At 58.5% G+C, this 115,343-nt stretch carries 88 protein-coding genes, 3 tRNA genes, 1 other RNA gene and 2 pseudogenes; 33 read left to right on the top strand and 61 right to left on the bottom strand.

Annotation, left to right across the window (positions count from 1 at the left end; all coding sequences use genetic code 11):
- Positions 1 to 391: 391 nt before the first annotated feature.
- The 3 genes from ampE to GVL50_RS10935 all read right to left on the bottom strand — a co-directional run bounded on the left by ampE (position 392) and on the right by GVL50_RS10935 (position 4,024).
- Positions 392 to 1,231 (bottom strand): regulatory signaling modulator protein AmpE, encoded by an 840-nt coding sequence (gene ampE, locus GVL50_RS10945; RefSeq protein ID WP_159812900.1) that lies wholly within the window; start codon positions 1,229 to 1,231, stop codon positions 392 to 394.
- On the bottom strand, positions 1,228 to 1,788 hold the full coding sequence (gene ampD / locus GVL50_RS10940; RefSeq protein ID WP_053117041.1) for a 1,6-anhydro-N-acetylmuramyl-L-alanine amidase AmpD: 561 nt from the start codon (positions 1,786 to 1,788) through the stop codon (positions 1,228 to 1,230). Before ampD ends, ampE begins: the two co-directional genes overlap by 4 nt.
- Before the next feature lie 64 nt (positions 1,789 to 1,852).
- Positions 1,853 to 4,024, bottom strand: coding sequence for a DUF1631 domain-containing protein (locus GVL50_RS10935; protein ID WP_159812899.1), 2,172 nt, complete (start codon positions 4,022 to 4,024; stop codon positions 1,853 to 1,855).
- 386 nt (positions 4,025 to 4,410) lie between these two features.
- On the opposite strand from GVL50_RS10935, the gene nadC reads away from it, so the two are divergent.
- Positions 4,411 to 5,259 (top strand): carboxylating nicotinate-nucleotide diphosphorylase, encoded by an 849-nt coding sequence (nadC, locus tag GVL50_RS10930; protein ID WP_159812898.1) that lies wholly within the window; start codon positions 4,411 to 4,413, stop codon positions 5,257 to 5,259.
- 88 nt (positions 5,260 to 5,347) lie between these two features.
- Here the strand turns inward: nadC and GVL50_RS10925 are convergent, their stop codons facing one another.
- From GVL50_RS10925 to rlmE, 17 genes are all read right to left on the bottom strand, one after another.
- Positions 5,348 to 5,647 carry a DUF6388 family protein gene (locus GVL50_RS10925; protein WP_159812909.1) on the bottom strand — a complete coding sequence of 100 codons (300 nt, stop codon included), beginning with the start codon at positions 5,645 to 5,647 and terminating at the stop codon, positions 5,348 to 5,350.
- A 229-nt stretch (positions 5,648 to 5,876) separates the two neighbouring features.
- Positions 5,877 to 5,952, bottom strand: a tRNA-Thr gene (locus GVL50_RS10920).
- Between the two features lie 290 nt (positions 5,953 to 6,242).
- Positions 6,243 to 8,348 (bottom strand): polyribonucleotide nucleotidyltransferase, encoded by a 2,106-nt coding sequence (gene pnp, locus GVL50_RS10915; RefSeq protein WP_053117036.1) that lies wholly within the window; start codon positions 8,346 to 8,348, stop codon positions 6,243 to 6,245.
- Positions 8,349 to 8,541: 193 nt separating this feature from the next.
- Entirely contained in the window at positions 8,542 to 8,811 is a 270-nt protein-coding gene (rpsO, locus tag GVL50_RS10910) for a 30S ribosomal protein S15 (RefSeq protein ID WP_003177875.1), read from the bottom strand.
- Between the two features lie 142 nt (positions 8,812 to 8,953).
- A complete protein-coding gene (gene truB / locus GVL50_RS10905) occupies positions 8,954 to 9,871 on the bottom strand; it encodes a tRNA pseudouridine(55) synthase TruB (protein ID WP_053117035.1) in 918 nt (305 codons plus the stop codon).
- 4 nt (positions 9,872 to 9,875) lie between these two features.
- Positions 9,876 to 10,277: a 30S ribosome-binding factor RbfA gene (gene rbfA / locus GVL50_RS10900; protein ID WP_007915259.1), complete on the bottom strand. Its 402-nt coding sequence runs from the start codon at positions 10,275 to 10,277 to the stop codon at positions 9,876 to 9,878.
- 160 nt (positions 10,278 to 10,437) lie between these two features.
- Positions 10,438 to 12,969 (bottom strand): translation initiation factor IF-2, encoded by a 2,532-nt coding sequence (infB, locus tag GVL50_RS10895; RefSeq protein WP_159812897.1) that lies wholly within the window; start codon positions 12,967 to 12,969, stop codon positions 10,438 to 10,440.
- A 27-nt stretch (positions 12,970 to 12,996) separates the two neighbouring features.
- Positions 12,997 to 14,478, bottom strand: a complete 1,482-nt coding sequence (gene nusA, locus GVL50_RS10890; protein ID WP_053117033.1) for a transcription termination factor NusA — start codon at positions 14,476 to 14,478, stop codon at positions 12,997 to 12,999.
- Between the two features lie 47 nt (positions 14,479 to 14,525).
- Entirely contained in the window at positions 14,526 to 14,984 is a 459-nt protein-coding gene (gene rimP, locus GVL50_RS10885; RefSeq protein ID WP_008088338.1) for a ribosome maturation factor RimP, read from the bottom strand.
- Positions 14,985 to 15,123: 139 nt separating this feature from the next.
- Positions 15,124 to 15,200, bottom strand: a tRNA-Met gene (locus tag GVL50_RS10880).
- A gap of 97 nt (positions 15,201 to 15,297) precedes the next feature.
- A tRNA-Leu gene (locus tag GVL50_RS10875) sits at positions 15,298 to 15,383 on the bottom strand.
- A 22-nt stretch (positions 15,384 to 15,405) separates the two neighbouring features.
- Entirely contained in the window at positions 15,406 to 15,792 is a 387-nt protein-coding gene (gene secG / locus GVL50_RS10870; RefSeq protein WP_016986497.1) for a preprotein translocase subunit SecG, read from the bottom strand.
- A gap of 4 nt (positions 15,793 to 15,796) precedes the next feature.
- Positions 15,797 to 16,552 carry a triose-phosphate isomerase gene (tpiA, locus tag GVL50_RS10865; protein ID WP_053117032.1) on the bottom strand — a complete coding sequence of 252 codons (756 nt, stop codon included), beginning with the start codon at positions 16,550 to 16,552 and terminating at the stop codon, positions 15,797 to 15,799.
- A 65-nt stretch (positions 16,553 to 16,617) separates the two neighbouring features.
- Positions 16,618 to 17,955, bottom strand: coding sequence for a phosphoglucosamine mutase (gene glmM / locus GVL50_RS10860; RefSeq protein WP_159812896.1), 1,338 nt, complete (start codon positions 17,953 to 17,955; stop codon positions 16,618 to 16,620).
- Positions 17,956 to 17,965: 10 nt separating this feature from the next.
- Entirely contained in the window at positions 17,966 to 18,823 is an 858-nt protein-coding gene (gene folP, locus GVL50_RS10855; RefSeq protein ID WP_159812895.1) for a dihydropteroate synthase, read from the bottom strand.
- 8 nt (positions 18,824 to 18,831) lie between these two features.
- Positions 18,832 to 20,739, bottom strand: coding sequence for an ATP-dependent zinc metalloprotease FtsH (gene ftsH / locus GVL50_RS10850; protein ID WP_127925787.1), 1,908 nt, complete (start codon positions 20,737 to 20,739; stop codon positions 18,832 to 18,834).
- A gap of 203 nt (positions 20,740 to 20,942) precedes the next feature.
- The gene (rlmE, locus tag GVL50_RS10845; protein WP_053117028.1) at positions 20,943 to 21,572 is read right to left on the bottom strand and encodes a 23S rRNA (uridine(2552)-2'-O)-methyltransferase RlmE; all 630 of its coding nucleotides are present in this window, start codon (positions 21,570 to 21,572) and stop codon (positions 20,943 to 20,945) included.
- A 101-nt stretch (positions 21,573 to 21,673) separates the two neighbouring features.
- Between rlmE and GVL50_RS10840 the strand changes: the two genes are divergently transcribed.
- The gene (locus tag GVL50_RS10840; RefSeq protein ID WP_053117027.1) at positions 21,674 to 21,982 is read left to right on the top strand and encodes a YhbY family RNA-binding protein; all 309 of its coding nucleotides are present in this window, start codon (positions 21,674 to 21,676) and stop codon (positions 21,980 to 21,982) included.
- A gap of 9 nt (positions 21,983 to 21,991) precedes the next feature.
- Here the strand turns inward: GVL50_RS10840 and GVL50_RS10835 are convergent, their stop codons facing one another.
- The 4 genes from GVL50_RS10835 to carA all read right to left on the bottom strand — a co-directional run bounded on the left by GVL50_RS10835 (position 21,992) and on the right by carA (position 27,388).
- On the bottom strand, positions 21,992 to 22,396 hold the full coding sequence (locus GVL50_RS10835) for a hypothetical protein (protein WP_053117026.1): 405 nt from the start codon (positions 22,394 to 22,396) through the stop codon (positions 21,992 to 21,994).
- A 28-nt stretch (positions 22,397 to 22,424) separates the two neighbouring features.
- A complete protein-coding gene (greA, locus tag GVL50_RS10830) occupies positions 22,425 to 22,901 on the bottom strand; it encodes a transcription elongation factor GreA (protein WP_159812908.1) in 477 nt (158 codons plus the stop codon).
- A 2-nt stretch (positions 22,902 to 22,903) separates the two neighbouring features.
- On the bottom strand, positions 22,904 to 26,125 hold the full coding sequence (gene carB / locus GVL50_RS10825; protein ID WP_053117025.1) for a carbamoyl-phosphate synthase large subunit: 3,222 nt from the start codon (positions 26,123 to 26,125) through the stop codon (positions 22,904 to 22,906).
- Between the two features lie 126 nt (positions 26,126 to 26,251).
- Positions 26,252 to 27,388: a glutamine-hydrolyzing carbamoyl-phosphate synthase small subunit gene (gene carA / locus GVL50_RS10820; RefSeq protein WP_053117024.1), complete on the bottom strand. Its 1,137-nt coding sequence runs from the start codon at positions 27,386 to 27,388 to the stop codon at positions 26,252 to 26,254.
- A gap of 288 nt (positions 27,389 to 27,676) precedes the next feature.
- Here carA and GVL50_RS10815 point away from each other — a divergent pair, with 288 nt between their 5' ends.
- Positions 27,677 to 29,092, top strand: a complete 1,416-nt coding sequence (locus tag GVL50_RS10815) for a DNA cytosine methyltransferase (RefSeq protein ID WP_053117023.1) — start codon at positions 27,677 to 27,679, stop codon at positions 29,090 to 29,092.
- A 41-nt stretch (positions 29,093 to 29,133) separates the two neighbouring features.
- Here the strand turns inward: GVL50_RS10815 and GVL50_RS10810 are convergent, their stop codons facing one another.
- The 5 genes from GVL50_RS10810 to grpE all read right to left on the bottom strand — a co-directional run bounded on the left by GVL50_RS10810 (position 29,134) and on the right by grpE (position 34,772).
- Positions 29,134 to 29,871: a PmeII family type II restriction endonuclease gene (locus GVL50_RS10810; protein WP_159812894.1), complete on the bottom strand. Its 738-nt coding sequence runs from the start codon at positions 29,869 to 29,871 to the stop codon at positions 29,134 to 29,136.
- 78 nt (positions 29,872 to 29,949) lie between these two features.
- Entirely contained in the window at positions 29,950 to 30,756 is an 807-nt protein-coding gene (gene dapB, locus GVL50_RS10805) for a 4-hydroxy-tetrahydrodipicolinate reductase (RefSeq protein ID WP_053117021.1), read from the bottom strand.
- A 9-nt stretch (positions 30,757 to 30,765) separates the two neighbouring features.
- A complete protein-coding gene (dnaJ, locus tag GVL50_RS10800; RefSeq protein WP_053117020.1) occupies positions 30,766 to 31,890 on the bottom strand; it encodes a molecular chaperone DnaJ in 1,125 nt (374 codons plus the stop codon).
- Between the two features lie 296 nt (positions 31,891 to 32,186).
- Positions 32,187 to 34,103: a molecular chaperone DnaK gene (gene dnaK / locus GVL50_RS10795; RefSeq protein WP_158830202.1), complete on the bottom strand. Its 1,917-nt coding sequence runs from the start codon at positions 34,101 to 34,103 to the stop codon at positions 32,187 to 32,189.
- A gap of 102 nt (positions 34,104 to 34,205) precedes the next feature.
- On the bottom strand, positions 34,206 to 34,772 hold the full coding sequence (gene grpE, locus GVL50_RS10790) for a nucleotide exchange factor GrpE (protein ID WP_159812893.1): 567 nt from the start codon (positions 34,770 to 34,772) through the stop codon (positions 34,206 to 34,208).
- Positions 34,773 to 35,012: 240 nt separating this feature from the next.
- Between grpE and recN the strand changes: the two genes are divergently transcribed.
- Entirely contained in the window at positions 35,013 to 36,686 is a 1,674-nt protein-coding gene (gene recN, locus GVL50_RS10785; RefSeq protein ID WP_159812892.1) for a DNA repair protein RecN, read from the top strand.
- Positions 36,687 to 36,767: 81 nt separating this feature from the next.
- Here recN and fur read toward each other — a convergent pair whose 3' ends face one another.
- Positions 36,768 to 37,172: a ferric iron uptake transcriptional regulator gene (gene fur, locus GVL50_RS10780; RefSeq protein ID WP_008088309.1), complete on the bottom strand. Its 405-nt coding sequence runs from the start codon at positions 37,170 to 37,172 to the stop codon at positions 36,768 to 36,770.
- A 97-nt stretch (positions 37,173 to 37,269) separates the two neighbouring features.
- Between fur and GVL50_RS10775 the strand changes: the two genes are divergently transcribed.
- Positions 37,270 to 37,797, top strand: coding sequence for an outer membrane protein assembly factor BamE (locus GVL50_RS10775; protein WP_053117016.1), 528 nt, complete (start codon positions 37,270 to 37,272; stop codon positions 37,795 to 37,797).
- Positions 37,798 to 37,857: 60 nt separating this feature from the next.
- Here GVL50_RS10775 and GVL50_RS10770 read toward each other — a convergent pair whose 3' ends face one another.
- The 3 genes from GVL50_RS10770 to GVL50_RS10760 are packed head-to-tail and all read right to left on the bottom strand — an operon-like array spanning position 37,858 to position 40,010.
- The gene (locus GVL50_RS10770) at positions 37,858 to 38,202 is read right to left on the bottom strand and encodes an RnfH family protein (protein ID WP_159812891.1); all 345 of its coding nucleotides are present in this window, start codon (positions 38,200 to 38,202) and stop codon (positions 37,858 to 37,860) included.
- The gene (locus GVL50_RS10765) at positions 38,165 to 38,599 is read right to left on the bottom strand and encodes a type II toxin-antitoxin system RatA family toxin (protein WP_159812890.1); all 435 of its coding nucleotides are present in this window, start codon (positions 38,597 to 38,599) and stop codon (positions 38,165 to 38,167) included. Before GVL50_RS10765 ends, GVL50_RS10770 begins: the two co-directional genes overlap by 38 nt.
- A 7-nt stretch (positions 38,600 to 38,606) precedes the next feature.
- Entirely contained in the window at positions 38,607 to 40,010 is a 1,404-nt protein-coding gene (locus GVL50_RS10760; protein ID WP_053117013.1) for a sodium-dependent transporter, read from the bottom strand.
- Between the two features lie 119 nt (positions 40,011 to 40,129).
- On the opposite strand from GVL50_RS10760, the gene smpB reads away from it, so the two are divergent.
- Positions 40,130 to 40,612 (top strand): SsrA-binding protein SmpB, encoded by a 483-nt coding sequence (smpB, locus tag GVL50_RS10755; protein ID WP_008088297.1) that lies wholly within the window; start codon positions 40,130 to 40,132, stop codon positions 40,610 to 40,612.
- A gap of 120 nt (positions 40,613 to 40,732) precedes the next feature.
- Here smpB and GVL50_RS10750 read toward each other — a convergent pair whose 3' ends face one another.
- Positions 40,733 to 41,500, bottom strand: coding sequence for an FCD domain-containing protein (locus tag GVL50_RS10750; protein ID WP_159812889.1), 768 nt, complete (start codon positions 41,498 to 41,500; stop codon positions 40,733 to 40,735).
- 262 nt (positions 41,501 to 41,762) lie between these two features.
- Between GVL50_RS10750 and GVL50_RS10745 the strand changes: the two genes are divergently transcribed.
- The 8 genes from GVL50_RS10745 to ssrA all read left to right on the top strand — a co-directional run bounded on the left by GVL50_RS10745 (position 41,763) and on the right by ssrA (position 50,699).
- Positions 41,763 to 43,457, top strand: coding sequence for a lactate permease LctP family transporter (locus GVL50_RS10745; RefSeq protein WP_159812888.1), 1,695 nt, complete (start codon positions 41,763 to 41,765; stop codon positions 43,455 to 43,457).
- Between the two features lie 150 nt (positions 43,458 to 43,607).
- Positions 43,608 to 44,432, top strand: coding sequence for a (Fe-S)-binding protein (locus GVL50_RS10740; RefSeq protein ID WP_159812887.1), 825 nt, complete (start codon positions 43,608 to 43,610; stop codon positions 44,430 to 44,432).
- Positions 44,429 to 45,883: a LutB/LldF family L-lactate oxidation iron-sulfur protein gene (locus GVL50_RS10735; RefSeq protein ID WP_053117010.1), complete on the top strand. Its 1,455-nt coding sequence runs from the start codon at positions 44,429 to 44,431 to the stop codon at positions 45,881 to 45,883. Before GVL50_RS10740 ends, GVL50_RS10735 begins: the two co-directional genes overlap by 4 nt.
- Entirely contained in the window at positions 45,883 to 46,554 is a 672-nt protein-coding gene (locus tag GVL50_RS10730; protein WP_159812886.1) for a lactate utilization protein, read from the top strand. Before GVL50_RS10735 ends, GVL50_RS10730 begins: the two co-directional genes overlap by 1 nt.
- Positions 46,551 to 49,361 carry an FAD-binding and (Fe-S)-binding domain-containing protein gene (locus tag GVL50_RS10725; protein WP_159812885.1) on the top strand — a complete coding sequence of 937 codons (2,811 nt, stop codon included), beginning with the start codon at positions 46,551 to 46,553 and terminating at the stop codon, positions 49,359 to 49,361. Before GVL50_RS10730 ends, GVL50_RS10725 begins: the two co-directional genes overlap by 4 nt.
- 130 nt (positions 49,362 to 49,491) lie before the next feature.
- Positions 49,492 to 49,770, top strand: coding sequence for a hypothetical protein (locus tag GVL50_RS10720; RefSeq protein WP_159812884.1), 279 nt, complete (start codon positions 49,492 to 49,494; stop codon positions 49,768 to 49,770).
- 160 nt (positions 49,771 to 49,930) lie between these two features.
- Positions 49,931 to 50,206 carry a hypothetical protein gene (locus GVL50_RS10715; protein ID WP_159812883.1) on the top strand — a complete coding sequence of 92 codons (276 nt, stop codon included), beginning with the start codon at positions 49,931 to 49,933 and terminating at the stop codon, positions 50,204 to 50,206.
- 96 nt (positions 50,207 to 50,302) lie between these two features.
- Positions 50,303 to 50,699: a transfer-messenger RNA gene (gene ssrA, locus GVL50_RS10710) on the top strand.
- Between the two features lie 201 nt (positions 50,700 to 50,900).
- Here the strand turns inward: ssrA and GVL50_RS10705 are convergent.
- Positions 50,901 to 51,437 (bottom strand): C40 family peptidase, encoded by a 537-nt coding sequence (locus tag GVL50_RS10705; protein WP_159812882.1) that lies wholly within the window; start codon positions 51,435 to 51,437, stop codon positions 50,901 to 50,903.
- Positions 51,438 to 51,681: 244 nt separating this feature from the next.
- On the opposite strand from GVL50_RS10705, the gene aqpZ reads away from it, so the two are divergent.
- The 3 genes from aqpZ to GVL50_RS10690 all read left to right on the top strand — a co-directional run bounded on the left by aqpZ (position 51,682) and on the right by GVL50_RS10690 (position 53,629).
- A complete protein-coding gene (gene aqpZ, locus GVL50_RS10700) occupies positions 51,682 to 52,380 on the top strand; it encodes an aquaporin Z (RefSeq protein WP_159812881.1) in 699 nt (232 codons plus the stop codon).
- A 140-nt stretch (positions 52,381 to 52,520) separates the two neighbouring features.
- On the top strand, positions 52,521 to 53,156 hold the full coding sequence (locus tag GVL50_RS10695; protein ID WP_159812880.1) for a response regulator transcription factor: 636 nt from the start codon (positions 52,521 to 52,523) through the stop codon (positions 53,154 to 53,156).
- 86 nt (positions 53,157 to 53,242) lie between these two features.
- Positions 53,243 to 53,629, top strand: coding sequence for a cell wall hydrolase (locus GVL50_RS10690; RefSeq protein ID WP_159812879.1), 387 nt, complete (start codon positions 53,243 to 53,245; stop codon positions 53,627 to 53,629).
- Between the two features lie 7 nt (positions 53,630 to 53,636).
- On the opposite strand, the gene GVL50_RS10685 is transcribed toward GVL50_RS10690, so the two are convergent.
- Positions 53,637 to 54,332: a response regulator transcription factor gene (locus GVL50_RS10685; protein WP_159812878.1), complete on the bottom strand. Its 696-nt coding sequence runs from the start codon at positions 54,330 to 54,332 to the stop codon at positions 53,637 to 53,639.
- Between the two features lie 539 nt (positions 54,333 to 54,871).
- Here GVL50_RS10685 and GVL50_RS10680 point away from each other — a divergent pair.
- From GVL50_RS10680 to GVL50_RS10665, 4 genes and pseudogenes are all read left to right on the top strand, one after another.
- Positions 54,872 to 55,090 (top strand): annotated as a pseudogene (locus GVL50_RS10680) (hypothetical protein); the annotation flags it as partial.
- A gap of 31 nt (positions 55,091 to 55,121) precedes the next feature.
- Complete coding sequence (locus GVL50_RS10675) at positions 55,122 to 55,958, top strand: mechanosensitive ion channel family protein (RefSeq protein ID WP_159812876.1); 837 nt, start codon at positions 55,122 to 55,124, stop codon at positions 55,956 to 55,958.
- A gap of 331 nt (positions 55,959 to 56,289) precedes the next feature.
- Complete coding sequence (gene rimJ / locus GVL50_RS10670; RefSeq protein ID WP_159812875.1) at positions 56,290 to 56,877, top strand: ribosomal protein S5-alanine N-acetyltransferase; 588 nt, start codon at positions 56,290 to 56,292, stop codon at positions 56,875 to 56,877.
- Between the two features lie 69 nt (positions 56,878 to 56,946).
- On the top strand, positions 56,947 to 58,386 hold the full coding sequence (locus GVL50_RS10665) for a glycosyltransferase family 39 protein (RefSeq protein WP_159812874.1): 1,440 nt from the start codon (positions 56,947 to 56,949) through the stop codon (positions 58,384 to 58,386).
- A 123-nt stretch (positions 58,387 to 58,509) separates the two neighbouring features.
- On the opposite strand, the gene GVL50_RS10660 is transcribed toward GVL50_RS10665, so the two are convergent.
- Both GVL50_RS10660 and GVL50_RS10655 read right to left on the bottom strand, forming a co-directional pair.
- Positions 58,510 to 59,328 carry a phosphatase PAP2 family protein gene (locus GVL50_RS10660; RefSeq protein ID WP_159812873.1) on the bottom strand — a complete coding sequence of 273 codons (819 nt, stop codon included), beginning with the start codon at positions 59,326 to 59,328 and terminating at the stop codon, positions 58,510 to 58,512.
- Complete coding sequence (locus GVL50_RS10655) at positions 59,325 to 59,996, bottom strand: histidine phosphatase family protein (RefSeq protein WP_159812872.1); 672 nt, start codon at positions 59,994 to 59,996, stop codon at positions 59,325 to 59,327. The genes GVL50_RS10660 and GVL50_RS10655 overlap by 4 nt, the downstream gene beginning before the upstream one ends.
- Positions 59,997 to 60,250: 254 nt before the next feature.
- On the opposite strand from GVL50_RS10655, the pseudogene GVL50_RS29435 reads away from it, so the two are divergent.
- From GVL50_RS29435 to GVL50_RS10630, 7 genes and pseudogenes are all read left to right on the top strand, one after another.
- A pseudogene (locus GVL50_RS29435) lies at positions 60,251 to 61,312 on the top strand (methyl-accepting chemotaxis protein); the annotation flags it as partial.
- On the top strand, positions 61,307 to 62,170 hold the full coding sequence (locus tag GVL50_RS29430; RefSeq protein ID WP_371262359.1) for a methyl-accepting chemotaxis protein: 864 nt from the start codon (positions 61,307 to 61,309) through the stop codon (positions 62,168 to 62,170). The pseudogene GVL50_RS29435 and the gene GVL50_RS29430, both read left to right, overlap by 6 nt.
- Positions 62,171 to 62,396: 226 nt before the next feature.
- Positions 62,397 to 65,726, top strand: coding sequence for a Tc toxin subunit A (locus tag GVL50_RS10645; RefSeq protein ID WP_159812870.1), 3,330 nt, complete (start codon positions 62,397 to 62,399; stop codon positions 65,724 to 65,726).
- Between the two features lie 26 nt (positions 65,727 to 65,752).
- On the top strand, positions 65,753 to 68,983 hold the full coding sequence (locus GVL50_RS10640; RefSeq protein WP_256671850.1) for a neuraminidase-like domain-containing protein: 3,231 nt from the start codon (positions 65,753 to 65,755) through the stop codon (positions 68,981 to 68,983).
- Positions 68,984 to 69,598: a hypothetical protein gene (locus GVL50_RS29010; protein WP_256671849.1), complete on the top strand. Its 615-nt coding sequence runs from the start codon at positions 68,984 to 68,986 to the stop codon at positions 69,596 to 69,598. It begins immediately after the preceding gene.
- A complete protein-coding gene (locus tag GVL50_RS10635; RefSeq protein ID WP_159812868.1) occupies positions 69,595 to 74,037 on the top strand; it encodes a SpvB/TcaC N-terminal domain-containing protein in 4,443 nt (1,480 codons plus the stop codon). Before GVL50_RS29010 ends, GVL50_RS10635 begins: the two co-directional genes overlap by 4 nt.
- Positions 74,034 to 76,862, top strand: coding sequence for an RHS repeat-associated core domain-containing protein (locus tag GVL50_RS10630; protein ID WP_159812866.1), 2,829 nt, complete (start codon positions 74,034 to 74,036; stop codon positions 76,860 to 76,862). The genes GVL50_RS10635 and GVL50_RS10630 overlap by 4 nt, the downstream gene beginning before the upstream one ends.
- Positions 76,863 to 76,935: 73 nt before the next feature.
- Here GVL50_RS10630 and GVL50_RS10625 read toward each other — a convergent pair whose 3' ends face one another.
- The 6 genes from GVL50_RS10625 to GVL50_RS10600 all read right to left on the bottom strand — a co-directional run bounded on the left by GVL50_RS10625 (position 76,936) and on the right by GVL50_RS10600 (position 86,759).
- Positions 76,936 to 78,264 (bottom strand): DUF1329 domain-containing protein, encoded by a 1,329-nt coding sequence (locus GVL50_RS10625; RefSeq protein ID WP_371925967.1) that lies wholly within the window; start codon positions 78,262 to 78,264, stop codon positions 76,936 to 76,938.
- 184 nt (positions 78,265 to 78,448) lie between these two features.
- On the bottom strand, positions 78,449 to 80,407 hold the full coding sequence (locus GVL50_RS10620; RefSeq protein ID WP_159812863.1) for a DUF1302 domain-containing protein: 1,959 nt from the start codon (positions 80,405 to 80,407) through the stop codon (positions 78,449 to 78,451).
- 48 nt (positions 80,408 to 80,455) lie between these two features.
- A complete protein-coding gene (locus tag GVL50_RS10615) occupies positions 80,456 to 81,745 on the bottom strand; it encodes a phospholipase (RefSeq protein WP_159812861.1) in 1,290 nt (429 codons plus the stop codon).
- A gap of 228 nt (positions 81,746 to 81,973) precedes the next feature.
- Positions 81,974 to 83,542 carry an FGGY-family carbohydrate kinase gene (locus GVL50_RS10610; protein ID WP_159812859.1) on the bottom strand — a complete coding sequence of 523 codons (1,569 nt, stop codon included), beginning with the start codon at positions 83,540 to 83,542 and terminating at the stop codon, positions 81,974 to 81,976.
- A gap of 20 nt (positions 83,543 to 83,562) precedes the next feature.
- A complete protein-coding gene (locus GVL50_RS10605; RefSeq protein ID WP_159812857.1) occupies positions 83,563 to 85,158 on the bottom strand; it encodes a glycerol-3-phosphate dehydrogenase/oxidase in 1,596 nt (531 codons plus the stop codon).
- Between the two features lie 5 nt (positions 85,159 to 85,163).
- Complete coding sequence (locus GVL50_RS10600; protein ID WP_159812855.1) at positions 85,164 to 86,759, bottom strand: FAD-binding oxidoreductase; 1,596 nt, start codon at positions 86,757 to 86,759, stop codon at positions 85,164 to 85,166.
- Positions 86,760 to 86,968: 209 nt separating this feature from the next.
- Between GVL50_RS10600 and GVL50_RS10595 the strand changes: the two genes are divergently transcribed.
- Positions 86,969 to 87,985 (top strand): AraC family transcriptional regulator, encoded by a 1,017-nt coding sequence (locus GVL50_RS10595; protein WP_159812853.1) that lies wholly within the window; start codon positions 86,969 to 86,971, stop codon positions 87,983 to 87,985.
- 475 nt (positions 87,986 to 88,460) lie between these two features.
- Here GVL50_RS10595 and GVL50_RS10590 read toward each other — a convergent pair whose 3' ends face one another.
- The 8 genes from GVL50_RS10590 to GVL50_RS10555 all read right to left on the bottom strand — a co-directional run bounded on the left by GVL50_RS10590 (position 88,461) and on the right by GVL50_RS10555 (position 96,704).
- Positions 88,461 to 88,829 (bottom strand): glyoxalase superfamily protein, encoded by a 369-nt coding sequence (locus tag GVL50_RS10590; protein WP_126359889.1) that lies wholly within the window; start codon positions 88,827 to 88,829, stop codon positions 88,461 to 88,463.
- Positions 88,830 to 88,963: 134 nt separating this feature from the next.
- The gene (locus tag GVL50_RS10585) at positions 88,964 to 90,439 is read right to left on the bottom strand and encodes an amidohydrolase family protein (RefSeq protein ID WP_159812851.1); all 1,476 of its coding nucleotides are present in this window, start codon (positions 90,437 to 90,439) and stop codon (positions 88,964 to 88,966) included.
- 1 nt (position 90,440) lies between these two features.
- Entirely contained in the window at positions 90,441 to 91,301 is an 861-nt protein-coding gene (locus GVL50_RS10580; RefSeq protein WP_159812849.1) for a MurR/RpiR family transcriptional regulator, read from the bottom strand.
- A gap of 15 nt (positions 91,302 to 91,316) precedes the next feature.
- Positions 91,317 to 92,666 (bottom strand): GntP family permease, encoded by a 1,350-nt coding sequence (locus GVL50_RS10575; protein WP_159812847.1) that lies wholly within the window; start codon positions 92,664 to 92,666, stop codon positions 91,317 to 91,319.
- A gap of 661 nt (positions 92,667 to 93,327) precedes the next feature.
- Entirely contained in the window at positions 93,328 to 94,077 is a 750-nt protein-coding gene (locus GVL50_RS10570; RefSeq protein ID WP_256671848.1) for a Fic family protein, read from the bottom strand.
- Positions 94,078 to 94,084: 7 nt separating this feature from the next.
- Positions 94,085 to 94,978, bottom strand: a complete 894-nt coding sequence (locus tag GVL50_RS10565) for an NAD-dependent epimerase/dehydratase family protein (protein WP_159812845.1) — start codon at positions 94,976 to 94,978, stop codon at positions 94,085 to 94,087.
- A gap of 103 nt (positions 94,979 to 95,081) precedes the next feature.
- Positions 95,082 to 95,993, bottom strand: a complete 912-nt coding sequence (locus GVL50_RS10560; RefSeq protein WP_053116979.1) for a LysR family transcriptional regulator — start codon at positions 95,991 to 95,993, stop codon at positions 95,082 to 95,084.
- A 120-nt stretch (positions 95,994 to 96,113) separates the two neighbouring features.
- Positions 96,114 to 96,704: an NAD(P)H-dependent oxidoreductase gene (locus GVL50_RS10555; protein WP_159812843.1), complete on the bottom strand. Its 591-nt coding sequence runs from the start codon at positions 96,702 to 96,704 to the stop codon at positions 96,114 to 96,116.
- Between the two features lie 185 nt (positions 96,705 to 96,889).
- Between GVL50_RS10555 and GVL50_RS10550 the strand changes: the two genes are divergently transcribed.
- Positions 96,890 to 97,204 (top strand): putative quinol monooxygenase, encoded by a 315-nt coding sequence (locus tag GVL50_RS10550; RefSeq protein WP_159812841.1) that lies wholly within the window; start codon positions 96,890 to 96,892, stop codon positions 97,202 to 97,204.
- On the opposite strand, the gene GVL50_RS10545 is transcribed toward GVL50_RS10550, so the two are convergent.
- The gene (locus GVL50_RS10545; protein WP_159812839.1) at positions 97,194 to 97,958 is read right to left on the bottom strand and encodes a sulfite exporter TauE/SafE family protein; all 765 of its coding nucleotides are present in this window, start codon (positions 97,956 to 97,958) and stop codon (positions 97,194 to 97,196) included. The two genes, GVL50_RS10550 and GVL50_RS10545, sit on opposite strands and share 11 nt — an antisense overlap.
- Positions 97,959 to 98,173: 215 nt before the next feature.
- On the opposite strand from GVL50_RS10545, the gene GVL50_RS10540 reads away from it, so the two are divergent.
- The gene (locus tag GVL50_RS10540) at positions 98,174 to 99,055 is read left to right on the top strand and encodes a LysR substrate-binding domain-containing protein (protein WP_159812837.1); all 882 of its coding nucleotides are present in this window, start codon (positions 98,174 to 98,176) and stop codon (positions 99,053 to 99,055) included.
- A 146-nt stretch (positions 99,056 to 99,201) separates the two neighbouring features.
- Positions 99,202 to 99,552: a cupin domain-containing protein gene (locus tag GVL50_RS10535; protein ID WP_103303269.1), complete on the top strand. Its 351-nt coding sequence runs from the start codon at positions 99,202 to 99,204 to the stop codon at positions 99,550 to 99,552.
- Between the two features lie 335 nt (positions 99,553 to 99,887).
- Here the strand turns inward: GVL50_RS10535 and mmsB are convergent, their stop codons facing one another.
- Both mmsB and GVL50_RS10525 read right to left on the bottom strand, forming a co-directional pair.
- Positions 99,888 to 100,775 carry a 3-hydroxyisobutyrate dehydrogenase gene (gene mmsB / locus GVL50_RS10530; protein ID WP_053116974.1) on the bottom strand — a complete coding sequence of 296 codons (888 nt, stop codon included), beginning with the start codon at positions 100,773 to 100,775 and terminating at the stop codon, positions 99,888 to 99,890.
- A 9-nt stretch (positions 100,776 to 100,784) separates the two neighbouring features.
- The gene (locus GVL50_RS10525; protein ID WP_159812835.1) at positions 100,785 to 102,311 is read right to left on the bottom strand and encodes a CoA-acylating methylmalonate-semialdehyde dehydrogenase; all 1,527 of its coding nucleotides are present in this window, start codon (positions 102,309 to 102,311) and stop codon (positions 100,785 to 100,787) included.
- Between the two features lie 149 nt (positions 102,312 to 102,460).
- Here GVL50_RS10525 and GVL50_RS10520 point away from each other — a divergent pair, with 149 nt between their 5' ends.
- A complete protein-coding gene (locus GVL50_RS10520; RefSeq protein ID WP_053116972.1) occupies positions 102,461 to 103,408 on the top strand; it encodes a LysR family transcriptional regulator in 948 nt (315 codons plus the stop codon).
- On the opposite strand, the gene GVL50_RS10515 is transcribed toward GVL50_RS10520, so the two are convergent.
- The 6 genes from GVL50_RS10515 to recC all read right to left on the bottom strand — a co-directional run bounded on the left by GVL50_RS10515 (position 103,405) and on the right by recC (position 115,108).
- Positions 103,405 to 103,899: an OmpA family protein gene (locus tag GVL50_RS10515; protein WP_159812833.1), complete on the bottom strand. Its 495-nt coding sequence runs from the start codon at positions 103,897 to 103,899 to the stop codon at positions 103,405 to 103,407. The two genes, GVL50_RS10520 and GVL50_RS10515, sit on opposite strands and share 4 nt — an antisense overlap.
- Before the next feature lie 5 nt (positions 103,900 to 103,904).
- Positions 103,905 to 105,173: a diguanylate cyclase domain-containing protein gene (locus tag GVL50_RS10510; protein ID WP_159812831.1), complete on the bottom strand. Its 1,269-nt coding sequence runs from the start codon at positions 105,171 to 105,173 to the stop codon at positions 103,905 to 103,907.
- Complete coding sequence (locus GVL50_RS10505) at positions 105,170 to 105,745, bottom strand: YfiR family protein (RefSeq protein ID WP_159812829.1); 576 nt, start codon at positions 105,743 to 105,745, stop codon at positions 105,170 to 105,172. The genes GVL50_RS10510 and GVL50_RS10505 overlap by 4 nt, the downstream gene beginning before the upstream one ends.
- Positions 105,746 to 105,864: 119 nt before the next feature.
- Positions 105,865 to 107,973 (bottom strand): exodeoxyribonuclease V subunit alpha, encoded by a 2,109-nt coding sequence (recD, locus tag GVL50_RS10500; RefSeq protein ID WP_159812827.1) that lies wholly within the window; start codon positions 107,971 to 107,973, stop codon positions 105,865 to 105,867.
- A complete protein-coding gene (gene recB, locus GVL50_RS10495; RefSeq protein ID WP_159812825.1) occupies positions 107,970 to 111,659 on the bottom strand; it encodes an exodeoxyribonuclease V subunit beta in 3,690 nt (1,229 codons plus the stop codon). Before recB ends, recD begins: the two co-directional genes overlap by 4 nt.
- Entirely contained in the window at positions 111,656 to 115,108 is a 3,453-nt protein-coding gene (gene recC / locus GVL50_RS10490) for an exodeoxyribonuclease V subunit gamma (RefSeq protein ID WP_159812823.1), read from the bottom strand. The genes recB and recC overlap by 4 nt, the downstream gene beginning before the upstream one ends.
- Positions 115,109 to 115,343 lie beyond the last annotated feature (235 nt).

Genomic DNA, 115,343 nt, shown 5'->3' with positions numbered 1-115,343 from the left:
CAGATCGAGGCTTTGCAGCTCGACGCGGGTGCCCTGGAATTCGCGATAGGAATCGCGCACCAGATAGAAATTGGTCACCAGCATCGGCACCAGGAACAGCACGCTGATCAAGCTGAACTTCATGCCGAAGCTCAGACGGTTCATCAGCGAGACGGCGGGATAGAGCAAGCTCTTCACTGGAAGTCTCCCTTGGTTTTTCTTGTTTTTATTGGCAGGCGCGGGACGACAGCAGATAGCCACTATCGGGCGCCATCACTGTATAGCTCAAATCGGCGGGAGGTTTTGTAACTTAAGGTTAACGAAAAAAAAGATCGCAGCCTGCGGCAGCTCCTACAAAAACCAATCTCTGTAGGAGCTGCCGCAGGCTGCGATCTTTTGATCTTTGTTTAAATCAGTGGATCAAGACTGTCCACAGCGCAAACCCGGCATACCACAACACCGCCGCGCGCAGCAGCAGTTCCCACAGGCTGTCGAGGGTAGTAATGCCATCCGGCCCGACCGCAGGCGGCGGGATCTCCCCCGCTGCCAAGCCAACCTTGTTGATCAGTTGCGCAGCGCTGATGTTCCAGTTCAGCAACTCATGCAACATCACCCGGCCGACCGCAACGAAATTGCCGACCAAGGCAAAACTCGCCGCCAGCAGACGCACCGGTACCCAATCAAAGGCATGGCGCAATTGCGCGGCGCGTTCGACCAGCGCCGGGTTCGTGCCGTGTTCTTCAGCCAGCGCCAACAAGCGATACGCCAACGCCGCCACCGGGCCGAGCACGAAGTACCAGAAGATCACCGCGAAGAAGCTCTGATAGGCCTCCCACAGCAAGTGCCCCTGCACCCGATCGAGCAGCTCTTCGCCACTGTCGGCGCAGATATTCAGATCGCGTTTGGCGACATGCGCCGCCGCTTGCAGATCTTCACGGCGCCAGGCATCGCGGAACGGCCCGAGCCCGCCGAGCAAATCGCCGCGCCCCAGACTGTAAATCACCACCAGCAAATGCACCGGCAACGCCAGCAGACCGTAAGCCACCGGTTCCAGCACCACCAGCAACAGCGCCAGCAGCGCGACCGGAAACAGCACCAGAATAGTCAGCACCAGCCACGGTTTACCCGCCAGTCGCTCGCTGCTTTCGAGTTTGTTCAGTTCGCGGATCCATCCGCCATCGCGTTGAACCCGATGGCGCAGGGCCGAAAACTTCTCGATCCAGACGGCCAGCAGTAACACCAGAAAACTCATTGTCCTTCCTCTTGTGCCAGGGCTGCGCGGTAACGCGCCCAGTCGAATGCCGGGCCAGGATCGGTCTTACGCCCGGGTGCGATGTCGCTGTGCCCGCAAATACGGGCGCCGGTGATGGCCGGAAATGCTCTTTGCAACTGACGGGTGAGCACGGTCAGCGCTTGATACTGCGCATCGGTGAAGGGCAGATCATCGGTGCCTTCGAGCTCGATGCCCACGGAAAAATCGTTACAGGTTTCGCGACCGTCAAAAATCGACACGCCCGCATGCCACGCCCGTTCCAGACAGGAGACAAACTGAGTGACCTTGCCGTCACGTTCAATCAGAAAATGCGCCGAGACGCGTAGGTCGGCGATCCCTGCAAAGTAGGGATGTTCGGTGACATCCAGACGGTTCTGGAAAAATTCCTGCACCTTGCCGGTGGCGAATTGCGCCGGTGGCAAGCTGATGTTGTGGATGACCAACAGGGAAACTTCGCCCGCCGGGCGTTCATTGAAATTGGGCGATGGGCACACCTGCACCCCGTGACACCACCCGCTAGCGGGATCCAGCTGCATAACGATTCCTTCAGCGCCGACTGTGTTGGCGTCCAGTATGCCGTGATCGGCACCCGGCGCGCGATCACTTGGAACGATTGAGTCGCCGCAGGTTGCCCAGCACCGACTCCAGTGCCCGGTCGAACAGCAAGGTGTCGTCGAGTGTTCGCGCGGCGCCACGCTGGAATTCCACCGCCAGTGCTGCGCGACTGCGCTCGAGGACTTTCATGCCAGTGCGGTCGACAAAGACGTATTTGTCAGTGGCGTCGATGATCGCCGCGAGTTTGCAGCGCAAGCTGTGTTCTTCGTCTTCCTGAAACGCCACCCAACTGCCCAGACGCAATTGATCGACCTGACGCAGACCGGCGGCATCGTCCGGCAGATACGTAGAGTTTTTCGCCATTGCGCCCTCATCGGCGGAAGGCAAAACAATCTGCTGCGAAACTTCGATCATCGGATCGGCCTCGCTGGCGGGCTCCAGCACCCTCACGTGCAGGGTTTCGAGCTCGCTAAAAAATTCGCTGGTGGCAAATGGATCGAATGCCGCACGAGTCAGGCCATCTCGCAGCGATTTGAGCAGGCCGGGCACCAAAGCCAACAGACGCAGACCGGATTCCGCATCGTTGTGACGCTGCACGCTCCAGACCAGTTGTTCCATGGTCTGCACGTCGTCACGCCACTGGGCGGAAGCCTCGCCATGCTTGAGACAGGTCAGCAGCAGCACTTTGCTCCAGGCATCCTCAACAAACGTCACCACTGCCGGCGGCAACACTTTGCCCAACAGCGCCTGATTCAACGCCCGTTCGACCCGGCGCCTAGCCAGCTCGGTTTTCGCCCGGCCCTCTTCGGCATCGCGCAAACGCTGTTCAAGCAGTTCGCTGCGGCGGCGTTCGTCGCTGGTGAACGCGAGGAAGTCCGCCAGCAGCTCGGAAAAAATTGCCGGATCATCGACAAAATCCGTGAGCAGGCGCTGCACCACTTGTTCGATACGCACATAAAGGTTGTCGCGGGTTTCGCTGTCGCTATCGCCCCAGCCCATTGCGGCAGCGGCGATTTCATTGAGCAGGCGCCGTGCCGGGTGGCTGCTGCGGCTGAAGAAACTCTTGTCGAGCACCGCCACTTTGAGCATCGGAATCTGCAATCGCGCGATCAGCGCTTTGAGCGAATCCGGCACATTACGGTCATCCAGAATGCACTCGAAGACCATGGCGATCAGGTTGATCACGTCTTCGTCCGCGCCCTCGACAATTCGCGATTTGCCACTTCTGAGGCTGACCCGCGTCAACAACTGTTCAAGCTGATTGCGCAGATCGAAATCGTCCTGCGCCGCGAGTGCCGGCACGTATTGTTGCAAGTGCGAGAGCAGACGCAGCAGGTCGCGGGTGCTGATCGGCTGCGTAGCAGCGCTGGGCTCTAGTGTTGGCGCGACGCTGCCGCGCACTTGCAGTAACAGTTCCTGCAACGCGGCGAAGACTTCTTGCACACCCTCGTCGGCCGGCAGCGGTTCGTCGCTGTCTTCGCTGTGCACGTTGGCCATCGCGCGATCAAGCGCCCGTCGCGCTGGTGCCGGTTTTAGCTCGGGCAGTACGCCGGTGACGCTGAGCAGTTGGTTGGCTTCGGCATACAACTGCTCGGTGTCGGCGAGGACATAGCGCTCGAACAGTTTGAGCAGGATCAGCTTGACCTTGATCTCCACGCCGAGGTTGCGCCCGGCCTGCAAGAAGTACTCACAGAGCATCGCCGGGGCGAGCGGGTTGTGCTGCGCGTCGAGAGGTTTGCCGAGCAATACGCTGAGCCGTGCACTCAGTTGATCCAGCGCAAAGCCATCGCGCTTGAGCACCCGGCCAACCATGGTCTCAATCGCCACGCTGCGCTCCATGTCGTCGGTGCGTGGCGCCGACTCGTCGAACATCAGTGCGGGTGGCAAGGCATTGGGTGAGGCGTCGTATTGAGTGAGGCCGACGAAAGCCTCGAAAAACAGTTCGAGGAAACCACGCTCGATGTTTTTGCGCTTCAGGCGCAGGTCGCGCATGGCTTCGAAAAAGATGTTCTGTTCGACGTCATTGCGTGCGCGATCCGCCATTTCGAAGAGAGTGTCGTCGGCGTTATCGAACAACTCCTGCAAGCCGTGGCGCAGTTGCTGCGCAGCCTTGTCGCGAACCTGAAGCAGAATCACAGGCAGGCGGGCGAGCGGCGAATGGTTCGCCTGATCCGTAGCGGCCTTGTGCAAAGGCACTACTTTCCCGTCGTTGTGCATCCAAGCCTCCTGAAACGGTGATTCGTCGGTCACTTTCTGCGCAAGCCCTTTGTGGGAGCGAGCCTGCTCGCGAAAGCGGTGGGTCAGAAAAAGAAATGTCGCTGACACGCCCTCTTCGCGAGCAAGCCCGCTCCCACAGTTTTGATGCGGCGCGCTCAAAATCGTCAAAGCCATGACGTCAAATGCAAGGCGGATTATCTTGCAAAAGGTGTCACCGCCGCTATAGCCGTCAGGGTTTCCCCTATACCTCGCCCCTTGCATTGACCACGTCGGCCGGCCTTTGCTCAAAGAAATTCGACCGGATGCAGTCAACCACGCACGTTCACGCCTTGGGTTGGCTCGCGCCATGCCCCTATAATCGAATCACTTTGTTTGTGGAGCCCGTTATGCCGAATCTACGTCTCGCCGATTTGACCGCCGAAATCGAAGCCAACGTGCGCCGTGCGTTGCTCGAAGACGTCGGCAGCGGCGACATCACCGCGCAACTGATCCCGGCCGAACGTCTGGCCAAAGCCACCATCATTACCCGTGACGAAGCGGTCATCTGCGGCACAGCGTGGGTTGATACCGTGTTTCGTCAGCTCGATCCACGCGTCGCGGTGCATTGGCAAGTGGTCGATGGCCAGCGGGTAAAACCCAATCAGCCCCTGTTTCACCTGGAAGGCCCGGCCCGTTCGCTGCTGACCGGCGAACGCAGTGCGCTGAACTTCCTGCAACTGCTGTCCGGCGTGGCGACGCGGGCGCAGTATTTGGCGGATTTTGTCGGCGAGACTCAGGTCAAGCTGCTCGACACCCGCAAGACCCTGCCGGGCCTGCGTCTGGCGCAGAAATACGCAGTGACCTGCGGCGGCTGCCACAACCATCGCATCGGCCTCTACGACGCGTTCCTGATCAAGGAAAACCACATCGCTGCCAGCGGCGGCATTGCGCAGGCCATCGCGGCCGCGCACAAGATCGCGCCGGGCAAACCGGTGGAAATCGAAGTGGAGAGTCTGGAGGAGTTGAAAGAAGCGCTGGAAGCCGGCGCCGACATCATCATGCTCGATGAGCTGAGCCTGGACGACATGCGCGAAGCCGTGCGCCTGAACGGCGGCAAGGCGAAACTGGAAGCCAGCGGTGGCATCAACGAAAGCACGCTGCTGCCAATCGCCGAAACCGGGGTGGATTACATCTCGATCGGCGCGATGACCAAGGATGTCAAAGCGGTCGACCTGTCGATGCGCTTGAGTCTTTAACAGCAGCGGCAAGCTACAAGCTACAAGCTACAAGCCAAAGCGCTTTTGCTCTGACTTGTAGCTTGCCGCTTGAGACTCGCTGCTGCTCTTATACGACGAGATTATTCATCTCGCAGTACTCTTCCCAATCGACACCCAGCACTTCAGCCGCCTCTTTGTGCAGCACGAGGCGCTGCGCCTCGAACTCCTCCGGCGTGCTCGTGTACTTGAGCGTCAGCTCCCACGGCTGCAGGCCCTGGGCCTCGGCTTCGTCTTCGAATGCCCACTGAATCTGGTCTTTCTGATCGTCAGGACTCAAGTCCTTGATCTCTTCCAACAGCTGGGGCGCGTCGAGTTTGTATTTCTCCAGCGCTTGTTCGTGACGTTGCTCTTGAGTTAATTCGGTCATGGCGTTCTCGCTGATCGTAAGAATGGAGGATGGATCTGGATCATCAAGGATCTCTCTGACGCGGTTTTTTCCGGCCTTCGGAACCATTCGGGATCATCTGAAAACTGCTAAGCGATGCTCATGCAGGCACCGAATATAGGACGTTTGCATGACGAATTACACGGGTCTTTACATCTCTCTCACAAAAACTTTGACCTGAGGGACATAAATCGAGGGGGCATGAGGAAAATGGTGCCCGAGACAGGAATCGAACCTGCGACCTTCGCGTTACGAGTGCGCTGCTCTACCGGCTGAGCTACACGGGCGGTGGGCTAAACCTAGCACCGGTCGTGTGCTGCGGCAAATTTGTGGGTCGCCTGATGGTTATCTCTTGAAACTCCCATTTGTGGCGAGGGGATTTATCCCCGTTCGGCAGCGCAGCGGCCGTGAATCCAGCACCTCGGTGTTTCAGGCAGTCCGCAGTGTCTGGTTTTACGACTGCTGCGCAGCCGAACGGGGATAAATCCCCTCGCCACAATTGCTTTATTCCAGACAAAAAAAATGCCCCACCGTTTTCACGGCGGGGCATTTTTATTGCGCTAAGGCCTGGGGGTGATTAAACGCCCGAAGCCTTGGCTGCTGCCACGTCTTTGATGGACAGCTTGATACGGCCGCGGTTGTCCACGTCCAGTACCAGCACTTCCACTTCCTGGCCTTCTTTCAGGATGTCGGTCACTTTCTCTACGCGAGCGTCGCTCAGCATCGAGATGTGCACCAGACCGTCCTTGCCCGGCAGGATGTTGACGAATGCGCCGAAATCGACGATGCGCTCAACTTTACCCACGTAGATCTTGCCGATCTCGGCTTCAGCGGTGATGCCCAGAACGCGCTGACGTGCAGCTTCAGCCGCTTCCTTGGTTTCGCCGAAGATCTTGATCGAACCGTCGTCTTCGATGTCGATCGAAGCCTTGGTTTCTTCGCAGATCGCACGGATGGTCGCGCCACCTTTACCGATAACGTCACGGATTTTGTCGGTGTCGATTTTCATCGCGATCATGGTCGGAGCGTTGGCCGACAGTTCGGTACGCGACTGGCCAATGATCTGGTTCATCTGACCGAGGATATTCAGGCGCGCTTCCAGGGCTTGGCCCAGAGCGATTTCCATGATTTCTTCGGTGATGCCTTTGATCTTGATGTCCATCTGCAGCGCGGTAACACCTTTGGCGGTACCCGCTACTTTGAAGTCCATGTCGCCCAGGTGGTCTTCGTCACCGAGGATGTCGGTCAGAACGGCGAATTTCTCGCCTTCTTTAACCAGACCCATGGCGATACCGGCAACCGGCGCCTTCATCGGCACACCAGCGTCCATCAGAGCCAGGGAAGCACCGCAAACGGAAGCCATCGAGCTCGAACCGTTGGATTCGGTGATTTCCGAAACCACGCGGATGGTGTACGGGAACACGTCAGCGGCTGGCAGCATGGCCGAAACCGAACGACGGGCCAGACGGCCGTGACCGATTTCACGACGACCAGCACCACCCATGCGACCACACTCACCTACCGAGAACGGAGGGAAGTTGTAGTGCAGCATGAACGGGTCTTTTTTCTCGCCTTCCAGGGTGTCCAGCAGCTGTGCGTCACGGGCAGTACCCAGAGTCGCGACTACCAGAGCCTGGGTTTCACCACGGGTGAACAGCGCCGAACCGTGAGTCTTCGGCAGAACGCCGACTTCGATGTTCAGCGGACGTACGGTTTTGGTGTCGCGACCGTCGATACGTGGCTTGCCGTTTACGATGTTTTCGCGAACGGTGCGGTATTCGATTTCGCCGAAAGCAGCTTTGACTTCGCTGGACGAAGGCTGGCCTTCTTCACCGGACAGCTTGGCAACCACCTGATCCTTCAGCTCACCCAGGCGAGCGTAACGGTCGGCCTTGATGGTGATGGTGTAAGCCTGGGAGATCGCTTCGCCGAACTCGGCACGGATAGCGCCCAGCAGTTCGGTGGCTTCTGGAGCCGGAGCCCAGTTCCAGGTTGGCTTGGCAGCTTCAGCGGCCAGTTCTTTAACCGCGTTGATCACCACCTGGAATTCGTCGTGAGCAAACAGTACGGCGCCCAGCATCTGGTCTTCGGTCAGCTCTTTGGCTTCCGATTCAACCATCAGCACGGCGTCCGAAGTACCGGCAACGACCATGTCCAGGCTCGAAGCAGCTTGCTGCTCGTAAGTCGGGTTCAGCAGGTAGCCGGTGCTTTCGTGGAAAGCAACGCGAGCGGCGCCGATCGGGCCGTCGAACGGAATACCCGAGATGGCCAGGGCAGCCGAGGTACCGATCATCGCAGCGATGTCCGGATCGGTCTTCTTGCTGGTGGAAACGACGGTGCAGACAACCTGCACTTCGTTCATGAAGCCTTCTGGGAACAGCGGACGGATCGGACGGTCGATCAGTCGGGAAGTCAGGGTTTCTTTCTCGGAAGGACGGCCTTCACGCTTGAAGAAACCGCCAGGGATCTTACCGGCAGCGTAAGTCTTTTCCTGGTAGTGAACCGACAGAGGGAAGAAGCCCTTGCCTGGATCGGCTTGTTTTGCACCGACTACAGTCACCAATACGCTGACGTCGTCGTCAACGGTGACCAATACTGCGCCGGAGGCCTGACGGGCGATACGGCCAGTCTCGAGGGTAACGGTCGATTGACCGAACTGGAATTTTTTGATTACCGGGTTCACGGTGTCCTACCTTCTTTGTGGCTCTTGGGGGAACTGGTTTCTTGCGAATTCTTGGGCAATGTCGGGAATCGGCCCAACGCCTGTCCAGGGTAAAACGTGTATCCAGATAAAACTTGAGGCTGGGAGCCTGCAAGCCGCCGGCGGTAAACCGCAGACGTCCGACAGACAACCAACCTCATAGCGCAATCGCTGATTAGCGACGCAGACCCAGGCGACCGATCAGAGTCTGATAACGACCCAGATCCTTGCCTTTCAGGTAGTCCAGCAGCTTGCGACGCTGGTTTACCATGCGGATCAGACCACGACGGGAGTGGTGATCTTTACCGTTGGCCTTGAAGTGACCTTGCAGCTTGTTGATGTTGTGGGTCAGCAGTGCAACTTGCACTTCTGGCGAACCAGTGTCACCAACAGCTTGCTGATAGTCAGCAACGATTTGAGCTTTTTCTTGAACGTCGAGAGCCATGAGGCCATCCTTTTATCAGGAAACTGTTTCAAAGAAACAGCTTCAACAGGCCAGGGACAAATCCCTGTATCTATAAATGAGTAGTGACCGTGCCTGTTAACAGCCACCCTCGCCAGCCTGCTTTGACACAGACCGGTTTCGGTCATTCCGACCGAATCAGTCGACGTGGCGCAATGCGCCCGTCTTCGCTCACTTCACCGATACCGATGAAGCGACCATTGTGATCCTGTACCCGCACCATACCGAATTTCGGAGCATCCGGGGCACGTACCGGCTGGCCGTTGAGCCAGTAGAACGCGCTCGCTTCCGAGAAGTGCAGCAGCGGCCAATCCTGCAAGCCGCTGTCCGATGGCATCAGGAAGCGATCAACCGCTTCGTTGCCGCCTTCGGCATGTACCGCTTCCAGCTCTTCGAGAGTCACGGTCTGCGCCAGGGTGAAAGGCCCGGCCTGGGTACGGCGCAATTCAGCGACGTACGCACCACAACCGAGTTGCTCACCGATATCCTCCACCAGGGTGCGGATATAGGTGCCCTTGCTGCAATCCACCGCAAGACGCGCAGTATCGCCTTCGAAGGCCAGTAATTCCAAGCGCGCAATAGTAACAGAACGCGGTTCACGCTCCACTACTTCGCCTGCACGCGCCAGCTTGTACAGCGGCTGGCCATCACGCTTGAGCGCCGAGTACATCGGCGGTATCTGACTGATTTGCCCACGAAATTTCGGCAATGCCGCTTCGACATCGGTGCGACCAACGGTCACCGGACGCTCCTGCAAAACCTCACCCTCGGCATCGGCCGTGGTGGTGGTCTTGCCCAGCTGCGCCAGGGTTTCATAGGCCTTGTCGGAATCGAGCAGGTATTGCGAGAACTTGGTCGCCTCGCCAAAGCACAACGGCAAGACGCCGGTGGCCAGCGGGTCGAGGCTGCCGGTGTGACCGGCCTTCTCGGCGTTGAGCAACCAGCGAACCTTCTGCAACGCGGCGTTGGAGGTGAACCCCAACGGCTTGTCGAGCAGGATAATGCCGCTGACGTTACGACGGATACGTTTGACCTGAGCCACCGAATTACTCCTTGGTGTCTTCAGGTTCAGCAGCGACCGGGTGCTGATTGTCTTCAGCAACGGCACGCTCGATCAGCGCCGACAAATGCGCGCCACGCACGACGGATTCGTCGTAGTGGAAGTGCAGTTGCGGCACGCTGCGCAGCTTCATTTCACGGGCCAGTTGCATGCGCAGGAAACCTGCGGCGGCATTCAGCACCTTGATGCTTTGCGCGATGTCTTCAGCGTTGTCCTGCCCCATCACGGTGATGAAAATCTTCGCGTGACCGACGTCACGGCTGACTTCAACAGCGGTAATGGTGACCAGACCCACACGTGGATCTTTGACTTCACGACGGATCAGTTGGGCCAGCTCGCGCTGCATCTGATCGCCGATACGTTGGGTACGGCTGTATTCTTTTGCCATGATTTTGTTACCTGTTACTGCCCTGCGGTGAAACCCGCAAGGTCTGAAAGCGGCAAACGCCCGGCCTGACAAATGCCAGACCGGGCGTTGCGTTTAGAGTCCTTGTGATGCGCCACACCCTTGAGTGCGGCCGGCCATCACGGCTCCTGAAGTGCGCGAGTTAGAGGCTGCGAGCAACCTGAACCTTCTCGAAGACTTCGATCTTGTCGCCGACTTTAACGTCGTTGTAGCTCTTAACGCCGATACCGCATTCCATGCCGGCACGTACTTCGGAAGCGTCATCCTTGAAGCGGCGCAGGGATTCCAGCTCGCCTTCGAAGATAACGATGTCTTCACGCAGTACGCGGATTGGACGGTTACGGTGCACAACACCTTCGATCACCATGCAACCAGCGATCGCGCCAAACTTCGGCGAACGGAACACGTCACGCACTTCGGCGATACCCAGGATATTCTCGCGAACATCGCTGCCGAGCATACCGGTCAGGGCTTTCTTGACGTCTTCGATGATGTCGTAGATCACGTTGTAGTAACGCATATCCAGACCTTCCTGCTCGACGATCTTCCGTGCGCCAGCATCGGCACGCACGTTGAAGCCGAACAGAACAGCGTTGGAAGCCAGTGCCAGGTTAGCGTCGGATTCGGTGATACCACCCACGCCGCCGCCTACTACGCGCACTTGTACTTCGTCGTTGCCCAGGCCATTCAAGGCACCGTTCAACGCTTCCAGCGAACCACGGACGTCGGATTTGAGGACGATGTTGAGCGTCTTCTTCTCTGCCTGACCCATGTTTTCGAAGATGTTTTCCAGCTTGCCGGCGTGAGCGCGAGCCAGTTTGACTTCGCGGAACTTGCCTTGACGGAACAGAGCCACTTCACGGGCTTTCTTCTCGTCAGCAACAACGCTCATCTCGTCGCCAGCGTCCGGGGTACCGTCCAGGCCGAGGATCTCGACAGGGATGGAAGGACCGGCTTCTTTGATTGGCTTGCCGTTCTCGTCGAGCATGGCGCGCACGCGGCCATAGTTCGAACCGACCAGCACCATGTCGCCTTGGCGCAGGGTACCGTCTTGAACCAGAACGGTTGCAACCGGGCCACGACCTTTGTCGAGACGCGATTCAACCACAACGCCACGGCCAGGAGCCGATGGAGTTGCTTTCAGTTCGAGAACTTCAGCTTGCAGCAGAACGGCTTCCAGCAGCTCGTCCACGCCAGTACCGACTTTCGCCGAAACCGGAACGAACGGCGTATCACCGCCCCACTCTTCGGAGGTCACGCCGTGAACCGACAGTTCGCTACGGATGCGATCGAGATCGGCGCCCGGCTTGTCGATTTTGTTCACCGCTACAACCAGTGGAACGCCAGCCGCTACCGCGTGCTGAACAGCTTCAATGGTCTGCGGCATCACGCCGTCGTCCGCTGCAACCACCAGGATCACGATGTCAGTCGCCTTGGCACCACGAGCACGCATTGCGGTAAACGCAGCGTGACCCGGGGTGTCGAGGAAGGTGACCATGCCGCGTTCGGTTTCAACGTGGTATGCACCGATGTGCTGGGTGATACCACCGGCTTCGCCAGCAGCTACCTTGGCACGACGGATGTAGTCGAGCAGGGACGTTTTACCGTGGTCAACGTGGCCCATTACGGTCACGACTGGTGCACGGGAGAACGACTCACCTTCAAACTTCAGGGACTCGGCCAGGGAATCTTCCAGGGCGGTGTCGCTGACCAGGGTCACTTTGTGGCCCAGTTCTTCGGCTACCAGTTGAGCAGTTTCCTGATCAAGCACCTGGTTGATGGTCGCTGGAGTACCCAATTTGAACATGAACTTGATGATTTCGGCAGCCTTGACCGACATCTGATTGGCGAGATCGCCAACAGTGATGGTCTCGCCGATCTGCACATCACGCACGACAGGGCCGGTTGGGCTCTGGAAACCGTGGGCGTTACGCTTCTTCAGCTTGGCCTTGCCGCGACCACCACGACGGAAGCCATCGCTTTCTTCGTCGGTAGTGCGTGGCGCCACACGTGGAGCCGGCGCTTTTTCTTTGACCGAGGCGCGATGCGGAGCGTTTTTGCGCTCGCCATCACCGCCACCGCTGCGACGATTGTTATCGTCAGCACGTGGCTTGTCCGGACGGCGCTGTTCGTTCTGCTTGTTGCGAACTTCGGCAGACGGCGCTGGAGCAGCGGCAGCGACCGGTGCGCTTTCGCGTACAGGTTCGGCAGCGGCAACCGGCGCAGCAGCAGGGGCGCTATTAGCGTTCTGCGCAGCAGCAGGCTGGTTACGCGCTTCTACTTCGGCGCGTTGCTTGGCTTCTTCTTCAGCCTTCTGACGGGCAGCATTTTCTACTGCGCGACGCTCATCCAGTTCACGCTTGCGCTCGGCTTCGATTTCTTCCGGGCTGCGCTGTACGAAAACTTTCTTTTTGCGGACTTCAACGCTGATGCTTTTGCTGCCAGCAACACGCAGGGTGCTGGTGGTTTTACGCTGCAGCGTGATCTTGCGTGGTTCTTCCACTTTCGCCTTGTGGCTGCTTTTCAAGTGAGTCAGCAGGGACTGCTTCTCACTGTCAGTCACATTTTCTTCGGCGGCGGTGTGCGGCAGACCTGCCTCACGCATCTGCTGCAACAGGCGCTCTACCGGTGTTTTGACCTCATCGGCCAGTTGTTTCACCGTGACTTGCGTCATGCACTTCTCTCCTCAGGCCGCGCCTAATTACTCGAACCAGTGGGCTCGGGCGGCCATGATCAACTTGCCGGCACGATCATCGTCAATGCCGTCGATGTCGAGCAGGTCGTCAATAGACTGCTCGGCCAGGTCTTCGCGGGTAATTACGCCGCGCACCGCCAGTTCCATCGCCAAATCCTTGTCCATACCCTCAAGCGAGAGCAGGTCTTCGGCCGGATGGGCGTCTGCCAGCTTTTCCTCAGTAGCGATGGCTTTGGTCAACAAACGATCCTTGGCACGAGCGCGAAGCTCGTTGACGGTATCTTCGTCAAAGCCGTCGATGTTGAGCATTTCTTCCACCGGTACGTAGGCAATCTCTTCCAGGCTGGTGAAGCCTTCATCTACCAGCACCTGAGCCAGGTCTTCGTCGACTTCCAGCTCGTCGATGAAGTTGCGCAGGATGTCGCCGGTTTCTGCTTGCTGCTTAGCCTGGATGTCCGATTCGGTCATCACGTTCAGGGTCCAGCCAGTCAACTGGCTGGCCAGACGCACGTTCTGACCACCGCGACCGATGGCCTGAGCCAGATTGTCTGCGCCAACGGCGATGTCCATTGCGTGGGCATCTTCGTCAACGATAATTGCCGCAACCTCAGCCGGGGACATGGCGTTGATCACGAACTGAGCCGGGTTGTCGTCCCAAAGAACGATATCAACACGCTCACCGCCCAACTCACCCGACACTGCCTGGACGCGCGAACCGCGCATACCGATGCAAGCACCTTGTGGGTCAATGCGTTTGTCCTTGGAGCGGACGGCGATCTTGGCGCGCGAACCCGGATCACGGGACGCTGCCATCACTTCGATCAGGCCTTCAGCAATTTCCGGCACTTCGATGCGGAACAACTCGATCAGCATTTCCGGCGCGGTACGCGACAGGATCAGCTGCGGGCCGCGGTTCTCGGTGCGGATTTCCTTGAGCAGCGCACGCAGACGCACGCCGACACGGAAGGTTTCGCGAGAAATGATGTCTTCACGGGCCAGCAACGCTTCAGCGTTGTTACCCAGATCGACGATCACGTTGTCGCGGGTGACTTTCTTCACGGTGCCGGAGATGATTTCTCCCAGGCGCTCGCGATAAGCGTCGACCACTTGAGCGCGCTCGGCTTCACGCACTTTCTGCACGATGACTTGCTTGGCAGTCTGTGCAGCAATGCGGCCGAACTCGATGGATTCGATCTTTTCTTCGACGACGTCGCCAACGTTGGCACCCGGATGCGTTTCAGCAACCTTGCTCGGCCAGGTTTCGATGGCCGGATCGTCGAGATCATTCTCTTCGACGACCGTCCAGCGACGGAAAGTTTCGTATGCCCCGGTGTGGCGGTTAATTTCCACACGCAGGTCAACTTCGTCTTCAAAACGCTTTTTGGTAGCAGTGGCCAAAGCCAGCTCCAGCGCTTCAAAAATTACGCTTGCCGGTACGCCCTTTTCATTGGATACCGACTCAACAACCAGCAGTACTTCTTTGCTCATCGTACGCCTCGCCTTTCGCAAGCCATTGGATCCGCGGGATCCGCGTCTCAGTCAAAACTGGGAATAATGTTGGCCTTGTCGATCATATCGATCGGCAACAGGAATTCATGGTCGTCTACCTGCACCACGACATCCTGTTCTTCTACACCGCGCAGAAGGCCCTGAAAGTTGCGTCGACCTTCAAAAGGCGAGCGCAGCTTGATCTTCACTTGTTCACCGACAAACTGGGCGAACTGCTCAATAGTGAACAGTGGGCGCTCCATGCCAGGCGAGGAAACTTCAAGGGTGTATTCAACGGTGATTGGATCTTCAACATCCAGCACACCACTGATCTGACGGCTGACAATGGCGCAATCGTCCACCAGCACGCCACCCTCTTTATCGATATAAACGCGCAACATCGAGTGACGACCCTGAGCCGAAAACTCGATACCCCAGCATTCATAGCCCAGGGCCACGACCACCGGGGCCAGCAAGGCCTGCAACTCTTCTAGCTTGCTCGACACCTGAACCCCCTAGTGCATGATATGTGCATGCTTTGCAAAATAAAAAAATGGGCGAAACGCCCATCCTTGAAACGCCGTCGAACAGCGGCGTTGAAAGTGTCCAGCTAACAAAAAGCCCCTGAAAAGGGGCTCCTTAAACTGGTTGCGGGGGCCGGATTTGAACCGACGACCTTCGGGTTATGAGCCCGACGAGCTACCAGACTGCTCCACCCCGCGACAAAGCTGGGGCGGAAGTATACGACCGATCCCTTATAGGGTCAATGTAACCTTCCACCTGCAAGAAAGCCCGCAACAGCGGGCTCTCCTGACTAATTGGTACCGAGAAGGGGACTCGAACCCCTACACCCTATGGGCACAACCACCTCAAGGTTGCGTGTCTACCAATTCCACCACCTCGGCAAAACTACGTTTGAAACCCTTCTTACTTCTGCTCTTGAGCTGGAGGTACGTCAGTCGCTGGAGTAGCCGACTTTTGCTCTTGAAGCACCGGGACATCATCAGAAGCCGGTTGTTGTTGCTTAGGTACTTCCAACACTGCCGGGTTTGGCAAACCTGCTTGAGTCAGCTGGTGAGCTTTCTCTTTAGCAAAGTAACCTAACCCCAAGCTGGTTATGAAGAAACCGGCGGCAAGTATAGCAGTAAACTTACTAAGAAAGGTAGAGGAACCTTGGCTTCCGAACACAGTATTTGAAGCACCTGCTCCGAAAGACGCGCCAGCGTCCGCACCCTTACCCTGCTGCAGCAAAACCAGAGCAACTACGCCCAATGCACCCAGCAGATGAAAAACGACTACGACTGTTTCCAGCATTTTTTCAGTTTCCCGCGGCGCGACAGATCGCACCGAACTCATCTGCATTCAGGGAAGCTCCACCAATGAGCCCCCCATCGATATCCGGCATGCCGAACAGTTCGACCGCATTGGCCGCCTTCACGCTGCCGCCGTATAGAAGCCGCACACCTCGTGCGACTTCAGAATTCTCTGCCGCCAACTGCTCGCGAATGGCTTTATGCACATCCTGCGCCTGTTGCGGCGTTGCAGTCAGTCCGGTGCCAATGGCCCAGACAGGCTCGTAAGCAATGACTGCTTTTGCAAAAGCACCAACACCCAGCTCCTCGATGATGCTGCCCAGCTGACGCCCGACAACCTCAAGAGTTTTCCCGGCTTCGCGCTGCTCGAGGGTTTCCCCTACACACAACACCGGAATCAAGCCACACGCCTGTGCCGCTGCGAACTTGCGATTCAGCATCCCGTCTCGCTCGCCCATGATCTGGCGGCGTTCGGAGTGCCCGACAAGCACAAGGGAACAACCTGCATCCACCAACTGACTCGGTGCAATTTCACCGGTCAATGCACCTTGCATGGATTCCACCGCAGAATTCTGCGCACCGACCGAAATCGATTTACCTTTCAAGCCATCAACCACTTGGTTGATATACAAGCAAGGCGGGAATACCGCGACATCAACACCGCTTGGCAAGGCCAGATGACGAAGGCCGTTGATCAGCTCAGCGACGCTGGCGCGGGTACCGTGCATCTTCCAGTTACCAGCTACCATAGGGCGACGCATGCTGTACCTCGTCGGTCAAAGTGGGCGCAGATGTTACCCAACACAATCATGCCTTGCAAGCCGAATCAGGCAGAAACTTCAGTTACCAGTTTTGCCAGTTCTTCGGCATAGCTGCGAACCTGCGTTTCGTCCTCGCCTTCGACCATGACGCGCACCAGAGGCTCTGTCCCGGACTTACGCAAAAGCACACGACCACGACCCGCCATTGCCTGGGTTACACGCGCACTGGCTTCATTGACAGCAGGATGTTCCAGCGGATTGTCGCCGCCGCCAAAACGCACGTTGATCAGCACTTGAGGGCACTTGCGCAGCGCCTGACGGCTTTGCGCCAGACCTTCGTTACGGGTCTTGAGCGCCATCAGCACTTGCAACGCCGCGATGATCGCATCACCGGTCGTGGTGTGATTAAAGCAAACGATGTGCCCCGAATTTTCACCACCAACCAGCCAGTTGCGTTCGAGCAATTCAGCAATCACATAGCGGTCACCGACATTGGCACGGATAAACGGAATTGAAAGCTCCGCCAGCGCCAACTCAAGACCCAGGTTGCTCATCAGTGTACCGACTACGCCGCCCTGCAGCTTGCCGCGCTCATGCAGGTCACGGGCGATGATGAACAACAACTCGTCACCATCAACGATGGCACCGGTGTGATCGACCATCAGAACCCGGTCACCGTCACCGTCGAAGGCAATACCCAGATCAGCATGCTCAGCCAGCACCGCCGCCTGCAACTGGCCCATATGGGTCGAGCCGCAGTTGTCGTTGATGTTCAAGCCATTAGGTTGCGCCGACAGCACCACCACTTCAGCACCCAGCTCGCGGAACACGCTAGGCGCTACCTTGTAGGTCGCACCGTGGGCGCAGTCGATGACAATTTTCAGCCCGGAGAAGCTGGTACCGGTCGGCACACTGCTTTTGCAGAATTCGATGTAACGACCGGATGCGTCGTTGATACGCGACACCTTGCCGATCTTGCTCGACTCAACCACCGTCATCGGTGCGTCGAGCAACTCTTCAATCATCAGCTCCAGCTCATCTGGCAGCTTGGTGCCTTTGCCGGAGAAAAACTTGATACCGTTATCGTCGTGCGGATTGTGCGAGGCACTGATCACAATGCCGGCTTCAGCCTGGAACGTACGCGACAGGTAAGCGATCGCGGGCGTCGGCATCGGGCCCAGCAGCATCACATCGGCACCCGCCGAAGTCAGGCCGGCTTCAAGCGCCGATTCGAACATGTAGCCGGAAATCCGCGTGTCCTTGCCAACCAGCACTTTGCAGGCGCCCATCTTGCGGAACGCCATGCCGGCAGCCCAGCCGAGCTTGAGCATGAAGTCAGGAGTAATCGGGTATTCACCGACTCGACCACGAATGCCGTCAGTACCAAAGTATTTCTTGCTCATAAGTGCTCCATCATTCTTCTTCAGCTGATTCCACGGCCGCGAGCATCCGCACCACGTCTACCGTTTCCGCCACATCATGGACACGCAATATACGCGCACCTTTCAACGACGCCAGCGCCGCCAGTGCCAGACCGCCGTGCAGCCGCTCACCGACAGGACGATTCAGCGCCTGCCCGATCATGCTTTTACGAGAAACGCCCACCAGCAGCGGCCGGCCCAACGCATGCAGGGCTTCCATGTGCTTGAACAAGCTTAGATTGTGCTGCAGGGTTTTGGCGAAGCCAAACCCCGGATCGAGGATGATTCGCTCGGCAGGAATACCGGCGGCCGCACATTGCGTCATGCGCTCAGCGAGAAACTCACCGACTTCCCGAGTGACATCCTGATAGTGCGGATTGTCCTGCATGTCACTAGGCTCACCCAGCATATGCATAAGGCACACCGGCAAACCGGTCGCCGCTGCTGCATCCAGCGCACCATCACGCTGCAATGAACGGACATCGTTAATCAGACCAGCACCGAGCCGCGCCGTTTCGCGCATCACCGCGGGCGTCGAGGTATCAACCGAGATAATCACATCGAGTTCGCGATTGATCAGCTCGACGATTGGCGCGACGCGTTCAAGCTCTTCGAGAGGGGAAACCGCACGCGCGCCGGGGCGAGTCGACTCGCCGCCAACATCGATCAACGTCGCACCAGCGGCGACCATGGCTTCGGCGTGGCGCAGGGCCGCGTCGAGCTGGCTGTATCGGCCGCCATCGGAAAAGGAATCGGGAGTGACATTGAGAATGCCCATGACATGCGTATGGGCCAAATCAAGAACCCGGTTGCCGCAAGGCAACCGGGTCAGGGACTGTGCAAAAGTCATTTCAAACCTTAAACGTCAGCAGCCGGACCGCCAATCGGTGTTTCCGGACGCTCATCCTGAACAACCGGAGGCGGCGGTGTACCCGTGCCACCCGACCAGTCGCGAGGTTCGCGAGGTGTGCGACCGGCCATGATGTCGTCGATCTGTTCAGCATCGATCGTTTCGTACTTCATCAGAGCGTCAGCCATGGCATCGAGCTTGTCACGGTTGTCCGTAAGGATCTGCTTGGCCGTGCCGTAACACTGATCAATGATGCTGCGCACTTCGGAGTCGATCAGCTTGGCTGTCTCACCGGAGAAGCTGGCCGCCTGCCCGCCACCGCCGCGACCGAGGAACACTTCGCCCTCTTCTTCAGCGTACATCAGCGGACCGAGTTTTTCCGACAGGCCCCATTTCGTCACCATGTTCCGTGCAATCTGGCTGGCACGCATGATGTCGTTGGAAGCACCGGTGGTGACACCGTCGAAGCCCAGGGTCATCTCTTCAGCAATACGGCCGCCATACAGCGAGCAGATCTGACTGATCAGTGCGCGCTTGGACAGGCTGTAGCGATCTTCTTCCGGCAGGAACATGGTCACACCCAGCGCACGACCGCGCGGGATGATCGACACCTTGTAGACCGGATCATGCTCAGGCACGACGCGACCCACAATGGCGTGGCCCGCTTCGTGATAAGCAGTGTTCTGCTTTTCTTTCTCGGACATGACCATCGATTTGCGCTCGGCGCCCATCATGATCTTGTCTTTGGCCAGTTCGAATTCTTTCATCTCGACGATGCGCTTGCCGCTACGTGCTGCGAACAGCGACGCTTCGTTGACCAGGTTAGCCAGGTCAGCACCGGAGAAGCCCGGAGTACCACGTGCGATCACGGCCGGAGCGACGTCGTCACCCATTGGCACTTTGCGCATGTGTACTTTGAGGATCTGCTCGCGACCACGGATATCCGGCAGACCGACCACAACCTGACGGTCGAAACGGCCCGGACGCAGCAGCGCAGGGTCGAGTACGTCAGGACGGTTGGTTGCAGCGATAACAATGATGCCGTCGTTCATTTCGAAGCCGTCCATCTCAACCAGCAACTGGTTGAGAGTCTGCTCACGCTCATCGTGACCGCCACCCATGCCGGCGCCACGATGGCGGCCGACGGCGTCGATTTCGTCGATAAAGATGATGCAAGGCGCGTGTTTCTTCGCCTGCTCGAACATGTCACGCACACGGCTGGCACCGACACCGACGAACATCTCGACGAAGTCAGAACCGGAAATGGTGAAGAACGGCACTTTGGCTTCGCCGGCAATCGCCTTGGCCAGCAAGGTTTTACCGGTACCCGGAGGACCGACCATCAGCACACCGCGAGGAATACGACCGCCCAGGCGCTGGAACTTGCCCGGATCACGGAGGAATTCAACCAGCTCGCCCACTTCTTCCTTGGCTTCGTCGCAACCGGCAACGTCAGCCAACGTGGTTTTTACCTGATCTTCGGAGAGCAGGCGCGCCTTGCTCTTGCCGAAGCTCATCGGCCCGCCCTTGCCGCCGGCACCGCCCTGCATCTGGCGCATGAAGAACATGAACACCGCGATGATCACCAGGATCGGGAAGCTGGCCACCAGAAGCTGGGTCCAGATGCTTTGCTGTTCAGGCTGCTTGCCTTCAACCACAACGTGGTTGTCGACCAGATCGCCGATCAGGCCATTGTCCTGAATCGCCGGACGAATGGTCTTGAAGCTGTCGCCGTCATTGCGTTTGCCGGTAATCACATAGCCATCAACCGCTACGCGTTCGACCTTGCCATCCTTGACCTGCTGGATGAAGTCGGAATAGTTGAGGGTCTGCGGCTCGTTAGGGCTGGAGAAGTTGTTCATCACTGTCACCAGGACAGCCGCGATGATCAACCACAGGATCAGATTCTTTGCCATATCGTTCAATTAACTACCCTCTGAAGCAAGCTCCGCTACTGGCGCGCGCTTCGCATGATATTCACCGGCCTAACTTACTACATTACCTACGGCTCTGGCAGGCGCCGTCTGTAACCCTTTGTGAAACACTTTCTACACAATATTCGCTAATGCGCTCGGGGCGAAATACGAAAAACCTATCACCCCGCCAAAAAAACTCCGTTTTACTCACTACGCCCGCGGTAACCCCAAGCCAGCATGTATTGCTCGCGGGAGGTGCCTCGAGAAGAGTCCGGCTTGATCATCTGGATCTTGTCGAACTTCTTGCGAGCATCCTTCAGGTAGGTATCGAACCCTTCACCCTGAAAAATCTTGATTACAAAATTACCGCCCGGCTTGAGGATTCGCTCCGCCAAGTCTAGCGCCAGTTCACAAAGAAACATGGCTTTGGGCATGTCAACTTCGGGCGTACCACTCATATTGGGGGCCATATCGGAAATCACAAGGTCCACCTGCGAATTACCTACCGCCTCAAGGATCTGTGCGAGCACCGCATCCTCGGTGAAGTCACCTTGAATGAAAGTCACGTCCGGAATGCTGTCCATTTCCAGAATGTCCGAGGCGATCAGACGGCCCTGACCGCCGATCAACCGGCTGGTGACCTGCGACCAGCCGCCAGGCGCTGCGCCCAGGTCGACAACGCTCATGCCGGGGCGGATCAGTTTGTACTTCTCCTGGACTTCCAGAAGCTTGTAACTCGCACGCGAGCGGTAGCCATCCTTCTGGGCCTGCTTCACATATGGGTCATTAACATGTCTTTTCAGCCAACCAAGGCTTGTCTTGGAACGCGCCATTGGGCACCTCGATAATTAGGGTCGTGATTAATTGGGCGGATCCACGAGCCCTCGGGTAAAATGGCCGCCATTTTACAGAATCCAGACGAAAGGGTCAGATTATGCCGCTCACTCAAGAGCAGAAGAAACAGTACAAATCCATTGGCCACCATCTGAAACCCGTTTTGACGGTAGCCGACAATGGTTTGACTGAAGGTGTGTTAGCCGAATTTGAACGTGCATTGGCGGATCACGAGCTGATCAAGATCAAGCTCACCATCCTTGATCGCGAAGCGCGCCTGGCGCAAATCGCAGAGCTGTGCAAGGTCGGCAAAGCGGATCTGGTACAGGTCATCGGCAAGATGGCACTGGTGTATCGCAAGAACTTCAGCGCCAACAAGCAGCTGTCGAACGTTCATCGCTTCAAGTGATGACAGGGGTCAAGGGTGTGCTTCGCGCACCCTGACACTCCACCCCGGCACCGGTTGCATTACCAGTATCAAACCGGAAAAGCCCAGAATCAGAAAACTGAATTCCTGCCAGCGCTGCGCTTCCGGCCAGCCGACACGCACTGCGACAAACATCGCGCACGCGTACAACGCCATCAGCAGCACCTGCCCGCGAAAATCCCGCCATAGACTGGCAAGGCCTTCGGCCTGTACCAGCACCAAAGCCTGAAATATCACGCAAGCGGCAGCGAATCCCACCACCAGCACTTCAAATGCAGCGGCTACTTCATCGATCAGCAGCGGCGCCAGGCCAATTTTGCCCAATGCCGGCTGCAAACCGAGATGAATTAGCCATAGACCGCCGACCCATAACATCTGGGTCAGTTGCCAAAGCATGGCGCCCGCGTGCAGCGGGCGCCCTTTTTCAGATGTGACGGACTTCGACAATCTCGTACTCGATCACGCCACCAGGCGTTTTAACCGCCACCACATCACCCTCTTCCTTGGCAATCAAGGCGCGGGCCAGTGGCGAACCGACGGAAATCTTGCCGAGTTTGAAGTCAGCCTCGTCCTCACCCACGATGTGGTAAGTAACGCGCTCATCCGTCTCGACGTTGGCGATTTCCACGGTCGTGCCGAAAATCACTTTGCCAGTGTGCGGGATCGACGTGACATCAATGATGATCTGATTCTGAATCCGGCCCTCGATGTCACGAATCCGCGCCTCGACCATGCCTTGCTGTTCGCGCGCGGCATGGTATTCAGCGTTTTCCTTCAAGTCACCCAGCTCGCGAGCCGTGCCGATGTCCTGGCTGAGCTTCGGACGGACGACCTTGGTCAGGTGAGTGTGTTCTTCTTCCAGGGCTTTGGCGCCCTGAACAGTCATTGGGTATTTGGTTATGCTCATGCCTTCAATCCTGCGTGTAGATCTTGCAAGCGGCGCACGGTCTTTTCCGGACCGAACTTCAGCGCTTCACAGATAGCTTCGCCAGCAGCAATGGTAGTGGTGCAGTAGATCTTGTGCTGCAAGGCATTACGACGAATGGAGTACGAATCAGCGATCGACTGACGACCTTCGGTGGTGTTGATGATCAGCGTGACTTCGTCATTCTTGATCATGTCGACCACGTGCGGACGACCCTCGGTCACCTTGTTCACACGGCGCACTTTCAGACCTGCGGCTTCGATCAGCTTGGCAGTACCGGCAGTGGCAACCACTTCGAAACCCAAGTTGATCAGATCACGGGCCACGCCTGCAACCAATGGCTTGTCGTCGTCACGTACGCTGATGAACGCAGTACCGCCGGTCGGCAGCACTTCGCTCGCGCCCATCTGGGCTTTGGCGAATGCTTCACCGAAGGTGTCGCCGACGCCCATCACTTCACCGGTCGACTTCATCTCTGGGCCGAGGATCGGGTCAACGCCAGGGAATTTGGCGAACGGGAAGACTGCCTCTTTCACGCTGTAGAAGTTCGGGATGATTTCTTTGGTGAAGCCGATTTCTTTCAGGGTCTTACCAGCCATCACGCGGGCAGCGATCATCGCCAGGGAAACACCGATGCACTTCGACACGAACGGTACGGTACGGGAAGCGCGCGGGTTGACTTCGATGACGTAGATGTCTTCGCCTTGCAGCGCCAACTGTACGTTCATCAGGCCGACAACGCCCAGTTCCAGGGCCATTTTCTTGACCTGTTCGCGCATCTCGTCCTGGATGTGCGCAGGCAGCGAGTACGGCGGCAGCGAGCACGCGGAGTCACCGGAGTGAACGCCAGCCTGTTCGATGTGCTGCATGATCGCGCCGATGACGACGTCTTTGCCGTCGCAGACTGCATCCACGTCCATTTCGATGGCGCAGTTGAGGAAGTGGTCGAGCAGCACCGGGCTGTCGTTGGACACTTTCACCGCGTCACGCAGGTAGCGCTTGAGTTCTTCTTCTTCGTAAACGATTTCCATCGCGCGGCCACCCAGTACATAGGATGGGCGTACGACCAACGGGTAACCGATCTTGCTGGCGGCACGAATTGCTTCGTCTTCGCTGCGCACGGTGGCGTTTGGCGGCTGACGCAGGTTCAGGCGCTCAACCATTTGCTGGAAACGCTCACGGTCTTCGGCACGGTCGATCGCGTCCGGGCTGGTGCCGATGATCGGCACGCCAGCGGCTTCAAGAGCGCGAGCCAGTTTCAGTGGAGTCTGGCCGCCGTACTGGACGATCACGCCTTTTGGCTTCTCGACACGGCAGATTTCCAGCACGTCTTCGAGGGTTACCGATTCGAAGTACAGACGATCGGAGGTGTCGTAGTCAGTGGAAACAGTTTCCGGGTTGCAGTTGACCATGATGGTTTCGTAGCCGTCTTCGCGCAGTGCGAGGGCAGCGTGAACGCAGCAGTAGTCGAACTCGATACCTTGGCCGATACGGTTCGGGCCACCGCCCAGAATCATGATCTTGTCGCGACCCGACGGCGCGGCTTCGCACTCTTCTTCGTAAGTCGAATAAAGATAAGCGGTGTCGGTGGCGAACTCGGCGGCGCAGGTGTCAACGCGCTTGTAGACCGGGAACACTTCCAGCTTGTGACGGTGAGTCCGCAGGTTCTTCTCGGTCACACCCAGCAGCTTGGCCAGACGCTGATCAGAGAAACCTTTGCGCTTGAGCTTGTACATCACGTCGCGGTCGATCGCGGACAGACCGAGGGTCTTGACCTTCTCTTCGTCCTTGATCAGATCTTCGATCTGTACCAGGAACCAAGGGTCGATCATGTTCATCGCGAAGATTTCTTCGACGGTCATGCCGGCGCGGAAAGCGTCTGCCACGTACCAGATGCGCTCGGCGCCCGGCACGGTCAGTTCGCGCTTGAGCACGCTCATGCTTTCCGGGTTGCTCAGGTCGAGCTTCTCGTCCAGACCGCAAACGCCAACTTCCAGGCCGCGCAGAGCTTTCTGCAGGGATTCCTGGAAGGTACGGCCGATGGCCATGACTTCACCCACCGACTTCATCTGAGTGGTCAGACGTGCGTCAGCCTTGGCGAATTTTTCGAAGGCGAAGCGCGGCAGCTTGGTGACGACGTAGTCGATCGACGGCTCGAAGGACGCCGGGGTTTTGCCGCCGGTGATGTCGTTCGACAGTTCGTCGAGGGTGTAGCCCACAGCCAGTTTGGCCGCGACTTTGGCGATCGGGAAACCGGTGGCTTTCGAAGCCAGCGCCGAGGAACGCGATACGCGCGGGTTCATTTCGATCACGACCATACGGCCAGTGTCCGGGCAGATACCGAATTGCACGTTGGAACCGCCGGTCTCGACGCCGATCTCGCGCAGTACCGCCAGGGAGGCGTTACGCAGGATCTGGTATTCCTTGTCGGTCAGGGTTTGTGCTGGAGCCACGGTGATCGAGTCACCGGTGTGCACGCCCATCGGGTCAAAGTTTTCGATCGAGCAGACGATGATGCAGTTGTCCTTTTTGTCGCGGACAACTTCCATCTCATATTCTTTCCAGCCGATCAGCGATTCGTCGATCAGCAGCTCTTTGGTCGGCGACAGGTCGAGACCGCGGGCGCAGATTTCTTCGAACTCTTCACGGTTGTACGCGATGCCACCACCGGTGCCGCCCATGGTGAAGGACGGACGAATGATGCACGGGAAGCCGAGGGTTTCGAGAACCGCGTTGGCTTCTTCCATGCTGTGGGCGATACCGGAGCGCGGGCACGCCAGGCCGATGGATTTCATCGCCTTGTCGAAACGCGAACGGTCTTCAGCCTTGTCGATGGTGTCGGCGTTGGCGCCGATCATTTCTACGCCGAACTTCTCCAGAATGCCTTCGCGTTCCAGGTCCAGGGCGCAGTTCAGAGCAGTCTGGCCGCCCATGGTTGGCAACACGGCGTCCGGACGCTCTTTCTCGATGATCTTGGCAACGGTCTGCCACTTGATCGGCTCGATGTAAGTCGCGTCGGCCATGTCCGGGTCGGTCATGATGGTGGCCGGGTTGGAGTTCACCAGGATGACGCGGTAGCCCTCTTCGCGCAGGGCTTTACAGGCCTGGGCGCCGGAGTAGTCGAATTCGCAGGCCTGGCCGATAACGATCGGGCCAGCGCCGAGAATCAGGATGCTTTTAATGTCTGTACGTTTTGGCATGGGTTTGTCACTCAAATCCGCAGGTCAGTCGGCAAGCCGTCTTGATCGATTTCTGAAGTCCCGAGGGGGCCGCCGGTGCCGGGGCCGCTCTCGAGGGGCTTCTCTCTACAGTCTCAAGGCGAACGCTTAGCGTCGCTTGGCCATCTCGTTGATGAAGCGGTCGAACAGTGGCGCGACGTCATTCGGGCCCGGGCTCGCTTCAGGGTGACCCTGGAAGCTGAACGCGCTCTTGTCGGTGCGCTCGATGCCTTGCAGGGTGCCGTCGAACAGCGATTTGTGGATCGCACGCACGTTGGCTGGCAGGGTTTCTTCGTCCACCGCAAAACCGTGGTTCTGGCTGGTGATCATTACAACGCCAGTGTCCAGATCCTGCACCGGGTGGTTGGCACCGTGGTGGCCGTGGCCCATTTTCAGGGTCTTGGCGCCGGAGGCCAGAGCCAGCAGTTGGTGACCGAGGCAGATGCCGAATACCGGAATTTCGGTTTCCAGGACTTCCTTGATCGCCTTGATCGCGTAGTCGCAAGGCTCCGGATCACCCGGGCCGTTGGACAGGAACACGCCGTCCGGCTTCAGCGCCAGCACATCGGCCGCTGGGGTTTGGGCAGGTACGACGGTGACGCGGCAGCCGCGTTCGACCAGCATGCGCAGGATGTTGACCTTGACGCCGTAATCGTAGGCAACCACGTGGTAAGGCAGCTCGGAGGCTTCGATGGTCGCGTGGCTGTCGGTCTTCAGATCCCAGACAGTCGAGCGCCATTCGTATTGCTTCTTGGTGCTGACGACTTTCGCCAGATCCATGCCCTTCAGGCCCGGGAAGCCTTGCGCAGCAGCGATTGCTGCTTCTTCGGAAATGTTGTCGCCGGCCATGATGCAGCCGTTCTGTGCGCCTTTTTCACGCAGGATGCGGGTCAGGCGGCGGGTGTCGATACCGGCGATTGCCACAACGTTGTTGGCTTTCAGGTAATCGGACAGGGACATCGTGTTACGCCAGTTGCTCGCTACCAGCGGCAGGTCACGAATGACCAGGCCAGCGGACCAGACGCGGTCGGACTCGGCGTCTTCCGGCGTGGTGCCGGTGTTGCCGATGTGCGGGTAAGTCAGGGTAACGATTTGTTGGGCGTAGGAAGGATCGGTAAGGATTTCCTGATAGCCGGTCATTGCGGTGTTGAACACCACCTCACCAACGGTCTGACCGTCGGCTCCAATGGCTTCGCCGCGAAAAATGCTGCCATCAGCAAGGGCGAGTATGGCTGGCTTAGTCAAGAAGACCTCCCGTAAATAAAGCATGAAGGGGCAATCGCAGGTTGTAAAAAAGCGGAGTGACGTATGGACACGTCACCCCGCTTCTTCACTGAATTATTCTGCGCGCTTTTAGTGGACACACTAAAGCTGTAGCTTACAGGAAAGACCTCGATTTCGGAAGGGCGAAACACACACAAACTCGCCTTATAAAGGCATGGCGACGCGCGACCACGGTGATGGCACGGTTGACACCCCTTCACCCCTCTCTAGAATAGGTACCCATCTCAAGTTTCGAGCAAGAAACCCTGAATGAGTACCCACATCAGCATCGCTGACGCCGCCACGCTGCTGAATGTCAGTACGCAACGGGTCAGAACCCTTTGCCGCAACGGCGACCTCCAGTCCGAAAAGATCGGTAACACCTGGATCATCGACCACGCCAGCTTAAAAAATTACGGGCTCCGAACCGCACATATGATTGCACAAGATCACCCTGCTTACGCCGTGCAGACGTCGTCGAGCGAGCGCAAACCTATCGCTCTGAGTTTTTTCTCCGGCGCCATGGGCCTCGATCTCGGCCTGGAAAAGGCCGGTTTCGATATCCGCCTGGCCTGCGAATCGAACAAGCATTGCCGCCAGACCATCACCCTGAATCGCCCCAACACCGCGCTGCTCGGCGACATCAATGACTGCACCGCCGAACAAGTGCTGGAAGCCGCACAGGTGCGCGCCGAAGACGTCGACCTGATCGTCGGCGGCCCGCCCTGCCAGGCCTTCAGCACCGCCGGCAAGCGCAAGGCGTTCAATGATGATCGCGGCAACGCCTTCCTCAAGTACATCGATCTGGCACTGGAAATTCGCCCACGCTTCATCGTGATCGAGAACGTGCGCGGGCTGTTGTCGTGCCCGATGGATCATCGCCCGCACAATCAGCGCGGCAGCGAATTCCCCGATCTGTCCCTCGACGAAATGAAGGGCGGCGCGCTCAACTTCGTCATCAGCGTGCTGCGACGTGCCGGCTACACCTGCACGTTCAACCTGTACAACTCAGCGAATTTCGGCACGCCGCAAATTCGCGAGCGGGTCATCATTGTCTGCTCCCGCGATGGCAAAGAAGCGCCATTCCTGACGCCAACCCACTCCGAAGACGGCTCCCACGGCCTGCCAGTGTGGAACAAGCTGCGCGGCGCACTGGTCGGTCTGGATCAGCACACGCACCTGAACTTCCCGGAAAAACGCCTCAAGTACTACCGCATGCTCACCGCCGGACAGAACTGGCGCAGCCTGACTCCGGACTTGCAGCAAGAAGCTCTCGGCAAGTCGTATTTCTCCGGCGGCGGCAAAACCGGTTTCCTGCGCCGTCTGCATTGGGAAAAACCCTCGCCGACGCTGGTCACTCACCCGGCCATGCCGGCCACAGACCTCGCGCACCCGGAAGAGGATCGCCCGCTGTCGATTCAGGAATACAAACGCATTCAGGAGTTTCCGGACGACTGGCAACTGGCTGGCCCGCTGATCGAGCAATACAAACAGGTCGGCAACGCCGTACCGGTCAGCCTCGGCCATGCGGTCGGCAAGTTGATTCGCGACCTGCTCAGCGGCACCGATCAGGCGCCGCCGCAGGACTTCCGCTTCTCGCGCTACCAGGCCACGTCGCACAACGACTGGCTGCAAGTGTTCGAGCAGCAGAAGAAGAAGCTCCAATTCGACCTGGAACTGGCCTGATTCACCGCCGAGGGAGCGTCTGCTCCCTCAAGCCTCACGCCTCACTCATCGCTTGAAGAGTTGAGGCGTACCAGACGATCCCACTGGATCGCACCCTCAGCGTTGCAAAACTCGCGGGTGAATTCTTCCGTGAACTGGTTGACCAGTTGCGTGTACGAGTCCTGGAATTGGGCATTACGCTCGTGCGCCTTAAAGCCCAGCGGCCCGATCAGCTCGACAAACAGATCCGGGTCGCCCGAGATGAACTCCCAGAAACGCTGACCGCAGAGTTTGCTGTAGTCGCCCTTGTCCGGATTGTTATCACGCCCGTAGCAGCAACCGTTGACGGCAACGATGTTCAGGCCGGACTGGCTGGTACGCAATGTCCGCTGCGCCGTTTTGAAGTTGGTACGCATTTGGGTGATCTGCGAGCTGTTGCCCCAGTTCGGCCCGGACTTGATCGCGACCAGATGACGGCGCCCGTCCTTGTCGAACTCCAGATCGACACCAGCGACCGCTGACTTCCAGCCTCCATAGGTCTTGCCATTGATAAAGATCGCCAGGCCTTCCAGCCAATCGCCGAACAGGGTTTCCTCGTTAGAAGACACGTGCGCATCAACAATCCCACGAACGATCTGCTCCGCCGTCTGCATGTCCTTGGCTTTGAACATGTAGGGATTCTTGCGCTTGAGCACACTCTTGAGCTTCAACCGCGACAGGCTGTCGAGACGCTTCTGGTGAAACGTGCCGATATTGTCTTCGACGTACTTGGCCACATCGGCCAGATCCAATGGTTGCATCCGTTGCATTCCTTTCAAAAATTGAAACTTCAGACAAAACAAAGGCGCTTTACGCGCCTTGTTTTTTTCACATTCGAATTACTTCAGATCGAGCACATCCTGCATGTCATACAGGCCCGGCTCACGCCCGTCGAGCCACAGCGCAGCACGCACCGCGCCCTTGGCGAAGGTCATACGGCTGGAAGCCTTGTGGGTGATTTCCAGACGCTCGCCCTCACAGGCAAACAGCACGGTGTGATCGCCGACCACATCACCGCCGCGAACCGTGGCAAAACCGATGGTTTCACGCTCACGCGCGCCGGTGTGGCCTTCACGCCCATAGACCGCAACCTTCTGCAGATCACGATCCAGCGCATCGGCAATCACTTCGCCCATGCGCAGCGCGGTACCCGAAGGTGCGTCGATCTTGTGCCGGTGATGAGCTTCGATGATCTCGATGTCAGCCTCATCGCCCAGCACCCGCGCCGTCATCTCGAGCAATTTCAGCGACAGGTTGACCCCGACGCTGAAGTTGGCGGCAAACACGATCGGGATGTCTTTCCCGGCATCGGCCAGCAATTGCTTCTGCGCCGCGTCCAGCCCGGTGGTACCGATGACCATGGCTTTGCCTGCCTTGCGGCAGAACGCCAGGTTTTTCAGCATCACTTCGGGCAGGGTGAAATCGATCAGTACGTCGAACTCTTCAGCCACGGCTTCGATGTGAGCGGACAACGGCACGCCAATACGACCCAGCGAAGCCAGCTCACCGGCATCAACGCCGATCAACGTGCTGCCCGGACGCACCACGGCAGCGGTCAAACCGGTCAGCGGCGCGCGCTGTTGCACGGCTTCGACCAGAATCTTACCCATGCGCCCAGCAGCGCCCATCACAGCTATACGTCGCATGCCGACTCCTTACAGATCGCCGAAGAAGCGCTTCACACCGTCAAACCAACCGGTGGTTTTCGGTGAATGGCTGTTGTCGTCGGCCAGCGAGCTGCGGAATTCTTCCAGCAGTTCGCGCTGACGACGGTTCAGGTTGACCGGCGTTTCGACCGCAACGCGGCACATCAGATCGCCCGCACCGCCGCCACGCACTGGCGCAACGCCTTTGCCGCGCACACGGAACTGCTTGCCGGTCTGGGTGCCTTCAGGGATTTTCAGTTTGACGCGACCGTCGAGGGTCGGGATTTCCAGCTCGCCGCCCAATGCTGCGTCGACGAAGCTGATCGGCACTTCGCAGAACAGATGCTTGCCGTCACGCTGGAAGATGTCGTGCTCGCGCACGTTGATGACCACGTACAGGTCGCCCGTCGGGCCGCCCTGCGTACCCGCTTCGCCTTCGCCGGACAGACGAATGCGGTCGCCGGTGTCGACGCCGGCCGGTACCTTGACCGAGAGGGTTTTGTACTCTTCAACGCGACCGTCACCGTGGCAGGAATCGCACGGATCGGAAATGATCTTGCCTTGGCCATGGCAGCGCGGGCAGGTTTGCTGCACCGAGAAGAAGCCTTGCTGCATGCGCACCTGACCGATGCCGCCGCAGGTCGGGCACGTCGATGGCGAGGAGCCTTTTTTGGCACCCGAACCGTCGCACGGCTTGCAGTTGACCAGTGTCGGAACGCGGATATTCACCGACGTGCCGCGCACCGCTTCTTCCAGATTCAGCTCCAGGGTGTAGCGCAGATCACTGCCACGCTGAGCGCCGCCACGACCACCGCCGCGACCGCCACCGAAGAAATCACTGAAGACATCGCCAAAGATGTCAGAGAAGTTCTGACCGCCAAAACCGGCACCGCCGCCGCCCATGCTTGGGTCAACGCCGGCATGACCGTACTGGTCGTAAGCCGCACGCTTGCTGGAATCGGACAGCACTTCGTAGGCCTCGTTGGCCTCTTTGAACAGTTCTTCCGACGCTTTGTCATCGGGATTACGGTCCGGGTGATGCTTCATCGCCAGACGACGGTAGGCCTTCTTCAGGTCTGCATCGCTTGAGCCACGCTCAACACCCAACACTTCGTAATAGTCACGCTTTGCCATAAGTCTTCTGCACTCTTGAGGACGTCCGGCAAACCCCTCCTGAGGATCGCCAAACTCGTTGAGCCCCAATACAGGCCCGGACCCAACTCACGTCAATTCAACGATCCTGGTCTTTGATTCTGCGGTACTTGCGGCGCGAAAAGCAGGAGCATTCCCGGCCATACCGCCAGCATCCGAACGTTGTCGCATGCTGTAAAAATTCGCGTATTCCAGATACGCCAACGCGGGAGCTAGCTCCCGCGCGGCGACATCCTACCAGTCACTGCCCGAAGGCAGTCAACCGGCCGACCAACAACTTACTTGTGGTCTTTGACTTCTTCGAACTCTGCATCGACAACGTCGTCAGCCTTCTCAGCCGATTCGCCTTGCGGGGCTGCGCCATCAGCTGGCTGAGCCTGTTCGGCGTACATCTTCTGAGCAACCGGAGCGGAGACTTTCGACAGCTCTTCAACCTTCGCTTCGATAGCAGCCTTGTCGTCGCCTTTGACAGCGGCTTCCAGAGCAACCACAGCCGCTTCGATCGCAGTCTTCTCTTCGGCGGTGACTTTGTCGCCCGCGTCAGCAACCATTTTGCGAGTCGAGTGAACCAGTGCATCACCCTGGTTACGGGCAGCGGCCAGTTCTTCGAACTTGCGGTCTTCTTCAGCGTTGACTTCAGCATCACGAATCATTTGCTGAATTTCGTCATCGGACAGACCGGAGTTGGCCTTGATCACGATCGACTGAGTCTTGCCGGTAGCCTTGTCTTTCGCGCCGACGTGCAGGATGCCGTTGGCGTCGATGTCGAAGGTTACTTCGATCTGTGGCACGCCACGTGGAGCAGGTGGAATGTCCGCCAGGTCGAACTTGCCCAAGGACTTGTTCTGAGTGGCTTGCTTACGCTCACCCTGCAGCACGTGAATGGTCACAGCGCCCTGGTTGTCGTCGGCAGTCGAGAACACTTGCGATTTCTTGGTAGGAATCGTGGTGTTTTTCTCGATCAGCGCGGTCATCACGCCACCCATGGTTTCGATACCCAGGGTCAGCGGGCTGACGTCGAGCAGCAGAACGTCTTTCACGTCACCGGCCAGAACAGCGCCCTGAATCGCAGCACCCATGGCAACAGCTTCGTCCGGGTTCACGTCTTTACGTGCTTCTTTACCGAAGAAATCGGTTACCAGCTTCTGTACCAGCGGCATACGGGTTTGACCACCGACCAGAATCACGTCGTTGATCGCGCCAACGTCCAGACCAGCGTCTTTCATGGCGATGCGGCAAGGTTCGATGGTGCGCTGAACCAGGTCTTCAACCAGTGCTTCAAGCTTGGCACGCGAGATTTTCACGTTCAGGTGCTTAGGACCGGTCGCATCTGCAGTGATGTACGGCAGGTTAACGTCGGTCGACTGGCTCGAGGACAGTTCGATCTTGGCTTTCTCAGCGGCTTCTTTCAGGCGCTGCATCGCCAGCGGGTCACCTTTGAGGTTCATGCCGCTTTCTTTCTTGAATTCGTCGACGAGGTAGTCGATCAGACGAATGTCAAAGTCTTCACCGCCCAGGAACGTGTCACCGTTGGTGGCCAACACTTCGAACTGGTGCTCGCCGTCAACTTCAGCGATTTCGATCACGGAGACGTCGAAAGTACCGCCACCCAGGTCATAAACGATCACGGTGTGATCGCCCTTGGCCTTGTCCATACCGTAAGCCAAAGCGGCTGCGGTTGGTTCGTTGATGATACGTTTTACGTCCAGACCCGCGATGCGGCCGGCGTCTTTGGTCGCCTGACGCTGGCTGTCGTTGAAGTAGGCCGGAACGGTAATGACCGCTTCGGTCACTGGCTCGCCGAGGTAGTCTTCGGCGGTCTTCTTCATCTTTTTCAGAATTTCAGCCGAGATTTGTGGCGGCGCCATTTTCTGGCCGTTCACTTCAACCCAAGCGTCGCCGTTGTCAGCCTTGGCGATCTTGTACGGCACCATCTGAATGTCTTTCTGCACAACTTCTTCGTCGAAACGACGACCGATCAGACGCTTAACTGCGTACAGAGTGTTGTGCGGGTTGGTCACAGCCTGACGCTTGGCCGACTGACCTACCAGGATTTCGCCATCGTTGGCGTAAGCGATGATCGACGGCGTAGTACGCGCGCCTTCAGCGTTTTCAATAACTTTTGCTTTGCCGTTTTCCAGCACGGAGACGCAGGAGTTGGTGGTCCCCAGGTCGATACCGATAATTTTGCCCATGTTAACTCTCCCGAAACTTTGGATTTGGATGCCGCAGCAGTGGTGGCTGACTGCGGTAGCACTTAAACGCTTGACTTCTAAATGGGGGCCTTGCGGCTAATTTCAAGCCTTCTCGTCAATCGAAGGCGAAATTGGCGCAGGCGACTTGCTGACCACAACCATGGCCGGGCGCAACAGGCGACCGTTGAGCTGGTAGCCTTTCTGAAACACCTTCAGAACGCTGTTCGGTTCTACGTCGGCGCTTTCTTGTGCAGCCATCGCCTGATGGTAAACAGCGTTGAACGGTTCGCCATGCGGATCGATCGCTTCAAGCTGATAACGCTTGAGGGTGTCGTGGAACATTTTCAGCGTCAGCTCGATGCCTTCGCGCATCGGACGGATGCTTTCGTCGTCCGGGTTCGACAACTCGAGACCGCGCTCCAGACTGTCGACGATCGGCAGCAGGTCGCTGGCGAATTTCTCCAGGGCGAATTTGTGCGCCTTCTCGACGTCCAGTTCGGCACGGCGGCGGACGTTCTGCAGATCGGCAGCTACGCGCAGAGATTGATCTTGCGCTGCGGCCAATTGCTCTTCGAGCACTTGCACACGGGTCGCCAGGTCATCACTCGAACCTTCCGGCGCCTGAGGGGCATCTGGGTTTTGCGTATCTACTGTCTGTTCGTCAGCCATAGAATTCTCCTTTCAATTTCTTCCGCGAGCCTGACCCGCGCTTCTGTCCCGATATATGGGGCCGCAAAATCAGGCTTCAAGGGCCTTCAAGCATTAACCCTACAAAAAAGTGCCGCATTCTCATTCCCTGATGCGCTAAGAAGTTTTGCGATTCAAGCAAATCGAGCTAAGCGAGGGCATTGTCAGGCCGAAACAAAACACTGTATAAATAACCAGACCTAAAGCCTGGGAGCGGCCTTTATGCTGGTGCACCTGTCCGTACATAACTACGCCATCGTTGAACATCTCGATCTCGAACTTGATCGCGGGATGAGCGTGATCACAGGGGAAACCGGCGCAGGCAAGTCGATTATGCTCGACGCCCTCGGCCTGACCCTGGGCGATCGTGCCGACAGCGGCGTGGTTCGCCCGGGCGCCGACAAGGCCGACATCCTCGCGACGTTCGATCTGGTCGACATCCCTGAGGCCAGCGCCTGGCTGGCCGAGCGCGATCTGGACATCGACGGCCCGTGCATCCTCCGTCGGGTCATCACCAGCGAAGGCCGTTCGCGTGGCTACATCAACGGCACGCCCTGCCCGCTCGGCGACCTCAAGTCCCTTGGCGAATTGCTGATCGATATCCACAGCCAGCATGAACACCAGTCGCTGCTGAAAACCGATACCCATCGCCGTTTGCTCGACGAATACGCCGGCGCGACCGATCTGGCCCGTCAGGTTCAACTGGCTGCCCAGCGCTGGCGCCAGACCCGTCAGGAACTGGAGCGCCTTTCCAATTCCGGTGACGAACAACGCGCGCGGCATCAACTGCTCAGCTATCAGCTCGAAGAACTGGAAAACCTCGGTCTCGGCGATAACGAACTCGAGCAACTGGAGCAGGAACACAAGAATCTGACCAACGCCGAAACCTTGCTGGGCATTTGCCGGCAAGTGGTCGAGCAATGCAGCGAAAGTGACTCGGGTAATGTCCTGAACGCACTGACCGCCAGTCTCAATCGCCTGTCGAGCGTGAATAATTCGGTCGGTGCTCTGGGCGAAGCCAGCAGCTTGCTGACCAGCGCGCAGATTCAGGTTGAAGAGGCTGTCGGTGAACTCAATCGATTCCTCGACAACTTCGATGCCGATCCGGCACGCCTGCAATATCTGGAAGAACGCCTCGACGCTATTTATACGCTAGCGCGCAAACACCGGATCCAGCCGACCGAAGTCGCGGAAATGCAGCAGAAGCTGCTGGATGAAATCGAAACCCTGAATGCCAACGATGAATCCATCGAGCGTCTGGGTGAGGAGCTGGCGTCCTACGCCCGCCATTATCAGGAGAAGGCCCGCGAGCTGAGCAATTTGCGCCATCAGGCCGCCGGCAGCCTTGCCAGTGCAGTGGAACAAGAGATTCAGCGTCTGGGCATGCCCGGCGGCCGATTCACCATCGAGCTGCGCGCCAACAGCAGTGACGAACTGCTGCCGAACGGCTTGGAACAGGTCGAATTGTTGGTCAGCGCCAACCCCGGACAACCGCTCAAAGCGCTTGCTAAAGTGGCGTCCGGTGGTGAGCTGTCGCGGATCAGCCTGGCGATTCAGGTGATCACTGCGCAGACATCCCGCGTTCCAACGCTGGTATTCGACGAAGTGGACGTGGGCATTGGTGGCCCGACGGCGGAAATTGTCGGCCAGTTACTACGTCGCCTGGGTGAACGCGGACAGGTACTGACGGTGACGCATTTGCCGCAGGTGGCCGCGCAGGGTCATCAGCACCTGTTTGTGCACAAAGTGCGTGGCGATGAGGCAACCCACACAGCTGTGTCCAAGCTGAGCAAGACCGAACGAATAGAAGAAGTCGCGCGGATGCTCGGCGGCATCGATCTGACCAAGGAATCGTTGGCTCACGCGAAAAAAATGGTGGTTACCGCGAAAGTTTAAGATTTTGAAACAATAGAAAGCACGAAGGCGACCCTTGGGTCGCCTTCGCTCGTTTCGCGAACCTGAATTCGCGTGACATGCTTACTTTTTCTTGCGGACGTACAGCACCAGGTTGTGATCAACCATCTCAAAGCCATGCTTCTCGACGATCGACTTCTGAAGTTTTTCGATTTCTTCGTCGAAGAACTCGATCACTTCACCGGTTTCCACGTTGACCATATGGTCGTGGTGGCCACCGTCAGCCAGTTCGAATACCGCGTGGCCGCCGTCGAAGTTGTGACGGACCACCAGGCCAGCTGCTTCGAACTGGGTCAGAACACGGTAAACCGTGGCCAGACCGACGTCCTCGCCAGCTTCCATCAACGCCTTGTAGACGTCCTCGGCACTCATGTGACGCTGCTCGGTAGAGTCGAGCATTTGCAGGATCTTGACCCGTGGCAGGGTCACTTTGAGGCCGGCTTTGCGTAGTTCGCTATTTTCAACCATGGTCAGCTTTCTCGCGATGCTGCTTCGCAGCTTCTCTTAATGCGGGTATGATCGGCGTTTACGTTGTCCCAGCCAAGATAGTGGAAGTCGCCCACCGATGCAAAACACCAAGCTCTTGCTAACCAGTTTCACCTTTGTGGGACTGCTCGCACTCGCCGGTTGTTCATTCCCCGGGGTTTACAAAATCGACATCCAGCAGGGCAATGTCGTCACGCAGGATATGATAGACCAGTTACGCCCGGGAATGACCCGGCCGCAAGTACGGTTTATTATGGGTAACCCCCTGCTGACCGACACGTTCCATGCCGATCGCTGGGATTACCTGTATAGCCTGCAACCGGGTGGCGGTGAACGCCAACAGGAACGCGTCAGCGTTATCTTCAATTCCAACGACCAGCTTGTCAGCTTGTCCGGTGACTTTATGCCGGGCGTCAGCCGTGACGAAGCCATTCTCGGTAAGGACAGTGGCACTAACGTGACCGCTCCTGCTGAAAACACCGAGAAGCCAGCACCGGAAAAACCGGTCAAGCCAGGTTCCTTGCTGGATCAGATCCAGAAGGACGTCGATGGTGTGGAAACCGTTCCGGTTCCGACACCAGAGCCGCTGGACACCACGCCGCAATAATTTGCGACGCAATAAAAAACCCGGAAATTCCGGGTTTTTTATTGTCTGGCGTTTGGCATCTTAAAGATTTCGCGCTTTAGCCTCAGCCGCTTTGGCTGCACGCAAGCGTCGAACTTCTTTGGGATCAGCGAGCAGAGGGCGGTAAATCTCGATGCGCTCCCCCGCCTGAATCACCCGCGAGTCTGGAACCGGCACGACCTTGCCGAAAATCCCCAACGGACACTCCGCCAGATTCAGCTCAGGAAACTCTTCAGCAATCCCCGAAGCGAGCACGGCTGCGCGCACTGTCGCACCCTCTGCCACGCTGACCGAGCGCAATACCTGGCGATCAACCGCGGCATACACCACTTCTATCTCGATCACCGGCTTAACCCTGCATCTGCTTGGCGCGCTGGCAGAACGCATCCACCAACGTGTTGGCAGCCTGATTGAACAGCGGCCCCAACGTCGCACGCACCAGCGGCCCGGCGTAATCGAACGACAAATCCAGGCTGATCTTGCAGGCCTTCTCGTTCAACGCCTTGAATACCCAAACGCCGTGCAACTGGTTGAACGGGCCTTCCTCAAGATTCATCTCGATCGACTGCCCCGGCACCAGCGTATTGCGCGTGACGAAATGCTGACTCAGCCCGCCCTTCGCCACGCCAACACTGGCGCGCATGTGCTCAGGCGAGCTTTCCAGCACCTCGGCCGCCGAGCACCACGGCAGAAACTCCGGGTAACGCGCTACGTCGTTGACCAGGTCGTAAAGGAATTGCGCCGGGTATGGCAACAGGGCTGAGCGTTGAATATGAGTCGTCATGTAAGCGTTACTTCCAGAGCTGAGCGGCAAACACTACAACAATGCCGATTGGCGCCACGTAGCGCATCAAGAACAGAGACAGGGCAAACAATTTCGGGTTGCGGATCGACAACTCGTCACGCACCGCTTCACGCCCCATCACCCATCCGGCGAACAATACAAAACACAGGCCACCGAGCGGCAACATGATCCGCGAGGTGAAGAAATCGATCACACCGAAGAAGTCCAGACCGCTCTTCGCACCCCATTGGTAGAGATGGAACAGACCGTCTTCGTTCACGAAAAATTTGGCTTCTTTCCAGATATTGAAGGAAAACACCGTGCCCAAACCGACGAACCAGCAGGTGAACGCCAACCAGAACGTCACCCAGGCGCGGCTGACTTTGGTGCGCTCAACCAGATACGCCACCATCGGCTCGAGCAGGGAAATCGCCGAGCTCCAGGCCGCAACGGCGACCAGCACGAAGAACACCACGCCCATCAATTGGCCGAAGGCTACGTTACCAAAGGCAAATGGCAGGCTGACGAACATCAGGCCCGGGCCTTCGCTCGGGTTCAGGCCGGCAGCGAAGACGATCGGGAACAACGCCAGACCGGCGACCAGCGAGACAAAGGTATCAAGCAGCGCCACGCCGACCACCGTGCCGGACAGCGACGCGTTCTTCGGCATGTATGCGCCGTAGATCATGATCGAGCCGACGCCAACGCTTAGCGAGAAGAACGCGTGGCCCATCGCAGGCAACAGACCGTCGAGGACTTTTTCCGGATGGAAGTCGAACATGAAATGCACGCCTTCCATGAAATGCCCGGTGGTCATGCTGTAACCGAGCAGCACCAACACCATCACAAACAGCAACGGCATCATGATGCGCAGGCTGCGTTCCAGCCCGGCGACCACGCCTTTGGCGATGACGAAGGCGGACAGCAGCATAAAAATCGTGTGCCAAAGTGTCAGGCGCCATGGATCGGCGATGACATTACCGAAATACGCACCGACTTGATCGGCCGTCGCGCCCTGGAAGTCGCCGCGCCCCATATCGACGATGTAATCCAGCGACCAGCCGCCGACCACACTATAGAAAGACAGGATCAGCAATGCCGTGATCATCCCGGCAAACGCGCCCCACGACCATTTGGCCGAGTGCCCGGCTTCCAGAGCCAATACCTTCAAGGCGTTCGCCGGACTCTGCCGCGCGCGGCGGCCGATCAGGGTTTCAGCGAGCATGACCGGGATGCCGATCAGGGCGATACACGCCAGAAACATCAGTACAAACGCACCGCCGCCGTAGACCCCGACCATGTAGGGGAACTTCCAGATACTACCCAGTCCCACGGCCGAACCGGTCGCGGCGAGTATGAATACCCAGCGGCTAGCCCAACTGCCGTGGACAGAAACCTTGTCTGTCGACATCGTTTATCACGCCCAAGCGTTAGAAAAAGAGGCCGCATTGTCCGGGATTCACTCAACCTGCTCAAGCACGCAGCATCACCGTAGCCGACGGCCGTTTATCTCCATATAATGCCGCCCCTATGGCTAAACAGAAGAAACACCCAACAGGGACCATCGCGCAGAACAAAAAGGCGCGACACGATTACTTCATCGAGCATAAGTTCGAGGCTGGTCTGGTCCTGGCCGGCTGGGAAGTAAAAAGTCTGCGGGCAAGCAAGCTACAGCTGGTTGACAGCTATGTCCTGCTCAAGGATGGCGAAGCGTGGCTGCTCGGTAGCCACATCACGCCTCTGATGACCGCAAGTACCCACGTCATCGCTGACCCGGTGCGCACACGCAAATTGCTGCTCAACCGCCGCGAGCTGGAAAAGCTCGCCGCGATGGTGCAGCAAAAGGGTTACGCCTGCGTCTGCCTGTCCTGGTACTGGAGCAAGCACATGGTCAAGTGCGAGATTGCTCTGGGCAAGGGCAAGAAGGAATACGACAAGCGTGACACCGAACGCGAGCGCGACGCCGGTCGCGAGCTGCAGCGTGCTGTGCGCAACAAGGGCAAGGAAGATTAATTTCTTCTGCCTTTAAAGCGTATTCGCGAGCAAGCCCGCTCCCACATTTGGAATGCATTTCAAATGTGGGAGCGGGCTTGCTCGCGAAAGCTATGGCAGCATCAACACACAAACAACTGATCACATGCCCTTGCGCCGCTCCGCCCGAGCCATGCGCTGAACCTCCTGCCGCACCTCTTCCAGCACTTCCTGCACATACAAAATGTGTCGACTGGAGACTTCCCGCGCTTGCTCCGCGCGACCTTCAATAATCGCCAGATACAATTCCCGATGCTGGGTGATCAGCATGTCGCGGGTTTCCGTGCGCTGCTTGTACATGCCGCCAATGTTGGTCACCACGTTGCGCTTGAGCAGATCGAACAAACCACGAATGGTGTGCAGCAACACCGCGTTATGACTGGCTTCGGCAATCGCCAGATGGAATTTCGCATCCGCCGCACCCTCCTCCACCCGACTGACTTCGTCGTGGCGCGAGTAGCAATCCTGCAACTCATCGAACGCCGCCGTCAGCCGTTCACGATCGACGTCTGTCGCGCGCAAGGCTGCGTAATAGGCGCACGATGCCTCCAGGGTGTGGCGAAATTCGAGCAAGTCGCGCTGCGCTTCAGGATTATTTTCGAGCAGATGCAGCAGCGGATCGCTGAACGTCGAGCCCAGGCTTTCCACCACATAATTGCCGCCGCCCTGACGGCTGACCAGCAAGCCTTTGGCCGCGAGCTTCTGAATCGCCTCACGCAATGACGGACGCGACACGCCAAATTGCTCGGCCAGCGCGCGCTCCGCCGGAAGCCGTTCGCCGGACTTCAGCGTGCCCTCAAGGATCATCCCCTCGAGTCGCTCGACAATATCGTCAGACAAACGGCGCTGACGTATCTGATCAAACCCCATAACTCACTTCTCCACGATCCCGACCGCTCGCCGGGCTCTCTATTCTGGCCTATCGGCGCCTTGCCGACACCTACCAGACGCCACTTCGTCAAAGCGGATCAGACGCGATCTGCGCTGCACGTTCGACAAAAGTTTTAGGGCGACAAATTGACACACCGACACCAAGGCTTTTACCCTAGCCAACAGCGATTGTAAATTGGCCTTACCAATTAACCAAGAACGCTGACAGTGCCTGACCAACAACAATTAGGGGCCACCCCATATGCAAACCTGGCAACAGCTCTACAGCCCGCTCGGCAGTCTCGGCGTGTCCGCACTCGCGGCCGTCATCCCCATCGTGTTCTTTTTCCTCGCGCTGGCGGTGTTCCGTCTCAAGGGCCACGTGGCCGGGAGCATCACCCTCGCCCTGTCGATTGCCGTGGCGATCTTCGCGTTTCAAATGCCGGTCGACATGGCTTTCGCCGCCGCCGGTTATGGTTTCGCCTACGGTTTGTGGCCGATTGCCTGGATCATTGTCGCGGCGGTGTTCCTCTACAAACTGACGGTGAAAAGTGGTCAGTTCGAGGTCATTCGCAGTTCGGTGTTATCAATTACTGACGACCAGCGCCTGCAAGTGCTGCTGATCGGTTTCTGCTTCGGTGCATTCCTGGAAGGTGCTGCCGGTTTCGGCGCGCCCGTGGCGATTACCGCCGCGCTACTTGTCGGGCTGGGCTTCAACCCGCTGTACGCCGCTGGCCTGTGCCTGATCGCCAACACCGCACCGGTTGCGTTCGGCGCCTTGGGGATTCCGATCATCGTTGCCGGCCAAGTGACCGGGATTGACGCGTTCAAGATCGGCGCCATGACCGGTCGCCAGCTGCCGCTGCTGTCGCTGTTCGTGCCGTTCTGGCTGGTATTCATGATGGATGGCCTGCGCGGCGTTCGTGAAACCTGGCCGGCTGCATTGGTCGCGGGCCTGAGCTTCGCCATCACCCAATACTTCACCTCCAACTTCATTGGCCCGGAACTGCCGGACATCACTTCGGCGCTGGCCAGCCTGATTTCTCTGACTCTGTTCCTCAAAGTCTGGCAACCGAAACGCACCGCCGGCGCGCAAATCGCAGGCGCTACCTCCAGCGCAGCGATTACCGCCAGCGTCGGTGGTTTCGGCCAGAAGCGCACCACCGTGGCTTCGCCTTACAGCCTCGGGGAAATTTTCAAAGCGTGGTCGCCATTCCTGATCCTCACCGTGCTGGTAACGATCTGGACGCTGAAGCCTTTCAAAGCGATGTTCGCCGCTGGCGGCTCGATGTACAGCTGGGTGTTCAACTTTGCGATTCCGCACCTTGATCAACTGGTGATCAAGACCGCACCGATCGTTGCTGCGCCAACCGCGATTCCAGCGGTGTTCAAGCTCGACCCGATTTCCGCGACCGGCACGGCGATTTTCTTCTCGGCGCTGATCTCGATGCTGGTGCTGAAGATCAATTTCAAAACTGGTCTGACCACTTTGAAAGAGACCTTCTACGAACTGCGCTGGCCTATTCTGTCGATCGGCATGGTGTTGGCCTTTGCTTTCGTCACCAACTATTCCGGCATGTCCTCGACCATGGCCCTCGTGTTGGCCGGTACCGGCGCGGCGTTCCCGTTCTTCTCGCCGTTCCTCGGCTGGCTCGGCGTGTTCCTCACCGGTTCCGATACATCGTCCAACGCGCTGTTCAGTTCGCTGCAAGCGACCACTGCACACCAGATCGGCGTCAACGATGTCCTGCTGGTAGCGGCCAATACCAGCGGCGGCGTGACCGGCAAAATGATCTCGCCACAATCGATCGCAGTGGCCTGCGCCGCGACCGGTTTGGTCGGCAAGGAATCGGATCTGTTCCGCTTCACCCTCAAGCACAGCCTATTCTTTGCAACGATTGTCGGTCTGATCACACTGGCTCAGGCCTACTGGTTCACCGGCATGCTGGTGCACTAAACCTACAAGAACCATGGAAAAAACCGACGCCGGTTCGTGATGCCGGCGTCAGCAATTCACCACCCGGTCTGTAAGGCTGCTGAAAGCAACACTCTCTATATTCAGCAGCCTCAGCGGACGGATAACCGGGATCACCCGGAGACACGCCTGATGAGCGAGCTTTTTTACAACGCTGTGCCGAACGCGACCCGCGTGGCACCGCCACTGCCCGAACCTCGGCAATACCCCAGCGAGAAACCGTCGCGGGTTTATCTGTTCGGGACGTGTGTGGTTGATCTGTTCTACCCCGAAGCCGGGATGGACGCGATCCACTTGCTGGAGCGCGAAGGGATTCGGGTCGAGTACCCGCAAGGGCAGAGCTGCTGCGGTCAACCGGCCTACACCTCGGGTTACACCGAGCAGGCGCGGACGGTAGCGCGCTCGCAACTGGCGCTGTTTGCCGGCGATTATCCGGTGGTGGTGCCGTCGGGTTCCTGCGCGGGCATGCTGCGCGAGCATTACGCCGACTTGTTCAAGGACGAGCCGGACACGTTGAAACAGGTTCAGGCCCTCGCGGCCCGCACCTATGAACTGGCCGAGTTTCTGCTGTTCGTCTGCAAGGTGCAGCTCAAGGACAGCGGCGAACCGGTCAAAGTCGCCCTGCACACTTCGTGTTCGGCACGCCGCGAAATGAACACGCACCTGCATGGCCGCGAGTTGTTGGCGCAGTTGAGCAACGTGGAACGGGTCAACCACGACCACGAAAGCGAATGCTGTGGCTTCGGCGGAACATTCAGCGTCCGTATGCCAGACATTTCCGGTGCGATGGTGGCTGACAAGACCCGCTCGCTGAAGGACTCCGGCGCGCATCAAGTGTTGAGCGCCGACTGTGGCTGTTTGATGAACATCAACGGCGCATTGGAGAAACAAAAAGAAACGCTACGCGGGCAACATCTCGCCAGCTTTCTGTGGCAACGAACCGGGGGTGCGCAATGAGCACTTCCGCGATTATTCCTACGGTCGCCGTAGAAGAAGATTTCCGCACCCGGGCCCACAACGCCTTGGGTGATCAGCAGTTGCGGAACAACTTCCGCACTGCGATGGATTCATTGATGACCAAACGGGCAGCCGCTTTCAGCGATGCCCACGAAAGAGAACACTTGCGTGCTCTGGGCAACTCGATCAGAGCCCGCGCGCTCTCCAAGTTGCCCGACCTGCTCGAGCAACTGGAAACAAACCTGACCCGCAACGGTGTGACAGTGCACTGGGCGGAAACGGTGGACGAGGCCAATGGCATCGTCTTATCGATCATCCGTGCTCACGAGGCGCGGCAAGTGATCAAGGGCAAATCGATGGTCAGCGAAGAGATGGAGATGAACCATTTCCTCGAGGCTCAAGGCATTGAATGCCTGGAGTCGGATATGGGGGAATACATCGTCCAGCTCGACCACGAGAAGCCTTCACACATCATTATGCCGGCGATCCACAAGAATGCCGGTCAGGTCGCGTCCTTGTTCCACGACAAACTTGGCGTGGAATACACCAAGGACGTTGACCAACTCATTCAGATCGGTCGCAGAGTCCTGCGGCAGAAATTCTTCGAAGCGGACATCGGCGTCTCCGGTGTCAACTTCGCCGTGGCCGAAACCGGCACCCTGCTGCTGGTGGAAAACGAAGGCAACGGCCGCATGACCACCACCGTGCCGCCGGTGCACATTGCCGTCACCGGCATCGAAAAAGTCGTGGAAAACCTGCGTGACGTAGTGCCGCTGCTGTCATTGCTGACCCGCTCAGCGCTGGGCATTCCGATCACCACTTACGTCAACATGATCTCCGGCCCGCGCAAGGAACACGAACTCGACGGCCCGCAGGAAGTGCATCTGGTGCTGCTCGACAACGGTCGCAGCCAGGCATTCGCCGACAGTGAATTGCGTCAGACCTTGAACTGCATCCGCTGCGGCGCCTGTATGAACCACTGCCCGGTTTATACCCGCGTCGGCGGTCATACCTATGGCGAGGTTTATCCGGGGCCGATCGGCAAAATCATCACCCCGCACATGGTTGGCCTGGCAAAAGTCCCGGATCACCCGAGCGCGTCATCGCTGTGCGGTGCCTGCGGTGAAGTGTGTCCGGTAAAAATTCCTATCCCGGCGATCCTGCGGCGCTTGCGCGAAGAAAACGTCAAAGCCCCGGACAGTCCCCATCAAGTGATGCGCGGTCAGGGCAGCAAGTATTCGCGCAAGGAACGTTTTATCTGGAACGCCTGGGCCAGGCTCAACAGCTCGCCAATTTTGTATCGATTATTCGGATTCTTCGCCACGCGCCTGCGGGCGCTGACGCCAAGCAACGTCGGCCCGTGGACACAAAACCACAGCGCACCAAAACCCGCCGCCCGCTCACTGCACGACATGGCCCGCGAGCATCTGGCCAAACAGGGAGATCGCTGATGAGCGCCAAGCAAAATATCCTCGGCAAACTGCGGAAAAGTCTGACCGGCGCCACGCCGATTGCCGACGACTTCGATGTCGATCTGGTGACGCGGCCTTACACCTACAGCGCCGAACAACGCATTCCGCAACTGCGCAAACTGATGGAAGCGGTACACACCGAAATCCACATGACCTCGGGCGAAGAGTGGCCGGCGCTGCTCGCGCAATTGCTGCGCGATCGTCAGCTACCGAGCCTGTTGATTGCACCGACTACCGCCCACGGGCAGAAAATCACACAACACTGGGCGAACAATCCTGACCTGCCGACGCTGAAATCCTACGACCGTCCAATGGAAGAATGGAAAGCCGAGCTGTTCAACGACACTCCGGCCAGCCTCACCGGCACCCTTGGCGCGATCGCCGCCACTGGCAGTCTGATCCTGTGGCCAACCCGCGAAGAACCACGGCTGATGAGTCTGGTGCCGCCAGTACATTTCGCCCTGCTGAAAGCCAGCGAAATCCGCGACAACTTCTATCAGGTGCAACAGGAATTCGAGTGGGCGCAAGGCATGCCGACTAACGCATTACTCGTGTCCGGCCCGTCGAAAACCGCCGACATTGAACAAGTGCTGGCCTACGGCGCCCACGGCCCGAAAGACCTCGTGGTGCTGATCCTGGAGAACCAATGACGCTTCCAGTGAATTTCCTGCGTGATGCGCAGCAACTGATTCCGGCCGAGCGCCGTTTTGATGATCCGTTATCGACGCTGGCCTTCGGCACCGATGCGAGTTTTTATCGGCTGATTCCGCAGTTGGTGATCCGCGTTGAATCTGAAGACGAAGTGGTCGCCCTGCTGAAACTGGCTCAGCGTGATCATGTCCCGGTGACGTTCCGCGCGGCGGGTACCAGTCTGTCTGGCCAGGCAATCAGCGACTCGGTGTTGATTGTGCTTGGGGATAACTGGAACGCGCGCGAGATTCGTGGCCAAGGTACGCAAATCCGTCTGCAACCGGGCGTGATCGGTGCGCAAGCCAATGCGTGGCTGGCGCCGTTCGGACGCAAGATCGGCCCGGATCCGGCGTCGATCAACGCCTGCAAAATCGGCGGCATCGTCGCCAACAACGCCAGCGGCATGTGCTGCGGCACCGCGCAAAACACCTATCACACGCTGGCCGGCATTCGTCTGGTGCTGGCCGATGGCACACGGCTCGATACCGAAGACGCGGCGAGTGTCGCGGCATTCCACGCCAGCCACGGCGAACTGCTTGAACGCTTGGCGACGTTGGGCCGCGAGACCCGCGCCAACGCTGAATTGGCTGCACGAATCCGTCACAAATACCGTCTGAAAAATACCACCGGCCTGTCACTCAACGCCCTGGTGGATTTCGATGAGCCTGTGGATATCTTGAGCCACTTGCTGGTCGGCTCCGAAGGCACGCTCGGCTTCATCAGCGCGGTGACGTACGACACAGTAATCGATCACCCGAACAAGGCCTCGGCGCTGATCGTCTTCCCCGATGTGGAAACCTGTTGCAACGCGGTTACCGTGCTGAAAAGCCAACCAGTGTCCGCCGTAGAACTGCTGGATCGCCGCAGTCTGCGCTCGGTGCAAGACAAACCCGGCATGCCCGCTTTCGTACAACAACTGTCGAACAATGCCTGCGCGCTACTGATCGAATCCCGCGCGGCGACCTCTGCACTCCTACAGGAACAACTGGCGCAAATCATGGCGTCGCTCAGAGGTTTCCCGGTGGAGAAACAGGTCGACTTCACCGAAGACCCTGCCGAAAACGCCAAACTCTGGGCCATTCGCAAAGACACCTTCCCTGCCGTCGGCGCCGTACGTAAAACCGGCACCACGGTGATCATCGAAGACGTGACCTTCCCGGTCGAACAACTGGCCATCGGTGTGAACCGCTTGATCGAGTTGTTCGACAAACATTCCTACGACGAAGCGATCCTTTTCGGACACGCGCTGGAAGGTAATCTGCACTTTGTCTTCACTCAAGGCTTCAACAACCTGGAAGAAGTCGCACGCTATCAAGCGTTCATGGATGACGTCGCGCAACTGGTCGCTGTGGAGTTCGGCGGCTCGCTGAAAGCCGAGCACGGCACCGGGCGCAACATGGCGCCGTTCGTGGAACTGGAATGGGGCAGCGACGCCTATCAACTGATGTGGCAACTGAAACGTCTGCTCGACCCTAGCGGCATTCTCAACCCGGACGTCGTGCTCAGCGAAGATCCGCAGATCCATCTAAAGCACTTGAAGCCACTGCCGGCGGCCGATGAGATTGTGGATAAATGCATCGAGTGCGGCTTCTGCGAACCGGTCTGCCCGTCGAAAGGACTGACCCTGAGCCCGCGCCAACGCATCGTGATCTGGCGCGATATTCAGGCGAAAAAACGTGCCGGCGTCGACACCACCGAACTGGAAAAAGCCTACGAATACCAAGGCATCGAAACCTGCGCCGCCACCGGTCTGTGCGCGCAACGTTGCCCTGTAGGCATCAACACCGGCGAGCTGGTGAAAAAGCTCCGTGGCCGACACGCAACGCATCAGAAAACGGCTGACTGGATTGAAGGAAATTTCGCCAAGACTCTGCAAGGCGCACGCCTCACTCTGCATGTGGCCAACGGTGCGCGGATGATGCTCGGCGCGCCGCGTCTGGCGAAACTGTCGGCAACGCTGACGCGTTTGTCCAAAGGCCAGGTGCCGTTGTGGACAAATGCGATGCCGCAACCGGAGAAAGCCATTCGCTTCAGCCCGAGCGTGTCGGACGAACGCCCGCGTGTGGTGTATCTGGCCGCGTGTGTCTCGCGGGTCATGGGCCCGGCGGCGGGAGATAAAGAGCAGATGTCGCTCTACGACAAAACCCGTGGACTGCTGGAAAAGGCCGGTTACCAAGTGGTCTTCCCGGACAATCAGGACAACCTCTGCTGCGGTCAGCCCTTCGCCTCAAAAGGCTACGCCGAGCAAGCCGAACACAAGCGTCAGGAGTTGATCAGCGCCTTGCTCCACGCCAGTCGCGGCGGTCTCGATCCGATCTACTGCGACACCAGTCCGTGCACGTTGCGCCTGGTGCAGGGCGTAGGAGAAACCCGTCTCGATCTGTACGACCCGGTGCGCTTCATCCGTACGCATCTTCTCGATCGACTGGATTTCACCCCGCAAGACGCACCGATTGCCGTGCATGTGACCTGCAGCACTCAGCACCTGGGCGAAAGCCAGGCGTTGATCGATCTGGCGCGCAAATGCAGCAAAACGGTGGTGATTCCGGAAGGCATTCATTGCTGCGGATTTGCTGGCGACAAGGGCTTCACCACGCCGGAGCTGAACAGCCATTCGCTACGCACCTTGAAGGGCGCGGTGCAGCATTGCAGCGAAGGAATATCCACCAGCCGCACGTGCGAAATCGGCCTGACGCAACACGGCGGCATCGACTATCACGGTCTGGTTTATCTGGTCGACCGAGTCACTCAGGCGAAGGCCTGCTGAAGAAAATCAGAACCCTTGCGCAAGACCGCAGTCCACAGAACAGGCCCCGAACACTCGGGGCCGTTCCTTCTTTCGGTGACCGGCACTCAGGGTCAGCGAAGTCTGGATCCCTCAGCGCAAGGAGATACACATGAAACGTTCTGTACTGTTCGGTCTGTTCGTTACTGCCTCGGTGATGGCGTCGACTTCGTTTGCCGCCGGGCCAGACAGCCTCTGCGAAGCCAATCTGCAAACCATCAATAACGCGAAATCGGAATATCAGACTTCATCGGAGCTGAACGCGCGCGTCTCCGCCAGTGTGGCGAAAGCCCAGGCCCTCAAGGCCCAAGGCAAGATTGACGACTGCGTCGCGGAAACCCAGCAAACAATTCTGGAAATCCAGAAAACCTCGGGTGACACCAAGAAGTGATCGTGAGCAGGCGTTTTGATACCAGATGTAAAAAAAACCGAATTCCTGCGTAGCGCGGCGGTCGATTGAACAGGCCCTACGCTAACGTAGCCTGTTATGACCTCGGCATCGCCGCCAGACCGTCCGGCAGCACCGAGACCTACCGTTCAAGGAGATACCCATGAAGCATTCTGCAATTGCTGGATTGTTCATCGCTGGTGCACTTCTGGCGTCGCCGGTGTTTGCGGCGGATAAAGACCTGTGTGCCGGGAATCTTCAAGTCATCAAGGACTTCATCACCAGCCAGCCTTCCATTCCGGAAACCTCGCTGGAGAACGTCAAGACTGCGCAGGAAGACGCCATGAAGGCGCAGGCTTCCGGGAACGACAAGGATTGCGTGGAAATCACCAACGGCATGATCACGAAAATGCAGATCCGCAATCCAACGCGTAACTGACACACCCGGAAGCCAACCTTCGGGTTGGCCTTCCCGGCCGATTGACGTACACTGCACAGGCTTGTTGCTCAAACAGATGTACTGAGCAATGAGTTCGGGGCCGTTTAGGATTCGACGCCGGTTGCGAAACTTTAGGTGCATGCCGACTTGGTAACAGAAGTCGTAAATCCACTGTTGCAACTACTTATAGTTGCCAATGACGAAAACTACGGCCAGGAATTCGCTCTCGCTGCGTAAGCAGCCTTAGCCCTGAGCTTCTGGTACCTTCGGGTCCAGCAATCACCAGGGGATGTCTGTAAACCCAAAGTGATTGTCATATAGAACAGAATCGCCGTGCAGTACGTTGTGGACGAAGCGGCTAAAACTTACACAACTCGCCCAAAGCACCCTGCCCTTCGGGTCGCTGAGGGTTAACTTAATAGAAACGGCTACGCATGTAGTACCGACAGCGGAGTACTGGCGGACGGGGGTTCAAATCCCCCCGGCTCCACCAACTCAAAAAAAAGACGTCCTCGGACGTCTTTTTTTTTGGCTGAAATTCGACAAAATCCGTTTTCAGCGTCGATCGCCGTCACACAGCAGCCAACCATCGGTCTGGGCCGGGGTCCTCGGACAGGTACAGAGCGCCAAAGGTTGCGATCTGCCTACGCGAGTCCAGACCGGGATGCTCGATTAAAAGGACATGCAAACCTGGTCAATAAAACTCATTTGCTGAAAATTCATGAAAACGCTTGGCAGCAAGATAACGCTTATTCCAGTAATCACTCTCAAGCAAATCGATTCGCATGACTTTTCCTCGACTGGGCGCGTGAATAAATCGGCCGCCCCCAATGTACACGCCTACATGGCTAACAGGCCGCCGTCTATCATGCTTGAAGAACACTGCATCCCCAGGTTTCAGTTGTTTACGCGGCACAACTTGTCCCAAACTATTGAACATTGACGCAGTGGTTCTTGGCAGTTGTATACCCGCCTCTGTTTTAAATAAATAAACCAACAACCCACTGCAATCAAAACCCTCTCGAACATTACTGCCACCCCAGCGATAACGCGTGCCAATTAGCTCATGGGCACGGTCGACAATTCTATTTGCTGGCGACAGTTCTGCATTGATAGAAATCGTGCTCAAGCCAACGGGCACTGAAATGCGATCGCGCTTTTCGCCGAGCGCCATTGGCGATCCGCCCATCAGAGCCAAGCTTAAATAAAAACTGAGTATATATCGTCTCATGCAACAACCATCAACACTGTTTAACGAGTGCACAGGGTAGGAAACGCCACCGTCCAAATACATAAGCACTGTCTTAAATAAAGACTTCACCAACTGACGAAAAAAGCTATAAACAAGACAATTCTCATGGATCAATTAACGACTGATTGGGTAGCGTTAAAATCATCACATTCAAACAAACCCCGACCACCGATATATTCAAATCGGACGACGTTACTCCACCCATATCACACAGGATCTGAACGTGAGGAAAAGACTGGCGGTAGAATTTCTGGGCACCTTCTGGCTAACTTTTGGCGGTTGCGGGAGCACCATACTTGCAGCTGCATTTCCTGAGCTGGGAATCGGTTTCGCGGGGGTCGCATTGGCCTTCGGATTAACTGTACTTACGATGGCGTACGCAGTGGGATCCATCTCCGGCGGGCATTTCAATCCCGCCGTTACGATAGGTTTGTGGGCTGGTAATCGGGTAGACGTAAAAGATGTCGTCCCTTATGTTTTTGCACAAGTAATCGGCGCCATTACCGCTGCCGCCGCGCTGTATTTCATCGCCAGTGGAAAGCCTGGGTTTGAGGTCGGCGGATTCGCAGCGAATGGATACGGCGACCTTAGCCCTGGCAAATTCAGTTTGTCAGCGGCCCTGGCTGTTGAATTCATCGCCACTTTTTTCTTTCTGTTCATCATCATGCGAGTGACATCACCCAGTGCCGTACATGGCTTCGCACCACTGGCAATTGGTCTGACCTTAACGCTCATCCATCTGATATCCATACCGGTTACCAATACCTCGGTCAATCCTGCTCGCAGCACTGGACCTGCGCTTTTTGCCGGAGCTGCATACATGAGCCAACTCTGGTTGTTCTGGCTGGCTCCGATAGCTGGCGCAATCATGGGCGCGCTGTTCGCCAAAAAGTTTGACACTCGTGCGACAGCACAGCCCTAGAGATCGGCACCTGGAGTGCCCAACGTTTTCAACGGGGGCACTCTTCTGAGACATGTCTTAAAAAAAATATAAAAATTGCCAACCTTAACCAAGCAGGGCAAAACCAATGTCTCTCGCCTCTAAACAAAACGGAATGCTCCATGAACGACCGTGTACTTATCGCCGATGATCATCCTGCAGTCCGCATGTCGGTTCGATTGATCCTGGAGGAAAAAGGTTATGAAGTTGTCGGGGAAGCCGGCGATGGGGTCAAAGCCCTGACGCTCACTCAAGATCTCCTTCCTGACGTTATTATTCTGGACATCGGTCTGCCCAGGATAGATGGATTGACCGTTATCAGTCGCCTCAAGTCCTTTGACGCACGCGTTAAAATAATTGTACTGACCGGCCAGGAATCAGAGCAAATCGCTTTGCGCTGCATGCAAATCGGCGCTGACGCCTTTGTCAGCAAGCATCAAGAACTTTGCGACTTAATCAATGCTTTAAGAGCAGTGAAGCGTGGCTACAGTTACTCGCCCGATCACGCCTGCACTCTCATTCGTCGCCATGATGATCCTGATCAGGAAGAGGAACTTCTGCAGTCACTGACGGCTCGCGAGCTAATGGTCTTGCAACAACTGGCACGCGGCATAAGCAATAAAACGATCGCCGAACGCATGTCCCTAAGTAGCAAAACTGTCAGCACCTATAAAACGCGGCTATTGCTTAAATTAAATGCAAGCACGTTGCTAGATCTGTATGACCTGGCAAAGCGAAACGGGCTCACTGACCGCTAACACGTTAAAACCGGACAAATCTTAAAGCCACTGTTCGTCGCTGTAAGCACCATAGGGCTCCTCCTCACCACTATCAGTTAATTGCCATGTCACTAAATAGCGCGCTTCTTTGCCTTGCGATGAATATTTATCATGAGTCGCGCGGCGAGCCTCACTCAGGCCAGGTCGCCGTTGCGATGGTGACAATGAATCGCGCCAATTGGGACAACGCGAAAGTTTGCGAGGTCGTGTACAAACGGCGGCAGTTTTCCTGGACGCAAAAGAGCAGAAAGCTACCGCAAGAACCTCTCGCTTGGAACAGAGCACAAAGAATTGCCAATGAGGTTCTAGGCGGCGAAGTGGAAGACATCACGGATGGCGCAACGCATTTTCACGCCCATGGGGTCAAACCGGTCTGGAGACTCAACATCCTGAAGACCGTCCGGATAGGCGAGCATATCTTTTATAGAGAAGTCAGACCGCCAGCGTTCTGAAGCGCCTTCACAAATCCCTGAGATCCAGATGCAATTTGAACAATTCAGTATCTGTGCGCACATTGAGCTTGCGCAAGGCAGCCTGCTTCTGGCCGCTGATCGTTTTGCGACTGCGCATGAATTTCAGCGCGATTTGAGACACTGACAATCCTTCAAGACAGCAACGCAACACTTCTCGCTCTTTCGGCGAAAGTGCCGGGTAATCGACCAATGCGTCGCCCCCCGCAACAGAAGCGCCATCAGTGGTTCCTGGAACTTGAACTGCGGGGGTGGTATCGAGATCAGCCGCCATTTCAGGAGACAGATACAAGCGATCCAGCGCCACCATTCGAATAGCCCGCACCAACTCTTCGGTTTGCTGGGACTTTCCAAAAAAACCGTTGGCACCAGCCCGAATCGCCATGTTGACCGTGGCCGGCCTTTCAAGCGAAGAGAAAATCAAGATACGCATTTCAGGGTAATGACTGCGTAGAAGCTGAATCAATCTCAGACCGTCAAGCTCTCCGTCACTCAGTTGATAGTCCAGAATCAAAAGGTCGGCTGATTCAGTGCGCAAAGCCTCCTGCAGTTCAGCACTGCTGGAATGAACCCCGACAATTTTAAAATCCGACTCAGTCGACAAGCGGATTTTCAGCCCTTCCCGAATCAAAGCGTGATCATCAAGCAGTGCGATCCGCAAAGGTGAAACCACCGACCATTTCATTATTCTGAATACTCCATGAGGCCGAAAATACGCTCGGAAATTTCCTACATATTTTTTATAAATGCACCTTAGCCTAAGTGTTAGCTGAAAGAAAATTTAAGAATTTATGGCTATCCCTGTCATCAATTAAGGCAATTGGAAGCATTAGGGTCGCTTTGCTGCGGCTGAATAACCGCTGGTTTGCCTACCTCCGATCCCCGCGATTTTGGGACAAGTCTCGTTCACGCATGTCCGCTCGGTTGTCAGAATTATCCTAATCGCTCAGGAACACCCCACTGGACAGATACCGCATCAGTTGTGGGATTTCCTTACTCAAATACGCCGACACAGCTCGCCACAAGCGGGCCCAGCCCAGGACTATCTGATGGCTACTCAAAGCGCGCCCGCTGATTCAGACGTGGACGTCCAGGCTATGCCTGCGCCTCAAACACACATCCAGGACACGCTGATGCAAAGCGTGTCCTGGATCTGCGACCACTACAATTTGGGGCGTTCCCCCCAGGCTTTGGCGGCAGGGCTGCCTAAAGTAGGCTTGTTACCGACTCATCGGTACGCATTGCAACGTGGACGAGCGCAACAACGCCGGTCAAACCGCAGCCATGTACGCAGCGTTGTTCGAGCGGGTTGAATTGCTGCAGGCGATGAAAGACTGGGGGGCGGATTTGAATGCGCAGGATGCGGCAGGTAACTCCGCGGCCCAATTGCTCCGCGGGGGAATCCGGCTCACCTCACCCATCAACTATGACCACTCTCGATAGCGCCGGCACGCAATTATAAACAAGGTGTTCCATGGATTTTAATTTTGACCAAGTCATTAAACACACCGAAACCTGGCTCCCCGTTGTCTTGGAGTATGGTGCCAACCTTGCGTTGGCGTTTACCACTCTGGCCCTTGGCTGGTGGGTGATCAGCACCGTCACCGGAAGAGTCGGCGTGTTGCTGGGAAAACGCAGTGTGGATAAAACCCTGCAAGGATTTGTGGGAAACCTGGTTAATACCGCACTGAAGATCATGCTGATCATCAGTGTGGCGTCAATGATTGGAATCCAGACCACCAGTTTTGTCGCTGCGCTGGGTGCTGCTGGCCTGGCCATAGGATTGGCATTGCAGGGAAGTTTGTCCAACTTCGCCGGTGGTGTTTTGATCCTGCTTTTCCGCCCCTACAAAGTGGGCGACACGGTAGAAACCCAAGGCGTGTATGGCACGGTCGACTCTATTCTCATTTTCCACACCGTCATTCTCAGTACGGACAACAAGCGCATCGTCGTGCCGAACGGGAGTATTTCCAATGGAGTCATCACCAACTACTCAAGCGAAACCTTGCGCAAAATTGTCTTCGACGTTGGTGTTGGTTACGACGCCGATCTGGACACTGCACGGCAAGTGCTACTGCAGATGTGTCGGGATCCGAGAGTACTGAGCGACCCTCCCCCGCAGGTAGTGGTGAGCACATTGGGCGATAGCGCAATAACAATGTCACTGCGCGTATGGGCATTGAATACCGACTATTGGGATTTGATGTTTGAGTTCAACGAAAAGTCCCGGGACGCCCTCGCTGAGAAAGGCATCACCATTCCGTTCCCACAACGGGTGATCACTGTAATTAACAATCAACCTCTTCCATAGGTGATTGCACGGTTCGACCCAGGCGGGCATTAACGGCCGCAACCGACTTAAATTTTTCTTCACTGCCCCTGCCCGACCGAACCTGTAAAGTTCGCTCGCTCATTCAAGAAACTACGGTTCGCCCGCGCTCCTGCGGGCTTTTTTTTGCCTGAAATTCCTCATCGTTCAAAGTTTCCCGTGTAGGCGCTGCCGAAGGCTGCGATTTTTTGATTTTGAAAACGCAGGAGCGAAAGATCGCAGCCTTCGGCAGCGCCTACAGAACATCAACCGGTTTGTATTTTCTGCGGTGTCGGGCAATGCTGTCTGACAACCTCGCCGACCGGAACGTCCGATGCCGCTGTTGACCCTGCCCTGCCAACGCCTGACGCTGGCGATTCTTGCCCCGGATCAGGCGGAACTCGAAAGTGAGTTCTATCGCCGCAACCTGCGCCACCTCGCGCCGTGGTCGCCGATCCGTACTACTGAATATTTCTCCACCGCGCAAATCCGCCGCCGCCTCGAGATTCAGTCCAGTGCCTTCGAGGCCGGACTGGCGATGCATTTCGCGCTGTTGTCGCCGGACGGCCAGCAGATGATCGGCGCGTGCAATTTCAGCGGGGTTATTCGCGGGGCGTTTCAGGCGTGTTATCTGGGTTATCACATCGATGAAGCCCATCAGGGCCAGGGTTTGATGCAGGAGGCGCTGGAGGCTGGCATCGCGTACATGTTCGAGAGGCAGAATCTGCACCGGATCATGGCCAACTACATTCCCGGCAACGAGCGCAGTGCGCGGTTGCTGGAGCGCTTGGGTTTCGAGCGTGAGGGTTACGCCAAGGCGTATCTGAACATTGCCGGACGCTGGCAGGATCATGTGCTGACGGCGCTGGTCAATCCGCGGTTCGAAACACCGGACAAACGTTGGTCGCGACCACTCGCTTAAGCTTCACGAATTGTTCAGCATTGCCGACGTATGCTCGGGGTTCCCGCCCCTTTCGGTAGCCTGAACGTCATGTCGCGTGCCGTCACTTCGCTGTTTCTGCTTGCCGCCCTGCTGTTTTTCTTTGCGCTGGGGAACCATCAGTTGCAAGGCTCCACCGAGGCCCGCGTCGCCGGCATCGCCATGGAAATGCACCTGGACAATGACTGGGTGACGCCGCGTCTGTTCGGCGAAGCGTTTCTGGAAAAACCCCCGCTGAGTTTGTGGCTGGACGCCGGCGCCATGCGCGTGTTCGGCGTTTCGCCGTGGGCGGTTCGGCTGGCCTCGGCGGTGGCCGGGTTGTTTAGCGTGATGTTGTTGTACGGCATGTTGCGTCGCTTCGAGCGGCCGAAAAGGGTCGCATGGACGGCGGGGATTCTGCTGGCGACCATGGCCAGTTACTGGAGCAACGTACGTGGCGTCGGTGAAGACGCGCTGCTGGCGCTCGGCGTGACGGCGGCGTTGTTGGCATTTTTCCAGGCGCAGCGATTGCCGACGCTGGGCAATTCGCTGCTGTTTGTCGTCGGCATTGCCATCGCGACGTTGAGTAAAGGTGTGCTCGGTTTGGCGATGCCGGGCGTGGTGATTTTTGCTTATCTGCTGACGGACAACCTGATCGACCGGCGCTTGAAGATCAGGGATTGGTTGCGGCCGGGATTGCTCACCGTGGTTGGTTTGATTCCGCTGCTGATCTGGCTGGTGGTGCTTTATCAGCATGGCGGGGCGCAAGCGGTCAGAGAGGTGTTGTTGACCAACAGTGTCGGACGGTTCAGCGGATCGTTCGTTGAGGCCGGGCATTACGAGCCGTTTTATTACTACCTCGCCAAGCTGCCACAAGCGTTTTTGCCGTGGAATATCCTGGTGTATCTGGGGCTGTGGCACTTCCGTAAAGAGTTGAAGGCTAATCGGTATTTGCTGTTTTTCAGCCTGTGGATCGTGGCGCAGTTTGTGATGCTGACGTTGGCGTCGAGCAAGCGCACGGTGTACCTGATGTCGATGACGCCGGCGGCTGCGGTGATCGCGGCTGAGTATGCATTTGTATTGTTCGAGCGGTTGAAAGCGTACGAATCGGCGAATCGATTTGTAGGCTGGATCGCTCGGCGGCGTCAGGCATTGGGGTTCGGCGTGTTGGCGGTGGTGATCGCCGGTTATTTCGGCGCGGCGCAGTGGGCGCTGCCGAATGCGGATAAACACCTGTCGTTCCTGCCGCTGACGGAACACATTCAATCGCTGCAGGCCAGTGGTCATCAGGTGGCGTTGTTTCAGGCGAATGAACGGGTGGGCGGTGCCAGTGTTTTTTATACGCAGAGTGTGCTGAAGGGGCTGGATACGGAGGCGCAGTTGCGGGCGTTTCTGGGGGCGGCAGCGACGAATGTGGCGGTGATCTCGGCGGATGCTGAGCCTGTTGCGCCGCTGAAAGTGCTAAAGACCATGATAGTTGGGCGGCAGGCTTACTATTTCGTCGGCTATTGAATTTTTTGTAGGAGCTGAGCTTGCTCGCGAAGGCGTCATTACATGCGCCATATCCATTGCCTGATGCACCGCCTTCGCGGGCAAGCCTTGCTCCTACAGTTTTCGCGTTCGGCCACTAATCATTCAGTTGGTTGCCGGGGCTGGTATGGATAACTGTCGTTGCAGCTTCTCCGACACCGGCATCTCCAACCGCGCCCGTCCATAAAACGCCAACGCTGTCAGCAAACACGCCAACCAGACAAAGATCCCAGCCCAAAACGTGTGGGACATGTAGTGCCAACCTTGCAGGACGCGCGTCGTGCCGTAGACAAAACCGAGCAACAACGAGCCCCACAAAATCGCCTTGGAAAACCGCCACTGGTAGCGTCGCGCAACAAAGTACAGCGCCAGCATGGTGAACCCACCCGACGCGTGCCCGCCCGGCCAGCAACGGCCCTCGCCCGCTTCATGGAACAACTGGAAATTCTCGTACCACTCGACATGAGCCATTTTGCCGCCGTACAGCGTGGTCTCGATCGGGCAGTAAACGCTGGTGTGCGCCTTGAGGAAGTGAATCACCCCGGTGCAAACGGCGAACGCCACCACAACGAAGAAAAAATCCCTACGGTGATCGGCGGCAAAGCGCAGCACCGGCGCGACTCTGCTGCGCTGCAGGAAGGCACCCAGTCGTGGCCGCTTCTGCGGATTGACCAATGGCCAGATCACCGAGAACATCGCACCGATCACGGCAATCTCGCCCGTCCAGTTCGGAATAATCCGCGCCCATTTGTGCGTGATTTTTTCGAAGAGATGGATTTTGTCGAGCGGGAAAGTCTGAGTCAGCGGATCAAACAACAGGTTGCTGAAAGCGATGTCGATTTTGGTCATGTCGAACAGCAGAAACACCACCGCTGCACAGAGCAGCGGGATGCCAAAGTTATAAGCGTAGAAACGCGATTTCATCGGGTGGTCACCGTGCGCCAGTCGGAGGCTTCAATGAAGCCGAGCATCTGTGGGGCCGCCGGATTGGCAGCGGCGACAAACAGCGAAGAGCCGTAGCCGGGATCGGAGGCCGGTACGTTCAGGTCTTTCTCGATTTGCGCCATGCATTCGCTGTGGGTCACCAGGATCAGATTGCGCCCCGGCACTTTGTGCGCCAGCGCCTCCTGCAACATTCGCCCCTTGCAACTGATCAACCAATCGGCGGCGGTGGAGGTCTTGGTGAACATGTAACCGGCGGTCTGCACGGTGCGCTCGATCGGGCTGTTGTAGAGGTCGGCGTTGCTCAGGCCCAGTTGTTCAAACTGCGAACCCACCGCATCCGCGACACTGCGCGAACGTTGAGTGATGCCGTCATTGCCGCTCAGGCACGGTGCCTTGGAGTGATCGCAGCGCTCAACGTGACGCACCAGCACGATCATGTCGCCTTGCGCCCAGCCCTGCGCCAACGCCTGCGCGCCGGCGACATTGCCGTGGGCCAGATCCGGCACGGCAGCGGGTGCCAACAGCCACAGGGTCAGCGGAATCACCAGCACGGAGGCGGCTAACACCACCCCCGTGTTGCGAAAACGCGCCAAACCACTCAGATCGATCGAGCGTTTGACGCCGAACAGATTCAGTCTCAATTCCACAAAAAGCCGCCTCACCGGCATGCATCACTTGTCATTCGATGCGGCGAAGGTACAGAGGCGGGCGTGGGCAGCCAGTGAAACCCATGTGAAAAAAGTCTTGGGATCCTTTGTTACAAATTCCGTAGGACAAAATCCTTTCAGCTCTCGGCATTGCGGCCGATACAGACCTGCTAACACCCTTGCTGGCTCAAAAAAACAACAATCTTCCAGCCTAACCGACGACCAAGAAACCCAACGTTTCTGGAGGATTTTTGATGAATAGCTGGTTCGGCAACATCAGCGTGAACATGAAATTGGGCCTGGGCTTCGGCCTGGTGCTGGCCCTGACCTGCGTCCTGGCCCTGACCGGTTGGACCAGCCTCGGCGGCCTGATCGACCGCAGCAACTGGATGAGCGACATCACCCAGCTCAACTCCGGCCTGACCAAACTGCGCGTGGTGCGCCTGCAATACATGCTGACCAACGGCGATGAAACCGCCGCGCAAAACGTGCAGACCACCCTTGAAGCCTTCGCCGCGCAACAGCAGAAGTTGATCAGCAGCTTCAAGAGCCCGGAAAACGTCAAGTTGCTCAAAGCGCAGGCGGCGACGATCGCCGAATACCAGACCTCGCTGAACAAAATGCGCAACGCCTACCGCACCGCCAACAGTGCGCGCGACGCCATGAGCGTGAATGCCGACGCCGCGTACCGTCAGATCGAATCGATCAGCAAACATGTGCAGCAAATGGACATGAGCGAGCAGCGTTTCGAACAGTTCCAGGCCATCACCACCGCCAAGGAAGCGTTCATCCTCACCCGCTACGAAGTGCGCAGCTACATGGCCGCCACCAACGCCGACACCGAGCAGAAAGCCGTCGCCCAACTCGACGTGGCGATCGCCAGCCTCAAACAATTGAACGTGCATTTCGCTGACACTCAGGCAGATGCCCTGCGTCAGCTGGAAACCGCGCTGGTCAATTACCGCAGCGCATTGCAGGCGTTTAAAAACGCCAACAGCGAAGCCGTGCAGGCGCGCAAGGAAATGACCGATCAGGGCGCGACCATCGTGACCCAGAGCGAGCAGCTGTATCAGATTCAACTCGATCGTCGTGACGCCGAAAGCGCTCAGGCTCGCACCCTGCAACTGATCAGCACCCTGCTGGCGTTGCTGGTTGGCGTGATTGCTGCGGTATTGATCACTCGTCAAATCACCCGTCCTCTGCGCGAAACCATGGCCGTGGTCGACCGCATCGCCAGCGGCGACCTGACCCACAACGTCATCGTTACCCGTCGCGACGAACTCGGTGTGCTGCAACAAGGCATCGCGCGCATGGGCGTGACCCTGCGCGATTTGATCAGCGGCATCCGCGACGGCGTCACCCAGATCGCCAGCGCCGCCGAAGAGTTGTCCGCCGTCACCGAACAGACCAGCGCCGGCGTGAATAGCCAGAAAGTCGAGACCGATCAGGTCGCCACCGCGATGCACGAAATGACTGCCACCGTGCAGGAAGTCGCGCGCAACGCCGAGGAAGCCTCGCAAGCCGCTGCCGCCGCTGACGGCGAAGCCCGTGAAGGCGACAAAGTGGTCAACGAAGCCATCGCGCAGATCGAACGTCTGGCCAGCGAAGTGGTGCGTTCGACCGAAGCCATGAGCGTGCTGCAACAGGAAAGCGACAAGATCGGCAGCGTCATGGACGTGATCAAAGCCGTCGCCGAACAGACCAACCTGCTCGCCCTCAACGCTGCGATTGAAGCGGCACGTGCCGGTGAAGCCGGTCGTGGATTTGCCGTGGTTGCCGACGAAGTGCGTGGCCTGGCCCAGCGCACGCAGAAGTCCACCGAAGAAATCGAAGGCCTGGTCGCCGGTCTGCAGAACGGCACCCAGCAGGTTTCGGCAGTGATGAACAACAGCCGCGCACTGACCGACAGCAGCGTCGCGCTGACGCGCAAGGCCGGCCTATCACTGGAAAGCATCACCCGCACGGTGTCGAATATTCAGTCGATGAACCAGCAGATCGCGGCGGCGGCTGAACAGCAGAGCGCAGTGGCGGAAGAGATCAGCCGCAGCATCATCAACGTGCGCGACGTCTCGGAGCAGACCGCAGCGGCGAGTGATGAAACCGCGGCGTCGAGTGTTGAGCTGGCGCGCCTGGGTGGTCAGTTGCAGCAGATGGTCAGCCACTTCCGGGTCTGATTCGACCGCTAAACTGTCCGTTGCACGTCTCCGGCGCTGGAGCCGTGCAACGACATGTACAGCGCCCGAAGCATGTCCCGCCTCCTCCCTTCAAATTCCTACATCCTCGTGATCCCTTTCCGATGTGCAGCGGCGAATATCCTGTGTCCAACGGCCGCAATGGCTGACAGCGCTGTCGAAGCGTCCCGCGTAGTGTCGATTCTCCACAGAGAAGGAGACAACCGGGATGACCGACCGAACACTGCTCAAGACGTTGATCCAGACGCACAGTCCGAAAGATCAGGAGAGCGAGTTCAAAGAGCTTTTCGACAAGGATCTGAAGTTCGGCTCGATCTTCGACATCACCCGACTGACCGAGGCCGAATTCGCCGCCAGGGTTCGCGCCGGCATTGAAGCCAGACAATCACTGCGCCAACTGTCGTCCTCAATCGATACAAAAACGCTTTTCGACAATGTCAGATGCCTCGCGGCGCAGCTCACTCATCTTTACCGAGAGCAGCGCACTTCAGATGGAAAAGCACAACACCACTGGCATCCGTCGAGCATTCGCAAATCCGAGGAACAAGCCCCCACTTACACCCATCTGTTCATGGAAAACTGGGACGATGCCTGCAAGGTCGATTCGATTGCCGCCATCGATTCGCAGGTCGCCTATCTCCGCGCGCTGTACCTGTTTGCCCTGCAACTGGAGTCAAGTCCCTCAGTAAACAGCGAAGAGAAAAACGATCGAATTCTTTTGGCTACACGACGCCCGGATCTGTCGCTACTGTCGATCAGTCATCAAAGCACCTTCACTGCTCAACCGATGCTCAGGATCGTCAACGAAACGCTGGATAACAATATTCGCGCAGGGCTGTTATCGGCCCCCGACAAAGCTCAATCGACCTATAAACTGCTGGCTCAACGGCAGTTCCCTTTCGTCCTTCCCTACGAATTCTTTCATCACCAATGCCTGCTGGGGCTGAACGAAAAAAACACTGCGCTGGGCGAGTTGAACTATCGCATCAGCCAGCATCTCCCCTTAAGCCAGCATGAAAGCCATCTTTATGGCAGCGTGCCGCAATCTTCACCGCGTGTGGCACAGGCCCTGATGTCAGGGTTGGGACCCAAGCGTCAGGCACTTCTGACTGACTGGCCTGATGCCAGAACACTGTCGAGCGTCGCAAGTGATTCGTTTACAGCCGAGCAACAGTCGCAATACTGGAAACCTGTTTACGGCCCGGCAACGACCGACGATCTCAGTCACATCAGCACCTTCCTCGAGCGAACCGAGCTCAATGCCGACCAGTTGGAGGCAGTACTCGCGCAAGGCCGATACGCCCTGCACAACTCCCCTCAGAATCGTCTGGGGGCGAGCTCATTCGGTGCCGGTACAGCCCGTTACGTCAACGGTGCGACTAGCGCCCGCTACCCGGCGATGACGATCGACCGAAACGCGAAACCTGCGCGCATCACACATGCAACCGCGCAACGTTTAGAGCGCTTGCATCGAATGATTCGCCTGCAACGCTGGCTGGAGATGCCCTTTGCCGATCTGGATGTCCTCATCTGCAGTGCCATGGGCTCGCCGCGCGCACCTGAACCCAGTCTGCAAATTGATCGCTATGTGATTCGCGCACTCGGTGTGTATCGATATTTTCAGCGCAACTATTCACTCAAGGCTGAGGAATTCGCCGCATTACTGCACCTTGTATCAACGTCCGCGACCAGTAATGAGCCGGCACTCTTTGACCGGATCTTCAATCAGGCGCGCTTGTTCGATGAGCCGCTGTTGCTTGATGGCCGAGCGTTTTCGTCAAACCCGACAGATCCACTCTCGCATTCGGTTCTGCAGCATTTGAGTGCCAGCCTGGGTATTCCCCTGTCGGAAAACGCGCTGTTGCACATTGTGAAAAATACCGAGAAACAACTGGGCTCGCTGAAGTGCGACGCGCACACGTTGTCTTCCATTTACCGCCAGGCTCGCATTGCGCAGCTGTTCGGCTTCACCGTCAGTGAAAGTGCGACGCTGGCGAATCTGTTGGGCGGAGAAAGGATTGCCGCGTATCTGGTGTCAGGTCAGACCAAAGAGCATGAAATCAAGGTCGATTGCTCCGATCTTGAAGGGCTCAAGATAAACCTGTCCATCGGCGCCCCATTGTCGGCGGACATGAAGCACTGGCACTTGCTTCCTGGCTCCAGCATCGAGATAGGAACGGCTTTTTTTTCCGACTCGATCGACAACGTCATCACTGTCCGCTATCCCCGCAATTCATCCGGGGGAACGCCTGAACTCTATTTCAAGATGCCTCATGGGGTCGCGGCGAATACCGTCACGCCCTTATCGGGGACTGTGTCCACCTACGGTGGCACTCTCGATGAACTGCTGCAGTTGCAAAGCCCTTTCGTAACGCTAACCAGGCAGGGCGCAAACCGGGCACTGTTTGAAACCTACGTAAAGGTCACACTGACCAGCGCCGAGAGCCCGCCACGGGATCTCGACATGCTTGATGTCCTGATGCAAATGGACTGGATCAGCCGCTGGATCAAGCAGTCCGTCTTTGACATCCCGGGACTTCAGCAGCTCCTCGAGCCGGCAAGCAGCAGCGAGCAAATGCTGGGTAAGTTGCTGCAACACTTCACCAGTCTGCAGGCTGCAACACGAAAAGCCGTGGTGACGACGCCCGAGTTGGCAGCCTTGTCATTGCCCGACAGTGCGAATTTGCGCGCAGAGTTGGCGATCGACTTGCTCGATGAAAATGGTCTGGTGAAAAATTTCGCGCCGCTGGCAACGGACGACGCCTCTGAAAAGATGGACGCGGCCCTCGAGAAATTACCCGCGCTGTTGATTCACGTCGACGACGACGCGGAAAGTCAGAGACTAAAGAAAAACGCCCGACAAAAACTCAAAGACCTGCTCCTGCCAGCCCATGATCGACAGCAACATCTGATCGAGACGTTTCTTCAGGAAACCTGCTGGCTTCCCATGACGTGTGCAAAGGGCGTAGTGATCTGGGCGAAGTCCTCGATCCACCGAATCCTGCTTGCCGCATTGTCCTCGGAACGCTTGAACGATCTCGCATCGACCCTCGAACCCGTCCTGCGCCATGCCCGGGCGGCCGTTCAGCTGCAAATGAGCAACAGGGCATTACAGGTTTTCCAGAACCATCCTGATTGGCTGCAACGCTCGAATTCGGCATTGGCGCTGACACTCGAGACCCTCTACCTGCTCGACCGGCTAGTCCATTGCATGACGACCCATCAGCATGATGAAGAAAGCCTGTTGAATTATCTGGAGCTGGCCAACGAACCCGGCTCATCCGCGGACGCCAGCAACCTTCATCTGGCGCGACTGCTGAACTGGACGCCGGCGCAAGTCAGTCTGTTGACCGCCCGATTACCCCGCTCACGGGCCAGCACCATGGAGGACATTGACTGGCTTGTGCGCTGTCACGACACCTGCGCAAAAACCGGCCTCGGCGCGGCGGCCTTGCTTGACGCGACCAGACTGCAGAACGACAGCCCTGAAGAACACTGGAAATCCGTCGGTGAGGCGGTAATGGCCAGCGGAAACTGATCCCATCTCATGCTCAAGGAACGAACATGAAAGCACTGATCGAAAAACAACTTGAAGAAAGCCTGCGTGACGCGCTGCTCGGGCTCTATCTATCCTTGATCGATTCGGACGTTTCAAACAGCGGCGACATTAAAACGCAGCTCAAGACCGCCAATGACCTCTACCACCACTTGCTGCTGGACGTACTGGTCAGCCAGGATGTGCCGACCAGCCCGGTGGCTTGCGCTATCGCCAGCCTGCAGCAATACATCAACAGCATTCTGGATAGCATGGAGCAGGGGTATCACACGGCCGTCGTTGCACCCGACCAGATTGAAACCTGGCGCACGGCGATGCATGAATACCAAGGCTGGGCAACTAACGAACGCCTGCACTATTTCCCGGCGGCCTATCTTGATCCAACGCTGCGCCAGAACAGCACCGAGAGCTTCAAGAAACTGGAAAACGACCTCAACCAGAACCAGTTAAGCATTGAGTCTGTACAAACCACGGTACTGGCTTATCTGAGCAGGCTGGAAGAAGTGGCAAACCTGAAAACCGTCAACGGTTACATCGACGGCAGCGTTTTCAGCGCCAGTACTTATTACTTTGTTGCCAGATCCAGAACGGCGAACACCTGGTACTGGCGCTCACTGGACATGACGAAAAGACCTAGCGTCCCTGAGTCACTGACCAGCCAATACGATGCGCCCGAACCCCAGGCCTGGTCGGACTGGAACCGCTTCGATCTACCCTTTTCCGAAAGCGCCATTGAACACACTGTCCGTCCCGTGATGTTCAACAAGCGCCTGTATGTGATCTGGGCCGAATGCATCTTTCAAGACAAGGCCTCAAGCAACAGCGATCCAGGGAAGCCCAAGACCAACCCTTTATTCCGTCTGAATATGTGTTTCAAGAAATACGATGGAAGCTGGAGTACGCCCACAAGCTGCGTGCAAGCCTATGGGCTACATACAGAGATGCACACGCTGAGCGTGGAGCAAGTGCTGAAGGGCACACAGACTATCGCTGTCTACGATCAGAATGATGCGTGCCTGTTGGTCGCGCTGTATGTCACTGACGTGCCATACGTCAAAAAGGCTGCGAAACATTTGCTCTGGATGTCGGCGCAGATCGACAAGGATGCCATCTCCAGATCCGACATTCGTGCAAGCGGTCTGCTAGAGGCTGACACAGACGTTCCTCTGAGAAATCTTGCCGAGCACTTTCCGCCGGGTGAGCAACGACAACTGCAATTTCTCCATGAAGCGCTTCAGAACGAGCGCACCGCCCCCAGCATCAACACTCACTTCGATGGGAAGACAGGAACCACTGAGTTCATCGACTTCGCCGGATCCGAGATCGAGTTCACGGAATCCGGCAGCACAGTCACTGAAAAGCAAAAACGCTCGCCCATCCGAATGAACATCACGTTCGCCAGGCATCTGATCGAACGTGCCGAAGCCAGCATGGATGAGTTGCTGAGCTGGAGTTCACAGCACTTGCCCGAGCCGCCCTTCGAGGCGGGCGGCGATGCCGGGGTAATGGATTTCCATGGTGCCTACGGTCGTTATTTCTTCGAGCTATTTCTCTATTTGCCGTGGCTGGTAGCCCATCGTTTCAATCAGGAGCGGCAATACGCTCACGCCGAAAACTGGTTGCAGTACCTGTTCAATCCCGGTCGTAAAAAAATCGCGGGCGGCAGCCCTGATTACTGGAACTCAGTACCGCTGACTTCCAGCACTCCGGCGCCAGGGCAACTCAGCCATGCCATTCAGGGCCCGCAGGATCCGCATCAAATCGCACTGAGTCACCCGGTTCACTTTCGAAAAGCCTTGTACATGCTCCATATCGACATCTTGCTCAATCGCGCCGATGCCGCCTATCGCCGGTTGACCCCCGACGGTTTATCGCAGGCAAAGCTATGGTATGTCCGGGCAGCGGATTTGCTCGGGCCGCGCCCGGATATCCGCCAGACCGACATCTGGAACGCGATAACCCTCGGCGACTTCAGCAGCGAGATCAACGCGGATCTGCGCAGTTTTGAAAAAAAACTGAGCACCGAAAACAAAGACATATCGGCACAGGAAAATCTGGCACCTGAGGTGTGCGTGCGTCCTTACGCCCATCCACCGTCGATCCATACCATCGATACCCCGCACCTGCGGTTGCCCTTCAATCCCGTATTGATCGCGCACTGGGACAGACTGGAAAGTCGCTTGCACAACCTCCGGCACAATCTCGATATCGTCGGCCGGCCCTTAAACCCTCCAATCTTCGGTTCAACTTCGGACTCGGGCGATCCATTGAGCACCAATCCGCCAAAAGCGGCGGAGCCCGGCAACGTCCAGCGCTCCGGTCTGGTGATTCCACCCTACCGCTTCAGCGCAATGCACGCCCAAGCCATGACGGCGGTGGAAAGTGTCATCCAGTTCGGGGCGACGCTGCTGTCCTTTATCGAACGTAGCGAGCAGGCCAGCTATCTGGAGCTGCAACAACACCATGTCTGGGACATCGCCAACATGGCCGTCGAACTGCAGACACATTCCCTGACCATCGACCGCAAGTCCCGCGAGGCATTGCTTGCCGGTAGAGCCATCCTAGAGGGACGCCGGGACTACTACAGCAAGCTGGTTGATGAAGTCCTCAATCCTGAAGAAGTCGGCGCCGCCGTTGCCCATCTGACCGGGCGCATTGCCGAGGCTGGCGCGCATGCGGCACAGGCCGTCGGCCATGGATTGACGCTCGTACCGAATATTTTCGGCCTGGCCGACGGTGGATTTCGTCTGGAAGGCGGCCCTATGGCTGTGGCAGCAGCGGCAATGGGTGCAGCCACTGCCGCCCACGGAACCGGCGAAGCGCTCGAACGGGCCGCCCAATACCGTCGCCGCCATCAGGAATGGCTATTCGCCCGCGACCAGGTCACCCTCGAAATTGCCCAGATCGATGCCCAACTGGCGCTGGAGGCCGAAAAGGAAGCCGCCTCGCAACTGCTATTACGACAAACCCGGACGGCACTGAACCAAGCCCGCAACGCCTACAACTTTCTCAGCAAGCGTTTTACCAACTCACAGCTTTATCAGTGGTTCACCAATCAGCTCTCGAGCTTCTACTACCAGGTGTATGACTCGACACTCGCCCTGTGCCGACTGACGGAACAGTGTTGGCGCTATGAGCTGGCCGACGATTCAACCCCGCCCTTCTTTGAGCATCTGGCGTGGAATACCACCTATCGGGGTCTGGGCCCGGGTGAGCGAATGAAGCTTGGGTTGCTGTAGATGAACGATGCCTACCTGCTGTGCCATGACCGCGAACTGGAGATTCGCAAGACCGTGTCGCTGCGACGACTCAAGCAGAAAGAGGACGATCTGCCAGGCGGGGCGAAATCCATCAACAAGTCTTGGGATGACATCGTCCCCGGGGATGGCGGCAACCCGGCGATGCAAGGCATCAAATTCGAGCTGGTGAACAATGGATCCTGCGAGTTCGAGTTGAGCCAATCGCTCTTCGACCATGACTATCCCGGACACTGTCTGCGCCGGATCAAAAGCATCAGTGTTTCGCTGCCGGCCATCGTTGGCCCTTATGAAGATATCCGCGCCACGCTGACCCAAACCGCGAGTGAAGTGGTCTTGCCCGGCGACGGCAAGACTGTCCTCAAACAGGCAAGATTGAATCAGCAAATCGCATTGTCGACGGGCGTCGATGACAGCGGCCTGTTCATGCTGAACTTTCAGGATGAGCGCTTCTTGCCATTCGAATACACCGGTGCGGTCTCGAAGTGGAAGTTGTCCTTTCCCAATCACCGCTCGCAAAGAGCCATGCTCGAATCGCTCACCGATGTCATCGTTCACCTGCGCTACACCGCCAGGGTCGGAGGGCTCACGCCATGACCCAAGACCCTCAACTCATTGCAACGCCGCAGTCGCTACCCAAGGGAGGCGGCGCGATTCAATCGCTCGGAGCGGAAATCGGAACGGTCGGTTCCAGCGGCGCGGCCACCTGCGAAATCGCCTTGCCGATCTCGGCAGGTCGCGGTTATGCGCCAGCACTGTCCTTACGCTACAGCTCCAGCCACGGCAATGGGATATTCGGCCTGGGTTGGTACCTGCCAGTGCCGACCATATCCCGGCGCACCAGCCTGGGCGTACCGGCATACAACGATGAGGATTTGTTCGTCGGCCCCGAAGGCACGGTCTGGATGCCCGACCGGAACAAGGACAGCGGTGCGATCGAATCCACCCGGAAACACTACGCTGACGATACGACAAACCCCGTTCATAGCGTGGTGCGCTACCGCCCCCGGGTCGAGCGCGGCTTCGACCGCATCGAACACTGGGCGAGCGCTGATAACCCGGTCGGGTTCTGGCTGGTAGGCAGCGCGGATGGCCACCAGCACGTCTATGGCAAAACACCGTCGGCACGCCGCGCTGATCCGGCCCACCCTGATCACGTTGCGGAATGGTTGCTTGAAGAAAGCATGAATGCCCACGGTGAACACATCGTTTACGAGTACACCGCCGAGACCCTCGCTACAGGCATCCAGTGTTACTTGACCCGTGTGCGCTATGGCAACGTCACTGGCGCTCCACAGCTTTACGCATTCACCCATCCATCCGCCACTGATCGACGCTGCCATTTCGAGTTATGTTTCGACTACGGCGAACGTGCGGCCACGCTGGAGGACAAACCTGACGTCGCGGGGCGAGCCATCTTAGAGGAGCGTCCAGATCCGTTCTCGGACTTTCGCTATGGTTTCGAGTTGCGCACCACGCGCCTGTGCCGGCAGGTGCTGATGTTTCACCATTTCCCCGATGAAGAAAAAATGACCAGCGGCCCGATACTGGTACGCCGCGCTTTGTTCGAGTACCAGACCTCGCCCCTGTCCTGTAGTTTGCTGACCGCCGTGTTCAATCAGGCCTATGGCAGTGACGGCAATACCGATTACCTGCCTCCGCTCGAGTTCTCCTACACCCCGTTTGACTGGCAACCCGAGACAAACCGGTTCCAGCCCTTCGAAGTGCTGAACACGCTGCAACATCCGCCCTTGTTCCAGTTTGTCGACCTGTACGGCGAGGGTCTGCCGGGGATTCTTCAGCAGACTGAAAAAGCATGGCGTTACTGTGCCCCCAAACGTCATGAGGACGGCGGCGATCGCGTGGACTATCTGCCTGCGCAATTACTGCCACGCATCCCCGTCGCTGACACCGGCAAATCAGTCCGGCAAATCCTTGGCCATTTCACCGGCAATGACCGACCGGACTGGCTAATGCTCCAACCGGGCATCAGCGGCTTTTTTACCCTTGATGCTAGGGGCAAATGGTCTGGATTCACGCCTTTTGAGGCATTCCCCACAGAGTTTTTCCAGGCCAACGGACAGTTGGTCGATCTGATGGGGACGGGCCTCGGCGATCTGGCCATCATCGGCCCCCGCAGCGTGAGGCTGAATGCCAGCCTGGGCAAGGCAGGGTTCAAAACGGCAACCGACATACTGCGCATGCCTGATGACGATGACTTGCCCAGTGACAACCACTCCCCCTGCGAGCTGGTGGCCTTCAGCGATGTGCTGGGCAGCGGCCAGCAACATCTGGTGCGCATTCGTCACAACGAAATGAAGTGCTGGCCGAATCTCGGACGAGGCCAATTCGGCAAAGGCCGGGTCATTGCCCCACTTGATTTTGCCTACGAATCTTTCGATGCATCGCGCATTTTGCTGGCTGACCTGGATGGCAGTGGCGCCACCGACCTGATCTATCTGCAAGCCGATGGTGCCCGTATTTTCATGAACTGCTTTGGCAACGGACTGGCGGCACCGATCAAATTGCCTTGGCCCAATGGCCTGCACCTGGATCGTTTCTGTCAGGTCAGGGCAGCCGACCTGCAGGGAACCGGTTGCTCCAGCCTGGTGATCGAGATACCGGGAAGCGCGACGAGGTATTGGCGCTATGACTTCGTCAACGGTAAACCGTACTTGCTCGGTACAACCGACAACAACATGGGCGCCATTCACAGCATCCGCTATCGCAGTTCTGCCCAAGAGTGGCTGGATGAGAAAAAACAGTTACTGGCAAAGAACAAAAAAACGCTCTGTCGATTGCCGTTTCCGTTACCCGTGGTCAAGGAGCAGACCGTGCACGACGAAATTACCGACAATCGATTAACCCGCCAATTCACTTACCGACGCGCAGCCTACGACAGCAAAGAGCGTGAGTTCCGCGGTTTCGGATTGCTTGAACAGACAGACAGCCTCGAGAGCGGATCCAGCCCCTACAGCGCTCATTCCCCGCCAATGCTCAGTAAAACCTGGTTCCACAGCGGTGACACCATTGATCCACTGTTGCCGGTTTCGGACTGGCGTGACAAAGACGCGGTCGCCTTGAAACCTGCCATTCAGAACACAGGCGAAAGCTGGTCTCCCGACACCCACAAACGCAAGGCGGCGACAGCTCACTGGAAATCCCGTCAGCGTGAGATGGCCATCGCGTTGGCGGGCAGCGTCCTCCGTGAAGAAACTTACGCCCGCGATGCCGATGCACGATCAGTGGTTCCTTATTCAGTGCAGACGTATCGTTATCAACTGAACGAACTCCGGGGGCGGGGCAAGCACAGTCCCTGTTCCATCGTGCACCCCGTACTTGCCGAAACGGTGCGCCTTGAATACGAGCGGATCGCCGATGATCCGCAATGCCGCCATACACTCAATCTGCAATGGGATCAGTACGGGTTTACCACCCACTCCATGGAGATCCGTTATGCCCGACGTAAACAGGCCACTGATGCCAGTCCCTTCACTGATGAGTGGCAACAACAATGGTGGCGTGATGCGCATGACGATCAACAGCAGTTTTACTACGTGCAGGAAAACCGAGAACGCTTCATTCATCTGGATGCAGGGCAGAACCATCGCCTGGGATTGCCGTATCTACAATGCGCCCACGCCTTGAGATTGCCCAAGTCGCCGCTGCCCGACGGACTCGACCCCGCCGGCATCAACCATGAAAGCATGCTGAAACTGAGCGCCACCGCTCGCTGGAAAACCTTGCGCGTCTTGACCGCTCTGTCGGTGCTGCGCTACCGCGATAGCAAGACTGATGAAACATTGGCCGATGGCCAGGCAAGTATCGAAGCGCTGGTGGATCATCGCGAAACTGCCGAGATCAACGACTTGGCACTCAAAGCCTTCGCCACACTCCAGACCGCGCCCCGTGCTGTTGATATCCGCGAAAAACTGCAAGCCAGCGGCTACCGGAATATGACCATCGCGCCGCCACTGCAAGACACTTGGGCGATTGCCGCAGACCTCTGGTCGGTGCGACGCGATTACACCACTTACCAGGGCGCAGACGGTTTTTTCAGACCCAAAACGTTCAGCGCCAGCAGACAACAGGGGCGGACTACGATCGGCTATGACCGTTACCATTGCCTGATTACTTCGATCACGCTGCCGGATCAATGCACCACGCAAACACGCGCCATTGACTATCGAACCCTGAGCGCCACCCAACTGATCGACCCCAACGGCATCATCCGAGAAGCGCGTTACGATGGCTTTGGAAACGTGCGCGTGCTCAGCCAGTACAAAAACACCGTCGACAAGCAACAGGGTTTCAAACCGCTCGACGCTCATCCGTTGAACACGTCAACTGTCGCCGCCATCGAGTCGCCTCAGCAGTCCTTGCAACAAGCGGCCAGCGCATTTTTCTATGCCCCTCTGAGCTGGATGGGAACGGTGGCACCTGTCGATGCTGAACAAGAGTCGCAATGGCGCAATCAGGCGATCGCGTCCGGAGAATTGCTCCCGGGCGGGTTCATTCGCGCCAGCACCCGCAAACGCTTGCAGCAACTCGCAACCCTGACACCGGCGCAACGCTACTTGCGGCGTGAGACAAGTAACGCCGTGCGTGAACCGGTGCACAGTGTTGCATTGCAGGCTGATCGCTACCCGGACGCTGCCGGGCAACAGATCGGCATCATGATCGCCAGTCAGGACGGCTTTGGCCGGCCTCTGCAAACCAAACAGAAAGTCGATGCACGCTGGCGAGTCAGTGCACCGGTGGAATACGACAACAAGGGTCGAGTCATCCGCCTCTACCGGCCATGGTTCAGTGACGATTACCGCTACAGCCACGACGCGATAAAACGTACATCGGGCTTTTGCGATCAACAATTCTACGATCCCGCAGGGCGATTGATCAGGGTCATCAATGCCAGCGGTGATGAGCGCCGATATGCCTATCACCCTTGGTACACCCTGAGCGAGGACGAAAACGATACCCACGCCGACAAGCCTTTCGAGAACACGCTTTCGCTTGAGCCGGGAGACGCATCATGAGCGCTCTTCATCGCCATACGCCGACCCTGAACGTCGTCGATAGCCGCGGGGTTCAAATCCGCCAGGTCAGGTACTTGTGCAATGACCCTTTCAGCCGTCCGCAGGCACGCATCAGCAGAAGCCTGCACGACATCTACCGGCAGTCCGTCGAGCACCATTCACCCACGGTCGATGCCAGTCCCTCCATCACAGATTTCAGCGAAATCACCAGCCTGTCCGGTGCAATCCTGTTGACCCGAAGCGTTGATGCTGGCTGGTGCGTCAGCCTGTTCGGGGAGGCTGGGCAACTTGAGGAAAAGTGGGATGCGCGCGGCAGTCACTGGCAGTTCGAACACGATAGCCTGATGCGTCCGATAGTGATCCTCGAGCAACACAACGCTGGCCCACAACAAGCCATGGAGCGCTTGGCCTACGCCGACGGCTCGACCGACAATGCGCGCTATAACCTGTGCGGCCGTCTGGTTCGTCATGACGATAGCGCCGGCAGTCGAGCGTTGGCGGAGTACGATCTGCATGGCAACCTGATTGGCGAAACCCGGCGCTTGCTGAAACAGCCGCTCACGGGGGGCTGGCCAAAAATCCCTGAAGAGCGGGAAACCCTGCTGGAAAGTGATCCCGGCTTCTCGACAGCCTGGGAGTACGCTGTGACGGGTGAGCTGCGAATGCAAAACGACGCCAGCGGGCATATCCAGCGTCGCGAATTCGATGTGGCGGGCCAACTGAAGAAAATCACGTTGCAAAAGCACGATGACACCGGGCAAACGCTGATTCTCGACCAGGTGACCTACAACGAGCAGGGGCAGATCACTTCGCAGAATGTCGGTGGCAAAATCACCCAGCAGACGTCTTACCAGCCCGCCAATGGCTGGGTGAAGGAACGCAAGGTGGCCACGGCCGATGGTCGAATCCTGCAATCAATGCACGTCGACTACGATCGGGTCGGCAATGTCGTGAGCGTTACGGATAGCAGCAAGGCCGAGCAACACCACACCAACCAGCGCATCCTCCCCGTCAGTACTTATGAGTACGACAGCCTTTATCAACTGATCCAGGCGACAGGACGGGAGATAAAAGGCGCGCGCGTGCAAGCGTCGCTCCCTGCCTGGCTCCCTGCGTCCGGTGACCTCAGTCGTTTGGTCAATTTCACTCAGCGATACAGCTACGACGCGCGCGGCAACCTCATAACGTTGCGGCATCAATCTGAAGGCAACAACTACACCCGCGCCCTGCAAGTCGCCGTCGGCAGTAACCGCGCCCTGCGCAGGAAAAAGGGCGATGTCCCACCCGATCTCGACAATGGCTTCGACGCCAATGGCAACCAGCTCGCCCTGCAACCGGGCCAGCCGCTGGAGTGGGATAACCGCAACCAACTGCAACGTGTTGCGGTGATTGAACGAGCCGATGGCGACGCCGACCAGGAAACCTATCTCTACGACGCCAATGGTCAACGCGTACGCAAACGTCAAATTCGAAAAGCCCACGCCACCACACATCTGCGCCAGACGCTGTATTTGCCGGGACTGGAAGTGCGCACTGACAGCAGGTCAACGCTTGATGTCATCACCGTCGACGCGGGAGCGTGCCAGGTCACGTGTCTGTACTGGAAAAAAGGCCGCCCTGACGCCATCAATAATGGTGCTCTGCGATACACCTTTAATGACCATCCCGCCTGCACCACACTGGAACTCGATGGCGACGGCCAACGCATCAGTGAGGAAGGCTATTACCCTTTTGGTTCGACCGCATGGCGGGCGGCACGGAGCGAAATCGTGGCCAACTACCGCACCGTTCGCTACTCCGGCAAAGAGCGCGATGCCAGCGGGCTGTATTACTACGGCTCGCGTTACTACGCGCCCTGGCTCCAACGCTGGATCAGTGCGGATCCGGCCGGGAGGGTAGACGGGTTGAATCTGTATGCGTTCGTCGCCAACAATCCACTGCGGTACAAGGATCACGCCGGCCTCTTCAAGTATGAAATCGGCACTTTCAGTACCCAGCCCACAGCCCCGGCCCCGGCGGCTACACGCGCTTCGGTTGCGCACAGCGCTTCCAGTGCGTATCTGGATCCTGGCGATCTTGAGCGTTACAGACTGGCCTATGACACGATCTGGACGACACGCTCATTACTTTCAAACGGCCCAGGCAATCAGATCGGCGCCATTTCCAATAGTCTGGAGCTGTCCTCGACAATGACCAATGCCCTGCGCGCCAACGTCGGGCAACCATCGGCCGTGCAGCCCTGGGCACAACACGCAGTGGCCGCTGCGACCGGCAATTGCGATGAATACGCTGTCGTCAGTTCCAGCCTGCTCTCATCCTCAGCACGCAACAGCCAGCTACTTCCCGTTCACCTCTCGGAAATTCCCGGACACAGATTCACGTTACTGGGAGACCCTGGCCTGGATCCGCTGGTCATCGATCCTTGGGTGATTTATCCAATGCCGCACTTGCTTTCGGAGAGTCGCTACCCCCAAGTAGCTTCAAGCCTCAACGTCACTCCGCGGATGCCGCAGGATCCGGCGTATGAAATTGCCATGGCTGACGTCGCTGCGCTCGCGCCGCTGTATGCGCAACAGCCGCAACAAAATCCGACGCTGGTTAACGACCAGTTGGTGCAGGCCTATTCAACCGGGGCTTCAAGTACCTGGATATGGCATCAACTGACTTCCCAACAGCAGTCCACCGACATCAACATCAGCGACGGCTTCAATTTCTTCAATTTCGCTGAAGTCCCCGTGGGGCATCTCAACCAGATTGAGATTGAAACCCGGCTGGCTGATGACATAGGCAACATGTTCCCCGCGAACTACTTCAAGCGGTTCTGATTAAGCGTTCTGCCTTGATCGAGTTGGCCCAGGTCATGCCCTGCACGAGGCATGGCCTGGCTCACCAAGTCGGTTATCGCGTGCCGCGCTGGCGCAACGCCGACGGCATAAAGTACGCATCCTCGGGTACCGGCTGGGCGAAATCCACGGTCGCGGCTTCTTCGTTGTCGAGGTTCTGCACGTAGTAACGACGGGCCTGCAAATCATGGAAAACGTCCAGCGCGCTCCACGTGGTGGGCAGGTCGTAGAAGTTTTTCAGGTAGGCCATCGACACGCGCCACAGCTCCCCTCGCCCGTCGTATTGATCGACCAGCGCAGCGCCCCAACTGTCTTCATCGAGGAACAAAACGCGTTTGGAATAGATGTGTCGCGAACCTGGTTTGAGGTTGCCTTCCACCACCCAGACCCGGTGCAACTCGTAGCGGGTGTATTGCGGGTTGAGGTGGCCCGGGGTGAGCAGTTGCGCGTACTTCACGTCGGGGCTGGAAACTTTGTAGTTGTTGTAGGGAATGTAGATTTCCTGTTTGCCCTTGAGCTTCCACTCGTAGCGATCCGGCGAGCCGTTGAACAGGTCGGTGTCGTCGGCGGTGCGCAGGCCATCGGAGGAAGCGATCGGCGTGTCGTACGCGAGATTGGGCGCGCGGCGTACGCGGCGTTGGCCGGCGTCGTAGACCCAGGCCTGGCGCGGATCTTTGAGCTGGTCGAGGGTTTCGTGAACGAGGGCTGCGCCACCGGCCAGACGCGCCGGACTTTTTACGAAGGCGAGGTAGTAGAACAGGATGTTTTTCAGGTCAGCGAACTGGCCGTTCGGGCGGTAGTAGTTGAACAGCGCTTCCTGTTGCGACGTCACCAGCGCAAAGCTGCCGTTGCGCTGCACCGGCGCTTCGGAAGCGCGGCGCACGACGTAGATGCCGCGATAGCGAGTGATGTGGTTCCACAGCACTTCGACGCCGTCTTTCGGCACTGGAAACGGTACACCGCCGTAAGCGTCGGAGAAGCCGCTGCCGCCTTCGAGCAGTTTCGCCGAGGTCGCGTTTTTCAGGGTGTTGTCGTACAGCCACTGCGGCGCCGAGCCAGAGCGACGGGACGGGTAGATCGGCATCTGAAAGGTGTCGGGATAGCTATTGAACAGCGCGATCTGGCCCGGGCTGAGATGGGCTTTGTATTGGTCGAGATTGGCTTTGGTGATGGTGAACAACGGTTTGTCCGCCGCGTACGGATCAGGGTGATGCTGACCCGGTTTGTAGCCGGCCGGCGCTTGGGTGATGCCGCCCGTCCACGCCGGGATGGTGCCGGCGGCGTTGCCAGCCCGCTCGGCGCCCATGGGGGTCAGGGTGGTTTTCAGTTGCTCGGCTTGTTGCGGGGTGATGGCGGCCAGGGCGGTGCTGGCGGCCAGGCTCATGACAAGCGCCAGCGTGGTCTTGGTCAATCGTGAAGTGTGAAACATGATCAATCTCCGAAATGGGAGTGAGGTCTCTCCTGTGGGAGCGGGCTTGCTCGCGAAAGCGGCGTGTCAGTCGCCAACTACTTGAATGACACACCGCCTTCGCGAGCAAGCCCGCTCCCACAGGGGATCTGTGTGGTCTTTAAAGGAAATACTTGAGGTTGAACCCGACGTTGTCGCGGTCGCGGATGCCGTTGTTTTGTCCGCCGCCGTAGAACTCGGTGTACTGCAATTCGGCTTCGAGCTTGTTCTGGTAGTTGGCCTTGATCCCCAGCGTGTAGGCCTTGCGACCTTCGATGGTGTTGCCGGCCTGGTAGCTGTTGCCCTGAAAGTCGTCCTTGTAAACGATGTAAGGCGAGACGTTGACCCCGGCGTACACGTCGTTCCACGTGCCGTTGAGCATTGCCGTGTAGCTGTAGGAATCACGGTTGACCTGATCGTCGCGATCACCACCGGACACATAGGAATAGTTACCAGTCCCCGCGTAATAACGCGTGCTGCCGTCATAAGCGGTGTATTGCAAACTGCTGCCGCGCAGATGTTCCGAGGCCAGTTCGAAGATGCCGAACAGCGAGTCGAACGAGGCCGTCGGGCCGAAGTTGTAGATGGTGCCCAGTGAGGTGTTGAACGCTTCGACGCGCTCGGCGTTGTTGATCTCGCTGTTGAGATTGACCATCTGCCCGCCGACGTTGATCGACCGGCCCGTCACCGCCACCGCCGCACCGTTGGCCAGGTCGCCGATCAAATCGTTGGTCGCCGCGACGCCGATCGGCAGGTTCGGCCGATAAGCGATTTCACCAAACACCGAGGCCTCACCCAGCGTGGTGTTGAAGCTGAAACCGTACATGCGGATGTCTTCGGCGTAACGACGATGCGCCTGAATGTTGCCCATCACATCGGCCGTGGCCAGACCGCCGGCAAGCGCCCCGGCCTGATCGCCGGCAACGCCGGACAACAGGTTGGTCAGCGCATCCATGTCAATGCCCTTGTACCCGCCCAGATCCGCGGCGATGGTCGGTTCCTTAGCGTGGTAGTTGACCATGTACAAACCGAACTCGGTGCTGTTGAGTTGCTCGGCGATGTAGCGGAAAGCGAAACCAAACTGCCCGTCGTTACGCGCGTTGTAGTCCTTGCCAATCGACGCAACTTTCAACGTGTTGCCGTAAGCCGGCGTCACACCGTTGGCGTAAAGCCCGGTGGTTTGCAAAGCCGAACTCAGCAACGGGTTATTGCCCAGCGCGCTGTACAAGCCGATCACGTTGCCAAACCCCGGCACCGGCGTGTCGAGCGCGGTGCCGCTGAAGTTGTTGTAACCGGTGTTGCCGCCATCGGCGAACAGGTCGGTCTGCGAGTAGAAGGTGCCGACCGGATCGATGCGGGTTTCTTTCCAGTTGGTCTGGTAGAAACTCTCCATGGTCAGCGAATCGGTGAGGCCGACGTTGAAGCTCAGCGCCTCTACCGGCACCAGCACTTCCTTAACTTCGGCGCCGGGCAAACGGTACTTGGCCGCGTCCACCGGGTTGGTGGTGTTGATCCCGCCGCGATAGAAAATCCCCTCGCCCCAGTTGAACACTTGTCGCCCGACTCGGGCGGTCACCGGCATCTGCGCGACGTCCCAACTGCCGTGCACATACGCGTCGAGCATCTCGATGCGGCTGCCGGCAATATCGCGGGTCTGGCTGGTGAAACGGTCGTCCTGCGGGTAGCTCTGGCTCGGTTGCGAGGGGCTGTTGTTGTCGTAATAGTTGTTGCGCTTGTCCATCAGTTGCGTGTCATAAAACCCCGTGCCGCGCATGAACAAACCGTAGTTCTGATAGTTGGCTTCAAGCTCGGAAGTGATCTTGTACACCTCGGAAACCAGCCCGGTGTCGAAGTTGCGATTGCCGTCGTTGGTGTTGACGTCATCGTTGGATTTGTCGCGGCCCTGCACCCGCCACATACGACCGTACGACAACGTCGTATCGATCGAACCGGTGACCTGTTTGTCCATGAAGCTGAACTCCACCGCGTGCGCCGCATCGACTGCGCACAGTTGCAGCAGCCCTGCCAGGCCGACACCGGGGAGCACCGCGCCCGTCAGGCGCAATCGAGTGCTGATCATGTGTTCCTCCTTCCCTGTTTTTTATTGTTTTTTGTCCTGTCGCGGTGGCTAGGGCGCCAATCCCGCGCTGACGTAAATCCGGCTGTGCGCGCCGAAATGGCCGAGCAGTTTGAACAGCTGTTGATTGAGTGCCGGATGGTCGAAATCTTCGCGTTGCAGCTGATTGCCGCTGCTGAAATCGCTGGTCGCTGGCGCCGTTTCCAGCCATTGGCCGATCGCTTCGTCGAAGGCGGCGGAGTCGTCGACCGACTCGGCGCTGACCACTTCGCGCAGGTAGTCGACCGAGTACGGCGGATAGGATTTGTCTTGAGCGACATCGGTGTAAGCGTCGAGCATCGGATGCGGATTGCCGGCACGCAGCAAGCGCCGCAGCCAGGTTGATTGATACTTCTCCACTTCCATGTGCCGGGTCGCAACGCGTTCGATGGAGGCCTGTTTGTCGGCGGAGAAACCGGCCAGCGCCTTGCCTTCCAGCAGCAAAAGACTGGCGAGATCGACACCCGGCAATGGCTTGGCGTGATACGGCTGAGTCAGATCCTGAACGTGGTGCAGGCCCCAGCCGAGAAAGCGATAACCCCAATACGGATGGCCGCTGGCAAATGCCAGTCGCGCCAGGCCCATGTATTGATACGCACGCCAGTCCGGCCAACTGCGTTCGAGGAATCCGGCAGCGGCATAGACCACCGGGCTTTCGTGGAAGAAGCCCATGTGGAACGGCGCTTGCGAGCTGTACTGGAAACGCTCGTCACCAAAGGGTTGCGGGCCGAAGCCGTAGCGCGCGCCAGCGTCGCCGGGGTTGTCAGTGAAGAGGTTGATGTCGTGGCCGTAATCCGGTTCGTCGGCGGCGCTGGCCAGCACCGCGAGTGCTGCGACTTTTTCGTGGTTGGCGACGACGATAAAGCGCTGGCGATTCCACGGTGACAGGGTTTGTTCGACCATGACTTGATTGGCCTGCAAATGCTCGCGCTCGGGCAGGTCTTTGCCGGGTAATGGCTGGATGACCATCGCCAGATGAATCTGCGGGTTGATGCGCAGCGCGGTGAAAAAGTCGTGGCGCAGATTGTCACTCGGCGTGGCCGGTAATTTCAGCGCATCGGGGCGTGGCGGGTATTGAGCGAAGTGATCGCGGGCGAAGGTTTCCTGCTCTTCCAGCAATGCGCTGACGGCTTGGTATTGCTGCGTGAGGAAGTTTTCCAGCGGCTCGACTTCCACCAGTGGAGCATCGCGCAACGCCGGCAGATCCTGCAACGCCAGGTAGCTGCCCACCGTATGGTTCGACCAGCCCCAAGCACTTGGGGCCGTTGCACAAAGCAGCAACAGGAGGAATGTCAGCTTCATTGCCGGGTTCTTATTGGAGGTGCCGTGGGGAGTGAGCCTAACAACCGCCCCCGCCGCTGACACTGTCCGATCTCACCAGAAAAAGTCTCCGATGGCGCCAATTCAAATCTCAACACGATCCCTGTAGGAGCTGCCGAAGGCTGCGATCTTTTGATGTTGATCTTAAAAAACAAGATCAAAAGATCGCAGCCTTCGGCAGCTCCTACAGGGGGAATTGTGGTGTGTTTTTTAGGCGGGGTAGCCGGTGATTTTGCGGATGCTCTGGTACAGCGGTTTGAGCTGGCGGTACATGCGCAGGTAAACCTCTTTGTACAGTTGCTCGTAAATTTTCTGCGCATCGGGTTGTGGGGTGAAGACCGCGCCGACGCGGGTCATCGCGGTGATTGCAGTTGGGAAATCTGCGTGCAATCCGAGCCCCACCGCACAGCAGATCGCCGCCCCCAAGCCAGACGCTTCGTAGACATGCGGTCGCTCCGCCGGCAGGCCGAAAATATTCGCCGTAAGCTGCATCGCCGCATCGCTCTGCGATCCGCCACCGGCCACGCGCAGGCGCTTCACCGTAACCTTTGAACGCCGCTCGATATTCTCCATGCCCTGACGCAACGCATATGCCAGCCCCTCAAGAATCGCCCGGTAAATATGCGCGCGGGTGTGCACATCGCCGAAGCCGATCATCGCGCCTTTCGCTTCCACGCCCGGCTCACGAATCCCCGGCGACCAGTACGGTTGCAGCATCAAACCCATCGAGCCTGGCGGCACCGCATCGACCAGCGCATCGAACAACTGCTCCGGCTCGATACCTTGCTCTTTGGCCTGCTGCATCTCGCGCAAGCCGAACTCGTTCTTGAACCAGCTGACCATCCAGTAACCGCGATAAATCATCACTTCGCAGTTGAACTGATCCGGCACCGCTGACGGGTACGGCGGAATCAACGGGACGATTTCCAGATAGCGCGAACGGGTGCTGGTGATCGTCGCCGTGGTGCCATAGGACAGGCACACCGTGCTCGCATCGACCACGCCGGCACCGACCACTTCACACGCCTTGTCGGCACCCGCCGCAATCAGCGGCAAGCCTTCGGGAATGCCGGTGTGGCGAGCCGCTTCAGCAGTGATGTAGCCGAGGGTTTCACCGGGTTTGTGCAGGGTCGGCAATTGCTCGGGACGCACCGCCAGCGCCTGCCATTTCCAGTCACTCGGCGCGGCCCATTTCAGGCGTTTGAAGTCAAACGGCAGATAGCCGACGCAGCAACCCACCGAGTCGACGAAACGCCCGCACAGTCGATGGGTGAGAAACCCCGACAGCAGCAAAAACTTGTCGGTCGCCGCCCACACCTCTGGCTGATGCTGCGCAATCCAGTTGGCCTCAGCCTGGGCACGAAAATAATCCACCGTGCCCTGCGCGCCGACCAGTTTGAACAACCAGCCCCACGGCCCTTTTATCCCGCCCTCGACTTCACTCTGGCGCTGATCGAGCCACAAAATTGCCGGACGCAGCGGTTTGCCTTCGGCATCAACGTTGATCACCGTGCCGCGCTGGGTGGTCAGGGAAACGCCAGCAATCTGCGAACGATCAATGCCGGTTTGCGCCCAGACTTGCTGACACGCCTCGCCGAGTTTCGCCCAGTAATACTCCGGATCCTGCTCGGCCCAACCCGGTTGCGTCGAGTAATACGCCTGCAATTCAACCTTGCCTTTGCCGAGCAAATTGCCCTGCAAATCGAAGAGCAACGCGCGCACGCTCTGGGTGCCGTTGTCGATCGCCAGCAGGTAACGCTTGTTCGGGTGGTTATCCATGGAGCTCTCTTCAAGGGGCATCAAGGCGTGGCATCCGGCAGACCGTGATGGCGTTGCCACAACGCCCGATAACGCTGAATTTCCTGCTGCCAGTATGCGTCGCTCCAGCCGAGTCGTGGCTGGCAGATTTGGCGGATGGCGGTGAAATAGTCTTCGCCACCGTGAGGCAGCAAAAGGCCGAGACGCGTGCGGCGCAACAGTAGATCGTCGAGGTGCAGAACCATTTCCGCTTCGCAGGCGAAGGCCAGTTCCGCCCACAAGGTGTCCGTGATGCCAACCGTGTCGTGGCCGACTTCTTTGATCAATTGCGCCAGCCTCGGCAGGTTTCGGCCATGCCTTCCGGCCAGTCGTCGCCACTGCTGACTGCTCAATTCTGCAATCGCCAGCGCAGGTACGGCGGCAAACACCGGCGCGGCGTCATCGACGAAGGGACGTTCGAGCATGTCCGCGCAGGCCTTGAGCACTTCGATGGCTTGCGGGCGGAACGTGGTCAGTTTGCCGCCGGCCAGGGTCACGCAACCGGGCTCCTGCCACAGCACATGTTCACGGGTTTCGTTCGACGGTTTGTCTTGAAGATTACCCGCCGCACTGCCAACTACTGGACGTACGCCCGACCAGGTCGACAGCACGTCATTCGCCGTCACTTCTGCACCGGGAAATTGTTGTGTGCAGGCCGCCAGCAGATAGTCGAGTTCTTCGCCGCTGATGCTCGCGCTGTGATCCAGATCTTCGCGATGATCGAGATCCGTGGTGCCGACCACCGTCGCGCCCTCCCACGGAAAAACGAACACCGGACGGCGGTCGCGTTCATGCAAAAACGTAAACGCCTGCGCCACCGGCAAACGCCAACCCGGCAGCAATAAATGACTGCCACGCAACGGCCGCAATTGCCGTGGTGCCTCAGTCGGCCGCAAGCGCTCAGCCCATGCACCGGTGGCCACAGCAAGCACGCCACAACGCAATTGCAGGGTCGCGTCGGCCTCGCAGTCTTCGATCTGAACGCCGCACACTCGCCCGTTTTCTCGCAGCAAATGCTCGACGCGAACGCCATTGACCACGACCGCGCCATCCGCTCGCGCCTCGCTCAACACGCGCATCACCAATCGCGCGTCATCCGTCAGCGCATCGACAAAACTGGTGCCGCCGAGCAAGTCACTTTCCTTCACGCCCGGCGCCAGATAACGCAGCTGCTGCGCATCATGAAAACGATGGCTGCGCCGTCCGGCCAAAGCATCGTAGACGCTCAACAAACCACCCAGCAGCCGAGGCCCGGGAAAGCCGCCGCGATAGTGCGGCATCATGAAACTCATCGGTTCGACCAGCCCCGGCGCTTCGTCGAGCAAGCGCTGACGCTCGCGCACCGAATCGCGGGTCAGGCGCCACTGGCCCTTGGCGATGTAACGCAAACCGCCGTGTACCATTTTCGACGATCGACTGGAGGTGCCCCAGGCAAAATCGCGCTGTTCCAGCAACAGGCAGCGCCAGCCGCGACGCGCCGCTTCACGCAGGATTCCGGCGCCGCTGATACCGCCGCCGATGACGATCAGATCCCAGGTTTCCTCGGCCAGCGTCGGCAGAACTTGCTGGCGCCATGCGGCGTTCCAGTCCTGACTCATGGCCGTCACTCCGGCAACAGCGTGCCGGGGTTGAGGCGCCCGGCCGGATCGAAGTGTTTACTTAGCGCCTGCAAGGTATCCATCGCCAGTGCGCCCTTCTCGCGCAACAGGTACGGCGCGTGATCTTTGCCGACGCCGTGCTGATGACTGATGGTGCCGTGGTTGTCGACGATGGTCTGACTTGCCGCGTGTTTGAGTGCTTTCCAGCGTGCCAGCGTCGCGGGGTAATCCGCCGCCGGGCGAAACACGTAAGTGGTGTAGATGCTCGAACCTTCGCCGTAGACGTGGGACAAGTGGGTGAACACATGCACACGCTCGCCCTCGGCGGCCAAGGCCTCGCGCAGGCTGTTTTCGATGAGGTTGAGCAGGTTGTCGACGTTGCTCCAGTCGGTGGCGGTTTCAAGGGTGTCGACGACGTAACCGGCGTTCCACAGGTTCTCGCGCAGGTAGGGGAAACGGAAGCGGTTCTGCGCCCATTTCTTGCCGAGCAAAGTGCCGGTGAACACGCCACCGAACGCCTTCAGATGCTGGCGCGCCTGTGTCAGCGACAATGCGTTTTGTCGGCGATTGCCGGTGACGCCGAAGGTCAGCAGGCATTTGCCCTCTGCTGCTCCCCTTAGCTTCAGATACTTTTCCAGCCAGGCGATTTGTTGCGGATGACCGGCCAGTGCCAGTTGCGTTTCGGTTTCCACGGCGTTGGATAAACGCAACATCGACAGCGGCACGCGTGCCTGGGCCAATTGGCGGATGGCTCTGAGTGCCTGCGGCCAGTCGGGGAGAAAAACGCCGTAGAAACGTTCATCGGCAGGCAGCGCGCTGACCCGCACCTTGACCTCGGAAATGATCCCGAAACGGCCCTCGCAACCCAACACCACTTCGCGCAAATCTGGCCCGGCAGCCGAAGCCGGAAAGGTTGGAATGTGCATCGGCCCGGCAAAGGTTTCCAGCGTTCCGCCCGCAAACAGTTGCTCGATCCGGCCATAGCGCAACGACTGCTGACCGCTGGAACGACTGGCAACCCAACCGCCCAACGTCGACAACTCCCACGACTGCGGAAAATGCCCCAGCGTGTAGCCCCGCGCACGCAACTGACTTTCCACCTGCGGCCCACTCGCACCGGGGCCGAACGTCGCCAGCAGGCTCTGCTCGTCGAGGTCGATCAGGCGATTCATCCGCGCCAGTGACACCGTCACCACTGGCCGCGCTGAATCCGGCGGATTAATGTGCCCGGCCACCGAAGTACCGCCGCCATAAGGGATCAGGCACAAGTCCTGTTCGTGAGCGAGCGCCAGCAATTGGCGAATATGTTCAGCGGTCTCGGGAAACGCCACCGCATCGGGATAATTGCCCAGCGCACCTTCGCGCAACGCCAGCCAGTCCGGCAGGCTCTGGCCCCGCGCATGCAACAAACGATCATGAGCATCGATACTGTACAAAGTGTGCGCCGACAACCGCGAGGCCGGCACACGCGCCAATGCCGCTTCAAGCGTGGCATCGGGCAGCGCGCGTCCCTCGCCCAGTCGCTCATGAAGAAACTCCGCGCCCTGGGCCGGCAGTTCGACCACCGTGGTTGCATCTCCCCAGCCGTTCCAGCGTCGCATGCGTGTGTCCTTTTTTGCCGTCAGATCAGTGATATTTCAGGCCCCCATACTAGCCAGCGGCCGCAAAGTGTCACGGTCGCATCCGGCCAGTTCGTGTAGCCAATTGAGTCAAACGTCGCGCAAGCGTCAGCCATTTACTTTAGTCGTGGTTTCAAATTACCTTTCAGGCATTCATCCGCCCACGCGGCCGTCGATCAAAGGAAGGGATCATGCAATCGCTCGGCTTCACCTCAGTTCCGCCCCTGCTCAAATACCTGCGCCATGCCGAACAACTGGGCATGGCCGTCGAACCGGCGTTGGCGGCGGCGGGTTTGCAGGCGCAGCAGTTGAGCGACAACACCCTGCGCTTGCCCGGTGAGGCGCATGAGCGGCTGCTGGATTATTTCTGCGAACACTCGGGCGATCCGTTGTTCGGGCTTAACGCGGCGAATTTCGTCCTGCCCAATTCGTGGAGCGTGCTCGGTTACATCACCATGAACTGCGCGACGTTGGGCGATGCGATGAGCCGGATCATGCCGTTCGAAAAACTGGTCGGCGACATGGGCGTGAGTCGCGCCGAGGTGCTGGATGGCCACGTGCATCTGATCTGGACGTGCCGTTATCAGCGGCCACGGATTCGCCGGCATCTGGTGGAAAACGTGCTCGGTTCATGGCTGCAATATGCACGCTGGATCGCCGACACGCAGATGTCGCCGGCCGCTGTGTGGCTCGAACACTCGTGCCCGGCCGAGGCGACGCCTGCGCAGTACGAGGCGTTTTTCGATTGCCCGGTGGTGTTTGATCAGGCGTATTCGGCGCTGATCGTGCCGCTGGGGTATTTGCAGTTGCCGCTGCGTCAGGCCGATGCGCAGTTACTGCGCACCCTGGAGGAACATGCGCTGGGGTTGATGGCAACGCTGGAGGATGCGTCGCTGGAGCAGCAGGTGAAGAACATTCTGCGGCAGTTGCTTAAGGAAGGCTTGCCGCGCAAGGAACAGGTGGCCGAGCATCTGGCGGTGTCGGTGCGTACGTTGCAGCGCCAGTTACATCAGGCGGGGACGTCGTATCAGCAGATTCTGGATGATTTGCGCCAGGAGTTGGCGGAGCATTATTTGCTCAACAGTACGTTGCCGATTCAGGACATTGCGCAGTATCTGGGGTTTACCGAACCGAGGTCGTTTCACCGCACATTCAAGAGCCGCCGCGGGATGCCGCCGGGGGAGTTTCGGCAGATGCATCGGGGGTGAACCGCTTCTACCCTCACCCCAGCCCTCTCCCGGAGGGAGAGGGGGCCGACCGGGGGATATTTGTGAATTACACCGACCTGAAAAACAGGCTGTGAATCCATAATCGACTCGGTCTTTCAGGTCGATGGATAGCTTCATTCACCTCGGTCAGTCCCCTCTCCCTCCGGGAGAGGGCTAGGGTGAGGGGCTTTTCGCTTCATTAGCCTCAGAGGCTGATCGCATCGGTAAGAACCAACCGGATTCGACAGTCACATCCGGGGTGAACCGCTTCTCCCCTCACCCCAGCCCTCTCCCAGAGGGAGAGGGGGCCGACCGGGGGGTATTTGTGAATGACATCGACCTGAAAGTGCTGCTTTGAATCCATAATCGCTGCAGATCTCTCAGGTCGATGGATAGCCTCATACACCTCGGTCAGTCCCCTCTCCCTCCGGGCGGTCCGACGTTTCGGGAGGGCTAGGGTGAGGGGCTTTTCGTTCTAGAGGCTAATCGCATTGGTAAACACCAACCGATTACCAAACGGATCGGCAATCGTCATGTCCTGACTCCCCCACGGCATCGCCTGAATCTGCGGATGCGAGAACTTGTAGTCCTTGGCGATCAATTGCTGCTGAAACGCCTCCAGCTCATCCGTCTCGATACGCAGCGCCGAACCCGGGCTCGCGTCGCCATGGTGCTCGGACAAATGCAGCACACACTCGCCACGCGACACCTGCAGGTACAGCGGGAAATTCGCTTCAAAGCGATGCTGCCAGTCGATCTTGAAACCGAGAAAATCGACGTAAAACTCTACCGCTTTGGCTTCATCGAAGATCCGCAGGATCGGGGTGGTTTTGCCGAAGCTCATGGGGTGCTCCCTGACTGGTTGGCCCCACACTGTAGACGGGGTGGATGTCAGGAATTCGGCTTGTTGATGGCTTTCTTTAATCTCAGATTGCCACTATGAGACGTAGATCAAAAGATCGCAGCCTTCGGCAGCTCCTACAGGGGGGATTTCGACTGATCAAATCCTTTGCGTAAATCACCTTCGCGCGCGAGAAAACGCCCTTCCCTGCGTCCGTTCGCTTGGCCGTCGCGATAACTCAACACACCGTTGATCCAAACCCCGTCAATGCCTTGCGCCGCTCTTTGCGGATCGTTGAAATCCGCGACATCACGCACCGTCGCCGGATCGAACAACACCAGATCCGCCCAAAAACCTTCACGAATCTCGCCGCGCTCCTTCAAACCAAACCGTGCCGCCGACAAACCGGTCATCTTGTGCACAGCGGTGTGCAGCGGAAACAGCCCGACATCACGACTGAAATGGCCCAACACCCGTGGGAACGCGCCCCACAGGCGTGGATGCGGGAACGGGTCTTCCGGCAGTCCATCAGAACCGACCATCGACAACGGATGCGCGAGGATTCTTCGTACATCCGCCTCGTCCATGCCGTAGTAAACAGCCCCCGCCGGTTGCAAGCGTTTCGCGGCATCAAGCAGCGGCAGATTCCATTCCGCAGCGATGTCGATCAGATCGCGGCCGCTGACTTCCGGGTGCGGCGTCGACCAGGTGATGGTGATGCGATGCGCATCGGTGACCTGCTTCAAATCCAGCGTCGAAGAACTCGCCGCATACGGATAGCAATCGCAGCCAACCGGATGGGTTTTCGCGGCCTCTTCCAATGAAGCGAGGAGCTCGGGACTGCGCCCCCAGTTACCCACGCCGGCACATTTGAGGTGGGAAATAATCACCGGCGATTTGGCGTGACGACCGATCTGAAACGCCTCATCCATCGCCTCAAGAACCGGGGCGAACTCGCTACGCAAATGCGTGGTGTACACCGCGCCGAATGCCGTGAGTTCTTCGGTCAGTTGCATCACTTCATCGGTGGACGCGTTGTAGGCGCTGGCGTAGGCCAGACCTGTGGATAAACCCAACGCACCGTCCTCAAGGCTTTCACGCAATTGCTCGCGCATCGCCGTGATTTCTTCCGGAGTCGCGGTGCGCAACAGGTCATCCAGATGATTGCTGCGCAGCGCCGTGTGGCCGATCAGTGCGGCGACGTTCAGCGTGGTGTTCGCCGCTTCAACCGCCGCGCGGTAATCGCTGAAACGTGGGTAGACAAAAGCGGCCGCAGTGCCGAGCAGGTTCATCGGATCCGGCGGATTGCCTTTCAAACTGACGGGCGAGGCGCTGATTCCGCAGTTGCCGACAATCACCGTGGTCACACCTTGGCTGAGTTTTGGCAGCATCTCTGGCTGACGAATCACCACCGTGTCGTCATGGGTGTGCACGTCGATAAAACCTGGCGCCAGCACGCGGCCGGCGGCGTCGATTTCTTCGGTCGCCGTGGCCTCGGACAAGTCGCCGATGCGCTCGATACGGCCGTCGCGGATGGCCACGTCGGCCTGGTAGCCGGGCGTGTTGCTGCCGTCGATGATCAGGGCATTGCGAATCAGGGTGTCGTACAACATGTCAGTCTCCCAGCGGCAGGTGATCGTCGCCGCCACGGTATTCGTCGAGCGCCAGTTTGATCCGCCGCAGACGTTCTTGATTGTCTTCAGGATTGGCCAGCGCCAGCTCGGTGGCGAGCACGTCGATGGCGAGCAGCATGCCGTAGCGCGCCGCCGTCGGTTTGAAAATGAACGAGGTTTCCGCGCTCTGCAGCGGCAGCAAGACGTCGGCCAGTTCGGCCAGCGGCGAGTCGGCGCGGGTGATGGCGAGAATGTGCGCGCCGTAGTTGCGTGCCAGTTCGACGGTCTCGAGCAGCTCCGGGGTGATGCCGGTCAGCGAGCAGACGATGACCACTTGTTCGGCGTTGAGGCTGGCGGCGGTGACGCGCATCATCACCGCGTCATGACACACCGCAACCGGGTAGCCGAGGCGCACCAGCCGCACCTGCAATTCATCGCTGCACAGGGTCGAACAACCGCCCATGCCGAAGGCGTGAATCATCCGCGCCTGGCCGAGCAATCTCACTGCATCGGCGAAGCGTGATTCATCGAAACCGGCCAGATGCTGACGCAAGGTGGTTTCGATATCGCCGACGATTTGTCCGTAAAACGCTGACTGATCGGGCGTACCGGCAGGGTCGAGAAAACGGCTGCCAACACCGCTGGCCTGGGCCAGTTGCAGACGCAGATCACGCAGGTCACGACAGCCAACCGTGCGGGCGAAACGCGACAGCGTGGCGGTGCTGACTTCGGCGCGTTGCGCGAGGTCTTCGAGGCTGGCACTCGCGGCGAAACCGACGTCGTCGAGCATCAGCCGGGCGATACGGCCTTCGCCGGCGCTGAAGGAATCCTGACGAGCGCGGATCTGATAGAGGATGTCCATGACGGCTGGCTCCGGTTACAGCAGGTAAGAAAGACCGAGGGTCATTGCAAAAGCGACCACCGAAATCAGGGTCTCCAATACAGTCCAAGTCTTGAAAGTCTGGGCGACCGTCATGTTGAAGTATTCCTTGATCAACCAGAAGCCGCCGTCGTTGACGTGGGAAAAGATAACCGACCCGGCGCCGGTCGCCAGCACCAACAGCTCAGGGTGGGGATATCCCAGACCAATGGCCACCGGCGCGACCACGCCCGATGCGGTGGTCATAGCCACGGTCGCCGAACCGGTGGCGATGCGCATCAGCGCAGCAAACAGCCAGCCCATGATCAGCGGCGACAGGTGGAATTCGTGAGCGAGGCCGACGATCTGATCGGTGACGCCCGCGTCGACCAGAATGCGGTTCAAACCGCCGCCAGCGCCGACCAGCAAAGTGATACTGGCCGTAGGCGCCAGGCATTCGTTGGTGAATTTGAGGATCGATTCACGGCTGAAACCCTGAGCGATACCCAGCGTCCAGAAACTCAGCAACGTCGCCAGCAACAGCGCGATCACCGAGTTGCCGATGAACAGCAGGAACTGGTTGAAACCGCTGCCCGGCGTGGAAATCAGGTTGGCCCAGCCACCGATCAGCATCAACACCACCGGCAACAGAATGGTCGCCATGGTGATGCCGAAACCCGGCAGCTTGTCGCGCGGTTCGCGATCGAGGAATTGTCTTTCCAGCGGGTTATCCGCCGGCAAATGAATGCGCGGCACGATGAATTTGGCGTACAGCGGGCCGGCAATGATTGCCGTCGGAATGCCGATGGCAATCGCGTACAGCAAGGTCTGCCCGACCGACGCCTGATAGGCCTGCACCGCCAGCATCGCCGCCGGGTGCGGCGGCACCAGCGCGTGCACCACCGACAGACCGGCGACCATCGGCAAACCGACCATCAGAATCGACACACCCACGCGGCGCGCCACGGTGAATGCAATCGGCACCAGCAAGACAAAACCGACCTCGAAGAACAGCGGCAAACCGACCAGAAACGCGATGCAGACCATCGCCCAGTGCGCATTCTTTTCACCGAATTTATCGATCAGCGTGCGCGCCAACTGCTCGGCGCCGCCGGACTCGGCCATCATCTTGCCGAGCATCGTCCCCAGCGCCACCACTAGCGCAATATGCCCCAGCGTCTTGCCCACCCCGGCCTCATACGCCCCGACAACCCCGGAGGCCGGCATCCCGGCCACCAGCGCCAGGCCGATGGAAATCAAGGTAATGACAATGAACGGATTGAGCCGGTAACGGGCGATCAACACGATCAAAGCAATGATGGCAACGGCTGCATAAACCAGCAGCCAATAGCCGAAGTCAGGCGTCATGCGGTACTCCTCGAAAGGGTCACGTTCGAATGGGTTGTGAAACTCATAAATCATTTCGAGATCGAGATTTCAAACCGCATGAAAGTAATTTTCGTGGAGAGGTAAGGGATGTCGTAAATGGATATGTTTTGTCGTGATTAATGAAAATCGCGGGGTGGGATTTACATAATATTCAGCCAAACACAAAACCCTGTGGGAGCGAGCTTGCTCGCGAAGACGGCTTCACCTTCAACACCTTTGCCGACTGAACCACCGCTTTCGCGAGCAAGCTCGCTCCCACAGTTTGATTGCATCACATCAGGTACAACGCGGATAACCTGTGGGGAGCTGGCTTGCCAGCGATGACGGCTGCACATTCAAACTAGATGCTGACTGGTGAATCGCTATCGCGAGAAAGCCAGCTCCCACAGGTTCGCGTCCAACCCTACGTTGTGTTTTTCTAAGCCAGCCAAGCGCTATACTCGCCTTACAAATTCCGTAGAGTCCCCGCCATGACCTCCGCGCGTCGCACCCGAAAAAAACTGACAGCCGATACTCTGATCCGCGCAATCGCCAGCTCGACAGCCATAGAGACGGGCCAAAGTGTCGAGGCAATTGAGCGCAAACTCAAAGTCAGATCCAGTAAGTTTCTAAATTTGTCCCTGGCCAAGTAGCGTCGACTTCAAGACCACAATGCCTGCCGAACCCAATACTCCATGGGTTCGTAGTTGCAGTTCAGCCCCTGACTGATCGCTGCAAAATAAGCCTCTTTGTTTCTTTCCCAACTGCTGTAATCCAGCGGCACGTAGCCCGCCTGCACGGCCATGACGTCCGCCAATAATCGCGACAAGCGTCCATTACCTTCGCGAAAGGGATGAATAAGGATGAACTCCACGTGCGTTACAGCGATGGCGCGAATCAGGTTCTCGTCCAGTTCGGGCCTGCATGGTGTGTATTTGGCAAGACAGTCCCTTTCAAATCCATCGAGCAACCGAGAGATCTGCGGCGCAGCGGCGAAGAAAAATCCATCCTTGCCCAAATTTACCGCACGGACATCGCCAGCCCATGGATAGATGTTCCCGAGCCAGTGTCGATGCCAATCTTTTAAATCCTGAACTGTCAGTGGTCGATCAGGTAAATGCTCGATGAGTACCGATTGGTAAAGCTTTTCCAACAAAACCAGCTCTGCATCGTCCATGTCTTCAGGATCGGTAATTCCCAGCTTATTGCTCAGCACTTGCTCATTCGAGCCAGGCTGAAAAGTGCTCTGTGCCCCTTCTGCGTCGTAACGGTTAATCATCCCTGTACCTGCTGAATTGGCGATGTTCAGAGCACCATAGGTCTGGCGCAATACAAGCGCAAAGCCTGAAACGAAAACGGCTGCTCGATGGCAGCCGTTCTGAAGGGTGATAGCAAAGCCCGGCGGGCTCAAACACCCATCACACCATTTCGTTACGAATCCATTCAACCACGGACGTGCGCTTCGGCGCCCAGCCCAGCAGTTCGCGCGCATGTTTGCCGCGCACACGGCTGTTGGAGCCGAGGCCGTAGTTGGCCATTTCGTAGCCCCATTCGGCTTCGGCGTCTTTCAATGGCCAGTCTTGCGGTTGGCCCAGGTTCAGCGCTTGGGCCATGGCGGTGGTCATGTCGATAAACGACGCTTCGCCGCTTTCAACAAAGTAGAAAGTGCCCGGAACGTTTTTGGTCAGCGCCAGCAGGTAGAGGGCGACGACGTCTTCGATGTGCACGTTGGACCAGATGTTTTGGCCAGTACCCACGTGACGAACGACACCGCTTTTGCGCGCTTGTTTGAGCAGTCGCGGCAGTTGCACGCTGTCACGTTTGACGCCCAGGCTATGCCCGTAGATCAGCGTGTTGCAGATGACGGCGGAGTTCACGCCGTCCTTCGCCGCTGCGAGGATCAAGTTGTCGATGGCCACGCGTGCGGCTTTATCGACGGTCGGCTCCGGCAGATTGTCTTCGTAGTAGATGACGTCGCTGGACTTGCCGCCCGACGCATCGCCAACGATGCTCGAACCGCTGGTGTGCAGGAACACTTTGTTGGTACCGCGCAAAGCATCGAGCAACGCTTCCACCGCACCGCGATGGTCGCTGCTGGCGGCGTTGATCACGGCATCGGCAGCGCGGGCCTGTTTGGCGAGCAGTGCTTGGTCGTCGAGTGTGCCGATAACCGGGGTGATGCCGAGTGCTTTCAGCTCATCAGCTTGTTCAGCGCTGCGCACCAGACCGGTGACGTTGTGCCCGGCCTGAACCAGACCGGTAGCGATCGAGCCGCCGATAAAACCGGCAGCGCCGGTGACGAATACGTTCATGGAGAAACTCCCTGCGTGAGTAAGTGATGGGACGAGTATCGGCCCGTGAGCCCGGGGGAAAAACCCGCTCCCGCCCAATTCACTCTTGCGCAGAGGTCACGAATCAGCCCTTGAAATCGGCGCTGGCGTAGGCGGCGAGTTTGCTCTGGATAAAGTCGAGGAAGCACTGAATGCGCAGCGCCAGTTGCGAGTTACGGTAGTACACCGCGTTGATCGGCTGGCGATAACCGCTGTTGAATTCACCGAGCAGGACTTTCAAACGGCCGGCGCGGATGTCGTCGATGGTCATGAAGTGCGACAGGCAAGCGATGCCCTGCCCTTCCAGCGCCAGATGCCGCACAGTCTCGCCGCTGGAGGCGCTGATCGCCGGGGTGATCGGCCAGCGATCGCCGTGCACGTAACGCAGCGGCCATTGGTTGAGGCCTTCGTTCTGAGTGAAGCCGAGCAAAGTGTGTTCGCTCAGATCAGCGACTTGCTGCGGCGCGCCGTGTTTTTCCAGATACGCAGGACTAGCGACGATCAGCAGCGGACTGCAACCGAGCGAACGCGCGTGCAGCGTCGAATCGGCGAGGGTGCCGATGCGGATGGCGATGTCGGTGCTTTGTTCCAGCAGGTCAATGATCAGGTCATTGCTGTTCAGTTCTAGCTGAATGTCCGGGTAGAGCCGGCGGAATTCGTCGATGTAGGGGACGACGGCGTGGAGCATGAACGGCGACGCCGCGTTGATGCGCAAGCGCCCGGACGGAGTTTGCTGGCGTGAGGACAGGCGTTCTTCGAGTTGATCCATCTGATCGAGAATCAGCTTGGCGTGCTCGAAGAAGTATTTGCCCTCCTCGGTCAGATCCATGCGCCGCGTGGTGCGGTTGATCAGCGTGGTGTCGAGTTTGGCTTCCAGCTTCGACAGCGTGCGACTGACGGCCGAAGGCGTTTGCCCGACCTGCTCGGCGGCGGCGGAAATGGAACCGCACTCGATCACGCAGACGAAAATCTGCAACTCATCGGATCTGGCTTTCACGGGTGTCCTCTTTGAGATCGCCAAGATCGCAGCCTTCGGCAGCTCCTACAGAGTTCACATGTAGGAGCTGCCGCAAGCTGCGATCTTTTGCTGTTACCACCGATAGTAGCCCTAAACCACTCAAGCCTTAAGCCCAAACACCTCGGTCAGATGCTGCTCATAACGCGCTACATCACCTCCGATGTTCGGACGCTTCATCACATCCACACACAAAAACGTCGGCAACGCGGTCATGCCCAGAAACTCATTGGCCTTGTGGAACGGGAAGTACACCGCATCAACACCTTTGGCCTCAAAGAAATCGGTCGGGTCATCAAACGCTTGTTGCGGTGCGTTCCAGGTCAGCGACAGCATGTATTGCTTGCCCTGAATCAGACCGCCGCTGCCGTACTTCTGCGAGGCGTCGGAGCGGGTGCGGCCATCGCTGGCGTAGAGGCTGCCGTGGCCTTCGGTGAAGACTTCGTCGAGGTACTTTTTCACCGTCCACGGCGCGCCCATCCACCAGCCCGGCATCTGATAAATGATCACGTCGGCCCAGAGGAATTTCGCCACTTCTTCAGCGACGTCGTAGCCCTCATCGATGAAGGTGGTTTTGACATCACAACCGCCGCGATCCAGCACGCTCAGCGCGGCTTCGTGCAGGGTGGCGTTGTAACGACCACCAGAGTGGGCGAATTTTTTACCGCCATTCAACAACAATACTTTTTTCATGAGAAAGCCTCGGCGCAGCCATTCCGGCTGGGTGGAGAAGGGAAACTGGAATGGCGGCAGATTAACCATCTGCCTCGCGCGGAATAAGCCGTGATTGCGCAAAATACATTTGACCAAAAAGCACGAATCGAACACAGATTGTTGCCATAGCATGCTCGGCCATCTGTATTTGAGGAGTCGTTGTGATGAGTGAACGCCAGGGTTTTATCCTGCACGCCAAGACCCGCCCGGAAAAAGCCGAGGCCTTTGAAGCGCTGTTCCGCGCTTATGTTGAACCGAGCCGCGCCGAGCCCGGCTGCATCGAGTACCACATGCTGCGCGACAAGGAAGATCCGTCGCTGTTTATCTTTTACGAGATCTGGGAGAGCCAGGCACACCTGGATGTGCACTCGAGTCTGCCGCACATGAAGGCGTTTTTCGCCGAGCGCATGGACTATCTGGAACGCGATTTCGACATTCGCGCCATCGACATGCTCAGCGAAGCGTCGGCTAACCGCTGATCAATAAATGGGTGCCGAGCGCGCCCAGACCGATGAAGAAAACCCGTTTGAATAGTACGGCGCTGATGCGTTGCCGCAGCCATTGGCCGAGCAACATGCCCAGCACGGCGGGGATCAGCGCCAGCAGCGAGGCGCTCAATTCACCGCCGCCGAGTGCGCCGCGCCAGAGCAAACCGCCGGCCAGCGCCAGAGTCGAGACGGTGAAGGACAGGCCGAGTGCCTGCACCAGTTCATCACGGTTCAAACCCAGTGTTTGCAGGTAGGGCACCGCCGGAATCACGAACACGCCAGTGGCTGAAGTGATGACGCCGGTGATTAAACCGCAGGCCGGGCCGAGCCAGGGTTCGTGGCGGGGGTTTACGCTCAGCGTCGGCAGGAACAATCCGCTCAACGCATACAGGAACAGCGCCGCGCCAAGTCCGCGCACCACCCAATGTCCGCCGGCCATGCCGATCCACAACGTGCCAATTGCGGTGCCGAGGAAGATCATCAACAGCATCGGCCAGAGGCGTTTGATCAGGCCTCTTAAATGCCCGCCGAATGCCAGTTGCCAGAGGTTGGTCAGGGTAGCCGGGATGATCAACAACGCGGCTGCCTGCGATGGCGCCATAGCCAGACCGAGCAGGCCCATGGCGACCGTGGGCAGGCCGAGGCCGATGATGCCTTTGATCAGGCCGGCGAGGATGAAGGTGGCGACGACCAGCAATGACAGGGTCAGGCCCAGGTGTTGGTAGAAGTCTGTGAGTGTGTTCATGGCGGTACTGTGCGCCAGTCGGGGTTGGCTGAAAATCTGCCATATACTGAGGGTGCCTCTGCTTTTGAGAGAGGCTGATGATTTCGTTGGGGCTGATGGCCTCTTCGCGAGCAAGCTCGCTCCCACAGTGAATCTGTGTCGTACACGAGTCCAATGTGGGATCGGGCTTGCTCGCGAAGGGGCCGGCCCAGCCACCACAAAACCAGAGGCTAACCATGCACTTCGACCTCACCGACCTGCGCCTCTACCTGCACATCCTCGACGCCGGCAATATCACCGCCGGCGCCGCGCGCAGCCATTTATCCCTCGCCGCCGCCAGCGCCAGAATCCGCGCCATGGAAGCCTCGCTCGGCACCGATTTCCTCGAACGCGGTCGCCGTGGCGTCACCCCGACACCCGCCGGCAAAGCCCTCGCCCATCACGCGCGCATCCTCCTGCAACAGGCCGAACGCATGCAGCAGGATCTCGCCGACTACGCGCAAGGCGTCAAAGGCCAGGTGCGGCTGCTGTGCAACACGACGGCGATCACTGAATACCTGCCGGAAGTGCTCGCCGATTTCCTGCGCAATCACCCCAATCTCGACATCGATTTGCAGGAGTTGCCGAGTGCGCGCATTACCCACGCCTTACGCCAAGGCGCAGCGGATCTCGGGATTGTTTCCGACGCCGTAGACACCCGCGACCTACATACCCAACCCTTTCGTGACGATCCACTGGTACTGATTCTGCCCCTCGATCACCCGTTGTCTGATGCCGACGAGGTCAGTTTCAGCGATGCGTTGCACCACGATTTTGTAGGACTCAGCGCCAACAGCGCTTTGGCGATCTACCTCGAAGAACAGGCCCTGCACAGCGGCGCCCGCATGCAGGTGCGTATCCGCGCCGACGGTTTCGACGGCGTGATGCGCATGGTCAGCCGTGGCGCCGGGCTCGCCATCGTGCCACTGGCGGCCATCGAACGCGCGGCGCCACGCAGCTTCAAAAGCGTTGCGCTCAACGAACCGTGGGCGCGCCGCACCTTGATGCTCTGCGCCAGGGACTTCACCGCCCTGCCGGGTTACGCCAAAGCCCTGCTGCACGCCTTGACTCTCCCCTAACGGACAGACTTCATCCAAACAGATTCAGCCGCTGGAAAACTCTGAACGTTCGCGCGTTTCTGAGCAGCTCGATGTCGACCCCAGACAACTGAGCCGCGACCGGGCGCTATACGGTGCAACTTCAATTCCTTCTGCCCGGAGCTCCCATGACCGCGACCGCCCCAATCACCGTTCTGCGCGACACCCACCCGCTGCCGGTACTCGATGCCTGCAAATGGGAAAAACTCGAGGGCGACCCGCACACCGTCAACCTCAACGCCTACACCAGCGAAGACGGCAGCAAGATCATGGGCACGTGGATCTGCACGCCGGGCAAGTGGCGCGTGGAATACGTGAAGTGGGAATACTGCCATTTCCAGGAAGGCTACTGCGTGATCACCCCGGACGGCATGGCGCCGATTCACTTGCGTGCTGGCGATATCTTTGTGATTGAGCCGGGGATGAAAGGTACGTGGGAAGTGGTTGAGACGGTGCGTAAGTATTTCGTGTTTGCCTGATAAAGCAAAAGATCGCAGCCTTCGGCAGCTCCTACAGAAAACACAATCCCCTGTAGGAGCTGCCGAAGGCTGCGATCTTTTTTTGGCACAAAAAAGCCGGGAAATCACCCGACGTGATTTCCCGGCAACACCTACTGCAAATTTTTAAACCCACCCAATGATCCCTATGGAAATAGAGATCCCTGTGGCGAGGGGATTTATCCCCGCTCGGCTGCGCAGCAGTCGCAAAACCTGAGCACTCGGTTTACCTAACACACTGCAGGGGTCTGCTACGCACCCCAACGGGGATAAATCCCCTCACCACATAAGCCCTTCCAGCTCAAATTTTTGAACAGTTACTGCGGTTTGCGGTAGCTGTTGATAATCGCCGAGAAGTCCTTCCCGCCGTCCCCACGCTGACTCATCGCCTGATACAACTGCTGCGCTACCGCGCCAAGCACCACCGGCTGATGCGCCTGACGCGCGGCTTCCGTCGCCAAGCCCAAATCCTTCAGCATCAATTCCGCACCGAACCCACCGGTATACCCGCGCGAGGCCGGCGCCGTTTCAACAATCCCCGGCCACGGGTTGTACATCTCCGAACTCCAGCAACGCCCGGTCGAGCTGTTAATGATCCCGGCGAGCACCGACGTATCAATCCCCAATGCATCGCCCAGCGCCATCGCTTCACTGACGCCAACCATCGAAATCGCCAGCAGCAAGTTGTTGCAGATCTTGGCGATCTGCCCGGTGCCGACTTCACCGCAATGCACAATGTTGCGGCCCATCTGCGCCAGCACCGGTTGCAGGGTGGCGAACAGTTCTGGCGTGGCGCCGACCATAAAGGTCAACGTCCCGGCCGTCGCGCCGCCCGTACCGCCAGACACCGGCGCATCCGCCATGGCCACGCCTTGTTTCGCGGCAGCGGCAGCCACATCACGCGCCGTCTGCGGGTCAATCGTGCTGCAATCCACCGCCGGCACGCCGTTGCCAATCCCGGCCAACACACCGTCCTCACCCAACCAGACACTGCGCACATGCACAGCCGCCGGCAGCATGGTAATCACCAGTTCAGCATCCTCCGCCGCCTCACGCGCCGAGGCGCGAATGCTGCCGCCGAGTTGTTCCAGTTCCGCCAGCACGGTTTTATTGAGGTCGACCAGGTTCAGCGAGTGGCCAGCCTTGATCAGGTTGCGCGCCATCGGCGCGCCCATGTTGCCCAGCCCGATAAATGCGATTTTCATGGCCGATCCTCAGCGCAGGTTGATGGTGGTATTCACGCCGTCGTTGACGCTGTCGTCGTCGAACCAGCGCGCCGTGACCGTTTTGGTCTGCGTGTAGAACTGCACCACTTGCTTGCCGTACGGGCCGAGGTCGCCGAGTTTCGAACCGCGCGAACCGGTGAAGCTGAAGAACGGCACTGGCACCGGAATCGGGATGTTGATGCCGACCTGACCGACGTCGATTTCAGTCTGGAATTTACGCGCCGCTGCGCCGCTCTGGGTGAACAGGCCGGTGCCGTTGCCAAACGGATTGGCGTTGACCAGCGCAATCGCCTGATCAAGGGTATCGACTTCCAGCACCACCAGCACCGGGCCGAAGATTTCCTGGGTGTAGATCTGCATGTCGGTGGTCACGCCCGAGAATAGGGTTGGGCCGACAAAATTGCCTTGCTCGTAACCCGGCACCTTGATGTCGCGGCCGTCCAGTTCCAGCTTGGCGCCTTCCTTGATGCCGCTTTCGATCAGGTCGAGAATTCGTGCCTTGGCTTTTTTCGAGATCACCGGGCCAACGTCGGTGCCCGGCTCGCTGCCGGCATTGACGGTGAGTTTCTGCGCCAGCGCTTTCAGATCCGGCAACCATTGTTTCGCCGCACCAACCAGCACCACCACCGAAGTGGCCATGCAACGTTGCCCGGCCGCACCGAACCCGGCGCCGACCAAGGCATTCAGTGCTTGCTCGCGATTGGCGTCGGCCAGCACCACAGCGTGGTTCTTCGCACCCATCATCGATTGCACGCGTTTGCCGTGCTTACCGGCCAAGTCATAAACGTGGGTGCCAACGGCGGTCGAACCGACGAAGGACACCGCTTTGATGTCCTTGTGCGTGCACAGGCCATCGACCACGTCTTTACCGCCATGAACCACATTCAACACGCCCGCCGGAACGCCCGCCTCGACGGCCAACTCAACCAGCAACATGGTCGACAGCGGATCCTGCTCCGAAGGCTTCAACACAAACGTATTGCCGCAAGCGATGGCCATCGGGAACATCCACAGCGGAATCATCGCCGGGAAGTTGAACGGCGTGATGCCGGCGCAAACGCCGATTGGCTGGCGCAGGGTGTAGGTATCAACGCCGCCGGCGACGTTCTCGGCGAATTCGCCCATTTGCAGAGTGCCAATGGAGCAGGCGTGCTCGACCACTTCCAGACCACGGAAAATATCGCCCTCGGCGTCGGCAATGGTTTTGCCCTGCTCGGCGCTGAGCACCACGGCGATGCGTTTAGAGTGTTCGCGGATCAGCGCCTGCAGCTTGAGCATGATGCGCATCCGCGCGCCGATCGGGGTCAGTTTCCAGGTCTGGAAGGCACGCTGAGCGGCGCTGACGGCGGCATCGACTTCAGCGGCGGTGGCGAACGGGACTCTGGCCAGCACTTGCTGAGTGGCCGGGTTGATGATGTCGTGCCATTCGGTGGTCTGCGACTCGACCCACTCACCATTGATCAGCAGCTTGACCTTCTGCAGCGTGGTTTCGTTGGGCGTAAGCGATGCGTTCATGCTGGTCTCCGAAACTTGTTTTTATCGTAGGAGCCAAGGCGAAAGGTTCGCCTTGAGATGAGGCGTGTGTCACGAATTGGTTGTCGGACTGTTTTTGGAGTATAGATGTGCAAACTTCTAATAAGAACGCACATAAAAGCCCGTCCATCATGCAAAAAAACATCACCTCTCTAGGTTCGCTGAACTGGGATGACCTCAAGTTTTTCCTCGAAGTCGCCCGCACCCGCAAGGCCAGCACCGCCGCCAAACGGCTCGCCGTCGACTACACCACGGTGTCGCGACGGATCAGTTCGCTGGAAGCGGCGCTCGGCACGCTGCTGTTTGAAAAGTCGCGCACCAGCGGTTTCGTCCTGACCGCTGAAGGCCAGCGTTTGCTGGGTTATGCCGAGTCGATTGAAAGCACGTTGCACATGGCTTGCGAGCAGGTTTCAGGCTCCGGCGTCGCCTTGTCCGGCCACGTGCGCATGGGCTGCACCGAAGGCTTCGGCAGTTTTTTCATCACCCCGCAACTGAGCCATTTCGTCGACGCCTACCCGGCGATCTCAGTGGACATCCTGCCGCTGCCGCACTTCATCAGCCTGTCCAAACGCGAGGCCGACATCGTCATCGCCCTCGAACGCCCGGAACACGGGCCGTACGTCTGCTGCAAACTCTGCGACTACCGTTTGCAGCTCTACGCAACCCAGGACTATCTGGACAAACACCCACCGATCCGCCGCCCGGCAGATTTGGGCAAGCATCAATTCATCAGTTATGTGGACGATCTGGCGTTCAGCTCGGAGCTGCTCTACCTGGCCAACGTGCTGCCCGGTGCCCACGCAAATTTGCGCAGCACCAGCGTGATCGCGCAATTCGTCGCAGCGCAGCAAGGCCGCTCACTGGCGATTCTGCCGTGCTTCCTCGCCGCGCAGGATCCGCGCTTGCTGCCGGTGCTGCCGGAGGAAATCAACATCACCCGGCAGTTCTGGATGTACTGCCGGGAGGATCTGCGGAAGTTGAAGCGGATCACCCTGTTGTGGGATTACATCCGCGAGGTGACTGAACAGAATCAGGGTCTGTTGATGGGCGAGACCCGCGAGATGCAGTTCGCCGATTAGTCGGCGCTGACCACGATCGCCACCCGGCGGTTTTCCGTGCGGCCGGCGGCGGTGCTGTTGGAAGCCACCGGGTCTTTGCTGCCCAGGCCTTGTAACTGGATGTTCTCTTGTTTCATGCCGACAGTGCTGAGCACGGCGGCGACACTTTTCGCGCGGCGCAGCGACAGTTGCTGGTTGTAGGTTTCTTTGCCCGATGCATCGGTGTGGCCATCGACTCGCACGCGTTCAATGCCAACACCGAGCAAGGCTTTGCCGATGCGCTCGACGATTTCGGTGCTTTGATTGTTCAGGCTTTCGACGTCGCTGCCAAACAGCACTTTGCCGGACAGGCCAAATTCCCAGCCCTCATCGGTCAGCTCGAAACCTTGTTGTTTGAGCACGGCGACTTGCGCCGGCGTCAGGCCTTTTTGCGGCGCGGTCTGGCAACCGGTCAGGGCCAGCACGGCCATCAACAGCACAGCGGAGAACAATCGAAATGGATGTTTGAACATGGGAATCAGCTCCTGGTTTGAACGGGATCGACCGGGTGCTCCGACCCGGCCGTGAATTGCGCGCCACGGGAGAGGCGCTTGGCTTGATACATCGCCGCGTCGGCAGCGTTGAGCAGGGCGCCGGGGGTGGCGCCATGATCAGGGAAAACCGCGATGCCGATACTGAGCGACGTCACGACACTGGTGTCGCCGGGCAACGTGATGGGCGTGTCCATGCTGGCGAGAATTTTGTCGGCAATGCGTTCGGCATCTTCGATCTTGTGCAACGGCGTGAGCAGCACGGCGAACTCGTCACCGCCCAATCGCGCGACCAGATCTTCTTCACGCAGCTGTGCGCGGACACGATTGGCAATCGCCACCAGCACTGCGTCGCCGGCGGCATGGCCGAAATTGTCATTGATGCCTTTGAAACGGTCGCTGTCGAGAAACAGCACCGCCACGCGCTCGTTGAGCTTGCTGGCGTTACGCAGGGCACGCATCAAGCGGCCTTCAAAAAAGGCGCGGTTCGGCAGACCGGTAAGGCTGTCGTGACTGGCCTGGTGCGCGAGGGTTTCGTTTTCGCTTTGCAGGTTGCTCTGCCAGGATTCAAGTTCGTCGAGCAGGGCATTGAAGTCGTTGCCGAGGTTGTCCAGCTCGGCGATTTGCGCCGGTGGCACGCGGCGATCCAGCGCCCGTTCGCTGCGTGCGGCGTGGGCCACGGTGGCGAGGCTGCGCAGCGGGCCGATGATTTCACGCAGTTGCCGGCGCGCCAGATAGATCGCCACAAAAGCGCTGATCGCGGTGCAAAGAATGATCCCCGCCAGACCGCTCAATAGAAAGCGCATGAGGCTGCCGCCGTGTCCGGTGAGCAGGATGCGGCCGATTTCATGCTCTTGATGCACGATCGGCAGGCTGATCGGTTTTTCCAGAAGGGCGCGGGTGATCTGCATTTCCAGATCGGAGAACAGGCCGTTTTCCGCGCGATGCCAGCGCGCCAGCAATTTCCCCTGAGCGTCCAGTACTTGCGCGTCGGCGACTTCTTCGGTCGAAGCGATCATTTCCAGCGCTTCCGTCGCCGCCGCTTTGTCGTTGAACACCACCGCGGCTTCCACGGTGTAGCTGATCGAACGGGCGATCAGATGCAGGTTGTGGTCGGCATAAACCCGCAGCGCCAGAACACCGAGCAGCGTCAGCGAGACACTGGCCATCGCTACCGCCAGCAATGCCACGGTTAAATGTCCACGGCCCAGTACCGAGCCCAACGTGGGGCGCTTATTCGATCTGAACAATTTCATGGGGCCGCCGATTTACGGCGCGACAACTGCAGCACGCTCGGGTGAATGCGCACGCCACTGCGGGCAACGGAGTCGAGATTGACTTCAAAGGACACCTGCTCGTCGCCGACGCGCAGGCAGAACAGACTGCCGACCGTGCATTGGTCGTCGGCTTCGCTGATGCTAAGCACCGGGTGTCCGATCAATGCGGCGAACAGGCGACTGCGCTCATCGGCGGTGAGCTTGCCGATGTACACGGCATTGCATTCGCTGACGATGGCCGGGTTGTCGGCCAGCAAGCGGCGCACGACAACCGGTCGGCCGGTGGCTTGAGTGGTGCCTTTGACCAGGTCGTCGGTGTATTCGGTGGGGCCGACGATGCACAGACGCAATTGCGCAGGCTCTACCGGCCAGCGAGCATAACTGAGGATGCCCAGCACGACTTGGGTGACAGATTTGGCGCGTTGCTCGGCCATGCCCGTCGGCGCTTGCGGTTGTGCGACGGCCACGCTCGTCAACAACCAGAGCAGGCCGACAAGCAACGCGTGCTTGCAGCCAACCACGCGCTCTGCCGCCCAGACAGACACCTTCATGCAGGGATTCTCTTGGATCTTACCGAAATGATGCCGCAACGATAGCACAGCGGCGAATGGCCAGCGAGGCAGCGACCTCTGACTGGTCGGTCAGTAACCGCTGGCCATCATCGCGGTTATCATCCAGGAGACTGGGCGCCCTCCTCCAGTTCCAGCATTAATCCGCTGAGGCGTTTGACCTTGCGTTGTACGGCCTCTTCAAATACCCCGGCACGCGGTTCGATCAGGGTGAACCAGTGCTTGGCGCGGGTGATTCCGGTGTAGATCAATTCCTTGGTCAGCACCGGATTCAGGGCATCCGGCAAGATCAACGCGGTATGGGCAAATTCCGAGCCCTGGGATTTGTGTACGGTCATGGCGTACACGGTTTCAACATCGTTGAGTCGGCTCGGCAGGACGAAACGCACGCCGCCCTGACCGTCATTGCGCGGAAACGCCACGCGCAGCACCGGTTTGCCGGCGTCGGGCCCTTCACGTTCCGGCAGTTTGAGGGCGATGCCGATGTCGCCGTTCATCAAGCCCAGGCCGTAGTCGTTGCGGGTCATCAACACCGGCCGGCCTTCGTACCATTGCTGGTCGTGCTCGATCAGCCGGGCCTTGAGCAACGCGGCGGTGATGCGCTGGTTCAAACCTTCAACGCCCCACGGGCCTTTGCGTACCGCGCACAACAACTGGAAGGTGTCGAACGCCTGCAAGACGTCGCGGGCCCAGAGAATCCAGTCCGGATGTTCCAGCGGTTTGCCAGATGCAGGGCGTTGATTGCGCAGCACGCTCAGGTAATGCCGATACCCCTGCGGGCCCTCGCCATGACCGTCGAGCAGCAGCCGCTCGAGTTTGTGATCGTGCTCGCCCTTGAGCGGCAGCGAAAACACATCGTCATAGTACCCCGCCGCGAGCAATTGCCGCGCCTCTTCCGGGAGCTGCTGATTGACCCGACGCGCCAGTTGACCGATGCCGCTGCCTTCACCGAAACGCCGCGAGTGACGCAACATCACCACTTGCTGAGCCAGCGGATGCGAGCCGTCGAAATCTTCGTGCAGACCACTGTCCTGCAACGACTCACCGCTGACTGACTCCAGCCATTGGCGGGTTTGCCGGTTGTACCAGCCGCCCTCGGCATCGCGGCACAGATCACCCAGCACCGCACCAGCCTCAACGGACGCCAACTGATCCTTGTCGCCGAGCAACACCAGTCGCGCATGAACCGGCAAGGCGTCGAGCAGATTGGCCATCATTTCCAGGTCGATCATCGAGGCTTCGTCGACCACCAGCACATCCAGCGGTAAACGATTACCGGCGTGATGGCGGAAATGTCGGGTGCCCGGACGACTGCCGAGCAAGCGATGCACAGTGGTCACGTCACAGGGAATTTTCGCCCGCACGTCTTCGCTGACTTTCAGCGATTGCACTTGCTGGCTGATCGACTCGGTCAAGCGTGCGGCGGCTTTACCGGTGGGCGCTGCCAGGCGAATGCGCAACGGATGGCCGGCCTCCACCGCCGGCGCCTGCAGCAACGCCAACAAACGCACGACGGTGGTGGTTTTACCGGTACCGGGGCCGCCGGTGACGATGCTGAAGGCACCGCGCGTGGCGAGCGCACAAGCGAGCTTTTGCCAGTCGATGACCTCGCCGGACTTGGCTGAACCGAACAGCTCATTTAGGCGCTGCGGCAGATCGGCCGGCGTCGCTTCGGATTGGGCGAGACGCTGGCGCAACGCGGAATCGATACGCCGCTCGTAAGCCCAGTAGCGCCGCAAGTACAGACGCTTCGAGGACAACACCAGCGGGCGTTGCTGAGCTTCTTCACTGGTATCGGCAGCCAGGGCGACCAGAGCACTGCCCGCCAGAGCCTTGCACCAATGAGCACCGTCGAGCGCCTCAAGCAATTGCGAAGGCAGCAGCAAGACGCCACCCTGCACATCGCCTTCGGGCGGCAATGACAGCGCAAAGTCCGGCGCCTTGAGGGTTTCGAACAGATCCAGACAAACGTGACCATGGCCGAGTTGATGGCTGGTCAGCGCCGCCGCGAGCAACACCAGCGGATCGGTGTCGGGTTCGAGCTCATGCAGAAACGCGACGAATGCCTTGTCCAGTGCACGCAGCCAGCCGCGCTCGACCCAGCGGGTGAGCAAGAGCAACAAGTCTTCGGCACGGGTCAGCGGCGAAAGTCTCGACAGGCTGTCGGCGGCCAAAGGCGTCGGCAGCAGATCGGCGAAGGTGCGGCTCATAGCAAGACTCCCTGTTCCCACGCGGGTTCGGCCTTGGGCTCGGGTTTGCCCTGAAACAGCCGATCCAGACGTTCGATCAATTCACGGGGTGGCCGGGCGAAGTACACCCCGCGACTGTCTGCGCGGGTGCCACGCAGGAAAAGATAAAGCGCACCACCGACATGCCGGTCGTAGTCATAGTCGGGCAACCGCGCCTTGAGCTGACGGTGCAAGGCCAACAGGTACAAGACGTATTGCAGGTCGTAACGGTTGTCGAGAATCGACTGCTCCATGGCTTGCTCGGTGTAGGCGAAATCATCGACGCCCAGCCAGTTGGATTTGTAGTCGGCCACGTAGTAACGGCCATCGTGTTCGAAGGTCAGGTCGATAAAGCCCTTGAACATGCCGTTGAGCTGCACCGGTTCGGCAGCCACCCGCGCCACGCCGTTGTGGGTGTGCTGACGTACCAGCTCATCGAGTTTGAGCACATCGACTTTATGGCTGGCGAACCAGAATTCCATCTCGACGCGATACTGCGTTAACTGCTCAAGCACAACCGGCGCTTGGCCGGCGCCGATCGGCAGCGGCGATTTGAGGAGGTGTTGCAACCAGTCGCTCAACGTGGTGATCCAGCCTTCCCAGCCACGCAGGTTGCAACGCCGGCCGATCGCGTCTTCCACGGCTTTGGGCGTGACGGCGAAACCGTCATCCCCTGCCCACTCGAGCAAACCGTGAAGGAATGTCCCGGGGTTGGGGCCACGCGGGAAGCGATGGATATCGGCACCACCGGCGATGATTTCGCGTGGTGCGTCCGGATCGAGGCGTTCGTCATCGAAGAGCTTTTGCGCCTGCGGACTGTCCGGCGCCTCATCGCTGCCGACGCTCAAAACGTCGCTGATGCGTAGCGCACTGTACGAGGCGATCCACCAGTTCTCGCTGGCCTTGCGCTTGGGCACAAGCGTGGCGCTGAGAACCGCTTCGTTGCGCGCAGGTTCGTAATGTTCGGCGCTGGCCGGCGGCATTTCACCGACGCTGATCGCCGGGCAATCCTGCTGCAAATCTCGCAGCCAGCTATTCAAACCGCTGGACTCACCCAACGACGCACCACCGCCCAATAAATAGCCCAGCGCTGAAAGGTGCAGCACCGAACTGTTGTTATTGCCGCGTTTGAGATCGGTCACGCCCAACCAGCAGGCATGTTGCGCACGCGTCAGCGCTACGTAGAGCAAACGCAGGTCTTCAGCCAGACGCTCGTCATCGGCCAACGCAATCAGCTCAGGCGTCGGTTTCAGACTCAATTGCGCGTTGCCCGAGGCGTCGTGGTAATGCAGCGGCAGGCGGCTACCGTCGACCGGTTTGGCCGAGCAGATGAACGGCAGGAACACCAACGGATATTCCAGGCCTTTCGATTTGTGGATGGTCACCACTTTGACCAATTGCTCATCACTTTCGAGGCGCAGAATCTGTTCTTCGCCGGCCTGCCCGGACAAGGCCAGCAGCTCGGCCAGATGCCGGATCAGCGCTTGTTCGCCGTCGAGTTCAGCAGCGGCTTGCTGCATTAATTCGGACAAGTGCAGCAGGTTGGTCAGCACGCGCTCGCCATCACTGCGGGCAATCAATGTCTGCGGCAAATGGAAGTCATGCAGCAGACGCCGCAGCATCGGCAGCACGCCCTGTTTGCGCCACAACTCGCGATAGCCACGGAACTGCATGACGCGGGATTCCCACACCAGTTCGTCCTGATTCAGACGCTCCAGTTCGGCCAGCGGCAGGTTCAGCGTGATGCAGGCCAGCGCGGCTTTCAGAGAACGTTCAACGTCAGGCTCGGCACAAGCCTTGAGCCAGGACAGCAAGTCTCGGGCTTCCTGCGCGGCAAAAACGGAATCCTTGTCGGACAGATAAACGCTGCGCACGCCACGAGCGGCCAGCTCACCGCGTACGGCCTGCGCCTCTTTACCGTCACGAACCAGAATCGCGATGTCGGAAGGTCGCAGGCCTTTGAAGTCTTTGCCGTCCTGCACAAATCCGGCCTGACCGGTTTGCCCGCCATTGAGCAACACGGTGATTTCACTGGCGCAGGCGGCAGCCAGTTGTTGACGATACACCGCGCCGGACAACGGCTGATCGCTGGACAACTGCCAGACGTTCAGCGCCGCGACTTCCTGCCCGGCAATCTGCAGATGCTCCTTGCGGCCTTGCGAGTCGACGGGTTGAAACGGTACCGGGTTCTCGCCACTTTTCTCGCGGAACAAAAACGCGCCGCGTCCCAGCTCGCGGGACTCGGCGCGTTCGAATACGTGATTGACCGCTTTGACCATGCCGTGGCTGGAACGGAAGTTGGTGCCCAGGGTATGCAAGCGGCCGGTCGTAGCCTTGCGCGCGCGCAGATAGGTATAGATGTCCGCACCACGGAAGGCGTAGATCGCCTGCTTGGGATCGCCGATCAGAAACAGGCCAGTGTCAGGACTGTTTTCCTCGATGCGATAGATGCTTTCGAAGATGCGGTACTGCACCGGATCGGTGTCCTGGAATTCGTCGATCAGCGCTACCGGGAACTGCTCGCGAATCAGCGTTGCGAGACGCTCGCCACCTTCTGATTGCAGCGCGGCATCGAGGCGCAGCAGCATGTCGTCGAAGCCCATTTCGGCGCGGCGACGTTTCTCTTCTTCAAAGCGCGCCCCCACCCATTTCGCAGCGTGCTGCAGGACGGCGGCGTCTGGCGTGGGCAAGCCATCCAGACTCGACTTGAGTGCGGGCATCGCATCCAGCCCCGGATGACTCGGGGCCTGACCTTTCCACGCTTCGGCCATGCCGTCGGGGGTCAGTCGGGTGAAGCCGGTGCCGATATCCAGTTGCTCCATGGATTCATCTTCGGCCCAGCTTTTAAGCTTCTCGAACCAAGGTTCAAAGTAGCGCGCCTGCATCTTGCGACCGTCGACGGTTTTGCTGGCAACGCCTTGATGACAGATGGCGAGCAACTCATCGGCCCACTGCCGCCAAGGCATTTTCAGCTCGACCAATGCTGCGCGACGCTCCAGCAAGCATTCCTCAATCAGCTCGGCGGGAGCCTTGCCTTCGTCGCTGTCGCGCTCGCTGGCGAACAGTCCACGGACACGCGGCAACAGCGCTGCCGGCCCACCCCAGTTGTTGCGAACCCAGTTCAGCGCATCGCCCTGCATCGGGTAGCAGAACAGCCGCCAGTAATCGCGCAGCACTTCACCGAGCAGATCGCTGTGATCGGTTTCCAGCGATTGAGTAAAGAGGCTGCCGCTGTCGAATGCGTGCTCGCGCAGCATGCGCTGGCACCAACTGTGAATCGTCGAAACGGCGGCTTCATCCATCCACTGTGCGGCGATGTCGAGACGATTGGCGCAGCCGGGCCATTGCTGTGGCTCGAACTGTTCGCGCAGTTCGGCGATGAGCGCGTCGGGCGCAGGCGTCTCGTCGCGGAAGAATCGCGCAGCTTCGGCCAGACGCGTGCGGATCCGTTCGCGCAGTTCTTTGGTCGCTGCGTCCGTGAAGGTCACCACGAGAATTTGTGGTGGCAGCAGGTCGCGACCGAAGCCATTGGTGTCGCCGCCGTGACCAAGGATCAGCCGCAGATAGAGTGCAGAAATGGTGAACGTCTTGCCGGTGCCGGCGCTGGCTTCGATCAGTTGGCTGCCGTGCAGCGGGAAGGCCAGTGCCAGTGGAGTCTTGCTGCTCATGCGCGCGCTCCTTCACTGGACAACGAACGCCAAGGCGCTTCCAGCAGTGGCCGATAGAGCGCGTCGCACCAACCGGAGAATGTTTCATCGGCGAGCAAGGCATCGAAGTCGGCAAATTGTCGAGACAACGCCGGGCTTTCGCGGCGCTCACCTTCACTGGTCTGGCCGTCACCTTCATAGGCTTTGCGCGCGGCGGCTTCGGCCTTGAGTGGGTCGGTCTGGGACAGCCAGGCGAACGCCGTTTTTACTGCAATCGGCAGCGGTTGGCGCATGCCGGTCTGCCAGGCGAGCAACAGATCGCTGAGGATGCGAACCGCGCGGTCTTTTTCCATGGGCTCCAACAGCAGTGAATCGTCACTGGCCACCAGCGCTGTGGTTAACGAAAGTCCGCTGGCACAGGCCACCAGATGGTTGACCCACGGCTTGGTCAGACGATGCCATTTGCGGCTTTTGATCGAGCCAATACTGTTGGGAATGGTTGTGACCGACAGCAGGCCACCATCGGCGCGCTCATGCAAACCCGAGAGCCAGCCTTCAAGGCGCAAGCCCTGCAATTCAAGGCTGATCGGAATTGCGCTGGTCAGCGGGGTCGGCCACAACGTCAGCAGTTGTTGGTAGCGTTGCAGCAAGTCCGGCAGCGGCTCGATCAGCTCGCGTTGCAGGCATTCGCCAAAACCGGCCATTGGCAGCAGACCACTGTTTTGCAGGCGACGGGCCTGAGATTCGAGGGCCTGATCGATATTGTCCGGCTGCCTCATTGCGGCTTCGAGCAGACTGTCGCTGAGCGTGTAGCGCTGCAAAGCGTCGAGCACGAACGGCTCTTCGTCCGCGAGCGGCGCCTCGGCGGCTTCGAAATAGACCTTGAGGCGCTGGGTAAAAAAGTGTCGAACCGGGTTGCGCAGGAAGTCCTGTAACAGGGCGAGGGTCAACGGTTCCTCTTGGACATAGGGCGCAAGCAACTCCGTATCGGTTTGAGATCCGTGCTGTTGGTGCAGCACCTGCCATTCGCTGGCATAGCTGAAGAGCTGATCGCCATCATGAAAATAGCGCGCACTGAACGGTTGCAACGGATGCTCCTCGGTCATGGCGCTCAGAATATCCTGGGTCTCGTCGAGCAATCGCCAGCCACTGGCGAGGTGATCGCGTAACTGGCCGATCAGCACCGAAGCAGGCCGCTCGCTGTTGTCGCGAATGCTGCGGCCGACCCAACTGATGTAGAGCTGATTGCGCGCGGACAGCAATGCTTCGAGCAACAGATAACGGTCATCCTCACGCCGCGAACGGTCGCCGGGACGGTAATCGCTGCCCATCAAATCGAAGTCGAGCGGCGGTTGTGCACGCGGATAATCGCCATCGTTCATCCCCAGCAGGCAGACCAGTTTGAACGGGATCGCACGCATGGGCATCAGCGTGCAAAAGTTCACCGCGCCGGCGAGGAAACGCTGCGATAAACGTCCCTGATCCAGACCGGCGAGCCAGGCTTCACGGACGACAGTCAGCGGTAACTCATCGTCGAGACCGACGGCCTCGCAAGTCTCCAGCCAGGTTTCGCGCAGCTCTTCGAGTTGGGTAAGCAAATAGTCGTCGTGCTCGTTGCTGGCTTTGAAGAACAATTGCATCAGCGCCTGCAACCGGTAGCCCCACTCTTTGGGTTGAGCCGGTTGCATCAATTCCTGATGAGCGAGTTCCAAGGCATCGAGCATTGCCACCAATGGCCCGATCAACGCGGCGTCCAGTCCGCCGATTTCATCGTAGGGTTCGATACCGGCGCAGGCATTCGCACTGCCGACGGCGTAACCCAGCAGCATCCGGCGCAGGCCGAAGCGCCAGCTGTTCTGTTCCAGCTCATCCGGCAAACCGAGGCCGGCACGTTGTTCGGCGCTCATGCCCCAACGCACACCGGCGCCTTCGATCCAGCGATGCAGCGTCGGCAGGTCGCGCTCCTCCACACCGAAACGAGCGCGCAGTGCAGGAACGTCGAGCAGGTCGAGGATTTCGCTGACGGGGAAGCGGCTGTCTGGCAGCTTTAGCAGGTGCTCGACTGCAATCAGCAAGGGGTCACGGCCGCGTTGGCCCTGATCCGCCAAGGTGAATGGGATAAATCGCGGATCATGGCGATCAAGCTGGCCGAATACGGCACGGATGTGGGGCGCGTAGCTGTCGATGTCCGGCACCATCACGATTACATCACGGGGACGCAGATCGGGATTGGCACTGAAGCGTGCGAGGAGTTGGTCGTGAAGAATTTCCACTTCACGCTGGGCGCTGTGTGCAATGTGAAAACGGATCGATTGATCGTGTTTCAGATCGACGGCCGGCCAAAGCTCGCGTGTCTCGTTGAGCGGGCGCAGTTCAAGGATGTCGTTCTGCAGCTGATTGAGCAGGTTCTCGGGTTGAGTGTCGCTGAACAGATCGATGCGACCGTCTCGGAAAGCCGCGCGATAACTGTTGGGATCGTCGTAGCTGTCGAGCAGGTTGATGTAGTCGCGGCCCTGCTTGCCCCATGCAGCCAGCAGCGGATGGGCGTGTTGGTGCAATGCGTCCGGATCAAGTACGACGGGCATACCGTTCTTGCGTGCCTGGCGTTTGTATTGATGCCGCAGCAGATCCTTGTCGGCAACGATGTCGGCCCAATGGTGGCGACATGGGTTGTGCACACAGAGCAGAACCTGACTGAAACGTGCGAGCCCGGCCAGTGCTTCGAGCACTTGAGCGGGCAACGAAGAAATCCCGAAAACGATCACTCGCGAGGGCAGGCCGACGGGTGCCTCTGTAAGGGTGTTGATGCGCTCGATAAATCGTTGATGAACACCGGCGCGACTTTGCGCCATGCCCTGTTCGCCGACATCCTCCAGCAGCGCACGCCACAGTTCAGCCTGCCAGCAGCTCGCGGGCGTCAGTGGCTTTATTTCACCTCGGACATTTCGGATTTGGTGCAGTCCTTCGGCCCAATCTTCGAGCCAGTCGGCCCGATAGACCTGGTACTGGTCAAAGAGATCCGCCAGTCGCTCGGACAACTGGTAACGCTTACGCAAGTCAGTGTCGTGAGTGAGGAAGCGTTGCAGCGGCTCGAAATGCGGGCGATCGATCACTTGAGGTAGCAAGCGCATCAGGCGCCAGGTCAGCGGGGCTTTATCGAGCAGGGATTTCGGTGGGATTTCATCACGGCCCAACACCATCCGGTACAGCTGCCACATGAAGCTGCCGGGCAGTTGCACATCGATAGCAGCGGCAATACCGCAGCCACCGAGGTCGTCTTCTTCAGGGTCTTCAGCCAAGGCCAATTTGAGCCACTGGGCGATGCCGTTGCTTTGTACGAGGGCAATTTCGTTTTCCAAGGGCGCCAGTGGATAGCGCCGCATTATGCTGATCACCAGGCTGCGCAGTTCGTCCAGGCTATTGCTTTGAACCACCATGAATGCAGCGTTGAGGGACTGGGCGCCCGGCATAAAGGATTCCTTGGAAAAGTGCGAAAGCCAGGGCAGAACCTTAGCATTGTCAGCAGGTTGTGACAGCCGGACGACGCCGTTGAATGCTGTAGGAACTTTCCTGCGGGCAAAACAAAACCCCAACTGCTTTCGCAATTGGGGTTTCGGAATTTAATCTTGACGATGACCTACTCTCACATGGGGAAACCCCACACTACCATCGGCGATGCATCGTTTCACTGCTGAGTTCGGGATG

It is taken from the genome of Pseudomonas sp. 18058 (genome assembly GCF_902706155.1).
GTDB classification, from domain to species: Bacteria; Pseudomonadota; Gammaproteobacteria; order Pseudomonadales; family Pseudomonadaceae; genus Aquipseudomonas; species Aquipseudomonas rustica.
Note: the sequence above shows the minus strand (reverse complement) of the source record. Positions and strands in the feature narration are given on the sequence as shown.

What these genes read in the sequence shown, in the direction of transcription:
- GVL50_RS10715 (WP_159812883.1), top strand. Translation starts at nt 49,931, where the DNA reads ATGAAGCATTCTGCAATTGCTGGATTGTTCATCGCTGGTGCACTTCTG.
- GVL50_RS10565 (WP_159812845.1), bottom strand. Translation starts at nt 94,978, where the DNA reads ATGAACGTATTCGTCACCGGCGCTGCCGGTTTTATCGGCGGCTCGATC.
- GVL50_RS29010 (WP_256671849.1), top strand. Translation starts at nt 68,984, where the DNA reads ATGAACGATGCCTACCTGCTGTGCCATGACCGCGAACTGGAGATTCGC.
- dnaJ (WP_053117020.1), bottom strand. Translation starts at nt 31,890, where the DNA reads ATGGCAAAGCGTGACTATTACGAAGTGTTGGGTGTTGAGCGTGGCTCA.
- GVL50_RS10685 (WP_159812878.1), bottom strand. Translation starts at nt 54,332, where the DNA reads ATGAAATGGTCGGTGGTTTCACCTTTGCGGATCGCACTGCTTGATGAT.
- tpiA (WP_053117032.1), bottom strand. Translation starts at nt 16,552, where the DNA reads ATGCGTCGCCCTATGGTAGCTGGTAACTGGAAGATGCACGGTACCCGC.
- GVL50_RS10595 (WP_159812853.1), top strand. Translation starts at nt 86,969, where the DNA reads ATGCAATCGCTCGGCTTCACCTCAGTTCCGCCCCTGCTCAAATACCTG.
- mmsB (WP_053116974.1), bottom strand. Translation starts at nt 100,775, where the DNA reads ATGAAAATCGCATTTATCGGGCTGGGCAACATGGGCGCGCCGATGGCG.
- recB (WP_159812825.1), bottom strand. Translation starts at nt 111,659, where the DNA reads ATGAGCAGCAAGACTCCACTGGCACTGGCCTTCCCGCTGCACGGCAGC.
- rbfA (WP_007915259.1), bottom strand. Translation starts at nt 10,277, where the DNA reads ATGGCAAAAGAATACAGCCGTACCCAACGTATCGGCGATCAGATGCAG.
- GVL50_RS10620 (WP_159812863.1), bottom strand. Translation starts at nt 80,407, where the DNA reads ATGATCAGCACTCGATTGCGCCTGACGGGCGCGGTGCTCCCCGGTGTC.
- GVL50_RS10810 (WP_159812894.1), bottom strand. Translation starts at nt 29,871, where the DNA reads ATGCAACCATTGGATCTGGCCGATGTGGCCAAGTACGTCGAAGACAAT.
- GVL50_RS10575 (WP_159812847.1), bottom strand. Translation starts at nt 92,666, where the DNA reads ATGACGCCTGACTTCGGCTATTGGCTGCTGGTTTATGCAGCCGTTGCC.
- nadC (WP_159812898.1), top strand. Translation starts at nt 4,411, where the DNA reads ATGCCGAATCTACGTCTCGCCGATTTGACCGCCGAAATCGAAGCCAAC.
- grpE (WP_159812893.1), bottom strand. Translation starts at nt 34,772, where the DNA reads ATGGCTGACGAACAGACAGTAGATACGCAAAACCCAGATGCCCCTCAG.
- GVL50_RS10615 (WP_159812861.1), bottom strand. Translation starts at nt 81,745, where the DNA reads ATGAAGCTGACATTCCTCCTGTTGCTGCTTTGTGCAACGGCCCCAAGT.
- GVL50_RS10720 (WP_159812884.1), top strand. Translation starts at nt 49,492, where the DNA reads ATGAAACGTTCTGTACTGTTCGGTCTGTTCGTTACTGCCTCGGTGATG.
- GVL50_RS10555 (WP_159812843.1), bottom strand. Translation starts at nt 96,704, where the DNA reads ATGAAAAAAGTATTGTTGTTGAATGGCGGTAAAAAATTCGCCCACTCT.
- nusA (WP_053117033.1), bottom strand. Translation starts at nt 14,478, where the DNA reads ATGAGCAAAGAAGTACTGCTGGTTGTTGAGTCGGTATCCAATGAAAAG.
- GVL50_RS10585 (WP_159812851.1), bottom strand. Translation starts at nt 90,439, where the DNA reads ATGTTGTACGACACCCTGATTCGCAATGCCCTGATCATCGACGGCAGC.
- GVL50_RS10540 (WP_159812837.1), top strand. Translation starts at nt 98,174, where the DNA reads ATGCACTTCGACCTCACCGACCTGCGCCTCTACCTGCACATCCTCGAC.
- GVL50_RS10640 (WP_256671850.1), top strand. Translation starts at nt 65,753, where the DNA reads ATGAAAGCACTGATCGAAAAACAACTTGAAGAAAGCCTGCGTGACGCG.
- GVL50_RS10675 (WP_159812876.1), top strand. Translation starts at nt 55,122, where the DNA reads ATGGATTTTAATTTTGACCAAGTCATTAAACACACCGAAACCTGGCTC.
- GVL50_RS10635 (WP_159812868.1), top strand. Translation starts at nt 69,595, where the DNA reads ATGACCCAAGACCCTCAACTCATTGCAACGCCGCAGTCGCTACCCAAG.
- rimJ (WP_159812875.1), top strand. Translation starts at nt 56,290, where the DNA reads ATGCCGCTGTTGACCCTGCCCTGCCAACGCCTGACGCTGGCGATTCTT.
- GVL50_RS10535 (WP_103303269.1), top strand. Translation starts at nt 99,202, where the DNA reads ATGACCGCGACCGCCCCAATCACCGTTCTGCGCGACACCCACCCGCTG.
- GVL50_RS10690 (WP_159812879.1), top strand. Translation starts at nt 53,243, where the DNA reads ATGTCACTAAATAGCGCGCTTCTTTGCCTTGCGATGAATATTTATCAT.
- GVL50_RS10605 (WP_159812857.1), bottom strand. Translation starts at nt 85,158, where the DNA reads ATGAGTCAGGACTGGAACGCCGCATGGCGCCAGCAAGTTCTGCCGACG.
- GVL50_RS10750 (WP_159812889.1), bottom strand. Translation starts at nt 41,500, where the DNA reads ATGGGGTTTGATCAGATACGTCAGCGCCGTTTGTCTGACGATATTGTC.
- GVL50_RS10935 (WP_159812899.1), bottom strand. Translation starts at nt 4,024, where the DNA reads ATGCACAACGACGGGAAAGTAGTGCCTTTGCACAAGGCCGCTACGGAT.
- GVL50_RS10580 (WP_159812849.1), bottom strand. Translation starts at nt 91,301, where the DNA reads ATGGACATCCTCTATCAGATCCGCGCTCGTCAGGATTCCTTCAGCGCC.
- GVL50_RS29430 (WP_371262359.1), top strand. Translation starts at nt 61,307, where the DNA reads ATGGGCGTGACCCTGCGCGATTTGATCAGCGGCATCCGCGACGGCGTC.
- GVL50_RS10760 (WP_053117013.1), bottom strand. Translation starts at nt 40,010, where the DNA reads ATGTCGACAGACAAGGTTTCTGTCCACGGCAGTTGGGCTAGCCGCTGG.
- GVL50_RS10550 (WP_159812841.1), top strand. Translation starts at nt 96,890, where the DNA reads ATGAGTGAACGCCAGGGTTTTATCCTGCACGCCAAGACCCGCCCGGAA.
- GVL50_RS10725 (WP_159812885.1), top strand. Translation starts at nt 46,551, where the DNA reads ATGACGCTTCCAGTGAATTTCCTGCGTGATGCGCAGCAACTGATTCCG.
- infB (WP_159812897.1), bottom strand. Translation starts at nt 12,969, where the DNA reads ATGACGCAAGTCACGGTGAAACAACTGGCCGATGAGGTCAAAACACCG.
- GVL50_RS10835 (WP_053117026.1), bottom strand. Translation starts at nt 22,396, where the DNA reads ATGCTTTGGCAACTGACCCAGATGTTATGGGTCGGCGGTCTATGGCTA.
- GVL50_RS10740 (WP_159812887.1), top strand. Translation starts at nt 43,608, where the DNA reads ATGAGCGAGCTTTTTTACAACGCTGTGCCGAACGCGACCCGCGTGGCA.
- GVL50_RS10520 (WP_053116972.1), top strand. Translation starts at nt 102,461, where the DNA reads ATGCAAAAAAACATCACCTCTCTAGGTTCGCTGAACTGGGATGACCTC.
- GVL50_RS10765 (WP_159812890.1), bottom strand. Translation starts at nt 38,599, where the DNA reads ATGACGACTCATATTCAACGCTCAGCCCTGTTGCCATACCCGGCGCAA.
- dnaK (WP_158830202.1), bottom strand. Translation starts at nt 34,103, where the DNA reads ATGGGCAAAATTATCGGTATCGACCTGGGGACCACCAACTCCTGCGTC.
- ampD (WP_053117041.1), bottom strand. Translation starts at nt 1,788, where the DNA reads ATGCAGCTGGATCCCGCTAGCGGGTGGTGTCACGGGGTGCAGGTGTGC.
- recN (WP_159812892.1), top strand. Translation starts at nt 35,013, where the DNA reads ATGCTGGTGCACCTGTCCGTACATAACTACGCCATCGTTGAACATCTC.
- GVL50_RS10625 (WP_371925967.1), bottom strand. Translation starts at nt 78,264, where the DNA reads ATGAGCCTGGCCGCCAGCACCGCCCTGGCCGCCATCACCCCGCAACAA.
- GVL50_RS10610 (WP_159812859.1), bottom strand. Translation starts at nt 83,542, where the DNA reads ATGGATAACCACCCGAACAAGCGTTACCTGCTGGCGATCGACAACGGC.
- rpsO (WP_003177875.1), bottom strand. Translation starts at nt 8,811, where the DNA reads ATGGCTCTCGACGTTCAAGAAAAAGCTCAAATCGTTGCTGACTATCAG.
- GVL50_RS10925 (WP_159812909.1), bottom strand. Translation starts at nt 5,647, where the DNA reads ATGACCGAATTAACTCAAGAGCAACGTCACGAACAAGCGCTGGAGAAA.
- GVL50_RS10525 (WP_159812835.1), bottom strand. Translation starts at nt 102,311, where the DNA reads ATGAACGCATCGCTTACGCCCAACGAAACCACGCTGCAGAAGGTCAAG.
- GVL50_RS10735 (WP_053117010.1), top strand. Translation starts at nt 44,429, where the DNA reads ATGAGCACTTCCGCGATTATTCCTACGGTCGCCGTAGAAGAAGATTTC.
- GVL50_RS10665 (WP_159812874.1), top strand. Translation starts at nt 56,947, where the DNA reads ATGTCGCGTGCCGTCACTTCGCTGTTTCTGCTTGCCGCCCTGCTGTTT.
- GVL50_RS10705 (WP_159812882.1), bottom strand. Translation starts at nt 51,437, where the DNA reads ATGAGACGATATATACTCAGTTTTTATTTAAGCTTGGCTCTGATGGGC.
- ftsH (WP_127925787.1), bottom strand. Translation starts at nt 20,739, where the DNA reads ATGGCAAAGAATCTGATCCTGTGGTTGATCATCGCGGCTGTCCTGGTG.
- GVL50_RS10505 (WP_159812829.1), bottom strand. Translation starts at nt 105,745, where the DNA reads ATGAAGGTGTCTGTCTGGGCGGCAGAGCGCGTGGTTGGCTGCAAGCAC.
- recD (WP_159812827.1), bottom strand. Translation starts at nt 107,973, where the DNA reads ATGAGCCGCACCTTCGCCGATCTGCTGCCGACGCCTTTGGCCGCCGAC.
- GVL50_RS10600 (WP_159812855.1), bottom strand. Translation starts at nt 86,759, where the DNA reads ATGCGACGCTGGAACGGCTGGGGAGATGCAACCACGGTGGTCGAACTG.
- secG (WP_016986497.1), bottom strand. Translation starts at nt 15,792, where the DNA reads ATGCTGGAAACAGTCGTAGTCGTTTTTCATCTGCTGGGTGCATTGGGC.
- GVL50_RS10730 (WP_159812886.1), top strand. Translation starts at nt 45,883, where the DNA reads ATGAGCGCCAAGCAAAATATCCTCGGCAAACTGCGGAAAAGTCTGACC.
- fur (WP_008088309.1), bottom strand. Translation starts at nt 37,172, where the DNA reads ATGGTTGAAAATAGCGAACTACGCAAAGCCGGCCTCAAAGTGACCCTG.
- GVL50_RS10695 (WP_159812880.1), top strand. Translation starts at nt 52,521, where the DNA reads ATGAACGACCGTGTACTTATCGCCGATGATCATCCTGCAGTCCGCATG.
- GVL50_RS10815 (WP_053117023.1), top strand. Translation starts at nt 27,677, where the DNA reads ATGAGTACCCACATCAGCATCGCTGACGCCGCCACGCTGCTGAATGTC.
- smpB (WP_008088297.1), top strand. Translation starts at nt 40,130, where the DNA reads ATGGCTAAACAGAAGAAACACCCAACAGGGACCATCGCGCAGAACAAA.
- GVL50_RS10745 (WP_159812888.1), top strand. Translation starts at nt 41,763, where the DNA reads ATGCAAACCTGGCAACAGCTCTACAGCCCGCTCGGCAGTCTCGGCGTG.
- GVL50_RS10770 (WP_159812891.1), bottom strand. Translation starts at nt 38,202, where the DNA reads ATGCGTTCTGCCAGCGCGCCAAGCAGATGCAGGGTTAAGCCGGTGATC.
- glmM (WP_159812896.1), bottom strand. Translation starts at nt 17,955, where the DNA reads ATGAGCAAGAAATACTTTGGTACTGACGGCATTCGTGGTCGAGTCGGT.
- rlmE (WP_053117028.1), bottom strand. Translation starts at nt 21,572, where the DNA reads ATGGCGCGTTCCAAGACAAGCCTTGGTTGGCTGAAAAGACATGTTAAT.
- GVL50_RS10840 (WP_053117027.1), top strand. Translation starts at nt 21,674, where the DNA reads ATGCCGCTCACTCAAGAGCAGAAGAAACAGTACAAATCCATTGGCCAC.
- carB (WP_053117025.1), bottom strand. Translation starts at nt 26,125, where the DNA reads ATGCCAAAACGTACAGACATTAAAAGCATCCTGATTCTCGGCGCTGGC.
- dapB (WP_053117021.1), bottom strand. Translation starts at nt 30,756, where the DNA reads ATGCGACGTATAGCTGTGATGGGCGCTGCTGGGCGCATGGGTAAGATT.
- ampE (WP_159812900.1), bottom strand. Translation starts at nt 1,231, where the DNA reads ATGAGTTTTCTGGTGTTACTGCTGGCCGTCTGGATCGAGAAGTTTTCG.
- GVL50_RS10545 (WP_159812839.1), bottom strand. Translation starts at nt 97,958, where the DNA reads ATGAACACACTCACAGACTTCTACCAACACCTGGGCCTGACCCTGTCA.
- recC (WP_159812823.1), bottom strand. Translation starts at nt 115,108, where the DNA reads ATGCCGGGCGCCCAGTCCCTCAACGCTGCATTCATGGTGGTTCAAAGC.
- GVL50_RS10775 (WP_053117016.1), top strand. Translation starts at nt 37,270, where the DNA reads ATGCAAAACACCAAGCTCTTGCTAACCAGTTTCACCTTTGTGGGACTG.
- GVL50_RS10510 (WP_159812831.1), bottom strand. Translation starts at nt 105,173, where the DNA reads ATGAAATTGTTCAGATCGAATAAGCGCCCCACGTTGGGCTCGGTACTG.
- GVL50_RS10645 (WP_159812870.1), top strand. Translation starts at nt 62,397, where the DNA reads ATGACCGACCGAACACTGCTCAAGACGTTGATCCAGACGCACAGTCCG.
- folP (WP_159812895.1), bottom strand. Translation starts at nt 18,823, where the DNA reads ATGACTTTTGCACAGTCCCTGACCCGGTTGCCTTGCGGCAACCGGGTT.
- GVL50_RS10590 (WP_126359889.1), bottom strand. Translation starts at nt 88,829, where the DNA reads ATGAGCTTCGGCAAAACCACCCCGATCCTGCGGATCTTCGATGAAGCC.
- GVL50_RS10660 (WP_159812873.1), bottom strand. Translation starts at nt 59,328, where the DNA reads ATGAAATCGCGTTTCTACGCTTATAACTTTGGCATCCCGCTGCTCTGT.
- GVL50_RS10515 (WP_159812833.1), bottom strand. Translation starts at nt 103,899, where the DNA reads ATGTTCAAACATCCATTTCGATTGTTCTCCGCTGTGCTGTTGATGGCC.
- GVL50_RS10630 (WP_159812866.1), top strand. Translation starts at nt 74,034, where the DNA reads ATGAGCGCTCTTCATCGCCATACGCCGACCCTGAACGTCGTCGATAGC.